This window comes from Pseudomonas sp. LLC-1, from assembly GCF_002992185.1.
Classification (GTDB): domain Bacteria; phylum Pseudomonadota; class Gammaproteobacteria; order Pseudomonadales; family Pseudomonadaceae; genus Aquipseudomonas; species Aquipseudomonas monteilii.
The window spans coordinates 1-100,437 of the sequence record NZ_LUVY01000007.1 but is presented as its reverse complement, the minus strand read 5'-3'; the positions used below and the strand labels follow the sequence as shown (position 1 = coordinate 100,437).

Annotated in this window: 99 protein-coding genes, 1 pseudogene and 1 riboswitch; of the genes and pseudogenes, 28 read left to right on the top strand and 72 right to left on the bottom strand. The window is 62.7% G+C overall.

Features of this window, described 5'->3' with window-relative positions; all coding sequences use genetic code 11:
- Positions 1–186 precede the first annotated feature (186 nt).
- The 3 genes from rdgC to sugE all read left to right on the top strand — a co-directional run bounded on the left by rdgC (position 187) and on the right by sugE (position 2,806).
- A complete protein-coding gene (gene rdgC, locus A0O30_RS06495) occupies positions 187–1,107 on the top strand; it encodes a recombination-associated protein RdgC (RefSeq protein ID WP_016715497.1) in 921 nt (306 codons plus the stop codon).
- Between the two features lie 185 nt (positions 1,108–1,292).
- Positions 1,293–2,258, top strand: a complete 966-nt coding sequence (locus A0O30_RS06490) for a bile acid:sodium symporter family protein (protein ID WP_105945939.1) — start codon at positions 1,293–1,295, stop codon at positions 2,256–2,258.
- A 230-nt stretch (positions 2,259–2,488) separates the two neighbouring features.
- The gene (gene sugE, locus A0O30_RS06485; protein ID WP_012270979.1) at positions 2,489–2,806 is read left to right on the top strand and encodes a quaternary ammonium compound efflux SMR transporter SugE; all 318 of its coding nucleotides are present in this window, start codon (positions 2,489–2,491) and stop codon (positions 2,804–2,806) included.
- A gap of 9 nt (positions 2,807–2,815) precedes the next feature.
- Here the strand turns inward: sugE and A0O30_RS06480 are convergent, their stop codons facing one another.
- The 4 genes from A0O30_RS06480 to A0O30_RS06465 form a co-directional block, all read right to left on the bottom strand.
- The gene (locus tag A0O30_RS06480) at positions 2,816–4,693 is read right to left on the bottom strand and encodes a 1-acyl-sn-glycerol-3-phosphate acyltransferase (RefSeq protein WP_105945938.1); all 1,878 of its coding nucleotides are present in this window, start codon (positions 4,691–4,693) and stop codon (positions 2,816–2,818) included.
- Positions 4,694–4,824: 131 nt separating this feature from the next.
- Entirely contained in the window at positions 4,825–5,658 is an 834-nt protein-coding gene (locus tag A0O30_RS06475; RefSeq protein WP_105945937.1) for an amidohydrolase, read from the bottom strand.
- A gap of 24 nt (positions 5,659–5,682) precedes the next feature.
- Entirely contained in the window at positions 5,683–6,957 is a 1,275-nt protein-coding gene (locus A0O30_RS06470) for an MFS transporter (protein ID WP_105945936.1), read from the bottom strand.
- 97 nt (positions 6,958–7,054) lie between these two features.
- The gene (locus tag A0O30_RS06465) at positions 7,055–7,786 is read right to left on the bottom strand and encodes a GntR family transcriptional regulator (RefSeq protein ID WP_105945935.1); all 732 of its coding nucleotides are present in this window, start codon (positions 7,784–7,786) and stop codon (positions 7,055–7,057) included.
- 153 nt (positions 7,787–7,939) lie between these two features.
- Between A0O30_RS06465 and A0O30_RS06460 the strand changes: the two genes are divergently transcribed.
- Positions 7,940–9,115, top strand: coding sequence for an MFS transporter (locus A0O30_RS06460; protein ID WP_105945934.1), 1,176 nt, complete (start codon positions 7,940–7,942; stop codon positions 9,113–9,115).
- A 125-nt stretch (positions 9,116–9,240) separates the two neighbouring features.
- Positions 9,241–12,714: a hybrid sensor histidine kinase/response regulator gene (locus A0O30_RS06455; protein WP_105945933.1), complete on the top strand. Its 3,474-nt coding sequence runs from the start codon at positions 9,241–9,243 to the stop codon at positions 12,712–12,714.
- Here the strand turns inward: A0O30_RS06455 and rmuC are convergent.
- Together rmuC and A0O30_RS06445 are read right to left on the bottom strand one after the other, a co-directional pair.
- On the bottom strand, positions 12,686–14,056 hold the full coding sequence (gene rmuC / locus A0O30_RS06450) for a DNA recombination protein RmuC (protein WP_164525269.1): 1,371 nt from the start codon (positions 14,054–14,056) through the stop codon (positions 12,686–12,688). The genes A0O30_RS06455 and rmuC overlap by 29 nt on opposite strands.
- Positions 14,057–14,249: 193 nt before the next feature.
- Positions 14,250–14,663 (bottom strand): tetratricopeptide repeat protein, encoded by a 414-nt coding sequence (locus A0O30_RS06445; RefSeq protein WP_060500754.1) that lies wholly within the window; start codon positions 14,661–14,663, stop codon positions 14,250–14,252.
- A 949-nt stretch (positions 14,664–15,612) separates the two neighbouring features.
- On the opposite strand from A0O30_RS06445, the gene A0O30_RS06440 reads away from it, so the two are divergent.
- The 3 genes from A0O30_RS06440 (at position 15,613) to A0O30_RS06430 (ending at position 17,981) form a co-directional block, all read left to right on the top strand.
- On the top strand, positions 15,613–15,837 hold the full coding sequence (locus A0O30_RS06440; protein ID WP_016715487.1) for a hypothetical protein: 225 nt from the start codon (positions 15,613–15,615) through the stop codon (positions 15,835–15,837).
- A 249-nt stretch (positions 15,838–16,086) separates the two neighbouring features.
- Positions 16,087–16,569: a hypothetical protein gene (locus A0O30_RS06435; RefSeq protein ID WP_060500756.1), complete on the top strand. Its 483-nt coding sequence runs from the start codon at positions 16,087–16,089 to the stop codon at positions 16,567–16,569.
- 146 nt (positions 16,570–16,715) lie between these two features.
- The gene (locus A0O30_RS06430; RefSeq protein WP_016715485.1) at positions 16,716–17,981 is read left to right on the top strand and encodes an OmpP1/FadL family transporter; all 1,266 of its coding nucleotides are present in this window, start codon (positions 16,716–16,718) and stop codon (positions 17,979–17,981) included.
- Between the two features lie 42 nt (positions 17,982–18,023).
- On the opposite strand, the gene A0O30_RS06425 is transcribed toward A0O30_RS06430, so the two are convergent.
- Positions 18,024–18,953 carry a LysR family transcriptional regulator gene (locus A0O30_RS06425; RefSeq protein WP_105945932.1) on the bottom strand — a complete coding sequence of 310 codons (930 nt, stop codon included), beginning with the start codon at positions 18,951–18,953 and terminating at the stop codon, positions 18,024–18,026.
- A gap of 113 nt (positions 18,954–19,066) precedes the next feature.
- Between A0O30_RS06425 and A0O30_RS06420 the strand changes: the two genes are divergently transcribed.
- Positions 19,067–19,327 (top strand): DUF2798 domain-containing protein, encoded by a 261-nt coding sequence (locus tag A0O30_RS06420; RefSeq protein ID WP_060500762.1) that lies wholly within the window; start codon positions 19,067–19,069, stop codon positions 19,325–19,327.
- Here A0O30_RS06420 and A0O30_RS27825 read toward each other — a convergent pair.
- The 21 genes from A0O30_RS27825 to A0O30_RS06325 all read right to left on the bottom strand — a co-directional run bounded on the left by A0O30_RS27825 (position 19,308) and on the right by A0O30_RS06325 (position 38,526).
- Complete coding sequence (locus A0O30_RS27825; protein WP_177410254.1) at positions 19,308–19,478, bottom strand: hypothetical protein; 171 nt, start codon at positions 19,476–19,478, stop codon at positions 19,308–19,310. The two genes, A0O30_RS06420 and A0O30_RS27825, sit on opposite strands and share 20 nt — an antisense overlap.
- A 282-nt stretch (positions 19,479–19,760) precedes the next feature.
- Positions 19,761–20,312 (bottom strand): glutathione peroxidase, encoded by a 552-nt coding sequence (locus tag A0O30_RS06415; protein WP_019099289.1) that lies wholly within the window; start codon positions 20,310–20,312, stop codon positions 19,761–19,763.
- Between the two features lie 46 nt (positions 20,313–20,358).
- Complete coding sequence (locus A0O30_RS27940) at positions 20,359–20,481, bottom strand: hypothetical protein (RefSeq protein ID WP_016715481.1); 123 nt, start codon at positions 20,479–20,481, stop codon at positions 20,359–20,361.
- Positions 20,478–21,680: an MFS transporter gene (locus tag A0O30_RS06410; RefSeq protein WP_105945931.1), complete on the bottom strand. Its 1,203-nt coding sequence runs from the start codon at positions 21,678–21,680 to the stop codon at positions 20,478–20,480. The genes A0O30_RS27940 and A0O30_RS06410 overlap by 4 nt, the downstream gene beginning before the upstream one ends.
- 64 nt (positions 21,681–21,744) lie before the next feature.
- On the bottom strand, positions 21,745–22,149 hold the full coding sequence (locus tag A0O30_RS06405) for a MarR family winged helix-turn-helix transcriptional regulator (protein ID WP_060500766.1): 405 nt from the start codon (positions 22,147–22,149) through the stop codon (positions 21,745–21,747).
- Positions 22,150–22,220: 71 nt separating this feature from the next.
- Entirely contained in the window at positions 22,221–22,955 is a 735-nt protein-coding gene (locus A0O30_RS06400; protein WP_105945930.1) for an adenosylcobinamide-GDP ribazoletransferase, read from the bottom strand.
- A gap of 1 nt (position 22,956) precedes the next feature.
- A complete protein-coding gene (locus A0O30_RS06395; protein WP_105945929.1) occupies positions 22,957–23,523 on the bottom strand; it encodes a histidine phosphatase family protein in 567 nt (188 codons plus the stop codon).
- Positions 23,520–24,575 (bottom strand): nicotinate-nucleotide--dimethylbenzimidazole phosphoribosyltransferase, encoded by a 1,056-nt coding sequence (gene cobT / locus A0O30_RS06390; RefSeq protein ID WP_105945928.1) that lies wholly within the window; start codon positions 24,573–24,575, stop codon positions 23,520–23,522. Before cobT ends, A0O30_RS06395 begins: the two co-directional genes overlap by 4 nt.
- Positions 24,572–25,093 carry a bifunctional adenosylcobinamide kinase/adenosylcobinamide-phosphate guanylyltransferase gene (gene cobU / locus A0O30_RS06385; RefSeq protein ID WP_105945927.1) on the bottom strand — a complete coding sequence of 174 codons (522 nt, stop codon included), beginning with the start codon at positions 25,091–25,093 and terminating at the stop codon, positions 24,572–24,574. Before cobU ends, cobT begins: the two co-directional genes overlap by 4 nt.
- Before the next feature lies 1 nt (position 25,094).
- On the bottom strand, positions 25,095–26,549 hold the full coding sequence (locus A0O30_RS06380) for a cobyric acid synthase (protein WP_105945926.1): 1,455 nt from the start codon (positions 26,547–26,549) through the stop codon (positions 25,095–25,097).
- A complete protein-coding gene (cobD, locus tag A0O30_RS06375) occupies positions 26,546–27,538 on the bottom strand; it encodes a threonine-phosphate decarboxylase CobD (RefSeq protein WP_105945925.1) in 993 nt (330 codons plus the stop codon). Before cobD ends, A0O30_RS06380 begins: the two co-directional genes overlap by 4 nt.
- A complete protein-coding gene (gene cbiB / locus A0O30_RS06370) occupies positions 27,531–28,439 on the bottom strand; it encodes an adenosylcobinamide-phosphate synthase CbiB (protein WP_105945924.1) in 909 nt (302 codons plus the stop codon). Before cbiB ends, cobD begins: the two co-directional genes overlap by 8 nt.
- Entirely contained in the window at positions 28,436–29,086 is a 651-nt protein-coding gene (gene bluB, locus A0O30_RS06365) for a 5,6-dimethylbenzimidazole synthase (protein ID WP_016715471.1), read from the bottom strand. The genes cbiB and bluB overlap by 4 nt, the downstream gene beginning before the upstream one ends.
- Positions 29,083–30,378 carry a cobyrinate a,c-diamide synthase gene (locus A0O30_RS06360; protein ID WP_105945923.1) on the bottom strand — a complete coding sequence of 432 codons (1,296 nt, stop codon included), beginning with the start codon at positions 30,376–30,378 and terminating at the stop codon, positions 29,083–29,085. Before A0O30_RS06360 ends, bluB begins: the two co-directional genes overlap by 4 nt.
- Entirely contained in the window at positions 30,375–30,986 is a 612-nt protein-coding gene (gene cobO, locus A0O30_RS06355) for a cob(I)yrinic acid a,c-diamide adenosyltransferase (RefSeq protein ID WP_016715469.1), read from the bottom strand. Before cobO ends, A0O30_RS06360 begins: the two co-directional genes overlap by 4 nt.
- A 119-nt stretch (positions 30,987–31,105) precedes the next feature.
- Positions 31,106–31,326: riboswitch (cobalamin riboswitch) on the bottom strand.
- A 51-nt stretch (positions 31,327–31,377) separates the two neighbouring features.
- The gene (locus A0O30_RS06350; RefSeq protein ID WP_105945922.1) at positions 31,378–33,930 is read right to left on the bottom strand and encodes a dermonecrotic toxin domain-containing protein; all 2,553 of its coding nucleotides are present in this window, start codon (positions 33,928–33,930) and stop codon (positions 31,378–31,380) included.
- A 137-nt stretch (positions 33,931–34,067) separates the two neighbouring features.
- Positions 34,068–34,601 (bottom strand): C40 family peptidase, encoded by a 534-nt coding sequence (locus tag A0O30_RS06345; protein WP_016715467.1) that lies wholly within the window; start codon positions 34,599–34,601, stop codon positions 34,068–34,070.
- 139 nt (positions 34,602–34,740) lie between these two features.
- A complete protein-coding gene (locus A0O30_RS06340; protein ID WP_105945921.1) occupies positions 34,741–35,394 on the bottom strand; it encodes a C40 family peptidase in 654 nt (217 codons plus the stop codon).
- 127 nt (positions 35,395–35,521) lie between these two features.
- Positions 35,522–36,229: a DnaA regulatory inactivator Hda gene (gene hda, locus A0O30_RS06335; protein WP_003252443.1), complete on the bottom strand. Its 708-nt coding sequence runs from the start codon at positions 36,227–36,229 to the stop codon at positions 35,522–35,524.
- A 152-nt stretch (positions 36,230–36,381) separates the two neighbouring features.
- Positions 36,382–37,455 carry an AI-2E family transporter gene (locus A0O30_RS06330; RefSeq protein WP_019099297.1) on the bottom strand — a complete coding sequence of 358 codons (1,074 nt, stop codon included), beginning with the start codon at positions 37,453–37,455 and terminating at the stop codon, positions 36,382–36,384.
- A 12-nt stretch (positions 37,456–37,467) separates the two neighbouring features.
- On the bottom strand, positions 37,468–38,526 hold the full coding sequence (locus tag A0O30_RS06325; protein ID WP_105945920.1) for a DUF2066 domain-containing protein: 1,059 nt from the start codon (positions 38,524–38,526) through the stop codon (positions 37,468–37,470).
- Between the two features lie 255 nt (positions 38,527–38,781).
- On the opposite strand from A0O30_RS06325, the gene purM reads away from it, so the two are divergent.
- The 4 genes from purM (at position 38,782) to A0O30_RS06305 (ending at position 41,579) form a co-directional block, all read left to right on the top strand.
- Positions 38,782–39,840, top strand: coding sequence for a phosphoribosylformylglycinamidine cyclo-ligase (purM, locus tag A0O30_RS06320; RefSeq protein ID WP_003252437.1), 1,059 nt, complete (start codon positions 38,782–38,784; stop codon positions 39,838–39,840).
- Positions 39,840–40,493, top strand: coding sequence for a phosphoribosylglycinamide formyltransferase (purN, locus tag A0O30_RS06315; protein WP_105945919.1), 654 nt, complete (start codon positions 39,840–39,842; stop codon positions 40,491–40,493). The genes purM and purN overlap by 1 nt, the downstream gene beginning before the upstream one ends.
- Positions 40,494–40,501: 8 nt before the next feature.
- Positions 40,502–41,212 (top strand): DUF3108 domain-containing protein, encoded by a 711-nt coding sequence (locus tag A0O30_RS06310; protein WP_016715462.1) that lies wholly within the window; start codon positions 40,502–40,504, stop codon positions 41,210–41,212.
- Between the two features lie 184 nt (positions 41,213–41,396).
- Positions 41,397–41,579 (top strand): hypothetical protein, encoded by a 183-nt coding sequence (locus tag A0O30_RS06305; RefSeq protein ID WP_016715461.1) that lies wholly within the window; start codon positions 41,397–41,399, stop codon positions 41,577–41,579.
- A 46-nt stretch (positions 41,580–41,625) separates the two neighbouring features.
- Here the strand turns inward: A0O30_RS06305 and A0O30_RS06300 are convergent, their stop codons facing one another.
- The 7 genes from A0O30_RS06300 to A0O30_RS06265 form a co-directional block, all read right to left on the bottom strand.
- The gene (locus A0O30_RS06300; RefSeq protein WP_016715460.1) at positions 41,626–42,165 is read right to left on the bottom strand and encodes a DUF2058 domain-containing protein; all 540 of its coding nucleotides are present in this window, start codon (positions 42,163–42,165) and stop codon (positions 41,626–41,628) included.
- Between the two features lie 26 nt (positions 42,166–42,191).
- Entirely contained in the window at positions 42,192–43,025 is an 834-nt protein-coding gene (gene mazG / locus A0O30_RS06295) for a nucleoside triphosphate pyrophosphohydrolase (protein ID WP_105945918.1), read from the bottom strand.
- Positions 43,026–43,117: 92 nt separating this feature from the next.
- The gene (gene relA / locus A0O30_RS06290) at positions 43,118–45,358 is read right to left on the bottom strand and encodes a GTP diphosphokinase (protein ID WP_016715458.1); all 2,241 of its coding nucleotides are present in this window, start codon (positions 45,356–45,358) and stop codon (positions 43,118–43,120) included.
- A gap of 96 nt (positions 45,359–45,454) precedes the next feature.
- Positions 45,455–46,813 (bottom strand): 23S rRNA (uracil(1939)-C(5))-methyltransferase RlmD, encoded by a 1,359-nt coding sequence (rlmD, locus tag A0O30_RS06285; protein ID WP_105945917.1) that lies wholly within the window; start codon positions 46,811–46,813, stop codon positions 45,455–45,457.
- Positions 46,814–47,713 carry a cysteine synthase CysM gene (gene cysM / locus A0O30_RS06280; protein ID WP_025754883.1) on the bottom strand — a complete coding sequence of 300 codons (900 nt, stop codon included), beginning with the start codon at positions 47,711–47,713 and terminating at the stop codon, positions 46,814–46,816.
- A 159-nt stretch (positions 47,714–47,872) separates the two neighbouring features.
- Positions 47,873–49,264 (bottom strand): sensor histidine kinase, encoded by a 1,392-nt coding sequence (locus A0O30_RS06270; RefSeq protein ID WP_105945916.1) that lies wholly within the window; start codon positions 49,262–49,264, stop codon positions 47,873–47,875.
- A gap of 3 nt (positions 49,265–49,267) precedes the next feature.
- Complete coding sequence (locus tag A0O30_RS06265) at positions 49,268–49,987, bottom strand: response regulator transcription factor (protein WP_105945915.1); 720 nt, start codon at positions 49,985–49,987, stop codon at positions 49,268–49,270.
- Positions 49,988–50,180: 193 nt separating this feature from the next.
- On the opposite strand from A0O30_RS06265, the gene A0O30_RS06260 reads away from it, so the two are divergent.
- From A0O30_RS06260 to A0O30_RS06245, 4 genes are read left to right on the top strand one after another with little or no spacing between them, the layout of a single operon-like run.
- Positions 50,181–52,934 (top strand): response regulator, encoded by a 2,754-nt coding sequence (locus A0O30_RS06260; RefSeq protein ID WP_105945914.1) that lies wholly within the window; start codon positions 50,181–50,183, stop codon positions 52,932–52,934.
- Between the two features lie 35 nt (positions 52,935–52,969).
- Positions 52,970–53,959 (top strand): 2-hydroxyacid dehydrogenase, encoded by a 990-nt coding sequence (locus A0O30_RS06255; protein WP_105945913.1) that lies wholly within the window; start codon positions 52,970–52,972, stop codon positions 53,957–53,959.
- A gap of 31 nt (positions 53,960–53,990) precedes the next feature.
- Positions 53,991–54,428, top strand: a complete 438-nt coding sequence (locus tag A0O30_RS06250; RefSeq protein WP_060501873.1) for a hypothetical protein — start codon at positions 53,991–53,993, stop codon at positions 54,426–54,428.
- The gene (locus tag A0O30_RS06245; RefSeq protein ID WP_019099308.1) at positions 54,425–54,829 is read left to right on the top strand and encodes an META domain-containing protein; all 405 of its coding nucleotides are present in this window, start codon (positions 54,425–54,427) and stop codon (positions 54,827–54,829) included. Before A0O30_RS06250 ends, A0O30_RS06245 begins: the two co-directional genes overlap by 4 nt.
- Before the next feature lie 115 nt (positions 54,830–54,944).
- Here A0O30_RS06245 and A0O30_RS06240 read toward each other — a convergent pair whose 3' ends face one another.
- A complete protein-coding gene (locus A0O30_RS06240; protein WP_016715449.1) occupies positions 54,945–55,409 on the bottom strand; it encodes a TlpA disulfide reductase family protein in 465 nt (154 codons plus the stop codon).
- 85 nt (positions 55,410–55,494) lie between these two features.
- On the opposite strand from A0O30_RS06240, the gene arsC reads away from it, so the two are divergent.
- The 3 genes from arsC to A0O30_RS06225 are packed head-to-tail and all read left to right on the top strand — an operon-like array spanning position 55,495 to position 56,856.
- A complete protein-coding gene (arsC, locus tag A0O30_RS06235; protein WP_105945912.1) occupies positions 55,495–55,848 on the top strand; it encodes an arsenate reductase (glutaredoxin) in 354 nt (117 codons plus the stop codon).
- Complete coding sequence (gene wrbA, locus A0O30_RS06230) at positions 55,845–56,450, top strand: NAD(P)H:quinone oxidoreductase (RefSeq protein WP_105945911.1); 606 nt, start codon at positions 55,845–55,847, stop codon at positions 56,448–56,450. Before arsC ends, wrbA begins: the two co-directional genes overlap by 4 nt.
- On the top strand, positions 56,443–56,856 hold the full coding sequence (locus A0O30_RS06225; RefSeq protein WP_105945910.1) for a DUF2069 domain-containing protein: 414 nt from the start codon (positions 56,443–56,445) through the stop codon (positions 56,854–56,856). The genes wrbA and A0O30_RS06225 overlap by 8 nt, the downstream gene beginning before the upstream one ends.
- 102 nt (positions 56,857–56,958) lie before the next feature.
- Here the strand turns inward: A0O30_RS06225 and A0O30_RS06220 are convergent, their stop codons facing one another.
- Positions 56,959–57,630 carry a DNA-3-methyladenine glycosylase I gene (locus A0O30_RS06220; protein ID WP_105945909.1) on the bottom strand — a complete coding sequence of 224 codons (672 nt, stop codon included), beginning with the start codon at positions 57,628–57,630 and terminating at the stop codon, positions 56,959–56,961.
- A 4-nt stretch (positions 57,631–57,634) separates the two neighbouring features.
- Positions 57,635–58,459, bottom strand: a complete 825-nt coding sequence (gene ttcA, locus A0O30_RS06215) for a tRNA 2-thiocytidine(32) synthetase TtcA (RefSeq protein ID WP_016715445.1) — start codon at positions 58,457–58,459, stop codon at positions 57,635–57,637.
- A gap of 261 nt (positions 58,460–58,720) precedes the next feature.
- Here ttcA and A0O30_RS06210 point away from each other — a divergent pair, with 261 nt between their 5' ends.
- The gene (locus tag A0O30_RS06210; RefSeq protein ID WP_003252385.1) at positions 58,721–59,320 is read left to right on the top strand and encodes a Yip1 family protein; all 600 of its coding nucleotides are present in this window, start codon (positions 58,721–58,723) and stop codon (positions 59,318–59,320) included.
- 131 nt (positions 59,321–59,451) lie between these two features.
- Positions 59,452–59,946 (top strand): SprT family zinc-dependent metalloprotease, encoded by a 495-nt coding sequence (locus A0O30_RS06205; protein ID WP_060501886.1) that lies wholly within the window; start codon positions 59,452–59,454, stop codon positions 59,944–59,946.
- Positions 59,947–60,005: 59 nt separating this feature from the next.
- Here the strand turns inward: A0O30_RS06205 and fpr are convergent, their stop codons facing one another.
- Positions 60,006–60,785, bottom strand: coding sequence for a ferredoxin-NADP reductase (fpr, locus tag A0O30_RS06200; RefSeq protein WP_016501130.1), 780 nt, complete (start codon positions 60,783–60,785; stop codon positions 60,006–60,008).
- A 118-nt stretch (positions 60,786–60,903) separates the two neighbouring features.
- Between fpr and finR the strand changes: the two genes are divergently transcribed.
- Positions 60,904–61,830, top strand: a complete 927-nt coding sequence (finR, locus tag A0O30_RS06195; protein ID WP_016715443.1) for a LysR family transcriptional regulator FinR — start codon at positions 60,904–60,906, stop codon at positions 61,828–61,830.
- Here the strand turns inward: finR and A0O30_RS06190 are convergent.
- The 3 genes from A0O30_RS06190 to A0O30_RS06180 form a co-directional block, all read right to left on the bottom strand.
- A complete protein-coding gene (locus A0O30_RS06190; RefSeq protein ID WP_010952700.1) occupies positions 61,827–62,192 on the bottom strand; it encodes a diacylglycerol kinase in 366 nt (121 codons plus the stop codon). The two genes, finR and A0O30_RS06190, sit on opposite strands and share 4 nt — an antisense overlap.
- A 73-nt stretch (positions 62,193–62,265) precedes the next feature.
- Positions 62,266–62,916, bottom strand: a complete 651-nt coding sequence (erdR, locus tag A0O30_RS06185; protein ID WP_016715442.1) for a response regulator transcription factor ErdR — start codon at positions 62,914–62,916, stop codon at positions 62,266–62,268.
- 179 nt (positions 62,917–63,095) lie between these two features.
- Positions 63,096–63,806 (bottom strand): tRNA-uridine aminocarboxypropyltransferase, encoded by a 711-nt coding sequence (locus A0O30_RS06180; RefSeq protein ID WP_105945908.1) that lies wholly within the window; start codon positions 63,804–63,806, stop codon positions 63,096–63,098.
- A 217-nt stretch (positions 63,807–64,023) separates the two neighbouring features.
- On the opposite strand from A0O30_RS06180, the gene A0O30_RS06175 reads away from it, so the two are divergent.
- Positions 64,024–64,443, top strand: coding sequence for a quorum-sensing-regulated virulence factor family protein (locus A0O30_RS06175; RefSeq protein ID WP_016715439.1), 420 nt, complete (start codon positions 64,024–64,026; stop codon positions 64,441–64,443).
- A 15-nt stretch (positions 64,444–64,458) separates the two neighbouring features.
- Here the strand turns inward: A0O30_RS06175 and A0O30_RS06170 are convergent, their stop codons facing one another.
- Positions 64,459–64,668: a hypothetical protein gene (locus A0O30_RS06170; protein ID WP_105945907.1), complete on the bottom strand. Its 210-nt coding sequence runs from the start codon at positions 64,666–64,668 to the stop codon at positions 64,459–64,461.
- A 160-nt stretch (positions 64,669–64,828) separates the two neighbouring features.
- Here A0O30_RS06170 and A0O30_RS06165 point away from each other — a divergent pair, with 160 nt between their 5' ends.
- Positions 64,829–65,950 carry an LOG family protein gene (locus A0O30_RS06165; RefSeq protein WP_019099313.1) on the top strand — a complete coding sequence of 374 codons (1,122 nt, stop codon included), beginning with the start codon at positions 64,829–64,831 and terminating at the stop codon, positions 65,948–65,950.
- Positions 65,951–65,999: 49 nt separating this feature from the next.
- On the opposite strand, the gene recX is transcribed toward A0O30_RS06165, so the two are convergent.
- From recX to A0O30_RS06145, 5 genes are all read right to left on the bottom strand, one after another.
- Entirely contained in the window at positions 66,000–66,470 is a 471-nt protein-coding gene (gene recX, locus A0O30_RS06160; protein WP_016715436.1) for a recombination regulator RecX, read from the bottom strand.
- A gap of 21 nt (positions 66,471–66,491) precedes the next feature.
- Positions 66,492–67,559: a recombinase RecA gene (gene recA, locus A0O30_RS06155; RefSeq protein ID WP_105945906.1), complete on the bottom strand. Its 1,068-nt coding sequence runs from the start codon at positions 67,557–67,559 to the stop codon at positions 66,492–66,494.
- Positions 67,560–67,662: 103 nt separating this feature from the next.
- Entirely contained in the window at positions 67,663–68,145 is a 483-nt protein-coding gene (locus A0O30_RS06150) for a CinA family protein (RefSeq protein WP_060501896.1), read from the bottom strand.
- A gap of 46 nt (positions 68,146–68,191) precedes the next feature.
- On the bottom strand, positions 68,192–68,341 hold the full coding sequence (locus tag A0O30_RS27765; RefSeq protein WP_158261452.1) for a hypothetical protein: 150 nt from the start codon (positions 68,339–68,341) through the stop codon (positions 68,192–68,194).
- Position 68,342: 1 nt separating this feature from the next.
- The gene (locus A0O30_RS06145; protein WP_105945905.1) at positions 68,343–68,996 is read right to left on the bottom strand and encodes a hypothetical protein; all 654 of its coding nucleotides are present in this window, start codon (positions 68,994–68,996) and stop codon (positions 68,343–68,345) included.
- 251 nt (positions 68,997–69,247) lie between these two features.
- Between A0O30_RS06145 and mutS the strand changes: the two genes are divergently transcribed.
- Both mutS and fdxA read left to right on the top strand, forming a co-directional pair.
- The gene (gene mutS, locus A0O30_RS06140; RefSeq protein ID WP_105945904.1) at positions 69,248–71,833 is read left to right on the top strand and encodes a DNA mismatch repair protein MutS; all 2,586 of its coding nucleotides are present in this window, start codon (positions 69,248–69,250) and stop codon (positions 71,831–71,833) included.
- A gap of 140 nt (positions 71,834–71,973) precedes the next feature.
- Positions 71,974–72,297 (top strand): ferredoxin FdxA, encoded by a 324-nt coding sequence (gene fdxA, locus A0O30_RS06135; RefSeq protein WP_012270863.1) that lies wholly within the window; start codon positions 71,974–71,976, stop codon positions 72,295–72,297.
- A gap of 534 nt (positions 72,298–72,831) precedes the next feature.
- Here the strand turns inward: fdxA and ltrA are convergent.
- From ltrA to A0O30_RS06085, 9 genes and pseudogenes are all read right to left on the bottom strand, one after another.
- Positions 72,832–74,238, bottom strand: a pseudogene (ltrA, locus tag A0O30_RS06125) (group II intron reverse transcriptase/maturase).
- 478 nt (positions 74,239–74,716) lie between these two features.
- Entirely contained in the window at positions 74,717–75,724 is a 1,008-nt protein-coding gene (gene rpoS, locus A0O30_RS06120; protein WP_003252351.1) for an RNA polymerase sigma factor RpoS, read from the bottom strand.
- Between the two features lie 108 nt (positions 75,725–75,832).
- Positions 75,833–76,693 (bottom strand): peptidoglycan DD-metalloendopeptidase family protein, encoded by an 861-nt coding sequence (locus tag A0O30_RS06115; protein ID WP_105945902.1) that lies wholly within the window; start codon positions 76,691–76,693, stop codon positions 75,833–75,835.
- A gap of 215 nt (positions 76,694–76,908) precedes the next feature.
- A complete protein-coding gene (locus A0O30_RS06110; RefSeq protein WP_164525271.1) occupies positions 76,909–77,547 on the bottom strand; it encodes a protein-L-isoaspartate(D-aspartate) O-methyltransferase in 639 nt (212 codons plus the stop codon).
- Positions 77,548–77,582: 35 nt separating this feature from the next.
- Positions 77,583–78,332, bottom strand: a complete 750-nt coding sequence (gene surE, locus A0O30_RS06105; RefSeq protein ID WP_016712911.1) for a 5'/3'-nucleotidase SurE — start codon at positions 78,330–78,332, stop codon at positions 77,583–77,585.
- A complete protein-coding gene (gene truD / locus A0O30_RS06100) occupies positions 78,320–79,378 on the bottom strand; it encodes a tRNA pseudouridine(13) synthase TruD (protein WP_105945901.1) in 1,059 nt (352 codons plus the stop codon). The genes surE and truD overlap by 13 nt, the downstream gene beginning before the upstream one ends.
- Positions 79,375–79,848: a 2-C-methyl-D-erythritol 2,4-cyclodiphosphate synthase gene (gene ispF / locus A0O30_RS06095; protein ID WP_105945900.1), complete on the bottom strand. Its 474-nt coding sequence runs from the start codon at positions 79,846–79,848 to the stop codon at positions 79,375–79,377. Before ispF ends, truD begins: the two co-directional genes overlap by 4 nt.
- Before the next feature lie 76 nt (positions 79,849–79,924).
- Positions 79,925–80,779, bottom strand: coding sequence for an S-formylglutathione hydrolase (gene fghA, locus A0O30_RS06090; protein WP_060497312.1), 855 nt, complete (start codon positions 80,777–80,779; stop codon positions 79,925–79,927).
- Positions 80,780–80,787: 8 nt separating this feature from the next.
- On the bottom strand, positions 80,788–81,900 hold the full coding sequence (locus tag A0O30_RS06085; protein WP_016712915.1) for an S-(hydroxymethyl)glutathione dehydrogenase/class III alcohol dehydrogenase: 1,113 nt from the start codon (positions 81,898–81,900) through the stop codon (positions 80,788–80,790).
- Between the two features lie 107 nt (positions 81,901–82,007).
- On the opposite strand from A0O30_RS06085, the gene A0O30_RS06080 reads away from it, so the two are divergent.
- Positions 82,008–82,904, top strand: a complete 897-nt coding sequence (locus A0O30_RS06080) for a LysR substrate-binding domain-containing protein (protein WP_105945899.1) — start codon at positions 82,008–82,010, stop codon at positions 82,902–82,904.
- A gap of 69 nt (positions 82,905–82,973) precedes the next feature.
- Here A0O30_RS06080 and ispD read toward each other — a convergent pair whose 3' ends face one another.
- The 15 genes from ispD to bamA form a co-directional block, all read right to left on the bottom strand.
- Positions 82,974–83,681 carry a 2-C-methyl-D-erythritol 4-phosphate cytidylyltransferase gene (gene ispD / locus A0O30_RS06075; protein ID WP_105945898.1) on the bottom strand — a complete coding sequence of 236 codons (708 nt, stop codon included), beginning with the start codon at positions 83,679–83,681 and terminating at the stop codon, positions 82,974–82,976.
- Positions 83,678–83,959 carry a cell division protein FtsB gene (gene ftsB, locus A0O30_RS06070; RefSeq protein ID WP_016712918.1) on the bottom strand — a complete coding sequence of 94 codons (282 nt, stop codon included), beginning with the start codon at positions 83,957–83,959 and terminating at the stop codon, positions 83,678–83,680. Before ftsB ends, ispD begins: the two co-directional genes overlap by 4 nt.
- A gap of 168 nt (positions 83,960–84,127) precedes the next feature.
- On the bottom strand, positions 84,128–85,417 hold the full coding sequence (eno, locus tag A0O30_RS06065) for a phosphopyruvate hydratase (protein WP_060497315.1): 1,290 nt from the start codon (positions 85,415–85,417) through the stop codon (positions 84,128–84,130).
- A 153-nt stretch (positions 85,418–85,570) separates the two neighbouring features.
- Entirely contained in the window at positions 85,571–86,416 is an 846-nt protein-coding gene (gene kdsA, locus A0O30_RS06060) for a 3-deoxy-8-phosphooctulonate synthase (protein ID WP_060497316.1), read from the bottom strand.
- Positions 86,417–86,419: 3 nt separating this feature from the next.
- Complete coding sequence (locus A0O30_RS06055) at positions 86,420–88,048, bottom strand: CTP synthase (protein ID WP_016712921.1); 1,629 nt, start codon at positions 88,046–88,048, stop codon at positions 86,420–86,422.
- A 269-nt stretch (positions 88,049–88,317) separates the two neighbouring features.
- Positions 88,318–89,601, bottom strand: coding sequence for a tRNA lysidine(34) synthetase TilS (gene tilS, locus A0O30_RS06050; RefSeq protein ID WP_105945897.1), 1,284 nt, complete (start codon positions 89,599–89,601; stop codon positions 88,318–88,320).
- 140 nt (positions 89,602–89,741) lie between these two features.
- Positions 89,742–90,689, bottom strand: coding sequence for an acetyl-CoA carboxylase carboxyltransferase subunit alpha (locus A0O30_RS06045; protein WP_028698702.1), 948 nt, complete (start codon positions 90,687–90,689; stop codon positions 89,742–89,744).
- Positions 90,690–90,795: 106 nt separating this feature from the next.
- A complete protein-coding gene (gene dnaE, locus A0O30_RS06040; protein ID WP_105945896.1) occupies positions 90,796–94,320 on the bottom strand; it encodes a DNA polymerase III subunit alpha in 3,525 nt (1,174 codons plus the stop codon).
- Between the two features lie 187 nt (positions 94,321–94,507).
- Positions 94,508–95,131: a ribonuclease HII gene (gene rnhB / locus A0O30_RS06035; RefSeq protein WP_105945895.1), complete on the bottom strand. Its 624-nt coding sequence runs from the start codon at positions 95,129–95,131 to the stop codon at positions 94,508–94,510.
- 1 nt (position 95,132) lies between these two features.
- Positions 95,133–96,260, bottom strand: a complete 1,128-nt coding sequence (lpxB, locus tag A0O30_RS06030; RefSeq protein WP_105945894.1) for a lipid-A-disaccharide synthase — start codon at positions 96,258–96,260, stop codon at positions 95,133–95,135.
- A 1-nt stretch (position 96,261) separates the two neighbouring features.
- Positions 96,262–97,038: an acyl-ACP--UDP-N-acetylglucosamine O-acyltransferase gene (lpxA, locus tag A0O30_RS06025; RefSeq protein ID WP_016712927.1), complete on the bottom strand. Its 777-nt coding sequence runs from the start codon at positions 97,036–97,038 to the stop codon at positions 96,262–96,264.
- Positions 97,035–97,475: a 3-hydroxyacyl-ACP dehydratase FabZ gene (gene fabZ / locus A0O30_RS06020; RefSeq protein WP_003252314.1), complete on the bottom strand. Its 441-nt coding sequence runs from the start codon at positions 97,473–97,475 to the stop codon at positions 97,035–97,037. Before fabZ ends, lpxA begins: the two co-directional genes overlap by 4 nt.
- 114 nt (positions 97,476–97,589) lie before the next feature.
- Positions 97,590–98,645, bottom strand: coding sequence for a UDP-3-O-(3-hydroxymyristoyl)glucosamine N-acyltransferase (gene lpxD, locus A0O30_RS06015; RefSeq protein ID WP_060497322.1), 1,056 nt, complete (start codon positions 98,643–98,645; stop codon positions 97,590–97,592).
- A gap of 1 nt (position 98,646) precedes the next feature.
- Positions 98,647–99,150: an OmpH family outer membrane protein gene (locus A0O30_RS06010; RefSeq protein WP_012270843.1), complete on the bottom strand. Its 504-nt coding sequence runs from the start codon at positions 99,148–99,150 to the stop codon at positions 98,647–98,649.
- Between the two features lie 44 nt (positions 99,151–99,194).
- Positions 99,195–100,437 (bottom strand): outer membrane protein assembly factor BamA (bamA, locus tag A0O30_RS06005; RefSeq protein ID WP_105945893.1); only part of this gene is annotated, 1,243 nt, incomplete at its 5' end.

Genomic DNA, 100,437 nt, shown 5'->3' with positions numbered 1-100,437 from the left:
ACGCCCCTGCACCCTGGCAAGCTCTTTTTTAACTTTTTTCAAAAAAAACCTTATGCCTTTCAAAGACCTAGCGTTGCCGGGTGTTTCTTTGAAGCAGAAGCCGCTGCTGGCCCTGTGACAGGGCTGGTCTCAGATCACTACACGGAGAATAATGCCCGCCTTATGCATTAAGGAGAGTTGCCCCCCATGTGGTTCAAGAACCTGCTGACCTACCGCCTGACCCAGGAAGTCCCGTTCGAGCCTGAAGCGCTGGAAGCCGCCCTGGCCAGCAAGCCGGCCCGCCCCTGCGCCAGCCAGGAGCTGACCACCTATGGTTTCGTCGCGCCGTTCGGCAAAGGCGAAGACGCTCCCCTGGTACATGTCAGCGGCGAGTACCTGCTGATTGCCGCGCGCAAGGAAGAACGCATCCTGCCGAGCAGCGTGGTCAACGACGCGGTCAAGGAAAAGGTCGAAGAGATCGAGACCGAGCAGATGCGCAAGGTCTATAAAAAGGAACGCGACCAGATCAAGGACGAGATCATCCAGGCCTTCCTGCCGCGCGCGTTCATCCGCCGCTCGATGATCTTCGCTGCCATTGCCCCGCGCCAGGGTGTGATCCTGGTGAACTCGGCCAGCGCCAAGCGTGCCGAAGACCTGCTGTCGACCCTGCGTGAAGTGATGGGCTCGCTGCCGGTACGCCCGGCCACGGTAAAAATTGCACCGGTTGCCACCATGACCGACTGGGTCAAGTCGCAACAGGCCGCCGAAGGCTTCTATGTGCTGGACGAGTGCGAACTGCGCGACACCGCCGAAGACGGCGGCATCGTGCGCTGCAAACGCCAGGACCTGACCGGCGAGGAAATCCAGCTGCACCTGAGCACCGGCAAAGTGGTGACCCAGCTGGCCCTGGCCTGGCAGGACAAGCTGTCGTTCATCCTGGACGACAAGATGGTGATCAAGCGCCTGAAGTTCGAAGAGCTGCTGCAGGAACAGGCCGAGCAGGATGGTGGTGATGAGGCGGCGCAGCAGTTCGATGCCAGCTTCCAGCTGATGATGATGACCTTTGCCGAGTTCCTGCCGGTGCTGTTCGAGGCGCTGGGTGGGGAGGAGATTCCGCAAGGGGTCTGATGTGTCTTGAAATGCCGGTGCTGCCTGAGGAATGTCCTCAGCCAGTACTGGCCCTATCGCCGGCAAGCCAGCTCCCACAGGTACACCATAGGTTCTGAACACTGTGGCGTACCTGTGGGAGCTGGCTTGCCGGCGATAGGGCCCTCGAAATTCACAAAGCTATAAATAGAAAAGGAATTGCCCCCATGCGTGCCCTCGCCGCCCTCAGCCGCTTCGTCGGCAATACCTTCGCCCTGTGGGTGCTGGTATTTGCCGTGCTGGCCTTCCTGCAACCGCAATGGTTCATCGCCCTCAAGGTCGCTATCGTGCCGCTGCTGGGCCTGGTGATGTTCGGCATGGGGCTCACCCTCAAGCTCGACGACTTTGCCGCCCTCGCCCGTCAGCCCTGGCGGGTGATGCTGGGGGTGGTCGCGCACTTCGTGATCATGCCGGGCATGGCCTGGCTGCTGTGCCAGCTGTTCCACCTGCCACCGGAAATTGCCGTGGGCGTGATCCTGGTCGGCTGCTGCCCGAGTGGTACGGCGTCGAACGTGATGGTGTGGCTGTCCCGCGGGGACCTGGCGCTGGCGGTGGCGATTGCTGCGGTGACCACGCTGCTGGCCCCGTTACTGACCCCGGCGCTGATCTGGTTCCTGGCCTCGGCCTGGTTGCCGGTGTCCTTCATGGACATGTTCTGGTCGATCCTGCAACTGGTCATGCTGCCAATCGTGCTCGGCGTGCTGGCTCAGCGCTTGCTCGGCGCACGGGTGCAGGCAGCGGTGCAAGTATTGCCGCTGGTGTCGGTGGTGAGCATCGTGATGATCGTGTGCGCCGTGGTAGCGGCCAGCCAGGCGAAAATCGCCGAGTCCGGCTTGCTGATCATGGCGGTGGTGATGCTGCACAACAGCTTCGGCTATTTGTTGGGGTACCTGACCGGCAAGCTGTGCAAGCTGCCGCTGGCCCAGCGCAAGTCGCTGGCGCTGGAGGTAGGCATGCAGAACTCCGGGCTGGGGGCAGCATTGGCGGCGGCGCACTTTTCGCCGCTGGCGGCGGTGCCGAGTGCGTTGTTCAGTGTTTGGCACAATATTTCCGGGGCACTGCTGTCGACCTGGTTCCGGCGGATGGGTGAGCCTGGGGCTGAGGTTGATGAGGGAGAGCCGGTCAGGCATTGATGTTGTCTGCACTGGCCCTATCGCCGGCAAGCCAGCTCCCACAGGTACGCCATAGGTTCTGAGGTCTGTGGGGCACTTGTGGGAGCTGGCTTGCCGGCGATAGGGCCGGAACAGGCTTGCCCCGAAGCCTGCAGGTGGGCACTATATTGCCCACTGTGAGGACGACCTCACGACGCACCGCGTGACCATTCCGGGGACGGCCCCATCATTCAAACGATGGAGACACACCAATGTCCTGGATCATCCTGTTCTTCGCCGGCCTGTTCGAGGTCGGCTGGGCCGTTGGCCTGAAATACACCGACGGCTTCAGCAAGCCGATTCCCACCGTGCTTACGGTTGGCGCCATGGTCATCAGCCTGGGCCTGCTGGGCCTGGCCATGAAAGAGCTGCCGCTGGGCACCGCCTATGCCATCTGGACCGGCGTGGGTGCCGTCGGCACGGTGATCGCCGGCATCATCCTGTTCGGCGAATCCATGGCCCTGGTACGGCTGGTCAGCGTGGCGCTGATCGTCTGCGGCCTGGTCGGCCTCAAAGTCAGCGCCAGCTAACCCTCTCCCCTAACGCAGGTTGCCGCGCAAGCGGCTGACCTGCTCGCGCAATGCTTCTGGCTGCGCTGCCTCCACCGGGATGGCGGCGCCGGCCACGATGGTTACCCGCGACCACAGGCGCTTGAAAAAGCCCTTGGCCGGGTCGCGGCTGAAGAAGCTGCCCCACAGCCCCTGCAAGGCCAGCGGAATCACTGGCACCGGCGTTTCTTCCAGGATGCGGTTGACGCCGCCCTTGAACACATCGATCTCACCATCGCCGGTCAGCTTGCCTTCCGGGAAGATGCACACCAGCTCGCCGTCGGCCAGGTACTCGGCAATGCGCGCGAAGGCCCGTTCATAGGTGGCCAGGTCTTCGTTACGCCCGGCAATCGGGATGGCGCCAGCGGTGCGGAACACGAAGTTGAGTACCGGCAGGTTGTAGATCTTGTAGTACATGACAAAGCGGATCGGCCGACGGATCGCCCCACCCAACAGCAGCGCATCGACGAACGACACGTGGTTGCACACCAGCAGCGCCGCACCTTCATCGGGGATGCGCTCCAGGTCGCGATGCTGCACGCGGTACATCGAATGGCTGAGCAACCAGATCAGGAAACGCATGGTGAACTCGGGCACGATCCTGAAGATGTAGGCGTTGACCGCGATGTTGAGCAGCGACACCACCAGGAACAGCTGCGGGATGGTGAAGCCCGCCAGGCCCAGCAGGATGATGGTGAGCACCGCCGACACCACCATGAACAAGGCATTGAGGATGTTGTTGGCCGCGATCACCCGCGCGCGCTGGTCCTCGGCCGTGCGGGCCTGGATCAGCGCATACAGCGGCACGATGTAGAAGCCGCCGAACACGCCCAGGCCAACGATCGACAGCAGGATCCACCAGGCCTGCCCCATGCCCAGCAGCGTCAGCCAGTCGTGCGGGGCCGCTGCAGCCGGCACATCGCCGGAGTGCCACCACCACAGCAGGCCGAACAGGGTCAGGCCGAACGAGCCGAACGGCACCAGGCCGATCTCCACCTTGCGCCCGCTAAGCCGTTCACACAGCAGCGATCCCAGGGCAATGCCCACCGAGAACAGTGTCAGCACCAGAGTCACCACCGTGCCGTCGCCGTGCAGCCAGTCCTTGGCGTAGGCCGGGATCTGCGTGAGGTAGATGGCACCGACGAACCAGAACCACGAGTTACCCACGATCGAACGCGACACCGCGGGTGTCTGGCCCAGCCCCATGCGCAGGATGGCCCACGACTGTTTGAAGATGTTCCAGTCCAGCGGCATGTGTGGCGAAGCAGCGGCAGCCCGCGGAATCCAGCGGCTGGCCAGGTAGCCAAGCACTGCGGTACCGACGACACCGCCGGCCACCACCGTGGCGTAGCTGTCGGCCGACATCATCACCCCGGCGCCGATAGTGCCGGCGAGAATGGCCAGAAAGGTGCCGGTTTCCACCAGCCCGTTGCCGCCCACCAGCTCTTCTTCGCGCAGGGCCTGCGGCAGGATCGAGTACTTCACCGGGCCGAACAGCGCCGAGTGAGTGCCCATGCCAAACAGGGCCACCAGCATCAGCGTCAGGTGATTGGTGATAAAGCCCAGCGCACCGATCGCCATGATCACGATCTCGGCCAGCTTGATCGCACGGATTAACGCGTCCTTGGCGAACTTCTCACCAAACTGCCCACCCAGTGCCGAAAACAGGAAGAACGGCAGGATGAACAGCAAGGCGCACAGGTTGACCCAGATCGAACGGTCACCGTCGCCCAGGCTGAGCTTGAACAGGATCGCCAGGATCAGCGACTGCTTGAACAGGTTGTCGTTGAAGGCACCCAGTGACTGAGTGATGAAAAACGGCAGGAAGCGCCGCTTGCCGAGCAAGGTGAATTGCGAGGAGTGACTCATCGTCCTTGGTCCTGAGGGCTTTTCAATTGGAGGCGCGCCGGGCGCGTCAGGCCACAAATCTGCATGGGAAATGCGTGCACTGGCAAGCGCCTTCACGCCCACAATGACCAGGTCGCCTCAGAAACAGCCCATCATTCGAAGCCGAACAACGCTCGCGCTGTATCCACCAACAGCGCCCGGCGCAACTCCGCCGAACAACCCAGGGCCTCAAACTGTTCCAAAGCCGTACTGAAACCCACCGCCGACTCATGCTGGGTATGCGGCCAGTCACTGCCCCACATAAGCCGCTCGGCGCCGTAATGCGCTTCCAGCGCGCACAGCGCCTGCCGGGCGAAGGCGAGGTTCTGTTCCGGCGAGCCTTCCAACCGATAAATACCCGATACCTTCACCCATACCTTGCCCCGCCCACCCAGGGTCAGTAACTCGGCAAACCCGGGTTGCCCCAGACCACGGCGGGCATCAGGCCGGCCGAAATGATCGACCACGATGTCCAGCCCATAAGGCTCAAGCGCCCGCACCAACGCCGGAATATCCGCCACGTGGCGGTGCAACTCCAGGTGCCAGCCTTGCTCGCCAATACGCTCCAGCAAGGGCCGCCACTGGGCACCAGTGAGGTCGGGCAACGCCTGGCCCATGAGGTTCAGGCGCACGCCCCTCACGCCTAGCCGGGCCATCTCGTCCAGCGTCTCACGTTCGACGTCCTGCTCCAGCATCACCACCCCGCGCAACTGCCCCGGCACCGTTTGAAGGGCGCTGAGCAGGTAGCGGTTGTCGGTCCCCAGGAAACTGGGCTGAACCAGCACGCCGTGGCTGAAACCATGGGCCAGCAGTTGGCCCAGATAGTCGCCCAGCGGCGCATCGTAGCTGGGCGCGTAACGCCGCTCGCTGGCCAGGTTCAGCCCGCGGCTGAATACGTGGGCGTGGGTGTCGATGGCGGTCAGGTGTAAAGCAGGAGCGTCGGGCATGGTTCTCATACAAACAAGGTGAAGTTACTTGGTGACAGCGCCAGCCATTTCCGGCGCAGGTGCAGATTCAAGGTTGCGACCACGGGTTTCCGGCAGGCAGAGGGCAGCGATCACCGCCACGCCATAGGCAATACCGGCGTCGATGCCGATGGCACTGCCCAGCGACATCGACTCACTCATGTGGCCGACCAGAAACGGAAACACCGCCGACAACACGCGGCCGAAGTTGTAGCAGAAGCCCACCCCGGCACCGCGCACATCGGCCGGGTACAGTTCATTGAAGAACGCGCCCAGGCTGGCCGGGATACCGGCGGCGAAGAAGCCCAGCGGGAAGCCGAGGAACAGCATTTGCGTGTTGGTCAGCGGGAAGAACACATAAGCCTGCACGGTCAGCACACAGCACAGGGCGAACAGCAGAATGTTCTTGCGCCGACCGATGCGGTCGATCAACAGGCCGCTGACCACGCAACCGCACCAGAACGCCAGGATGATCACCGCCAGATAGCCGCCCGAGTTCAGCACCGAGAGGTTGCGCTCGGTCTTGAGGAAGGTCGGCAGCCAGGTCATCACTGCGTGGTAGCCACCGTGGGCACCCAGGCCGAGCAAACCGCCGAGCAGGGTCACGCGCAGCAGTTCCGGGCGGAAGATGCCAGCCATCGATTGCAGGAAGCTGGCGGGGATGGCCTTTTCTTTTTGCAGGCGCTGAAAGCTGTCCGGCTCTGGCACGTTGCGGCGTACCCAGATGATCAGCAGCGATGGCAACAAGCCGACAAAGAACATCACCCGCCAGGCGAATTCCTGCGGCACCAGCGAGTAGATCAGCGTGAACAGCGCCACCGCCAGGCCCCAACCCACGGCCCAGGCGCTCTGCACCGTGCCCATGACCTTGCCACGGTATTTCGGGTTGATGGTTTCGGCCATCAGCACCGCGCCAGCCGCCCATTCACCGCCAATGCCGAAGCCTTGCATGGCCTTGACGAACAGCAGCGGGTAGAAGCCGGTGACGAACGCCGAAAGGAAGGTGAAGAAGGAGAACCAGAGAATCATCCATTGCAAGGTACGCACGCGACCGTAGCGGTCGGACAAGGTGCCACCCAGCCAGCCGCCAATCGCCGAGGTCACCAGGGTCAGGCCGCTGATCAGGCCGGCATCGCCCTTGGTCAGGGAGAAGGCAGCGATCAGCGCGGGGATGGCCAGGCCGAACATCTGCACTTCCAGCGCATCGAGCGACCAACCGCCGAAGCAGGCCCAGAACGTCTTGCGTTCCCGTGAGGTGATCTGGCGATACCAGCTGAACATGATTTTTATCCTTCTTGGTCGTGTGTGTTACGGGCAGGCGAAGCCACTGCGCCGTGGCAGCACGGCGCAGACGGGTAAAACGGGTGAAGCGGCCGGCTTAGCGGATATCGATGCGGTAGCGGAAGTGCTGCGCATGGCCGCGCGAGCGGCGCCATTCCAGGGGCTTGCCGGCGTAGTCACGGGCCAGACGCTCGATCACCACCACCGGGCTGTCGGCTGGCAGTTGCAGCAAGCGGCCATGCACTGCGTCGACCGCTTCGGCGGTCAGGGTCTCTTCGGCGTAGGCGACCACCTGGCCGCACAGTGCTTCATAGATCGGGTACAGCAGCGGCCCCTTGCTGTTCAGCTCCACGTCCAGCAATGGCTGGAAGGTCTGGCGCGGCAGCCAGATTTCTTCGGCCAGGACGGGCTGGGCACCCAGCAGACGGGTACGGATGATGCGGATTACTTCGGCGCCCGCCGCCAGGCCCAAGGCCTCGGCCACCGCCGATGGCGCTGCGAGCGGCTCGATGGACAGGATGCGGCTTTCTGGCACCACACGCTCGCCATTGGCGGCCTCAAAACGGAAGAAGCGGAACAGCGAAGACTGGAACTGCGGGCGGCGGATGAAGGTGCCGCGACCCTGCTGGCGTTCCAGCACGCCTTCGGCGACCAGCACATCCACGGCCTTGCGCACGGTGCCGACCGACATGTCGAATTCGCTGGCCAGGGCCGCTTCGGTCGGGATTGCCTCGCCCGGGCGCCAGCGGTTATTGGCAATCTGCTCGACCATGTGGTCGCGCAATTGTTGGTAGCGGGGCAGTCGAGCATCACCGGTCAATGGGTGCATGGGTCTCGCTCTCGTCTTGTTATCTAAACATATATATGAATTTTGCCAGAGTATTCCCCGCGGGTGGCGGGCTGTCAATCCTCCGCCTGTCGCCAGACACAATGCCTGGCTTATGCTTGTGGCCGGGAAAACCAGAACAACAAGGACGTGGCAATGCTCGCCGCCATCAAACGCTACCCGCACACCGTGCGCCTGCTGCTGCTCACCACCTTTACCCTCACCGTCGCCCGTGCCCTTACCCTGCCCTACCTGGTGGTGTACCTGGCCGACAACTTCCAGTTGCCGATAAGCCAGATCGGCTTGCTGATCGGTGGCGCGCTGATCATCGCCTCGCTGCTGAGCCTGTATGGCGGCCACTTGGTCGACACCTTGCGCAACCACACCCTGGTCAGCGCCAGCACCCTGTTGTTCGCCCTGGCCTTCGTCGGCGCGGTCGCCAGCCGTTCAGCGTTGCTGTTCTTCCTGTGCCTGGTACTGATCAACCTGGCCCTTGCGGTGGTCGACATCGCCGCCAAGGCCGGCTTCTGCGCCCTGCTGCCGGTAGAGGAACGGGCCGAAGTGTTCGCCATCAAGTACACCCTGAGCAACGTTGGTTACGCCGCCGGCCCGCTACTGGGCGTGGCCATGCTGGAGCTGAACGACCACATGCCATTCATCGCCTCTGCCCTGCTTGGGCTGGCCATGTGCCTGGCCTACTGGCGCTTGGGCGACCGCAGCCTGCAGGCAAGTGCAGACAAGCCTGCGGCGGGTTTCGGCCAAGTGGCGCTAGGGCTGGCGCGTGACCGCCGGCTGGTGTGTTTCACGTTGGGCGGGGTGTTGAGTGCGGTGGTGTTTGGCCAGTTCACGGCCTACCTGTCGCAGTACCTGGTCGTCACCAGCAGCCCGACCGAGGCGGCGCGCCTGGTGGGCTATCTGGTGACCACCAACGCCGTAACGGTGATTGCCCTGCAGTACCTGATTGGCCGGCGTATCAGCCGCCAGCGCCTGATGCCCTGGTTGCTGGCCGGCATGGCCCTGTTCATCGCCGGGCTGCTGGGCTTTGCGTCGGCAGGCTCGGTGCTGGCATGGTGCCTGGCGATGCTGGTGTTCACCCTGGGCGAAATCATCGTGATCCCCGCCGAGTACATGTTCATCGACCTGATTGCGCCGGAGCACTTGCGCGGGGTGTATTACGGCGCGCAGAACCTGTCCAACCTTGGCGCGGCACTGGGGCCGGTGATGGTGGGGTTTGCCCTGGTACACCTGTGGCCGGGGGCGATCTTCTACCTGTTGGTATTGTCGGTGATACTGGCGGGGGTGTTTTACGGGTTGGGTACCCGAAAAGATTGATGTGTTGTTTCAGGTCAATCGCGAGCAAGCTCACGCCTACAACCATCGTCTGCGCTGACGAAGCGGCACCTGCGTGCCAGACTGATTGATCGGGACCGCGTTATCTTTTTTGCTTCGGAGTCTTCATGTCGTTGTCCAGCGGGCTGATCGCCGTGGTCGCCCTGGCCTATATGGCCGTCATGTTCGCCATCGCCTTCTATGGCGACCGCCGCAGCACGCCGTTGCCGCCGAAACTGCGTGCCTGGGTGTACAGCCTGTCACTGGCCGTGTACTGCACCAGCTGGACCTTCTTCGGTGCGGTCGGCCAGGCTGCCGAACAGCTCTGGGCGTTCCTGCCGATCTACCTGGGCCCTGTATTGCTGCTGATCTTCGCGCCCTGGGTGCTGCAGAAGATGGTGCTGATCAGCAAGCAGCAGAACATCACCTCGATCGCCGACTTCATCGCCGCCCGCTACGGCAAGTCGCAATCCCTGGCGGTAGTGGTGGCGCTGATCTGCCTGGTCGGTGTGCTGCCATACATCGCCTTGCAGCTCAAAGGCATCGTGCTGGGCGTGAACCTGCTGATCGGCGCCAACGCCGATGCCACCGGCACCCGCGTGCAGGACACCGCACTGGTGGTGTCGCTGGTGCTGGCGCTGTTCGCCATTGTGTTCGGTACGCGCAGCCTGGATGTGACCGAACACCACCGCGGCATGGTGTTGGCGATTGCCTTCGAATCGCTGATCAAGCTGCTGGCCTTCCTCGCGGTGGGCATTTTCATCGTCTTCAACCTGTATGACGGCTTCGACGACCTGTTCAGCCAGGCCCGCCAGTCGATCCACTTGCAGGACTATTGGCAGGAGACCATCAACTGGCCATCAATGGTGGTGCAAACCGCCGTGGCGATGATGGCGATCATCTGCCTGCCGCGGCAGTTCCATGTCACCGTGGTAGAGAACATCGAACCCCAGGACATGCGCCTGGCGCGCTGGGTGTTCCCGATGTACCTGGCACTGGCCGCGCTGTTCGTGGTGCCAATTGCCCTGGCGGGGCAGATGTTGCTGCCGGGCACGGTGATTTCCGACTCGTTCGTCATCAGCCTGCCACTGGCCGAGGCGCACCCGAGCCTGGCCCTGTTGGCGTTCATTGGCGGCGCTTCGGCGGCCACCGGCATGGTCATCGTCGAAGCCGTAGCGCTGTCTACCATGGTGTCCAACGACATGCTGCTGCCCTGGCTGCTGCGCCGCAACAACGCCGAGCGGCCGTTCGAGGCGTTCCGCCACTGGATGCTCTCGGTGCGCCGGGTAACCATCGTGGTGATCCTGTTGCTGGCCTACGTCAGCTACCGATTGCTGGGGTCCACCGCGAGCCTTGCGACCATCGGCCAGATCGCCTTCGCCGCCGTGACCCAGCTCACCCCGGCCATGCTTGGTGCGCTGTACTGGAAGCAGGCCAACCGCCGCGGCGTGTTCGCCGGCCTGGCCGCGGGTATCTTCCTGTGGTTCTACACCCTGGTGCTGCCGATTGCCGCCCATAGCCTCGGCTGGTCGCTGCAACTGTTCCCGGGGCTGGCGTGGCTGCACGGCAACCCGCTGAACCTGCCAATCAGCCCGCTGACCCAGGGCGTGGTGTTGTCACTGGCGGGCAACTTCACCCTGTTTGCCTGGGTCTCGGTGCTTTCGCGCACGCGGGTGTCCGAGCACTGGCAGGCCGGCCGCTTCATTGGCCAGCAAACCGCGCGGCCCAGCAGCAAGCCGCTGCTGGCGGTGCAGATCGACGACCTGCTGACCCTCGCCTCGCGCTTTGTGGGTGACGAGCGTGCACGCCAGAGTTTCATCCGCTTCGCCTACCGCCAGGGCAAGGGCTTCAACCCCAACCAGAACGCCGACGGCGACTGGATCGAGCACACTGAACGCCTGCTGGCCGGGGTACTGGGCACCTCGTCGACCCGCGCCGTGGTCAAGGCCGCCATCGAAGGCCGCGACATGCAGCTGGAAGATGTGGTGCGCATCGCCGACGAAGCCAGCGAAGTGCTGCAGTTCAACCGCGCCCTGCTGCAAGGCGCCATCGAGAACATCAACCAGGGCATCAGCGTGGTCGACCAGAACCTGCACCTGGTGGCCTGGAACCGGCGATACCTGGAGCTGTTCAACTACCCCGACGGCCTGATCAGCGTGGGCCGGCCCATTGCCGACATCATCCGCTACAACGCCGAGCGCGGTCTGTGCGGCCCGGGCGAAGCGCAGGTGCATGTGGCGCGGCGCCTGCACTGGATGCGCCAGGGCCGCGCGCATTCCTCAGAACGACTGTTCCCCAATGGCCGGGTGATCGAGCTGATCGGCAACCCGATGCCAGGCGGCGGCTTCGTCATGAGCTTCACCGACATCACCCCGTTCCGCGAAGCCGAGCAGGCGCTGCGCGATTCCAACGAAGGTTTGGAGCAAAGGGTGGCAGAGCGCACCCAAGAGCTGTCGCAGCTCAACCAGGCGCTGTCGGAAGCCAAGAGCCATGCCGAAGCGGTGAGCCAGTCCAAGACCCGCTTCCTGGCTGCGGTCAGCCATGACCTGATGCAGCCGCTGAACGCCGCCCGGCTGTTCTCCGCCGCCTTGTCGCAGCAGGCCGAGGGCATGAACGAAGAGGCCCAGCAGTTGGTGCAGCACATGGACAGTTCGCTGCGCTCGGCCGAAGAGCTGATCAGCGACCTGCTGGACATCTCGCGCCTGGAAAACGGCAAGATCACCCCGGACGCCAAGCCCTTTGCCCTCAACGAACTGTTCGACACCCTGGGGGCAGAATTCAAGGTACTGGCGGCCGAGAAAGGCCTGGAGTTCCGCCTGCGTGGCAGCCGCCTGCGGGTGGACAGCGACATGAAGCTGCTGCGGCGGGTACTGCAGAACTTCCTCACCAATGCCCTGCGTTATGGCAAGAGCCCGATCCTGCTGGGCGCGCGCCGCCAGGGCGAACGCCTGTGGCTGGAAGTGTGGGACCGCGGGCCGGGCATTGCCGACGACAAGCTGCAGGTGATCTTCCAGGAGTTCAAACGCCTGGACAGCCACCAGACCCGCGCCGAAAAAGGCCTTGGCCTGGGCCTGGCGATTGCCGACGGCCTGTGCCGGGTGCTGGGGCACCCGCTGGAAGTGCGCTCATGGCCGGGCAAAGGCACGGTGTTCCGGGTCTGCGTGCCGATTGCCCGCCAGCCGGCACCGGCGCCGAGCGCCCCGGTGGAACAGGGTGGCCAACCGCTGGCCGGGCTGCAGGTGCTGTGCGTGGACAACGAAGACAGCATCCTGATCGGCATGAACAGCCTGCTCAGCCGATGGGGTTGCCAGGTATGGACCGCGCGTAACCAGGCCGAATGCGAGGCCCTGCTGGCCAAGGGCATGCGCCCGCACCTGGCATTGGTGGACTACCACCTGGATGACGGCGAGACCGGCATCGGGCTGATGGGCTGGCTACGCGCGCGCCTGGGTGAACCGGTGCCGGGGGTGGTGATCAGTGCCGACGGCAGCAAGGAAACCATCGCCATGGTGCATGCATCAGGCCTGGACTACCTGGCCAAGCCGGTCAAGCCGGCGGCCCTGCGCGCCATGCTCAACCGCCATCTGAGCCTGGTTCAGTAACCGCTGCATCCGGCACCTCGTCGGACAGCGCCCGCTCCAGCAAGTCTGCCGGCAGGCTCTTGCTGGCACGGGCGCCCAGCAGTTTCAGCTGTTCGCTGCGGCTGACCAGGTTGCCGCGCCCTTCGCACAATTTGTTGCGGGCAGCGGCATAGGCCTTGTCCACCTGCTGCAGGCGGCTGCCCAGCTCGTCCAGGTCCTGGATGAACAACACGAACTTGTCGTACAGCCAACCGGCGCGCTCGGCAATTTCGCGGGCGTTCTGGCCTTGACGCTCCTGTTTCCACAGGCTGTCGATTACCCGCAGGGTCGCCAGCAAGGTGGTGGGGCTGACAATCACGATCTGCCGGTCGAATGCTTCCTGGAACAGGTTGGGCTCAGCCTGCAAGGCTGCCGAGAAGGCCGCCTCGATGGGCACGAACAGCAGCACGAAATCCAGGCTGTGCAGGCCTTCGAGGCGATTGTAATCCTTGCTCGACAGGCCTTTGACGTGGCTGCGCAGCGACTGCACGTGCTGCTTGAGCGCGGCCTCGTCGTTGCCGGCGACGAACTGCTGGTACGCCGTGAGGCTGACTTTGGCGTCCACCACCACCTGCTTGTCGCCGGGCAGCATGATCAGCACATCGGGCTGAAAACGCTCGCCGTCAGCACTCTTCAGGCTGACCTGGGTCTGGTACTCGCGGCCCTTTTCCAGGCCCGCATGCTCCAGCACCCGCTCAAGAATCAGCTCACCCCAGTTGCCTTGGGTTTTCTGGCCCTTCAAGGCCTGAGTGAGGTTGGTGGCCTCGTCCGACAAGCGCAGGTTGAGCTGTTGCAGGCGCTCCAGCTCCTTGCCTAGCGAGAAGCGCTCGCGGGCCTCTTGCTGGTAGCTTTCTTCCACGCGCTTTTCGAAGGCATGAATACGCTCCTTGAGCGGGTCGAGCAACTGGCCCAGATGCTGCTGGCTGGTCTGGGCGAAGCGCTGCTCGCGCTCGTCGAAGATCTTGGTGGCCATGTCGGCGAACTGGGCACGCAGGGTATCGCGAGCTTCCTGCAGGTCTTCGAGGCGCTGCTGATGGCTTTCCTGCTGCTCGCGCAGCTCGGCCTCCAGGCGTGCGGTCTGGGCCTCCAGGCGGCGCAGTTCGGCCTCCCGGTTGGCGCGCTCCAGGCTCCAGGCGTGGGCGGCATCGCGGGCATTGTCGCGGTCGACTTGCAACAGTTCCAGCTCACGGCCCTGGGCGGCCAGTTGGGTCTGCTTGACGGTGTTGGCTTCGCTGAGGTCGCTGACTTCGTCGCGGCTGGCCTCCAGCTGCGCTTGCAGGCCAGCCTGTGCCAGCTGGGCGGCGTTGAGGCGTTCTTCAAGCAACGCCTGCTCACCTTGCCGCGCGCCCTGACGGCGCTGCACCTGCATGACCCACCCCAGGCAAGGTAACGCGCCTGCCACCAAGCCCAGCAGAATGCTGGCCAGATCCACTGTCATGCTTACCCCGAACGATCCTGGATGATTGATGCGCAGCTTATCAGCCCGGCGGGCGTGTTGCCTGTTGCAGCCCGAGTGCTCAGCCCGAGAACCACTGGCGCAGCAACCGCCGCGCCTCCTGTGACCCCTGCCCCGCCGCCAGTTCCAGCCAGTACCGCGCCTGCTCAGGCTCGCTGTGCTGGCACAACCGCGCGTACTCCAGTTGCGCCCGACGATCCCCGGCACGGGCGGCCTGACGCAGCAGTTCATGGCCAATCCGCCGGTCACGGGCATTGCCGCAATCACGGCACAGCATCTGCCCCAGGCGGCTTTGTGCGACCACCACGCCCTGGCGCGCCGGCTGTTTCAGCAGGCGCCCGGCCAAGTGCTTGACCTGGGGCTTGTCACCCAGGCGCGGGCTGTCGAGCAACCACAAGGCAACTTTAAGCGAAAAGCGTTTGGGGGGAGGCGTCGATGCCGCGGGGCTGGCGAGGTGTTTGCTGCGGAACTTCATGAGTAACAGGTTTGGCAACTCGAAAGGCGCGCCACTCTACTCTTTTTTTTCCGCCCCGGCCTGTCGATTTCTGGAGAATTGAAAAAAATTTAAATGATCTTTTCTTGACGTTTTCGAGGGGATGACCAAGCAGTCTGTCGAGGCATGTCGATTGTCGGACAGTTCACGCCTTTGCTAGCACGCCCGTCCTAGAGCAAGCGCTCGGGACAATCCACAGTTCCTGTGGATAACTCGGTGGACAACCCCCTTGCACACCCCTCAAAGCCCCGTGAATTGGGGCTTTGTGTCAAACTGACGATTTTTTCACCAGCTAAAAATAGTGTTTTTTTTCATTGACTTAACCGCGCAGTCAAGGCATTGGCGAGGCTGTCGATGCGTGTTGCCGGGCTGTTACAACCACTGCCCCGAATGTGAACAAGTGCACCATAAACCTCCATTCGAGTGCACGAAATGGGCACATCAGCCTGGATACGGGCCATTTGCCCCCTCTTCACAGCAACGCAAATACGCGCCATACTGCGCGGCTAACCTGAACGAACGTAGTGCTTGCCAAGCGCCTGAATTTCCAGTAAGGTGCGCCTCGTTAGTACCAAGCTGAAAGTCAATTCTGGCCGCAAGCGTCCTTGCAACCCCCTCCTCCCAAGAGTGGCGCTGCTGAAAGCAGGACCGGCCCAATCGATGATTCCCTCGCCAGCCTCAGGCTGCTCAAGCACGAATCACGTGACAGATTGATCAGGATTCCACCCCGACGGCCTAGAACCTTGGCCCCGGCGTGCTGCCTGCCTTCCGAAGTACCTACCAGTCAGCCCAAGCGCCCACCTTTGATTGCGCCCCCTCTGGCTGCCCTGTTCCAGTCAGGTTCGTTCGTCCCTTAATAAAGGCGTCACTGGAACGTTTCTATCATGCACGGATCATAACCCCCGTGTTTAAAGCAGGAACCTCCAACAATATGCATACTCATCATCAAATTCAGGCTGCCATTGGCACCCTCTCCCAGGCCTTCTCGCCGTTGAAGTGCCTTATCGTTGCCCCACGCAAGGGCAGCTTCAGCTTCACCCTGGTAGACGAACACGGCGTCGCCTGCCACACCGAGCGCCTGTACCCTGAACAGTACAGCCGTAGCGAGCCGCTGCAGGCGGTCATTGCCCGTACTCGCCAATCGCTTACCGCGTGAGCGGCGAATACTGCGGTATTCAAGCGCTGAATCTCCCCATCGCCAGTCTGCCTGAACGTTCCCGGCGTAATTGCCTTAGGGCATATAGCCCGGTACGTCAGGCAGCAAACGATTTAAAAACAGCTCTTTACACCACGATTATCACACTACACTTCAACTCGAGCGGTCCTTGCCGCTTCCGGCGGGCCTGATCATTCACCAGCTGCCAAGCTCCAGCGCCCGTCCGGCCCTTATCTGCTCGAGGGCATCATGGGTATCGCGGCGAATGAATTGTGTCAGTATGTGATCCGACCCACCCTGGTCTACCTGAACCGTCACTGCGCCAGCGCCGAGGCCTTGTTGCTGGGCATCGCCGCCAGCCAATCGGCACTCGGGTCCGCTCTGCACGACCGACGTGGGCACGGCCTTTACCGCATTGGCGAACACCGCCATCAGGCGCTCTGGGACGACTACCTGGCCCGTGATCCCGACCTGGCCAGCCTGGTCCGCGGCCTGGCCAGCCAGCACGCCTTCCTTGGCGGGCCGCACCTGGAGCTCACCGTCAACCTGCGCTACTCCACCGCCATTGCCTGGATGCTCGTCGAAGAACAGGCCACAACGCTGCCCGCCGCAGATGACCTGTTGGCGCTGGCACGCATCTGGCGACAGGTATTCAACCCCCAAGGTCGCCTGCGCGACTTCACCTCAGCCTGGCACACCTGCATAGATCAGAGATTGCCACAGGCATCTTAAGACACGTCCTACAACATTACCGGAAAAAGGGAATTTTGGTCGGATTGTCCTACAAAACCGCTCTATCTTCTGCGATTGAGGCTATGGCGCGGCGCGTGATTTGTTGGTAGCTTTTCGCCCCGGAGATCCCAAGGAGTTTTCTAATAATGAAAAAAGTAATGCTCAAAACCTCCCTCGGCGTAGCCGTTGCTCTTGCTTCCAGCCAACTGCTCGCCAGCGGCTTCGCGCTCAACGAACAGAGCATCAGCAGCATGGGGACAGGTTTCGCGGGACGTTCTTCTTCTGCCGAAGATGCCAGCACCGTGTTTGGCAACCCGGCAGGCATGTCCCGCCTCAAACGCGAACAATTCACCGTGGGCGGCGCTGCCGTCATCGCCAAGTCCGATATCTCGGGCCGGGGCAGCAACCTCGGGGGGGAAACCGATGGTGACATGGTGCCTTTCGTTGGCGTACCGATGGGTTACTACGTCAAGCCGATCGACGACCACTGGAGCGTCGGTTTCGGTGTTTACGTACCCTTCGGCCTGGTAACCGACTACGGCAGCGATGACGCCGCACGCTACTGGGGCAAGAAGAGCCACGTCGAGGTTGTCACCTTCCAGCCGACTGTCAGCTATGCCTTCAACGACAAGGTCTCGATCGGCTTCGGCCCTACCATCAACCGCATCAAGGGTGAGCTGGGCTCAAGCCTGATCAACCCGTTCACGCCTGGCCGTAACGATGGCGAAGTGAAGATCAAGGGCGACGATACCGCCGTTGGCTACAACATCGGCATCCTGGTACAAGCCACCGACCGCACCCGCGTCGGCCTTACCTACCACTCGATGGTCGACTACAAACTCGAAGGCAAGACCCGCGTCAGCACGCCGCTGATCGGGCCATTCAACGGCAACAAGTTCGACGCCAGCCTGAAGATCAAGACGCCCGAGTCTGTCGACCTTTCGGTTACCCATGAGCTGGACGACCAGTGGACCCTGTACGCAGGTAGCACCTGGACCCGCTGGAGCCGCCTGAAAGACATCACCGTGCAGAACGATGTGCCGGCCCCACTGGCAGGTTCGGCGTTCCAGACCATCACCGAAGAACAGAACTGGCATGACACCTGGGCCCACGCCATTGGTGCGTCGTACAAGGTCAACAAGGAGTGGGTACTGCGTACCGGCTTCACCGTCGACCAGTCGCCGACCAACAACCACGACCGCTCGCCACGCATCCCGACCGGCGACCGCAAAGTGTTCAGCCTGGGTGCCGGCTGGAGCCCGAACGACGACATGACCATCGACGTGGCCTATTCCTACCTGTGGGAAGAAGACACCAAGGTCAATCAGGTAAGCGCAACCAAAGGCAGCTACCAGGCCAAGTACGAGAACAGCGCCCACGGTATCGGTGCTTCGCTCACCTACCGCTTCTGATTCGTACGCGCCACACAAAAAACCGCCCTCGTGGCGGTTTTTTCATGCCTGCACCTGCCAACTGTCACCCAGGCACTCGCGCAGATAATCCATGAACACACGTACCTTGGTGGTCATGGCGAAACGGTCAGCCAGGCACAGGTAGATATCCATTGGCTCGGTCTGGGCGTAGGCTTGGCCGTTGTCGCTGTATTCAAACAAGGGCACCAGCGCGCCGGAGGCCAGGTGTGGCCGCACGATGAACTCGGCCAGGCGGGTGATGCCACCGTCGTGCAGGGCCATCTGGGTCAGGGCATCGATGTCATCGCTGATCAATACGCTGCCGAATTCCGCCTCGAAGCGCAGGCCGTCGCGCATGAAGCCCCAACGCAGAAAGCGCCCGTCCACCGGATAGCGAAACACCAGGCAGCGGTGCTCGCGCAGGGCCTCAGGCGTGACGGGTACGCCGGCGCTTTGCAGGTAACCGGGTGAGGCGCAGCAGATGAACGGGATACGGGCAATGTGCCGGGCCATTAGCTGGTCTTCCAGCTGAGGGGCAATCCGCAGGCTCACGTCGACGTCTTCACGGGCATGGTTCACCCGGCGATCAGTCGTTATCAACTCTATCGAAAGCAATGGGTAGCGGGCACTGAAGGCAGGTATCAGCGGCGCCAGCACGTGGCGACCGAAGGCGGAAGTCGAGGCAATGCACAGCCGCCCCTGGGGCTCGCTGTCCGGGGTGGTGACCGCCTGTTCGGCCAGCGCCAGGTCACGCTCGATGTGCTTCACACGCTCGTAATACTGGGCGCCAGCGGGGGTCACAGCCATGCTGCGTGTGGTACGGCTGAGCAGTCGCACCTGCAAGTGGCTCTCCAGCCGAGCCAGGTTCTGGCTGACTGCTGCCGGGCTGAGCCCCAGATTGCGGGCACCAGCGGCAATGCTGCCGGCTTCGACAACCTTGATGAAACTGCGGATGGCGTTGAGCAGGTCCATGTGAGCCCTTGGATTCGTAAGAATCTCTTTATAAAGAACTCAATCCTGCGGGTCTACAGGTGCAGGAGGATGCATTGCTAACCTGCGCCTCCACTCACCTTTCAGGAGTTCGCATGAGCAACCTGTCCCAGTCGCGCAGCCGACGCAAATTACACCCGGGCGCCACGCCTTACGTTTTCGCTTTTTACATGTCGTCGATCATGGCACTGCTGATGTGCTTCGTGATCACTGCGGCCAATGCCGGGGTTAACCCGGAGTACCTGAGCAATGTGCTGAAGGCCTATCAATTGGCAATGCCGGTGGCGTTTGTATGTGTGTTGATGGTGAGGCCGGTGGTGGTAAGGCTGGTGGCGATTACGGTGCATGCGAATTGAAGTAGCCCGAGAACCAGACGCACTCCCCGCTCTTGACGTTGATCTTGATCTTGATCTTGATCTTGATCTTGATCTTGATCTTGATCTTGATCTTGATCTTCGCGACTTCAGGAGGCCGAACGCAGGCCTTGCGGAGGGAGGTGACGGGCATGAATGCCCGTCAAGCGCTGGGCCCCAGGATGGGGCCTGCAGCGCGGTCCTCCCGGGAGCAAGGCCGGAGTGAGGGAACCCCGGAGCGCAGCGCAGGGGCCGGATGACGGGAGCGCAGCGTTTTTTGGTACTTTTTGTCGCGTTTGACAAAAAGTGACTCGCCGTAAGGGCGAAAAGGTGAATCCGCGTCGCCAAAGCAAATGGACCTTGCGCAATACAAGAACCAGCACGTTTTCGCTTTTCGCTATCAGCCCTCAACATCAAGCACAGTCAGAAAACCGCATCACTGCTGCGAAGCGATGGCCTTTTCGATAGCAGCCCTGAACGCCGGGTCATCCGGCTTGGTCAGGCTAGAGAAATTGCCAATCACCTTACCCTTACGGTCCACCACGTATTTGTAGAAATTCCACTTCGGCGCACTGCTCTGGCTGGCCAACTCAGCGAACAGTGGTATCGCATCCTTGCCCCGTACCGGCTGCGTCTTGGTCATGGTGAAGGTGACACCGTAGTTGGCATAGCAAACCTTGGCGGTCTTCTCGCTGTCGGCGTCTTCCTGCTTGAAGTCATTGGACGGCACGCCCAGCATTTCCAGCCCTTGCTCGTGATACTCCTTGTACGTCGCCTCAAGCCCCTCGAACTGCGGCGCAAAACCGCAATAGCTGGCGGTGTTGACCACCACCAGCGGCTTGCCCGCAAAACGCTGGCACAGGTCGACCTGACCCTTCCCACGCAATTCCGGCAGGCTACCCTGCAACACGGCCGGGCAATCGGCAGCCCAGCTCGATGTGCTGGCAAGCAGGGCCAGCACCGGCACCATCAACCAATGTGCACGCATGATTCGTTACTCCCGCAAGACAATCCTTGAGCTTGCAGGGTAGCGCCTAACAAACACCCATGCCCAGTTGCATCAACGCCATCCCTCCCTGATGCCAGCCCCACCACACCAGCGCCAACAGCGCCAAAGCAGCAAGGGCCAGCAGCCCACGGGCCAGGTAGCGGTTCATGCGGCCTGGGCCTGCAAGCGGGCAACCGGACGCTCGCGCACCGGCCAGTTAAGGGCGGCAGCCAGCAGGCTGAGCAGGATGGAAATCTGCCAGACCAGGTCGTAGCTGCCAGTGCGGTCATACACCACCCCACCCAACCAGCCACCGAGGAAGGCGCCCAGCTGGTGGAACAGGAAGACAATACCGCCGAGCATGGACAGGTTACGTACCCCGAACACCGTCGCCACGGTGCCATTGGTCAACGGCACTGTGGACAGCCACAGCAGCCCCATGGCGATGCCGAACAGGTAAGCACTGAACTCGCTCACCGGCGCCCACAGGAACAGCAGGATCACCACCGCACGTAGCAAGTAAAGCCCGGTCAGCAGGCGCGGCTTGGACATGCGGCCACCCAGCCAGCCAGCGGTAAAAGTACCCACGATATTGAACAGGCCGACCAACGCCAGCGCCGTGGTACCGGTGGTCGCAGCCAGGTGCTGGTCCACCAGATAGGCCGGCAGGTGTACACCAATGAACACCACCTGGAAGCCGCAGACGAAAAAGCCCAGCGCCAGCAACCAGAAGCCGGAATGCGAGCACGCCTCGCGCAGTGCCTGGCCCAGTGTCTGCTCCGCGCCATGGCTGGGCAGCGGACGGTCGCGCAGCAGGCCGACGAAGGGCACGATAAACGCCACCATCAGGCCCAACACCAGCAACGCCGCCGACCAACCCAACCACTGGATCAGGCCCAAGGTGCCGGGCAGCATGGCGAACTGGCCAAACGAACCGGCAGCGCTGGCGATCCCCATCGCCATACTGCGCTTCTCGGCAGGCACAGCACGCCCGACCACGCCAAGGATGACCGAGAACGACGTACCGGACAGGCCGATGCCGATCAGCAAGCCGGCACTGAGCGACAACGACCAGGCCGAATCGGCCATGCCCATCAGGATCAAACCGACGGCATAGAGAATACCGCCGATGATCACCACCCGCGCGGCCCCCAGGCGGTCGGCCAAGGCTCCGGCGAAGGGTTGGGCCAGCCCCCAGATCAAGTTCTGCAAGGCGATGGCAAAGGCGAACACCTCACGCCCCCAGCCAAAATCGGCGCTCATCGGCGCCAGGAACAGGCCAAAGCCATGGCGCACACCCAAGGAAAGCGCCAGGATCAACGCCGCCCCCACCAATACCCAACCGCTGGTTCGCCACACCGAAGTCATTGTCGTTATCTCCAGCACATCGCAAGGTTGTTGCGGGTATATACCCGCTTATAGTCGTATCAATTCAGGCCAGTTGGCCCAGCAAACGCACCAGCTCATCCCGCTGCCCTGCCCCCAGTCGCTCCACCAGCTCCGTTTGAGCCTGCTCCCAGGCGGGATGGGCGTCACACAATAGCTGCTTACCCGCTTCGGTCAGCAGCACCACGCGATTGCGCTGGTCATCGCCATCCACCAGGGCCAACAGCCCCTCGGCCTCAAGCACCCGTAGGTTGCGGCCCAAGGTGCTGCGCTCCAGGCCCATCGCTTCGGCCAGGGTCGTGATGCTGGGGCGGTCAAGCCGCTGCAGATGGCGTAACAGGGAAAACTGGGCGACATTGACCCCGAAGCCGGCAAGCGCTTCGTCGTAATGCCGGCTCACCCCACGGGCAGCGCGACGTAGATGGGTACAGATGCATTCACTGGTCAGCATGGATACGTGTATATACCCGCGTCATAGGTGTTGCAAGAAATTTCGCCTTCGAGGTGACAGCAACCGATCGCTCAGAGCCCCACGGCCAAACCCAGCACCACAGCAAGCTCAAGCAACTCCAGCATCGCGCCAGCGGTATCCCCGGTGGTTCCGCCAAGGCGCCGGCACATCAGTTGCCGCAACCCTGCAAACACAGCGAGTGCCAGCAACAGTATCCAGCACACGCTCCAGCCACCTGCGACCAGGCACATGACCGCACTGCCCAGCAAAGCCCAAGAGGCCTCACGGCGCGGCAGATGATCGGCCAGGGCTTGGCCCAGGCCACCCGAGCGCACGTAGGGGGTACCCAGGAACAGACCCAACATCGCCGCCCGACCAATCAAGGGCGCCAGTAGCAATTGCGCTCCGATGCCCTGCTCTACCAGCACCCACAAGGCGCAGAATTTCAGCAACAGCACCAACACCAGGGTGACCACGGCAATCGGCCCGCTGCGCGGGTCTTTCATGATCTGCAAGGTGCGTTCACGGTCGCCGAAGCCACCCAGCCAGGCGTCAGCACTGTCAGCCAGGCCATCCAGGTGCAAGGCACCACTGAGCAACACCCACAACGTCAGTAGCAAAGCGGCATGCAGCGGTGCTGGCGTACCTTGCAGCAGATGGCTGGCCAGCCACAGCAGTAAGCCGAACAGCAACCCGACCAGCGGGTAGAACAGCAGCGAACGCCCCATTTCACGCGGTGCCGGCATGCCTGGCAGGCTCACGGGCAGGCTGCTGAGAAACTGCAAGGCAATCCAGAATGGCAACATCTCAGCACGCCTCGACCCACTGGCCATCGACACCCGGTACCAGCCGCACCAGCGCACCATGCCCCACTTCAACCTGCAGCAGCTGCGCCCTCGGCAAGCCACGGGCTCGGGCCAGCAATAGCCGCATCACACCACCATGGGTGACCAGCAGCACACGCTTGCCAGCATGCTGACGGCTCAGCCGCTCGACAGCAGCCAGCACACGCTCGGCAAACGCCTCGACTGGCTCGCCATTGGGCGGCGTAAAGGCGTAAGGGTTCTCCCAGAACCGACCCAGAGCATCCGCCTGGTCTTCCATGATCTGCGCGGCGCTTCGGCCCTCCCAGTCGCCAAAATGCAGCTCCTGAAGGCCGGGTTCTCGTTGCACCGGCAGATTCAACTGCGCCCCCAGGTCATCGGCAAAGCGGGCGCAGCGCTGCAGCGGCGAGCTGACCAGCACCTCCCAAGGCTCCGCCCCGGCCACGGCACCACGCATCTGCGCCCAGCCCTTGTCAGTCAACGCATCGTCAAGGCTGCCGCGCAAGCCGCCCTGTTCGGTTTCGCCATGGCGCAACAAGTCGAGGATCATGCCGGGCGGTCCGCCACCGCAGCTTCGGCGAACGTCGCCATCTGCCCGTGCAGCGCGCAGGCGAGGCGCAGCAGTGGCACGGCCAGCGCAGCACCACTGCCCTCGCCCAAACGAAGGCCCAGCGCCAGCAGCGGTTCGGCCTGCAATGCCTCGAGCAACGCCTTGTGCCCGGGTTCCGCCCCTTGGTGAGCGAACAGCAACCACGCGCGGCACTGCGGATTAAGGCGCACCGCCGCCAACGCGGCAACGCTACAGATGAAGCCATCCACCAGTACGGCGATACCCGCCTGCGCACAACCGATGTAGGCGCCCGCCAACGCAGCGATCTCAAAGCCACCGACGCTACCCAAGGCTTGCAGCGGGTCCGCAGCCTGCAACTTGTGCAAGCGCAGGGCGTGCTCAATGACTTCGGCCTTGTGCCGCACACCCGCGCTGTCCAGGCCCGTGCCAGGGCCGCTCAGCTCAGCAGGCGGGCAGCCCATCAGCACGCTGGCCAAGGCGGAGGCGGCCGTGGTGTTGCCTATTCCCATCTCGCCACCAATGAACAGCTGCGCACCCCGTTCGGCAGCACGCAGCGCGCTGTCGCGGCCCGCCTGCAAAGCCGCTTGCAGTTGGCCTTCGGTCATTGCCGGCTGGCGAGCGAAGTTGGCCGTACCGGCCCCAAGGCGCAAGTGGTGCACGCCCGGCAACGCCAGATCAGGGTCGATGGTGCCCAGGTCGACCACTTCGAGGCTGGCCTGCAGCTCGCGCGCCAGCACGCTGATCGCTGCACCACCCCCTACGAAGTTGCGCAGCATCTGCCCGGTCACCGCTTGAGGGTAAGCTGAGATACCCTCCTCGACCACACCGTGGTCACCGGCAAAAACGGTGATGGCGGCCTTATCCAGCACCGGCCTTTCACGCCCTTGCAGGCCGGCCAGCTGAATGGCCAGACCCTCAAGCTGGCCAAGCGAACCGGCAGGCTTGGTCAGCTGCTGCTGACGGGCGCGGGCCTGGTCCATGGCGGCGTTGTCGAGAGGTTGGCAGGCATCACGCCACCAGGCTTGTGTCATAGTGCAGGTCCTTTAAGCATTAAGGGCAGGCCGGCCACGGTCAGCACCACACGCTGACAACGTTCGGCCACGGCCTGGTGAAGCCAGCCGGCCAGGTCGACATAACGCCGGGTCAGCTCGCCCATGGGCACGACGCCCAGGCCGGTTTCGTTACTGACCAGGATCAGGGTGCCAGGCAACTGCTCAAGGCAGGCCAACAAGGCATCTCGTTCCTCGGCCAGGCGCTGGTCATCTTCAAGCATCAGCAGGTTGGTCAACCACAACGTCAGGCAATCCACCAGCAGGCAGCGCCCTTCGGCTGCTTCAGCACGCAGTACTGCGGCCAGGGCCAAGGGTTCTTCGATCAGCCCCCAGTCGTCCGGGCGGCGCTGACGGTGCAGCAACACACGTTCGTTCATTTCACCGTCCAGCGGCTGGCTGGTGGCAATGTAGGTCACCGGCAGGCCACTGGCACTGGCCAGCTGTTCGGCGAGGCGGCTCTTGCCGGAGCGGGCGCCACCGAGGATCAGGCTGCGCATGTCAGGCCACCCCACAGAGCTGGCGCAAGCGCGCGGTGTCCAGGTGTTTTTCCACCAGGTCGGCCAGGCGCTCGATGTCGCGCTCGCGCAGGGCTTCGTAATCGATGGCCTGGGCATCCTCCAGGCCGGCCCAGCGCAGCAGCGCGGCGCACGAGTGGCTGCCCTCGAACAGGCCATGCAGGTAGGTGGCAAGGATCTGCCCATCATCGCTCACCGCGCCATCACAACGACCATCGGCCAGTTGCACGGCTGGCTGTTCCAGCGCAGGGCCGGTGGTGACGCCTGCATGAATCTCATAACCGGCAACCGGCGCCGCTTCAAGGTTCAGCACCCCGGCAACGTTGCGCAACTGCTTCTCGGCCTCAAGCACCGTGGCGTAATCCAGCAGGCCAAGCCCCGGGCTCGACCCGGCAGGGCCCTCGAGGCCTAGCGGGTCATGTACTTCACGGCCCAGCATCTGCAGGCCGCCACAAATGCCGATCAGCTTGCCGCCGTAGCGCAGGTGCCGCTCGATCGCTTTGTCCCAACCGCGCTCGCGCAGTTGCGCCAGGTCGCCACGCACGCTCTTGGAGCCCGGCAGGATGATCAGGTCGGCAGGCGGAATCGGCTGGCCCGGGCCGATGAACTGGAGGTCCACCTGCGGGTGCAGGCGCAGCGGGTCGAAGTCGGTGTGGTTACTGATGCGCGGCAATACCGGCACGATCACCTTGAGCACACGCTCGCTTTTGGCGCCCTGGCGCACATCGATGCCGTCTTCGGCTTCCAGGTGCAAATCGGTGACGTAAGGCAACACGCCCAGCACCGGCTTGCCGGTGCGTTGCTCCAGCCAGTCCAGCCCCGGCTGCAACAGGGCGATGTCGCCACGGAAGCGGTTGATGACAAAGCCCTTGACCCGCGCCTGCTCACTGGGCGAAAGCAATTCCAGCGTGCCGACAAGGTGCGCGAACACGCCGCCACGGTTGATGTCGGCAACCAGGATCACCGGGCAATCGACGGCCTCGGCAAAGCCCATGTTGGCAATGTCGCCGGCCCGCAGGTTGATCTCTGCCGGTGACCCGGCGCCCTCGACCATGACCACCGGCCAGGCGGCACTCAGCCGCTGGTGCGAAGCCAGCACCGCCTGCATGGCGATGGCCTTGTAGTCGTGGTAGGCCACCGCATTCATGCTGGTGACCGCACGGCCATGAATGATCACCTGGGCACCGGTGTCGCTGTTGGGCTTGAGCAGTACCGGGTTCATGTCGGTATGCGGCGCCAGCCGGCACGCCTGAGCCTGCACCGCCTGGGCCCGGCCGATTTCACCGCCGTCGGCGGTTACCGCGCTGTTCAACGCCATGTTCTGCGGTTTGAACGGCACCACAGCGACGCCCTGGCGCAACAACCAGCGGCACAGTGCGGTCACCAGCGTGCTCTTGCCGGCATCGGAGGTGGTGCCTTGCACCATGAGGGTGGTCATGCCGATTCCTTTTGATAGTCGGCCAGCGCCTGGGCCAGGCGCTGTTCGTCGGCCGCACACTCGGGCAGCCCCAGGCGCACGGCCGGAGGGTGGTCGAACAGGCGCACCAGGATGCCGCGATGGGCGAGAAAGTCATGCAACGGCGCGGCACGCTCGCTGCGCACGTACTGGAACAGGTCACAACCGCCGCTTGGCGCCAGGCCAGTGCTAGCCAACAGGGTGGCAAGGCGCTGACTGGCAGCAGCGCAACGTTCAGTCTGCACGCGCTGCGCAGCTTCGTCGGCCAGGCTTGCCTGGGCCAGCACCCGGGTCGGGCCGTTGACGGTCCAAGGGCCAAGCAACTCGGCCAGGCGCAACAGCAGGCTGCGCTCAGCGGCGACGAAGCCCAGCCGCACCCCGGCCAAACCGAAGAATTTGCCGAATGAACGCAGCACGATCAGGCCCTCGCGACCCGCGCAGTCCACCACGCTGTCTGCCGGGGTGTTGTCCATGAACGCTTCATCGACCAGCAACCAGCCACCGCGCGCAGCCAGGCGCGCATGCCAAGCCAACAGCGTCTCACGCGGCACCCGCCGACCGGTCGGGTTGTTGGGGTTGACCAGCACCAGCACGTCAAGGCTATCGAGCGCTGCGTCAACCTGTGCCTCGTCCAGCTCAACCAACTGATGCCCCGACCGCTGCCAGGCGTACGGGTGCTCGGCATAACATGGCGTCAGCACCCCTGTCCGGCCTGCGGCGCGCAGCAGCGGCAAAGCCTGGATCGCGGCCTGAGAGCCCGCTACCGGCAGCAGCTGGCTGGTACCGTAGTACGCACGTGCAGCGTCTTCCAGGCCGTCCTCGACCTCCGGTAGACGCGCCCACGCATCTGTAGGAATTGGCGGGATCGGGAATGGCCAGGGCGCGATGCCGCTGGACAGGTCGAGCCACTGCTCGCGAGGAATGCCGTACTGCTGCACTGCGCGCAGCAGGCGGCCACCGTGTTCAAGCATTGATGTAAGCCCCCAGGCAGATCAACAACAGCCACAACCACACACCCCGCTGCACCAGGGCCCAACCGCGCTCGATGGCGTCGGCATCGGCCACTGGCCCCTCGCCCAGGCGCGGCCGCTCATGAAGCTCGCCGTGGTACACCGCCGGGCCACCGAGCTCCACGCCCAGCGCACCGGCACCTGCAGCCATCACCGGGCCGGCGTTCGGGCTGTCCCACAGGGGGCCCTGCTTGCGCCAGCAGGCCAGGGCCAGGCGGGTCTTGCCCAGCAGCGCATACGTCAGCGCCACCAGCCTTGCGGGAAGGTAGTTGAGCACGTCGTCGATACGCGCCGCGCACCAGCCGAAACGTTCGAAGCGCTCGTTACGGTAGCCCCACATGGCATCCAGCGTGTTGCTCAGGCGATACAGCACCACACCCGGCGCACCAGCCACCACAAACCAGAACAGCGCGGCGAACACCGCATCGCTGCCGTTCTCCAGCACCGACTCGGTGGCCGCCCGGGCCACTGCTGGCTCGTCCAGTTCGCGGGTTTCGCGGCTGACCAGGTAGCCGACGCGCCGACGTGCCTCTTCCAGGTTGCCTTGGCGCAACGCGTTGGCCACCGGCAGCACATGCTCGCCCAGGCTGCGCAGCCCCACGGCGCAGTAGAGCGCCAGCACATCCACCAGCCAGCCGATGTAAGGCAGCCACGACAGAACCAGCGCCACCAGGGTCAGCGGCACCACCGCCAGAAACCACGCGCTCACCCCATGGCTGCGCCAGCCGCGCCCGCCGGCATTCAGGCGGCGCTCAAGGCTACTGGCCATATTGCCAAAAGCCACCAACGGGTGGCGCCGCTGCGGCTCGCCCAGCAAAGCGTCCAGGGCTACCCCGGCCACGGTCAGCAAGGCCACGCTCATTGACGCTCTCCCCATTGGTTCTCGTAAAGCATTTCGCTCAAGGGCCGCTCTTCGGCCCAGTTTTCCTGCACCAGCATCGGCACCGGGTAGAACTCGGTAACCGGCCCCAGGCACAGCACCGCCACCGGTTTGGCGCCCGCAGGCATGCCCAGCAAAGCGGCCAAAGCCTGCGGTTCGAACAACGACACCCAGCCCATGCCCAGCCCTTCACCACGCGCAGCCAGCCACAGGTTCTGGATGGCACAGGCCAGCGAGGCCAGGTCCATTTCCGGCAGCGTGCGGCGGCCGAAGATGTGCGGTTCCCGGTTATCCATCAAGGCCGCCACCAGCAGCTCGGCGCAGTCGTTGATGCCTTCAACCTTCAGCTTCATGAAGGCATCGGAGCGCTCGCCCAATGCCTCGGCGGTGCGCACCCGCTCCGCCTCCACCAAGGCCTGGATGCGCCCACGCAGGTCGCGCCGGGTAATGCGGATAAAACGCCACGGCTGCATCAGCCCGACACTGGGCGCCTGATGCGCGGCGGCCAGCAAACGGGCAAGCAGCTCTGGCGCCACCTGGCCACCGGCAAAATGGCGCATGTCGCGACGCTCGCCAATGGCCCGGTAGATCGCGGCGCGCTCGACGTCGCTGAAGGCATGTTCGCTCATGGCCGCAACAGCGCCGCCGCCGCATCCGGGTTGGAGGGGAAGTAGAAATGCACGTATGAGGCCGTCAACCGGCCCAAGCGATACACCGCTTCGTTGCCACGCCCGCCATTAGGGCTAAGGCCACGGGCGATCGGTTCCAGCTCGGTGCTGGTCAGCGAGTGATGGTAGGTATGGCCACGCAAGGTGCCCTCCGGCAGCTCTACCGCCTGCAGCGCCAAGGCCGCCAGACGCTTCTGCATGGTCGCCTCGCCCCGCAGCAGGCCCAGCAGCTCGGCACGCTCGCCGGCCACGTCGGTCAAGGCATCGAGCAGGTACAGCATGCCGCCGCACTCGGCCAGCAAGGGTTTGCGCTGAGCATGATGGGCGCGGATTGCCTCGCACATCGACGCATTGGCGGCCAGGGCATGGTGATGCAGCTCGGGGTAGCCGCCCGGCAGGTACAGGCTATCCACCGCCGGCAGTTCGCGGTCGTGCAGCGGCGAGAAGAATTCCAGCTGCGCCCCGAGGTTACGCAGCAGGTCGAGGTTGGCCCCGTAGGTAAAGGCAAACGCTTCGTCGCGTGCCACGCCAATACGCACCCCTGCCAGCGAAGCAGCACACGCTTGTGCTTCGGGCTCGGCAAAGCTCACCGGCGGTGGCAAGGCTGCGTCGCAGCTGGCGCCAAGCGCCTCGGCGGCTGCATCCAGGCGGGCATCCAGGTCGTTCAGCTCGCTGGCCTGAACCAGCCCGAGATGGCGGCTGGGCAACTCGATGCCGCGCTCGCGCGACAAGCCGCCGTACCAACGCAAGCCCTCGGTCAGGCTGCCTTCCAGCAGTTGCGCATGGCGCAGGCTGCCCACCCGGTTGGCCAACACCCCGGCAAACGGCAAGTCAGCCTGGTAGCGCGCCAGGCCCAGGGCCAATGCGCCGAACGTCTGGGCCATGGCCGTGCCGTCGATCACCGCCAGCACCGGCACGCCGAAGTGGCGCGCCAGGTCGGCGCTGGACGGGGTGCCATCAAACAGCCCCATCACCCCTTCGATCAGGATCAGGTCGGCCTCGCCCGCGGCGTCCCACAGCAGGCGACGGCTTTCTTCGGCGCCGATCATCCACAGGTCCAGCTGGTACACCGGCGCGCCACTCGCGCGCTCCAGGATCATCGGGTCAAGAAAATCCGGGCCACACTTGAACACGCGCACCTTGCGCCCGAGGTTACGGTGCAAGCGGGCCAGCGCGGCTGTGACGGTAGTCTTGCCCTGGCCAGAGGCCGGTGCCGCGATCAACACGGCGGGGCAATGGCGCGATTGACTCACAGTTCGACGCCCTTCTGTGCGCGAATGCCGGCCTGGAAGGCGTGCTTGAGCATACCCATCTCGGTCACGGTATCGGCCAGTTCGATCATTTCAGGCTTGGCCGCACGGCCCGTGACGATCACATGCTGCATCGGCGGGCGGGCCTGGATGTCTGAAAGAACCTGGTCCAGGTCGAGGTAGCCGTGCTTGAGGGCGATGTTCAGCTCATCCAGCACCACAAACTGCACATCAGGGTCTTGCAGCAGCTGGCGCGACACCGCCCAGGCGGCTTCGGCGGCGGCGATGTCACGCTGGCGGTCCTGGGTTTCCCAGGTGAAGCCCTCGCCCATCACGTGGTAGCGCACCTGCTCAGGAAAGCGGCGGAAGAACAGCTCTTCCCCGGTGCTGTTGCGGCCCTTGATGAACTGCACAACACCGCACTGCATGCCATGGCCCAGCGCGCGCGCGAGCATGCCGAAGGCCGAGCTGCTCTTGCCCTTGCCATTGCCGGTCAGCACCAGCAACAGGCCGCATTCGTTGGGGGAATTGGCGATACGTTCGTCGATGACCGCCTTCTTGCGCTGCATGCGCGCCAGGTGGCGTTCGTCACGTTCGGTGGATTCGCTCATCAGGGTTCTCCGCTGGCTGGCACCGTGGCTACGCACGGTGACAGGTAATAGGCAGGCAAACGGAGTACGCGCAGGGGCCATGGCAGGGCGCCACGGTGCACCGCGCATCACCCTCCGTGATGCCGTTGGCAGTAACAGGCCGGTCTCCGGGCTTGTGAGCGGGCCTCGGCCCAGCCTGCGCGCCTTCCCGGATGCTGGCATCCAGTGGCCCTGCGCGGCCTTCTACTCACCTACCGTTGCGGGGGCAGCGCCGGAATCGCGCCATGCTGGCGCCCACCGGCTTCCCAGTTTCACCCTGCCCAGTCGGGGCTGGCAGGGCACCTGAAACACGCGCGAAGGTTAGAGGGTTGGGCCGGGAGCGTCAATCAAGGTGATCATTCGCCAAAGCGGATCATGGGCGAGGGAAGAAACGTTCGACCACGTTCGCCGCCCGGAACTGCTTGCGATAGAGCTCCAGATCGAAGGCCAGCCCGGTACGCAGATCGTAAACAGGTCGCCCGGTTGCAGGTTTGGGGACCTGCCTGAGTGCCACCTTGATAAAGCGGTAGCTTTCGCCATAGACCTGTTCCAGCCCTTCCACACGGAAGTAATGGCCTGGCAGCATCAACGTTTCGGCCTCCTTCCAATACAGGGAAAACGCGCTGATCGGCGTGGCATCGCTGTACTGCCCCGCAGCCAGCTCGAACACCACCGAACTGTCATCGAACAACCCGGGCAATGCATCAGGCATTCCAGCGTAGGGCAAGCAGGCGAACTCCAGGACCTTGTAGGGGTTCTCGGTAAACGAAGTCAGGTCGGTATTGACCAGCACATCGCCGACACACAGGTGGCCGTATCGATAATACTCGCCGCCCGTTCCCCGGGATCGGTGGCCACCACGGTAGAGTGTGGCCTGATTGCTTTTGGGCAAGCGACCGAGGCTATCAGCCAGATCGTTGATGTACCTGTCCTCGTCGTCGTATTTGTACTTTCCTTTACGGAACACATCATTCACACCCGATTCGTTGCTGGTGTACCACTCGATCAACGAATTGAAGTACTCGCGCCGATAACGGTAGGAGTAGTAGAACCTGCCATTGACATCCACACAGTCCAGGCCTCGGGCGTCCCGGCTCGGTGCTTGCCCCTCCTCAAGCTCGGCAACAGGCCAACCGTCCAGCAAACGCTTCTGGCGCTCCAATGCCCGCTCTGACAGTACCGTGCTCTGCGCATCATCAATGGAGGTGTATACATCCCAGAACGGCGAACGCACGCTCGACATGCGCTGTGCCGGCAGGGGCGTCCCCCCCACCAACCGAGGCGGCACCAACAACTCCCATTCGCCAGCGCTGTTCAAACGCACCGGGCTCAGCGGGACAAAGGCGTAAGGGTTGTCTGCCGGCACCACCAGCCATACCGCCAGCTCATGACTGTAGCGCACCCGGTATTCATGGCCCCTCAAGACAATCCAGCAACTGCCGTCGTCGTTCACGCGAATACCGCGCAGGCGCCCGCTGGTACCCAATTCCCCAAGCTGTACGGTGTTTATTTCCTGGCCTTCCACCGCAAGCTCTGCGTCGGCTGACAGTTGCCAGTGCTGCAGGTCAACACCCGTTTCGTGGGGGGCGGCCTGAGTAGCCGGAGAGGCAATGGTGGTCTGCATACCGATATCGACCAGGTTGAGGCTTGCAAACATGCTCTGCAAAATGGCCGATCGCAGCGCATTTTTGCGGGCTAGCTCATCCTGGGCATGTAAAGCCTCGTTCACATCCAGCGCCACTTTGCCAACGCTTGCACCCAGCAACATCAGAGACATCGGCCAACCCAAAGGCACAAAGCCGCTGAACACACCAAGAAACGCCGACAGATAGCCACTGAGCATCGCCTGGCGCAGGCTGGCGTTATCCCGCATAAGCTCGGCGGTACGCTGCATTTCGGCCTTGGCCTGGTTGGCCAGGTAGGTGAACAGATCTCCCCGCAGCGGACGCTCGAACAACTTCAAGGCCATCAACGCCGCGTCGTCAGAACGACTATCCGCGATGCCTTTCAAATGCACCCTGATCAGGCTCCGCCCATTGGTATCGTGCGGGTTGCTGTGTGTACTGGTGACGAATGCCTCAAGCGTCTGCTCGGACCGCAGATTCACCGCCAACCAACGCGCCATTGCCAGTTCGGACTCGAAGCTTGTCAGTGCTTCATTGAACCAGGGCATGTAAGCAAGCACGCTACCGTCTGCTGCCCGCAGACCGAAAAGGCTGCCTTTGTCCCCTTCACCAAAGCCATAGCGGCTGACTGTCAGCGGGCTACCCGTGCTGTCCCTGCGCAGATTATCAATCGTGGGCAGCTCATCGTCCGCCAACTGGTCGGCCACCATGGCACGTAGCCGCCCCCTGTCAGACGCCGAAATCCTGCCGGCATGTCGCGCACTGGCTGTCTCGCCAAGCAAATTGATTTTGGCCAGCACACGAACATCCGCCTCGTAGGTCGCCCAGAAGCGCTCGACGGCCTCACGGTACAACCCGGCAAAGTCCAGCGCCCAAAAGTCGCTCTGGACGGCACTGCCCAACATCGGGACTTCATTGCGTTCATCGTAGGTAGCGGCAAACGGCCCTTGCCAATAAAAACCACCACGCTGGTCCAGCTCGTCTACAGCATCCTGGAAATAGGCGTCGAATCGCTCGACTACCAGCTCTGTGAGCACCAATGACTTCTGTGGCGGGCCACTGTGTTGCCATCCAGTGAAACTGCGGCTGCTGGTACTTGAGTTGGTGAACTGATGCCACCAGACAAACCGCGGATCCATGGCCTTGCCGGTGTGCTTCTGCACGATCTGAGCAGCATGCTTGCTCGCCAGCGCATATGGATCGGGGTAATCGCGCAGTATCTTGTCGACCAACGCCACCAGCGGACGCGCTGCATCCGCCAGCTCAAGGTCCTGGCGCATTTTTGCTTCGTTATTGCTCATGGTCCTCTCCAGGCTGCATAAAGAGAGGCAACATGCTCATCCGGCCGTGGCAGTGACCTGAGGTAGATAAGTATTGGCGTACAAGGAAGCGGCCGGCCACTAACCGAGCAGTTAGCAGCCTTGCCCTGAGGGATGCTCTAAGGGTTCTGCGCCAGGTGCCCTTGGGGAATCACCCGCTTTGCCTGCAGATAAGCCTTGGCCCAGTAGCTGTTGGAGAGGTAGTCCAGGCGCACGGTACCGCCGGTGGAAGGTGCATGCACGAAGCGCCCCTCCCCTACATAGATGCCTGCGTGGCTGACCTGCGAACCACCGCTGGTCGCGAAAAACACCAGGTCGCCGGACTGCAGCGACTGGGCATCTACCGTGGGTGCGCGCATGACGATCATTTCCCGCGTCGAACGCGGCAGGCTGATGCCGGCAGCATCACGGTAGACGTACTTGATCAGGCCACTGCAGTCGAAGCCGGAGTCCGGCGTATTACCACCCCAACGGTAGGGCGTACCCACCAGGCCAATGGCACGGATCAATACGTCATCGGCAATCGGCGAAGGGCTTGGCTGGCTGTAGGACACCTGCGGCTGAACCACAGGGGCCGGCGCTGGAGCGCGGCTGGAGCAGGCAGCCAGCAAGGCTGCCAGGGAGAGAAATGCGAAGCGCGCCATCTTTACCATGGCCAGAACATCCTGTCTGAGATTGCTGCGCCGCAGCCAAAAAGAGTTGAGAATTTAGATTAGACGCTTTCTGTAAATACGCACGGCGGCGAGCTTTTTTCAAAGCATCACCGCCGTGGCAGGGTACAGCATTTTGCCATCAGTTGCGCGCGATGTTGGTCGGCGCCATGGCCAAGGCACGCTTGGCTTCGATGAAGGTCTTGCTCCAGTAGCGGTCACCGAGGCTGTCGATGCGCACGCCACCGCTGCGGCGGCTGCTGGAGTGGATGAACTGGTTGTCACCCAGGTAGATGCCGGCATGGCTGACGCGGCCGCGACCGTTGGTGCTGAAGAACAGCAGGTCACCCGGTTTGAGCTTGTTGCGGGCCACTTTCGGGGCATCGACGTTGATCATTTCGCGCGTCGAGCGTGGCAGGGTCATGCCCGCCTCTTCGCGGAACAGATAGCCGATGAAACCGCTGCAGTCGAAACCGGACTTTTCCGAGGTACCACCGAAGCGGTAGCGAGTGCCGATCAACGACATGCCGCGCTCGAGAATACTGTCCGCCAGCACTGGCAGCTGGTAGGGCTTGCTGTTGCTGGAGAAGGCCTCCAGGTCATCTTCAGTGGCCAGCTCTTCCGGTTCGCCGAACACCGACGAGGACGAGGCCTTGGCCTTGATCACCGATTGTGCGGCGACCGGGGTGTGATCCTGAGGCTGAGACTCTGAATGAGAAGCCGGGCCTTGGGCCGCGCAGCCAAAAAGCAGGGTCACGAGTGCGAGTGGCACGAGGGGTGCGAAGCGCTTTAGCATGGGCACGACCGTGTCTGTAATCCTTTAGAAGGGTGAAACTATGCCCTCTATCATGGCCATTTGCAAATTTTATCGAAAAAGATGTGACTTTTTTGTTTTGCCGCTCTGGCCCAGCGTTTTCAGGGGGTTACCAGCCGAGGGTTTCCTTGAGAAACGGAATGGTGAGCTTGCGTTGTGCCTGCAGCGAGGCCTGGTCGAGGCGCTCCAGCAGGTCGAACAACGCGCTCATGCTGCGCGCACCGCGGGTGAGGATGAAGTGGCCGACTTCGTCGGTGAGGTGCAGGCCACGGCGCGAAGCACGCAGTTGCAGGGCTCGCAGCTTGTCTTCGTCAGACAAACCACGCATCTGGAATACCAGCGCCAGGGTCAGCCGCGACTTCAGGTCCGGCAACTTGATCGGCAATTCGCGCGGGGATGCCGAGGCGGCCAGCAGCAAGCGCCGGCCACTGTCACGCAGGCGGTTGAACAAGTGGAACATGGCCTCTTCCCAGTCCGCCTTGCCGGCAATCACGTGCAAGTCGTCGATGCACACCAGTTCGTACTGGGCCAGGTAGTCAAGCAGCTCTACGCCGCGATCGAGCAGTTGCGCCAATGGCAGATAGACAGCAGGCTCGCCGCGTTGCTGGAAGCGGTGGGTAGCCGCCTGCAGCAGGTGGCTACGGCCAACACCCTGCTTGCCCCACAGGTAGATAAGGCTCTCGGTCCAGCCGGCGTCGGCTTCGCATAGCCGCTCGACGTAGCCCAATGCCGCAGCATTGGCGCCCGGATAGTAGTTGATGAAGGTGGCGTCATCGCGCAGGCGCACACCCAGGGGCAACTGGATCGGTGGTTTCATGCTCGCGGGCGGTCAGCAGGACCGCAGGGGGCCTTTGGTGAACAATGTTGCAAAGTCTATACCCGCAAGGCGGGCCGCACAATCACGGCAACAGATAGCACAAGCAAAATCAACAAGTTGCGCTAATTTTGGGCTGCATCGCAGCCCCAACATCACAACTGCGGGTCGATATCCCCGGCATACATGTCCGATTCCTTGTACATGTCATGCACATGCCGCAGCAGCACCATGATCACGGCCGCCACCGGCAGCGCCAGCAACACCCCGGTAAAGCCGAACAGTTCGCCCCCGGCCAGGATGGCAAAGATCACCGCCACCGGGTGCAGGCCAATCCGGTCCCCTACCAGCAGCGGCGTCAACACCATGCCTTCGAGCGCCTGCCCGACCATGAATACCGCGACGATGCCCAGCATCGGATACAGGTCGCCCCCAAACTGGAACAACCCCGCCACCAAGGCCGCACCGATACCTATGATGAAGCCCATGTAGGGCACGATGGCGGCCAACCCTGCGAGCATACCGATGAGCAGGCCCAGCTCCAGCCCGACCAGCATCAGCCCGGCCGAATAAATGACGCCCAAGGCCAGCATTACCATCAGTTGCCCACGCACGAACGCCCCAAGTACTTCGTGGCATTCGCCCGCCAACCCGACCACCTGCGGCTCACGCTGGCGTGGCAGCAGGCTGCGCAGCTTGGCCATCATCAGGTCCCAGTCACGCAGCAGGTAAAAGCCCACCACCGGAATCAGTACCATGTTGGCCAGCCAGGCCATCAGCGCCAGGCTCGAAGCCGTGGCATGCGACAGCAGCATGCCGACAATGTCGGTGGTCTGGCCCATGTGGCCAGCGATGGCAGCCTTGATCTTGTCGAACTTCCAGAAGCCATCAGCCAGGCCCAAGCGGCTCTGCACCCAAGGCAACGCAACATGCTCAAGCCAGTCGAGCATCTGTGGCGCCAGCTCGTACAGGCGCACCAGCTGCTTGGCAAGCATCGGCACCAGCACCAGCAGCAAGGCCAGCAACAGCAGGGTGAACAGGCCGAACACCACCACAACGCCCCAGGTGCGCGACAGCCCCAGACGCTCCAGGCGGTCAACCAACGGGTCGGCCAGGTAGGCCAGCAGGATGCCGACCAGAAACGGGGTAAGAATGTTGTGCAAGCTATAAAGCAGCACAGCGACCAGCAGGGCAGCGCCCAGCCAGATCCAGCGACGAACGTCGGTCACGGTATGCTCCCCTTACCAGCGAAAACGCAGGCCGTCGAACGGCTTGGGTGCGGGTTGGGCCGGCGCAGGTTGCTCACCGGCTGCCGGTGCTGGCGTGGCGGGCGCTACCGGCACCTGCTCTGCGGGCAGCTCCTGCAACTTGGCCAGGCCGAGTTGGGCACGCAGCTGTTCGCGGTTGCCGGTCACACCATAGGTCAGCGTGGTGCCTTCAGCCATTTGCAGGCGTGGGCCATAGGGCTCAAGCACACGGGCAAGCTCGGCATAGCGCTGCAAGCTCATCCCCTGCACTTGTACCTGCATCTGGCTGCTGGCACCCGGACGGGTGACATAACGCGGCGCCAGGCGACTGCTGACCGCCAACATGACCGCGTCAGCCAGGGCAGCCGGGTCGCCCCCTTCGGCCGTGCCTTGCTCACGCTGGTCGCCCAGCCACAGCTGCCATTTGCCCTGCCATTTGCCGTCGGCTTCCTGTGCATGCACCGCCAGCAAGGCATCGGCGCCATAGCGCTCGGCGGCCTCACGCAAAGGTGCCGGGTCGCTGGCTTCGATCTGCTTGGCATTGGCTACCAGTTGCTCCTGCAAGTCGGCCAGCGGCAAGCGCAACGGCAGGCCACGGTGCTGGGCGGCACGGCGCAGGGGCTGGGCGCTGGCCTGGCCGTCACCGACCAGGCTGCTGCCCTCGGCACTGTCATTCAGCCACCAGCCAAGAATCGAAGGCCGATTGCTGCCCCACAGCGCCAGGCCGGCCTTGCGCAAGGCCCGTTCGGTGCTACCGGGGTCGAACTCGACCACCACCGACTCGGGCGGGCCGGCCTCGCTGCCAACCTGGTTGATGATTTGCTGCGGGTCCTTGCGCAACTCGGCAAGTGCCGGGCTTTGCGCTGCCTTGGGGTCGCCGGTCAGGCGCAGCACCAAGGTGTCGAGGGCTTTGGCAGTAGCGGCAGTACGGGCTTCGGCGCCCTGCCCGACCATTGGCTCGCGCACCTGATACAGGCCGGCGACATTTTCAGCCTGGGCTGCAACCGATATCAGGGCCAGGCCGCCGACCGCCAGAATATTGAACAAACGCATGGAGGATTCCTGTCCAGTCGAGCATGAAGCTCGCTACTTGCAGCTTATACACATGCAACCGCATCAACCACCCTCAGCCCTTTTTCAACAATTTACCGCCCTGCCCGTCGGCCTGAGGATGGCCGCTGCCCGGCAACCCTGATAAAATCGCGCGCCTTCACAGACCACTGACGTTTCAGGCAGCCGCCGCTTACCCGCCGGACTTGGCCGCCATGGTCGTTTTTAAGAATCCCTCCCTCCTAAAGGCCTGGATCAATGAGCAAGCAACCCTCCCTGAGCTACAAGGACGCCGGTGTAGACATCGACGCCGGCGAAGCACTGGTCGAACGCATCAAGGGCGTGGCAAAACGCACCGCACGCCCTGAAGTCATGGGTGGCCTGGGCGGCTTCGGCGCCCTCTGCGAGATCCCGGCCGGCTACAAGCAGCCGGTGCTGGTCTCCGGCACCGACGGCGTCGGCACCAAGCTGCGCCTGGCGCTGAACCTGAACAAGCACGACAGCATCGGCCAGGACCTGGTCGCCATGTGCGTGAACGACCTGGTGGTATGCGGCGCCGAGCCACTGTTCTTCCTCGATTACTACGCCACCGGCAAGCTGAACGTTGACGTGGCCGCCACCGTGGTCACCGGCATCGGCGCCGGTTGCGAACTGGCCGGCTGCTCGCTGGTCGGTGGTGAAACCGCCGAAATGCCTGGCATGTACGAAGGTGAAGACTACGACCTGGCCGGCTTCTGCGTCGGCGTGGTGGAAAAAGCCGAAATCATCGACGGCTCCAAGGTTGCCACTGGTGACGCGCTGATCGCCCTGCCGTCCTCGGGCCCGCACTCCAACGGCTACTCGCTGATCCGCAAAATCCTCGAAGTGTCTGCTACCGACATCGAGAACACCCAGCTGGACGGCAAGCCGCTGACCGACCTGCTGATGGCGCCGACCCGCATCTACGTCAAGCCGCTGCTGCAACTGATCAAGAACACCGGCGCCGTCAAGGCCATGGCCCACATCACCGGTGGCGGCCTGCTGGACAACATCCCGCGCGTACTGCCGAAAAACGCCCAGGCCGTGGTTGACGTGGCCAGCTGGCAGCGTCCGGCGGTGTTCGACTTCCTGCAGGAAAAAGGCAACGTCGACGAGCACGAAATGCACCGTGTACTGAACTGCGGCGTGGGCATGGTCATCTGCGTGGCCCAGGACCAGGTCGAAGCTGCCCTGAACGAACTGCGCGCCGCCGGTGAGCAGCCGTGGGTCATCGGCCACATCGCCGAAGCCGCCGAAGGCGCCGCCCAGGTCGAGCTGCAGAACCTCAAGGCACACTGATGCCGAGCAAGACCTGCAATGTAGTGGTACTGCTGTCGGGTTCCGGCAGCAACCTGCAAGCCCTGATCGACAGCTGCCAAGGCCAGGACAGCCCGGTGCGCATCCGCGCGGTGGTTTCCAACCGCGCCGATGCCTACGGCCTGCAACGTGCCGCGGCGGCCGGTATCGACAGCGTGGTGCTCGACCACACCCGGTTCGACGGCCGTGAAGCCTTCGATGCCGCGCTGGTTGCGCGCATCGACGGTTTTGCGCCAGACCTGGTGGTGCTGGCCGGCTTCATGCGCATTCTCAGTGGCGACTTCGTGCGCCACTACCAGGGCCGCCTGCTCAACATCCACCCGTCGCTGCTGCCCAAGTACAAGGGCCTGCATACCCACCGCCGGGCACTGGAGGCAGGCGACGCCGAGCACGGCTGCAGCGTACACTTCGTGACTGAGGAACTCGATGGCGGCCCACTGGTCGTACAGGCTGTGGTACCGGTGGCGTCTGACGACACCGTCGAAAGCCTGGCCCAACGGGTACACCGTCAGGAACACCTGATCTACCCGCTGGCGGTGCGCTGGTTCGCTGAAGGGCGCTTGCGCCTTGGCGAACAGGGTGCATTACTGGATGGCCAGCCCCTGGCGGCCAGCGGTCACTTGATTCGATCCTAGGAGAATTTATGCGTCGTGCCCTGCTTTTGGCTCTCGCCGTGCTCGCCCTGCCCCTCCAGGCAGCTGATCTGAAGCCTTTCTCGGCCAGCTACACCGCCGACTGGAAGCAGCTGCCCATGAGCGGCACCGCCGAGCGCAGCCTGGTCAAGAATGCCAATGGTACCTGGGACCTTAACTTCAAGGCCTCCATGATGATCGCCAGCCTGACCGAGCAAAGCACCCTGCGCATGGAAAACGACACCCTGCTGCCGCAGAAGTATCACTTCGAGCGCGGCGGCCTGGGCAAGGCCAAGAAGGTCGACCTGAACTTCGACTGGACTGGCAAGAAAGTCACCGGCAGCGACCGTGGCGATGCCGTCAGCCTGCCGCTGAACCGTGGCGTGCTGGACAAGTCGTCCTACCAGTTGGCCCTGCAGCATGACGTGGCCGCCGGCAAGAAGAGCATGACCTACCAGGTGGTTGATGGTGACGAGATCGACACCTACGACTTCCGCGTACTCGGCACCGAAAAAGTCACCACCAAGACCGGCCAGGTCGATGCGGTGAAGGTCGAGCGCGTGCGCGACCCAAGCCAGAGCAAGCGCATCACCGAACTGTGGTTCGCCAAGAACTGGGACTACCTGCTGGTGCAACTGCGCCAGGTAGAGACCGATGGCAAGGAGTACGTGATCGTGCTGCAGGATGGCACGGTCGATGGCAAGCCGGTGAAAGGCAACTGATCCAGCACTGCCTGCAACACCCCAAGCCCCGCCCAGTGCGGGGCTTTTTTATGCCCTTGTGCAAAGGTACTGGCCTTCATGAAACTTGTTTCATGCCCGTTTTATTTACTTAGTCTGCTAACAAACTCTATAAAGAGGGTGTGCAACACACTGTCGCAGCCAACTGAAGAAGTGGAGTTTACCGATGACTGTCCAAGTAACCGAACGCGACGAATCGAAAATGTCCCACGAAAGCCTGGCCGCCGGCATGCGGATCTGGGATGTGCACCAACAAGGTCAACTGGTGGGGATGTTCCACAATGAACACGAAGCACACCAGTACCGCGTAGAGCTGGAAGACCTGGAAAACCAGCGCACCACGCAATGACCCAGCCTTCAAATAAAAAACCCCGCCAAAGCGGGGTTTTTCGTGTTTACCACATCAGATCATCAGGGATCTTGTAGGCGGCGTACGGGTCATCTTCGTCCGCTTCCTCGACATGGGTATTGAGCAGCAGGATACGGCCAGGGTCGCGCTCCTGGATCTTCACTGCCGCTTCGCGAGGGATAACCTCGTAGCCACCGGCATGAGAAACCACGGCCAACGCGCCGTTACTCAGCTTGGTACGCATCAAGGCATTGACGGCAATGCGCTTGACCTTCTTGTCATCGACGAAGTTGTAGTAATCCTCGGTGCTCAGCTTGGGCAGGCGCGTGGCTTCGATCAGTTGCTTGATCTGGGCGGCACGGGCCTTCTGCTCGGCCTTTTCCTGCTGCTGGCGATTCAGCTCCTGGTCACGCTTGACCTTTTCGGCCATGGCTTCCTTGGCCATGCGCTGCTGGCTGTCGTCGACTTCGACCTGGCCTTTGTGCTCCATGCGCTTCTGTTTCTTTTCAGCTTTGTTGGTCTGCGAGACCTGTTTCTGGTTGACCAGACCGGCTTTGAGCAATTGGTCGCGAAGGGAAAGGCTCATGAATGTTCACTCACTTATGCAACAGCTCAGCCGCAGCTGGGCAGGTTCTTTTCCTGACGCTTGGCCTCACCCCAAAGGGCGTCCAGTTCGTCAAGGTTACAATCTTCAATGGGGCGACCACTGTCGCGCAATGCCTGTTCGATAAAACGGAAACGTCGCTCGAACTTGCGGTTGGCGCGGCGCAGGGCGTTTTCCGGGTCATGCTTGAGGTGGCGGGCCAGGTTGACGGTGGCGAACAGCAGGTCGCCCACTTCATCTTCGAGGGCATCGGCATCGCCGTCGGCCATGGCCTGCAACACCTCGTCCAGTTCTTCGCGCACCTTGTCCAGCACCGGCAATGCCGACGGCCAGTCGAAACCGACCGTGGCCGCGCGCTTTTGCAGTTTGGCTGCCCGTGACAGGGCCGGCAAGGCTGACGGCACGTCATCGAGCAGCGACAATTGCTCGGGCGTGCTTTTCTCGGCGCGCTCCTCGGCCTTGATCTCCTCCCAACGCGACTTGACCTGGGCCTCGCTCAGGCTGGGGGTATCCAGCGGCGCATAAAGCTCGCCGGTAGGGAATACATGCGGGTGGCGACGAATCAGCTTGCGGGTGATGCTGTCGACCACGCCATCGAACTCGAAACGCCCCTCCTCCTGGGCCAGCTGGCTGTAGTAGACCACCTGGAACAGCAAGTCGCCCAGCTCACCTTGCAGGTGCTCGAAATCACCGCGCTCGATGGTGTCGGCGACTTCGTAGGCCTCTTCGATGGTGTGCGAGACGATGCTCGCGTAGTTCTGCTTGAGGTCCCATGGGCAACCGTACTGCGGGTCGCGCAGGCGGGCCATGAGGTGCAGCAGGTCTTCGAGGGTGTAGGTCATGTAGGCAGGTCCTTCGGTGGAGCCCTCTTCGCGGGCAAGCCCGCTCCTACAAGGGTAGGAGCGGGTTTACCCGCGAAGCAGGCGCCGCAGTCTCAAGGGGTACGATTACGCCGCGTCTCGATGATGTTCGGCAACTGCGAGATCCGCCCCAGCAGGCGCCCCAGCGCGTCCAGGCCCGGAATCTCGATGGTCAGCGACATCAGCGCGGTGTTGTCTTCCTTGTTCGAGCGGGTATTCACCGCCAGCACGTTGATTTTCTCGTTCAGCAGCACCTGCGAAACATCGCGCAGCAGGCCCGGGCGGTCGTAGGCACGAATGACGATATCGACCGGGTAGGTCTGCACCGGGATCGGCCCCCAGCTCACCTGGATCATGCGCTCCGGCTCCTTGCCCGCCAGCTGCAGCACCGAGGCGCAGTCCTGGCGGTGGATGCTCACGCCACGGCCTTGAGTGATGTAGCCGACAATGGCATCGCCCGGCAGCGGCTGGCAGCAGCCGGCCATCTGCGTCAGCAGGTTGCCGACCCCCTGGATCTGGATATCGCCACGCTTGCCAGTACGCGGGCCGGTAGGCTTGCGCGGCACCAGCTCGATCTGCTCGATACGCTCGGGTTCCAGCAACTGCTGGGCAGCATTGACCAGATGGGCCAGGCGCAGGTCGCCCGCCCCCAGCGAGGCGAACATGTCCTCGGCGGTCTTGACGTTGGTTTTCTCGGCCAGGCGCTCGAAGTCGACCTGCGGCAGGCCCAGGCGGCTGAGTTCACGTTCGAGCAAGGTCTTGCCAGCGGCGACGTTCTGGTCGCGCGCCTGCAGCTTGAACCAGTGCACGATCTTGGCCCGCGCCCGCGAGGTGGTGACATAGCCCAGGTTGGAGTTCAACCAGTCGCGGCTGGGGTTACCGTGCTTGCTGGTGATGATCTCGACCTGCTCGCCGGTCTGCAGGCTGTAGTTCAGCGGCACGATACGGCCGTTGATCTTGGCGCCACGGCAGTTGTGGCCGATCTCGGTATGCACGCGGTAGGCGAAGTCCAGCGGCGTGGCACCCTTGGGCAGGTCGATGGCATGGCCGTCCGGGGTGAACACGTAAACCCGGTCCGGCTCGATGTCGACGCGCAGTTGCTCGGCCAGGCCACCGATGTCGCCCAGCTCTTCGTGCCACTCCAGCACCTGGCGCAGCCAGGAGATCTTCTCTTCGTAGTGGTTGGAGCTCGGCTTGACGTCGGTGCCCTTGTAGCGCCAGTGGGCGCATACGCCGAGCTCGGCTTCTTCGTGCATGCCGTGGGTACGGATCTGCACTTCCAGCACCTTGCCCTCGGGGCCGATCACCGCCGTGTGCAGCGAGCGATAGCCGTTCTCCTTGGGGTTGGCGATGTAGTCGTCGAACTCTTTGGGGATGTGCCGCCACAGCGTGTGCACAATGCCCAGCGCGGTGTAGCAGTCGCGGATTTCCGGCACCAGCACGCGCACCGCACGCACGTCGTAGATCTGGCTGAATTCCAGGCCTTTGCGCTGCATCTTGCGCCAGATCGAATAGATGTGTTTCGCCCGACCGCTGATATCGGCCTTCACACCCGTGGCCAGCAGCTCGTTCTGCAACTGGTTCATCACGTCGCTGATGAAGCGCTCGCGGTCCAGCCGGCGCTCGTGCAGCAGTTTGGCGATCTGCTTGTACTGGTCGGGTTCGAGGTAGCGGAAAGACAGGTCTTCCAGCTCCCACTTGATGTGGCCGATACCCAGGCGGTGCGCCAGCGGCGCATAGATGTCGAACACCTCGCGCGCGACACGCAGGCGCTTCTCGTCGTCAGCAGCCTTGACTGCACGGATCGCGCAGGTGCGCTCGGCCAGCTTGATCAGGGCCACGCGCACGTCGTCTACCATGGCCACGAGCATCTTGCGCAGGTTCTCGACCTGCGCCTGCGAGCCCAGCACCAGCGACTGCCGTGGGCTGAGGCTGGCACTGATGGCAGCCATGCGCAGCACGCCGTCGATCAGCTTCGACACCACCGGGCCAAAACGCTGGCTGACTTCAGCCAGGGTGACCTTGCCTTCGCGCACCGAGCGGTAGATGACCGCTGCCACCAGGGAGTCCTGGTCGAGCTTGAGGTCGGCGAGGATTTCGGCGATCTCCAGCCCCGCCTGGAAGCTGGACGTACCGTCCGCCCAGGAATGCTTGGCCGGGTTGCCCTTTTTCTCGACCTCATGGGCAAACTCGCAGGCCTCTTTGAGCGCTGCGCGATCCAGTGCCGAATCGACGCTTACCACATGGTCCAACCATGCTTCGAGATTGATACTGCCGTCGGTGTTGACCGGCTGGTGCACTCTCACCTGTACCATCTTTGTTTTACCTTTCCATACAGCGCACCACGCGGGTGCGCTGGCGATCACCGTGCGGCTGCCATTCCATGGAAGCCGCACCAAGGGGCCAGTCTGCTAGCCCGCTTCGAATAACGCCATGGCCTCGACATGCGCCGTTTGAGGAAACATGTCGAGAATCCCGGCCCTTTTTAACCGGTACCCCTGGCCGACCAGCACCTGGGCGTCTCGCGCCAGCGTGGCCGGGTTGCACGATACGTAGACCAGCCGTTTGGCCTGGAGGCGTGCGATGCCTTGCACCACCTCGAAAGCACCGTCGCGCGGTGGATCCAAGAGTACCGCAGAAAAGCCCTCGGCGGCCCATCCGGTGCCTGCCAAAGGCTGCGATAAATCGGCCTGAAAAAACCGTGCGTTATGCACATTGTTGTTTCGGGCATTGGCCGCGGCCCGATCGACCATGGCCTGTACACCTTCCACAGCCACCACTTCGCGCGCCTGGCGGGCCAGCGGCAGGGCGAAGTTGCCCAAGCCGCAGAACAGGTCCAGCACACGTTCGTCGGCCTGCGGTGCGAGCCAGGCCAGGGCCTGCTCGATCATCGCCGTGTTGACCTGGGCATTCACCTGTACGAAGTCGCCCGGGCGCCAGGCCAGCTCCAGCTGCCACGGTGCCAGGGCAAAGCCCAGTTGTGCGGCAGCGTCCGCCGGCGCGGGTTCACCTTCACCCTGCAACCACAGCTGGGCATTGGCCTGCTCGCAAAACGCCTGCAGTTTCGCCAGGTCTTCTGCCGGCAGCGGCGCGACATGCCGCACCAGCACCGCCTCGGCGGTACCACTGAACAGCTCCACGTGGCCCAGCGCCTGCGGTTTGCTCAACGAACGCAGCACCGTCGGCAAGTGGCGCAGAATCGATTGCAAAGGCTGTACCAGCACCGCGCAATCGTCGATGGCGATGATGGCCTGGCTGGCTTCGGCACGGAAGCCGACCTCCAGCTGACGCGCCTTGACGTCCCAGCGCACGGCCACGCGGGCACGGCGTCGGTAGCCAAATTCCGGCCCGCTCAGCGGTGCGGCCCATTCCTCGGGCTGCACGCCAGCCACTCGCTGCAGCTGTTCAGCCAGCGTGCGCTGTTTGAGCGCCAGCTGCGCTTCGTGCGGCAGGTGCTGCAGGTTGCAGCCTCCGCAGCGGTCGTAATAGCGGCACGGCGCCTCGCGGCGCTCGGGGCTGGCCTGTAGCAGGCGCTCCAGGCGGGCCTCGACCACTTTGCCACGGGCATTGAGCACGCGCGCCTCCACGGCCTCACCGGCCAGGGCGCCACTGACGAACCAGGTGCGCCCGTCAAGGAAGGCAATGCCACGGCCGTCACCGGCCAGGCGCTCGATATCCAGGCGCTGCTTCTTGCCCACGGGGACCTGGGGGCTACGGTTGCCGCCGGCCGGCTGGAAGCGCAGGCCGCTGTTGCTTTTTTTCTTGGACATTTAGCTCGGGTCGAACAGGCCGGTGGACAGGTAACGGTCGCCGCGGTCGCAGATGATCGCGACCATCACGGCATTTTCCACCTCGCGGGACAGGCGCAGCATGGCTGCGACCGCACCACCGGAAGACACGCCGCAGAAAATGCCCTCTTCACGGGCAAGGCGGCGGGTGGTGTCTTCGGCTTCCTGCTGCGACATGTCGACCACGCGGTCTACGCGAGTGGCGTCGAAAATTTTCGGCAGGTATTCCTCGGGCCAGCGGCGAATGCCTGGAATGGCCGAGCCTTCCATGGGTTGCAGGCCGATGATCTGCACCGCAGGATTCTGCTCCTTGAGGTACTGCGAGCAGCCCATGATGGTGCCGGTGGTGCCCATGGAGCTGACGAAATGGGTGATGGTGCCTTGGGTCTGCTGCCAGATTTCCGGGCCAGTGCTGTTGTAGTGGGCGATCGGGTTGTCGCCGTTGGCGAACTGGTCGAGCACCAGGCCGCGGCCTTCGGCCTGCAGCTTCTCGGCCAGGTCGCGGGCACCTTCCATGCCCTCTTCCTTGGTCACCAGAATCAGCTCGGCACCGTAGGCGGTCATCGCGGCCTTACGCTCGGCGGTGGAGTTGTCGGGCATGATCAGGATCATCTTGTAACCCTTGATTGCCGCCGCCATCGCCAGGGCGATGCCGGTGTTGCCGGAGGTGGCTTCGATCAAGGTGTCGCCGGGCTTGATCTGGCCACGCAGCTCGGCGCGGGTGATCATCGACAACGCAGGGCGGTCCTTCACCGAGCCGGCAGGATTGTTACCTTCGAGCTTGAGCAGGAGGGTGTTGCTGGTTTCGCCAGCAATGCGCTGCAGGCGAACCAGTGGCGTATTGCCGACGCAATCGGCGATGGTTGGGTACTGCAAGGTCATGGCGTATTTCACAATCCGGACGGCAGGGGCGCCTATCATACCGGCAAACCCTTCGCGGCCATATCACGCAATCCGTGGTCGATATAGCTACAAGCTATAACGTTAGCCTGTGCCGGCCTCTTCGCGGGCATGCCCGCTCCCACAGCGATCGCGCTGTATTCAAGATAAATGCGGTACCTGTGGGAGCGGGCGTGCCCGCGAAGAGGCCGGCACATGTAACGGCAACCTCATGCACAACCGCAGCCCATGCTTGCCATTCTCCGCCCACAAAGTGCCGCCCTGGCGCTGGATGGCACTGCGGGCAATGCTCAGGCCCAAGCCAAAACCACCATCCCCCGGCCGCGAACCGTCCAGCCGCGAGAACGGTGCAAAGATCCGTTCCAGGTCCTCTTCGGCCACACCACCGCCTTCATCCTCCAGCCACAACCACCAGTAACTGCCTTCGCGCTGCCCACCCAGGCGCACCACACCCTCGGCCGGCGAGTGACGAATGGCATTGCGCAACATGTTTTCCAGTGCCTGGGCCAAGTGGTTGAGGTTGCCCTGCACCCAGCAGTCGGCCGGCACTTCACAGCGCAAGCGTTCAAGCGACCAACCGCTCTCGTAGCTGGCATTTTCGGCCAGCAGCTCCCACAACGCATGGACTTCGATCGGCTCCAGGTTCATCGGCGCACGTTCGGCGTCCTGCCAGGCCAACTGCAGGGTGTCTTCTACCAGTTGCTGCATGCCGTCCACTTCACGGGTCAGGCGCTCGCGCAGGCGTTGCAAGTCGGTTTCACCGTCACAGGCCACCCGCAGCCGGCTCAGCGGCGTGCGCATTTCATGCGACAAGTCGCGCAACAACTGCTGCTGCATGGCCACCGTGCCCTGCAGCCGCTCGGCCATCTGGTCGAAGGCGCGGGCCAGCTCGCCCAGCTCGTCATGCCGGGCGATGGTGCGCGAATCCAGGCGTGCCGACAGCTGGTCGGCACGCCAGGCATTGGCCTGTTCGCGCAGCTGGTTCAGGGGCACGATCAACATGCGGTACAGCCCCACGCACAGCAGCAAGGTGAACAGGCCGGGGATGATGCCGTTGGTGACGATGCGCCACAGCAAGCGGTACTGGTCCGGATTGAACCGCTGCGGCAGTTCGATCACCAGCATGCCCTGCTCCGGCGCCGACGGGAACGGTACACGCACCCAAGGCTGATCGACGCTGCGACGGCTCATAGGCCAATCGACCCCGCGCAGGCGCGTCAGCCGCTGCATGATCTGCGGGTTGAGGGTGGCACTGTCGAGGGGCCGCAGGTTGATATCCAGCACACCCACCCAGCCCCTTTCACGCTGGTGCATCGCCGCCACCCACTGGTCCAGCCCCGCCCGCCCACCGCTACGCCAGGCTTGCTCGGCCTCGGCGGCATAGCCGCGCAGCGTTTGCCGCGCCGGCTCAGAGAGGAAAGCGTTCTGGATTTCCATGTGCCGGCCCCAGGTATAACTGAGGCCAATCATCAGCAGGCAGAAGCCCACCAGCAGGATGGCCAGCTTCCAGAACAACGAATGGCGGTCGAGCATGGCTCACTCCGCCTCGGTGGCGCTGAGCACGTAGCCCTTGCCCCACACGGTGCGGATCTGCCGCTCGTCATAACCGATGCCCTTGAGCTTGCGGCGTATCTGGCTGACATGCATGTCCAGGCTGCGGTCATGCCGCGAATAGCCGCGTTGCAACACCTGCTGGTAAAGGAATGGCTTGCTCAGAACGTCATCGAGGTTACGGTTGAGGATGTCGAGCAGGCGGAACTCGCTGGGCGTAAGGCCTGCCAGGCGGCCATCCAGCCGCACATCGCACAGACCCTCGTCGAACTGCAGCTCACCGCCGCCGGCCTGGTCCTGCGGCGCCTGATGACGCCGCTCAAGGGCCACCCGACGCAGGATGGCCTCGATGCGCACCTGCAGCTCGGCCATGCTGAACGGTTTGGGCAGGTAGTCATCGGCCCCACGCTGGAAACCACTGATACGGTCGGCCTCGGCCCCCAGCGCCGACATCAGGATCACTGGCGTGGCGCTGCGCTTGCGCAACTGTGCCAGCGCCTCAAGGCCATTGAGCCCGGGCAACAGGATGTCCATCAGCACCACATCGAACACCTGACGCCCTGCCGTCTCCAGGCCCTCCAGGCCATTGCGGCACCAGGTCACCTGAAAGCCCCCGCGTTGCAGTTCTTCGTGCAGGTAGGCACCGAGCACCGGATCATCCTCGATGGCGAGGATATTGGAGTTGTGAATAGCTACAGGATTCATTGGCAACTGCCATGCATTCTCAATTGCGCAATTATTGAGCATCCACCGCCTGCCAGGCAACCGCCCTGCGACCAATGCACCGGCAATGGCGCAAAACACGTACTAAAGAGGTGCAATGGTGCCGCAGGCGGAGTAACTTCGCGGCTTGGCCGTCACCACTTGATGGCATCCAGGCACATCACAGGAGGCGAGTGTGCTCGATCGCTTGGGAATCCGCAGCCGGGTCCTGCTGCTGGCACTGCTGCCGGCCGGCCTGATGGCCCTGGTGCTGGGCAGTTACTTCACCTGGCTGCAACAGAATGACCTGCGCACCCAGCTGTTGCAGCGCGGCAAGATGATAGCCGAACAACTGGCGCCACTGGCCGCCCCCGCCATGGCCCGGCTCGCGCCAGCGCAACTGGAGCGTATCGCCGCGCAAACCCTGGAGCAGTCCGACGTACGGGCCGTCGCCTTCCTGGCCCCGGACCGCACACGCCTGGCCCACGCCGGCCCGAGCATGCTCAACCAGCCCCCCAGCGGCGGCACGGGCACCCAACTGCTGCAACGCAGCGGCAATGACGCCACCCGCTACCTGATGCCCGTGTTCGGCCACCACCGTGATCTGGCCACCGATGCCGTACCGGCCGAGGCCGAGCGCCTGCTGGGATGGGTCGAGATCGAGCTGTCGCACGACGGCACTCTCCTGCGCGGTTATCGCAACCTGTTCACCAGCCTGTTACTGATCCTCGCCTGCCTGGCCCTCAGCGGCCTGCTGGCGCTGCGCATGAGCCGCACCATCAACGGCCCCATCGAGCGCATCAAGCACGCGGTCAACCAGCTCAAGGACGGCCACCTGGAAGAACGCCTGCCAACCATGGGCAGCCATGAGCTGGACGAGCTGGCACGCGGCATCAACCGCATGGCCGAAACCCTGCAAAATGCCCATGAAGAACTGCAGCACAGCATCGACCAGGCCACCGAAGACGTGCGCCAGAACCTCGAAACCATCGAGATCCAGAACATCGAGCTGGACATGGCGCGCAAGGAGGCGCTTGAGGCCAGCCGCATCAAATCGGAGTTCCTGGCCAACATGAGCCACGAGATCCGCACCCCGCTCAATGGCATTCTGGGGTTTACCCACCTGCTGCAAAAAAGCGAAATGACGCCGCGCCAGCTGGACTACCTGAGCACCATCGAGAAATCCGCCGACAATTTGCTCGGGATCATCAACGAGATCCTCGATTTCTCCAAGATCGAGGCCGGCAAACTGGTGCTCGACAGCATCCCGTTCAACCTGCGTGACCTGGTTCAGGACACGCTGACCATCCTGGCACCGGCCGCCCACGCCAAGCAGCTGGAATTGCTCAGCCTGATCTATCGCGACACGCCCGCTTCGTTGATCGGCGACCCGCTGCGGCTCAAGCAGATCCTGACCAACCTGGTCAGCAACGCCATCAAGTTCACCCGCGAAGGCACCATCGTCGTACGCGCCATGCTCGAAGACGAGCACGAAGACAGCGCACAACTGCGCATCAGCGTGCAGGACACCGGTATCGGCCTGTCGCCGCAGGATGTACGTACACTGTTCCAGGCCTTCAGCCAGGCCGACAACTCACTGGCCCGCCAACCCGGCGGCACCGGCCTGGGGCTGGTGATTTCCAAGCGCCTGATCGAGCAGATGGGCGGTGAAATCGGCGTCGACAGCACCCCGGGCGAAGGGTCGCAGTTCTGGATCAGCCTCAACCTGCCCAAAGCCCACGACGATGTCGAGGCGTTTGCGCTACAGCCGCTGCTAGGCCGCCGCGCCGCCATCGTCGACGGCCACGAGCTGGCCCGTCAGGCGCTGGAACACCAACTGGAAGACTGTGGCCTCAGCGTCAGCCTGTTCACCTCCTACGACCAGTTGCTGCAGGCGGTGCAAGCTGCCAGCCAGGCCGGCCAGCCGTTCGAGTTCGCCGTACTCGGGGCCAACCTGGGCAACCTGTCGCCCGAGCAACTGGGCCGCTACCACCAGCAGCTTGAGCGCTACCACTGCCAATGCGTGGTACTGTGCCCGACCACCGAGCAAGCCCTTTACCACCCGTTCCTGCCCAATGGTCATGGCCAGTTGCTGTCCAAGCCGACCTGCACCCGCAAACTGCGTCGTCTGCTGCTGGAGCTGGTGCAACCACGCCGCCCGCTGGGCGAAGCGAACAGCATCAACGGCCAGCGGCAGCCGAAAATCCTGTGCGTCGACGACAATGCCGCCAACTTGCTGTTGGTGCAGACACTGCTAGAGGACCTTGGCGCCGAAGTGCTGGCCGTAGACAACGGTTATGCCGCGGTAAAGGCCGTACAGGACGAGCCGTTCGACCTGATATTGATGGACGTGCAGATGCCCGGCATGGATGGCCGCGCCTGCACAGAGCAGATTCGGCTTTGGGAAAATACCCAAAGCGGCAACCCGTTGCCGATCGTCGCCCTTACCGCCCACGCCATGGCCAATGAAAAACGCGCATTGCTGCACGGCGGCATGGACGACTACCTGACCAAGCCTATCAGCGAACGGCAACTGGCCCAGGTGGTGATGAAATGGACGGGCCTGAGCCTGGGCACACCGCAGCAGGCGCAAACCGAGCTGTTGGCCAACAGCGATGAACTCAAGGTACTCGACCCCGAAGAAGGCTTGCGCCTGGCGGCTGGCAAGGCGGACCTGGCAGCCGACATGCTGAGCATGCTGCTGGCTTCGCTGGAGGCAGACCGCGAAGCCATTCGTGCAGCCCGCGAGGCAGACGACCGCAATGGCCTGATCGAGCAGGTACACCGCCTGAACGGCGCCTCGCGCTATTGCGGTGTGCCGCAGTTGCGCGCGGCCTGCCAGCGCAGCGAGACCTTGCTCAAACAGGAAAATCCGCAGGCACAGCAGGCGCTGGATGAGCTGGACGGTGCGATCAGCCGGCTGGCGGCGCAGGCCAGATTGAGCGCTTGAACAGAGCGGTCGAGTTTTGAATGAGGAGCCCCACCATGCGCGCCCTGTTGTTCAGCAGCCAGCACTACGATCAGGAAAGCTTCACCCGGGCCGCCAGTGGCAGCACCCTGGAGCTGCATTTCCAGCCTGCCCGCCTGACGCTAGACACCGCCGCCCTGGCCAGCGGCTACGAAGTCGTCTGTGCCTTCATCAACGACGAACTCGACGCCCCGGTGCTGCAGCGCCTGGCCGCCGATGGCACACGCCTGATCGCCCTGCGTTCGGCCGGCTACAACCACGTCGACCTCGCTGCGGCCCAGCGGCTTGGCCTTGCCGTGGTGCGTGTGCCGGCCTACTCGCCACACGCCGTGGCCGAGCACGCCGTGGCGTTGATCCTGGCCCTCAACCGGCGCCTGCACCGGGCCTACAACCGCACCCGCGAAGGTGATTTCACCCTGCACGGGCTCACCGGTTTCGACCTGCACGGCAAAACCGTCGGCGTGGTCGGCACCGGCCAGATCGGCGTGGCCTTTGCCCGCATCATGGCCGGTTTCGGCTGCCAACTGCTGGCCCACGACCCCTACCCCAACCCGGAACTGCTGGCCCTCGGTGCACGCTACCTGACCATGCCCGAGTTGCTGCGCGAAGCCCGCATCATCAGCCTGCACTGCCCGCTGACCGAGCACACCCGTCACTTGATCAATGCGCAAAGCCTGGCCCACCTCCAACCCGGAGCCATGCTCATAAACACGGGCCGTGGCGCGCTGGTCGACACCCCGGCACTGATCGATGCGCTGAAAAGCGGCCAACTCGGCTACCTGGGCCTGGATGTCTACGAAGAAGAAGCCCAGCTGTTCTTCGAAGACCGCTCCGACCTGCCCCTGCAGGACGATGTGCTGGCGCGCCTGCTGACCTTCCCCAACGTGATCATCACGGCTCACCAGGCCTTCCTCACCCGCGAGGCGCTGGATGCCATCGCTGCGACCACGCTGGACAACATCAACCGCTGGGCGGCGGGCAATCCACAGAATCTGGTGATGGGTTAATGCTAGGATACGCGGCATTTCTGGAGGACCCATGGTCGAGCACGATTTCCGCTACACCCTTTTCAACCCGCAACACACCCTGATCGAGTGCCGCGCACTGGTGCCAGGCCGCTACCAGGTCACTGGCAACGGCGGCTCGATGCACAAAGGCGACACCCTGCTGGTCACCCTCAAAGGCAGCAAGGACCTGTCCATGCGCCTGACCGTGGAAAGCGTGCGCCACCTGATCAACCCGCGCGGCCAGTGGGTTGCCGTGGCCAGCGGCCCGGTGTTCAACGAGCTGGAAATCCTCACCTGGCAGGTCGAGTGCGACAGCTGCGATGCCGTGCTGGACTTCGAGTTTGCCGTGGACGCCAAGCTGGGCAAACAAGCCCGCCAACCCGCTGCCAGCGCGCGCATTGCCGAACTGGGCTGGGCCAGCCGTGGCGACAAACACCTGTGCCCGCGTTGCCAGGAGAGCGCCGAGTGAAAAATCTGCTGACCGGCGTGCTGATTGCCACCGGCCTGCTCGGCTGCGCCGCAGAACCTTCGAAGCTGCAGCAGGAACGCAGCTATGTGCTGGAATGGATTGGCGAACGCCCGCTGATCGACTACAGCCACCTCACCCTGACCCTGGCCAGTGACGGCCGCGCCTATGGCAATGGCGGTTGCAACCACTGGTTTGCGCCGTACACGCTGGACGGTGAGCACCTGAGCTTCGGCAAGGTCGGCAAGACCCGCAAGCTGTGCGCGCCAGCGTTGATGGAGCAGGAAAAGCGCTTCTTGCAGGCACTGGAAACGGTGCAGCGCTGGGATGTGTCGCCGGTGGAGCAGATGCGCTTCTGGCCAGCCGAGGGTAAACCGCTGCGGTTCTGGCCTGAGGAAGGCTGATAATCATTGGGGCCGCTTTGCGGCCCTTCGCGGGCACGCCCGCTCCCACAGTTTTCCCACTCCACCTGTGGGAGCGGGCGTGCCCGCGAAGGGCTGCAAAGCAGCCCCAAATGTATCAAGCGCCTTTCAGGGCCTTGATCTTGGCTTGCAAGCCTTCCAGGGTCTGCTCGCCCAGCAACTGCTCACGCACCTTGCCCTTGTCATCGATGATGTAGGTCACCGGCAGCGCCTCGCTGCGTGGCAGGTCGTAGCGCTCGGCCGGGTCCTGGGCCAGCACGGTAAAACCGATGCCCAGGGTTTCAGCGGCCTGTTTCAGGTCCTGACCCTGCAAGCCATCGAAATTCACCCCCACCACCTTGATGCCATCGGCCGCCCACTGCTTGGCCGCCGCGTTCAGTTCAGGGATCTCGGTACGGCACGGCCCGCACCATTCAGCCCAGTAGTTGAGCACCAGCCAGTGCCCGTCGATCTGTTCGGCCTTAACCGTATTACCGTGTTGGTCCACGCCATAATCGGCACCGCAACCACCGAGCAACAGGCTCGCGGTGATGGCCAGTACTGCTGCCAGACGCCTTGCCATGGGTCAATCCTTCTCGAGTTTTAAAGCAAATTGGTCAGTCGCTGCGGTTAGAATAGCCGCCACACCCTGCTGGATGCGACCCGACATGACCGACCTCACGCTCTATCATAACCCGCGCTGCTCGAAATCCCGCGGCGCGCTGGAACTGCTCGAAGCCCGCGGCCTGGCGCCAACCATCGTGCGCTACCTGGAAACCCCGCCCGACGCCGCCACCCTCAAGGCCCTGCTCGCCAAACTGGGCATCACACCCCGCCAACTGCTGCGCACAGGTGAAGACGCGTACCAGGACCTGAACCTGGCTGACCCGGCTTTGACCGATGCACAACTGATCGACGCCATGACCCAGCACCCCAAGCTGATCGAACGCCCGATCCTGGTCGCCGGTGACAAGGCCGTGGTCGGTCGCCCACCGGAAAAAGTGCTGGAGATCCTGCCGTGAGCGCCCCGTACATCCTGGTGCTGTATTACAGCCGCCATGGTTCGACCAGCGAAATGGCCCGGCATATCGCTCGCGGCATCGAACTGGCCGGCATGGAGGCGCGCCTGCGCACGGTGCCTGCGATCTCCACCGAATGCGAAGCCGTCGCGCCGGATATTCCGGCCAGTGGCGCGCTGTACGCGACCCTGGACGACCTGCGCCACTGCGCCGGCCTGGTGCTGGGCAGCCCGACCCGTTTCGGCAACATGGCAGCGCCGCTGAAGTACTTCCTGGACGGCACCAGCAGCCTGTGGCTGGGTGGCGAACTGGTCGGCAAGCCGGCTGGCGTGTTCACCTCCACCGCCAGCCTGCACGGCGGCCAGGAAACCACCCTGCTGTCGATGATGCTGCCGTTGATGCACCACGGCATGCTGGTGATGGGCCTGCCCTACAGCGAATCGGCCTTGCTGGAAACCCGCGGCGGCGGCACCCCTTACGGCGCCAGCCACCATGCCGGTGCCGATGGCAAGCGCGAGCTCGACCAACACGAGGTCACCCTGTGCCGCGCCCTTGGCCAACGCCTGGCGACCACCGCCAAGGCCCTGGAGGCCGCGCGTGGCTAAAAAGCCCAAGGTGTTGCCGCCACTGGAGTGGCTGGCACCGCGCCTGCGCCTGACACGGGCGTTGAGCCTGGCGTTCTTCTTCGGCCTGATCGCTTTGCTGGTGGTGAACAACCTTTGGTTCGCCAACCTGCATGGCGCACGGGTCGAGGTGATCCTGGCGATCGAACTGGTGCCGCTGCTGTTGCTGCTGCCGGCCATGCTGACAGGCAGCGCCCGGGCACATGCCTGGACCTGCTTCGTGGTGAACATCTATTTCATCAAGGGCGTGCTGGCGGCGTTCGACCCGGCGCGGGCGGTGTTTGGCTGGGTTGAAGTGCTGGTGAGCCTCGGGTTGTTCATTGCAGGGCTGCTGTATGTGCGCTGGAAGTTCCAGCATGAGCGGCGTATGGCAGGAGAAGGGCGTTAGTTTCTTCGCGGGCTTGCCCGCTCCCACAGGATTTGCATCGTCATTGAAACCGGTGCATTACCTGTGGGAGCGGGCAAGCCCGCGAATGGGGCGACACAAATCTCAATGGTTGACGGTATGCGCCAGCATTACCGACAACTGGCACAGTGGCCGCCCGCTCTCGGCATGCCACTGGTTGAACGCGTGCTGCACCAACGCCAGGTCACGCTGACTGGTCGGTTGCTTGTCGATCACTTTCTGCGCAATCAGCGCCGCCGCCATGTCATCGGTGGGGATGAAGGTATCCTTGCCGACCATGCGCAGGAAGCGCGGCGCCGACAACCCGCCCAACTGATTGCCATGCTTGGCCAGGTACTTCCATAACCCGACAATGTCGGTCACCGGCCAATCGGCGATGAACGCACCAAAGCTGCCGTTTTCTTTGGCGATATCAAGCACCATCTGCGCATTGCGCGGCACGCTCTTGAGCTTGCCCATATGACGGATGATGCGCTCATCCTGCATCAGCCGCTCTAGGTGCTCGGCGCCCATCAGCACCACCTTCTCCGGGTCGAAACCGAAGAACACCTGCTCGAACGCCGGCCACTTGGCGTCCACCAGGCTGTGCTTGAGCCCGGCGCGGAACACACGCAAGGCCAGGGTCGACAGGTAGCGGTCATCACTGATGCCCCGCAGCTGCGCCGGCGTGCGCGGCTGCGGCAGGAATGCCTCCAACGCCTGGGCCGAGCCAAAGCGGTTCAGGCAGTACTCATGCAGCCACTGGTAATCGCGCATAGGCTCAGATGTTCACCACGTCGAGGAAGCGCGGGGTAGCGTTTTCGTCGATCTTCAGGCTGGTGAAATCGAACAGGTTGCGGTCGGCCAGTTGCGACGGTGCCACGTTCTGCAGGGCGCGGAAAATGCTCTCGGTACGGCCCGGGTGCTTGCGCTCCCACTCCACCAGCATGTCCTTGACCACCTGGCGCTGCAGGTTTTCCTGCGAGCCGCACAGGTTGCACGGGATGATCGGGAATTCCTTCATGTCCGAGTAGGCCTGGATGTCCTTCTCGCTGCAGTAGGCCAACGGGCGGATCACCACGTTGCGGCCATCATCGGCACGCAGCTTCGGCGGCATGCCCTTGAGCGCACCGTTGAAGAACATGTTGAGGAAGAAGGTTTCGACGATATCGTCGCGGTGGTGCCCCAGGGCCATCTTGGTCGCGCCGATTTCATCGGCGAAGGTGTACAGGGTGCCACGGCGCAAGCGCGAGCACAGCGAGCAGGTGGTCTTGCCCTCGGGTACCAGCTCCTTGACCACCGAGTAGGTGTCCTTCTCGACGATGTGGTACTCGACGCCCAGCTCCTTGAGGTAGGCCGGCAGCACGTGTTCGGGGAAGCCGGGCTGCTTCTGGTCCATGTTCACCGCAACGATCTCGAACTTGATCGGTGCCACCTTCTGCAGGTGCAACAGAACGTCGAGCATGGTGTAGCTGTCCTTGCCGCCAGACAGACAGACCATGACCTTGTCGCCATCCTCGATCATGTTGTAGTCGGTGATGGCTTCGCCGGCGAGACGACGCAGGCGTTTTTGCAGTTTGTTCTGGTTGACCGAGAGGGTGCCCATAGCGCTTGAATCCGCGAGGTGTGACAAAAGGCGGCTATTTTACGCACAAACGCGGCGCCGCTGTAGGCATTCCGATAAAGACTTCGTTGTAATCAACAGTACGCCTGACAGCGCAATTTGCTCTAAAAAGCACGGTTTATGCCGGCAACAGCTTCCTATACTGCGACATAAGGCCACATTACCGCTTGCATCGGTGTTCGGGCCTCGGGCCGCTTGCGCTCCATCTGGGGGGCGTTTGGCAACATTGAGAGGAGTGACGGCATGATTCATCACGTTGTGGGGCTGTTTACCCATCCCGACCAGGAATGGCGGGAAATCCGTGGCGAAGAAGAAACCATCAGCCACATGTACCTGACGCACACCCTTATCCTGGCGGCGATTCCCGCCGTTTCGGCGTTCATCGGCACCACCCAGGTCGGCTGGGTGATCGGCGACCGGCCAGCCGTGATGCTGACCATGGAAAGCGCCATCTGGATGAGCATCATGTCGTACCTGGCAATGCTCGCCGGGGTGGCGGTAATGGGCGCATTCATCCACTGGATGGCCCGCACCTACGATGCCAACCCGTCCATGGCGCAGTGCATCGCCTTTGCCACCTACACCGCCACCCCTTTGTTCATCGGCGGCCTGGCAGCGCTCTACCCGCACTTGTGGCTGGGCATGCTGATCGGCACGGCCGCCATCTGCTACACGGTGTACCTGCTGTATGTCGGCTTACCGACGTTCATGAACATACCGTCCGACGAAGGCTTCCTGTTCTCAAGCTCCGTGCTGGCGGTGGGCCTTGTGGTACTGGTGGCGATCATGGCTGCCACGGTGATTATCTGGGGACTGGGCGTGGGGCCCGTCTACACCAACTAGAACAGATTCAACCAACACTGGGGCATCAACCAGGGGCCGCCGCAAGGCGGCCTCTGGCTGTGCGCTGACCGGTGGCTCGGCACCCCCGCTGCAGTTGCGGCATAATGCCCGGTCAGGAGAACCACCCCGCCATGCCCGAGCTGCTCAGACAACGCGTCGAAACCTGTTACCAGCAAGCCGAAACCTTCTTCAAACGCCCCTTCCCGCGCCCGGAAGTCAGCTTCAAGCTGCGCGGGCAAAAAGCCGGGGTTGCCCACCTGCACGAGAACCTGCTGCGTTTCAACCTGCAGCTCTACCGCGAAAACCAGGAAGACTTCCTGCGCCAGACCGTGGCCCATGAAGTGGCACACCTGGTGGCCCACCAGCTGTTCGGCGACCGCATCCAGGCCCATGGCGAGGAGTGGCAGCTGATCATGCGCGGGGTGTACGAGCTGCCGCCCAACCGGTGCCACAACTACGAAGTGCAACGGCGCGCGGTCACCCGCTACATTTACCGTTGCCCGTGCCCGCAGGGTGACTTCCCGTTTACGGCGCAGCGGCACAAACTGGTGCGCCAGGGGCGGCGGTACCTGTGCAAGCGGTGCCGGGGGATTCTGGTGTACAGCGGCGAGACGCGCGTCGAATAGATTGTGTTCAGGCATAAGAAAGGCGACCCAAGGGTCGCCTTCTTGTACCAGCCTGCGCCTTACTTCTCGACGAAGGCACGCTCGATCAGGTAGTCACCCGGCTCGCGCATGCGGGCGGAGACCTTCAGGCCGAAGCTGTCCAGCACTTCGCTGGTCTCGTCGAGCATGCTCGGGCTGCCGCAGATCATCGCACGGTCGTCCTGCGGGTTGATCGGTGGCAGGCCGATGTCGCTGAACAGCTTGCCGCTGCGCATCAGGTCGGTCAGGCGGCCCTGGTTCTCGAACGGCTCGCGGGTCACGGTCGGGTAGTAGATCAGCTTGTCGCGAACCGACTCACCGAAGAACTCGTTCTGCGGCAGGTGTTCGGTGATGAACTCGCGGTAGGCCACTTCGTTCACGTAACGCACGCCGTGCACCAGGATCACTTTTTCGAAGCGCTCGTAGGTTTCCGGGTCCTGGATGACGCTCATGAACGGCGCCAGGCCAGTGCCGGTGCTCAGCAGGTACAGGTGCTTGCCCGGATTCAGGTCATCGAGTACCAGGGTACCGGTAGGCTTCTTGCTGATGATGATCTCGTCGCCTTCCTTCAGGTGTTGCAGCTGCGAGGTCAGCGGGCCGTCCGGCACCTTGATGCTGAAGAACTCCAGGTGCTCTTCCCAGTTCGGCGAAGCGATGGAATAGGCACGCATGAGCGGACGGCCGCTTTCCTGCTGCAAGCCGATCATCACGAACTGACCGTTCTCGAAGCGCAGGCCCGGGTCGCGGGTGCACTTGAAGCTGAACAGGGTGTCGTTCCAGTGGTGCACACTGAGGACACGTTCGTGGTTCATGTTGCTCATCGATGGGGCTCCTGAAGAAAAACGCGGCGCGCAAAACGCGCAGTTGCGCGATAGTTTAGGGGCAGCGACAATATCTGTTAACTGGATTATCAAGATATGTGTTATCGGTTATATCGATATGCGATTCACACTTCGTCAACTGCAGGTCTTCGTCGCCGTCGCTCAGCATCAAAGCGTCTCTCGGGCCGCTAGCCTGCTGGCGTTGTCGCAGTCGGCCGCCAGCACTTCAATTACCGAACTGGAGCGGCAATCGAGCTGCCAGTTGTTCGACCGTGCCGGCAAGCGACTGGCCCTCAACGCCTTGGGCCATCAGCTGCTACCGCAGGCGGTGGCCCTGCTCGACCAGGCCAAGGAAATCGAAGACCTGCTCAATGGCAAGTCCGGTTTCGGCTCGCTGGCGGTCGGCGCCACACTGACCATCGGCAACTACCTGGCCACCCTGCTGATCGGCAGCTTCATGCAGACCCACCCGGAAAGCCAGGTGAAGCTGCATGTACAGAACACTGCGCATATCGTGCAACAGGTGGCGCACTACGAAATTGATCTGGGTCTAATCGAAGGTGACTGCAACCACCCGGACCTGGAAGTGCAGCCCTGGGTGGAGGACGAACTGGTGGTGTTCTGCGCGCCGCAGCATCCGCTGGCCACGCTGGGCCGCGCCGATATCGAAAGCTTGTCGCAAGAAGCGTGGATACTGCGCGAGCAAGGCTCAGGCACGCGCCTGACCTTCGACCAGGCCATGCGCCATCACCGCGCCAACCTCAATATCCGCCTGGAGCTGGAACACACCGAAGCCATCAAGCGCGCCGTCGAGTCGGGCCTGGGCATTGGCTGCATTTCACGCCTGGCGCTGCGGGATGCCTTCCGCCGAGGCAGCCTGGTAGCGGTCGAAACCCCCGAGCTGGACCTGATGCGCCAGTTCTACTTCATCTGGCACAAACAAAAATACCAGACCTCGGCCATGCGTGAGTTTCTGGAACTTTGCCGCAGCTTCACCGCGGGCTTTACCCGCAGTGATGAAATCGTACTGCCGCCAATCGCTTAAAGCAGGATCACGCCCCACACCAGCGCGACCATGGTCAGAGCCACCAGCTGTGCGGCGCTGCCCATGTCCTTGGCGTTTTTCGACAGGGGGTGACGCTCCAGCGAGATGCGGTCGATGGCCGCCTCCACTGCCGAGTTGAACAGCTCGACGATCAAGCCCAACAGGCACACCGCGATCATGATCGCCCGTTCCGCACGGCTGACCGGCAACCAGAAGGCGATCGGGATCAGCAGCACGTTGAGCAGTACCAGCTGGCGGAACGCAGCCTCCCCCTTGAAGGCGGCGCGCAGGCCGTCCAGCGAGTAGCCGGCGGCGTTGAAGATGCGTTTGAGGCCGGTCTGGCCCTTGAATGGCGATGTCATGTGAGTCACTTCACAACGGAAAGGCCAGCAGACTAGACCGGCACGGGTCAAAAAAGCGTGAAGCCACGCGCAGTCAGTTGCTGGCAACCGATTCAAGTTGTTGCAGCAGCAGCGCAGCCTGGGTGCGGGTGCGCACGCCCAGCTTGCGGAAGATCGCGGTCACGTGGGCCTTGATGGTTGCCTCCGACACGTTCAGCTCATAGGCGATCTGCTTGTTCAACAAGCCTTCACAGACCATGGTCAGTACGCGGAACTGCTGCGGCGTAAGGCTGGCCAGGCCTTCGCTGGCGGCTTTGGCCTCAGCCGACACATCCACCTTTTCGAACGCCTGCGGCGGCCACCAGACCTCGCCATCGAGCACCTTGCGCACGGCATCCTGGATGACTTCCAGGGTGCTGGACTTGGGAATGAAGCCACTGGCGCCAAACTCGCGGGACTTGACCACCACGGCAGCCTCCTCCTGCGCCGATACCATCACCACGGGAATCTGCGGGTATTGCCCGCGCAACAGCACCAGCCCGGAAAAACCGTAAGCACCCGGCATGTTCAAGTCCAGCAGCACCAGGTCCCAGTCGGCTTTTTCGCTCAGACGGGTTTCCAGTTCGGCAATGCTCGCGACTTCGACCAGGCGTACATCCGGGCCCAGGCCGAGGGTAACGGCCTGGCGCAGGGCGCCACGGAACAGTGGGTGGTCATCGGCAATCAGGATTTCGTAAGTGGCCATCGATCTAAGGATCCTGTTCTGTGCCAGGCGCTCGAGGGTAAGGGAAGCGTCCGGCGGGGAATCGGCGCCAAGGATGCCGAGCACGGTCAAGGGTGGTCAAGCCGATCGCCCTGCCGTCTCGCCCACCCTGGCTGCCAGCTCCGTCATTATGAACCAAAGCAGGGGTTGTGCCCCTTGGACTATAGGAAGGTATGCAAACGCTGGTGGGTGTCGTCCTGCTCGTCCAGCGGCAGGCGCCGCTTGCCACTCAGGTAATGCAGGCTGAACACATCCAGGTAGGCATCCAGTGCCTGCGAGGCCTGGCTGTCGCCGGCCAGGTCCAGGCACATGGCGGCCACTTCTGCCGTGCAGAAGTGATCGTCACGCTTGGAACGCCGCAGGCGGTAACGCGACATCTGCTCGGCCTGCAGGCTCAACACCGGGAAGCGGTCCAGGTACGGGCTTTTGCGGAACATCTTGCGCGCCTCGGTCCAGGTGGCATCCAGCAGGATGAACAACGGGCGCTTGCCCGGCTCGCGCACCACCTCGCTGACCACCCGCTGTTCAGCCACGAACTCGCCCGGGAAGACGATATAGGGCTGCCAGCGCGGGTCGTCGAGCAGGGCCAGCAAACGCTCGTCCACCGAGGTGCGCAGCCAGCCAAAAGCGGAGGTGTCTTCGATCAGGTCGGCAATCAGCCAGCCGGTGTTGGTAGGTTTCAACGGCTCGGTGTCATGCATCAGCAGGCATACGCCGGAGTCAGCCTGTACACGGGGTTTCCAGGCACACAGGCAATGGGTAGCAATCACCCGGCAATCCGCGCAACGCTCTGCACGCGAACCACGGGCGATGAATGGCTTGTTGCTGCGGGCCAGACGTTCAGCGCGCAGGCGCGCTACCGCATGGCTCATGCCGGCAGGCCTCTGGTCGATTTGGAAATGGGCACAAGGATGACTCGGAGAACACAAGGGCGCCAGTCTACCAGAACAGGGGGCAATTGCTGTGCAGGCTGCAAGGCGGTCTTTATAATCGGGCCTTTACCGTGCCCGGATCTTGCCTTGCGCGATTTCACGGAACACCGTCGACCCGCGCATGTCAAAGCGCCAGTCATCGAACCAGGAGAGATTCATGCTGCGCCTTATCGCCCCCGCCCTGAGCCTGTTGCTCGCCCTGCCGTTGGCAGCACAGGCGGCATCCAAGCAGGACTACGACCTTAACAAGATGCTGCAGAAGGTTGCCAAAGAAAGCAGCGTCGGCACCCCGCGCGCCATCAACGAGGACATCCTCGACCAGGGTTACACCGTAGAGGGCAAGGCGCTGGTCAACCACCTGAGCGTGCGCCAGAGCCACGCCGAGCGCATGCAGGCCAACCCCGAGCAGGTACGCAGCCAGCTGGGCGACAGCGTTTGCCGCAACAGCGGGTTCCGTAACCTGATGTCCAAGGGTGCGGTCATGGTTTATCGTTTCACGGTCTACAAGACCAACCAGCCAATCATGGATCAGGCCTTCGACAGTGCCAGCTGCGTGGCCGGCAACAAGAAGAAGTAACCGCCGCGTATCACGCTACACCTGCTCCTTCTCGCGGGCGCACCAGCGCCCTTCGGCGGCATCGGCGCGCATCTCGGCCAACAACGCCTGCAGGTAGCGCGACTGGCACTCCAGCCCCTCCAGCCTGCGGCGGCACTCGGCCTCAAGGCTCAGGTGATGCACCTGGGCCGCGCTCTCCAGCAGCCGGTAGAGCGGCCCGTCCACTTCGATGGTCAAGCGATGCATACCGCCACCTCCTGCATCGACACGTTTCGCTTTACCAGTTAACCAAACCCGTGCCGCCAATGGGTGCATGCCGACGGGCGGCGCTGCCAAACAACCCGGCACGATCAGGCGCGACGGTCTAGATTGAGGTCATAGGTATTGGTGCAGAAGGAGACGTTGCATGCCTTACCAATCGAATGAACTGCTGTTCAGCCACTTCCGCGACAACAACATCGATCTGAGCAACATCGACGCACAACTGCAACTGGTAGCACCCGACAGCCCCAACTTGCCGCTGTACCGCGACATGATGCTGACCATCCTGCGCATGGCCCATGACGACAGCGACCGCTGGAGCGCCAAGATCACCTTGCAAGCCCTGCGCGAACTGGACCAGTCGTTCCGCACCCTGCAGCGCTACAAGGGTCGGCGCAAGGTGACCGTGTTCGGTTCGGCACGTACCCCGCTGGAACACCCGATGTATGCCTTGGCCCGCGAACTGGGCGCCACCCTGGCACGCTCCGATCTGATGGTCATTACCGGAGCGGGTGGCGGCATCATGGCGGCCGCCCACGAAGGCGCCGGCAGCGAGCACAGCCTGGGCTTCAACATCACCCTGCCCTTCGAACAACATGCCAACCCCACGGTGGGCGGTACCGACAAGCTGTTACCGTTCCACTTTTTCTTCATCCGCAAGCTGTTTTTTGTCAAAGAGGCTGATGCCCTGGTGCTGTGCCCTGGCGGTTTCGGCACCCTGGACGAAGCGCTGGAGGTTCTGACCCTGATCCAGACCGGCAAAAGCCCATTGGTGCCGGTGGTGCTGCTGGACTCGCCTGGCGGCAGCTTCTGGCGAGACTGCCTGGACTTCATCAGCCGCCAGCTGGAAGAAAACCGCTACATCCTGCCCAGCGATCTGAAGCTGGTGCGCCTGGTGCACAGTGCCGACGAGGCGGTGGAGGAGATCAACCAGTTCTACAGCAACTACCACTCCAGCCGCTGGCTGAAGAGCCAGTTCGTAATCCGCATGCACCACCCGCTCAGCGAAGCAGCGCTGTATGACATCCAGGAGGGTTTTGCCGACTTGCGCCTGAGTGGCAAGTATCACCAGCAGCCAGACAGTGGTGCCGAGCATGAGGTGGGTAATTTCAGCCACCTGACCCGCCTGTCGTTCGCCTTCAATGGCCGGGATCAGGGCCGGTTGCGTGAGCTGGTGGATTTCATCAACCTGCCGGAAAACTGGGCCAAGCCGCAGCCGATGCATACCACGCAACGGGCCAGGGAGGCGTTGAAGGTCAGCTCTTGAGTGTCGCCTGCTTTGGGGTCGCAGCGCGGCCCCGGCATTTCAGCAATGATCAGTAATCATCCAGATCTCGCCCACTGAGCAGGCGACCGATCAAATCCATGGGGAAGCCCCGGTAAGCGAGAAACCGGGTCTGCTGGGCACGGCTGCGCGGGTCTTGCGGGCGCTGCCCGGCGAACTTGCGCTGCCACACATCACGCATACGCTCTGCCCAATCCACCTCGCTCTCGCGTAGCGCCTGCTCGATATCAGCACGCGCCAAACCACGCTGGCCAAGCTCTTCGCGAATACGCGCAGGGCCATAGCCAGAGCCGGAACGGTAGCGGATAAAGCTTTCAAGGTAGCGGGCTTCACTCAGCAGCCCTTCTTCGGCGAGCCGATCGAGCTCAGGCTCGATCAGCTCATCCGAAGCGCCGCGCTGACGCAGCTTGCGCGTCAGCTCGACGCGACCGTGCTCACGTCGCGCGAGCAGGTCCATGGCTGTCCGCCGAATGGCGACGGGGGTGTCGAGTACGGCGGACATGTTCAGCTATCTACCGCGCAATCAATAACCGGCGTCAGCGTCGGCCATGTCATCGGCATCAGCTTCGGCAGCCGCAGCTTTGCCAGCAGCAGCGACAGCGCCAGAAGTCAGCAACTTGTCGCGAATCTGCTTCTCGATCTCGGCACCAATCGCCGGGTTCTCAGCCAGGTACTTGGCGGCGTTGGCTTTACCTTGACCGATCTTGTTGCCCTGGTAGGCATACCAGGCACCGGACTTCTCGACCAGACCTTGGGAAACACCCAGGTCGATGATTTCGCCGTTGCGGTAGATACCCTTGCCGTAGAGGATCTGGAACTCGGCCTGACGGAACGGTGGCGAAACCTTGTTCTTGACGATCTTGACGCGGGTTTCGCTGCCGACCACCTCGTCGCCTTCCTTGACCGCACCCGTACGACGGATGTCCAGGCGCACCGAGGCGTAGAACTTCAGGGCGTTACCACCGGTGGTGGTTTCCGGGCTGCCGAACATTACGCCGATCTTCATACGGATCTGGTTGATGAAGATGACCAGGCAGTTGGCGTTCTTGATGTTACCGGTGATTTTGCGCAGCGCCTGGGACATCAGGCGAGCCTGCAGGCCCACGTGCATGTCACCCATTTCGCCTTCGATTTCGGCCTTCGGCACCAGGGCAGCCACGGAGTCGACGATGATCACGTCAACAGCGTTGGAACGCACCAGCATGTCGGTGATTTCCAGGGCCTGTTCGCCGGTGTCCGGCTGCGAAACCAGCAGGTCATCGACGTTGACGCCCAGCTTGCCCGCGTATTCAGGGTCGAGGGCGTGCTCGGCGTCGACGAAGGCGCAGGTGGCGCCGTTTTTCTGGGCTTCGGCGATGACCGACAGGGTCAGCGTGGTTTTACCCGACGATTCCGGGCCGTAGATCTCGACGATACGGCCTTTTGGCAGGCCGCCAATGCCCAGTGCGATGTCCAGGCCCAGCGAGCCGGTGGAGATGGCAGGGATAGCCTGGCGCTCGTGGTCGCCCATGCGCATGACTGCGCCTTTACCGAATTGGCGTTCGATCTGACCCAGGGCCGCAGCCAAGGCGCGCTTCTTGTTGTCGTCCATTGAAATCCTCACGTGTTCGACGTGGCCCTGACGGCCGGAATACCTGTATAAGTAGCCAGTATTATTCCACAGGCCGGCGCTCACGCAAACCCCTGTCGTCGATTTACTCGGCACCAAGCTGTAACAAGCCGTCTAACGCGGCGATCACCGTCTGCCGGCGCACCGCCTCGCGGTCACCGTCGAACTGCCGGCGCTCGCTGAAGACCCGACTGCCATCGCCCCAGGCCAGCCACACGGTACCCACCGGCTTGGCGGGCGAGCCACCGTCCGGCCCGGCCACCCCGCTTACCGCCACGGCAAAGCGCGCGCCACTGGCGGCCTGGGCGCCTTTGACCATGGCTTCGACCACTTCCTGGCTAACCGCGCCCACCTGGCCGAACAGCACCTCTGGCACCCCCAGCTGGCGGGTTTTCTGGGCATTGGAATAGGTGACATAACCGGCCTCGAACCAGGCCGAGCTACCGGGTACACGGGTTATGGCTTCGGCGATGCCGCCGCCGGTGCAGGATTCGGCGGTGGTCACCTGCGCGCTGAAGCGGCGCAGATGCTCACCCAGACGCGTGGCAAGCGTGGTGATCGGGTCCATACAGGGCTCCTTGAAGGCTGCCCTCTACCCTATCAGTTAGTTGCTTTCACTGATATTCGGCCAGGTCGCGAAGCGGGCAGCCACAACGGCGACAGACCTGCCGCGAAATGACGATCTCGCCAATGAACAGGCGTTCGACCTCGACCGGTTTGTGCCTGTACAGCCCGCAGATCATGCGCCTGAGCCAATGGGGCATGTCAGAAGTTCAGCCGCAGCACGGTACGCCAGAAGTTCTTGATCGGTGAACGCCGGTGCTTGGCCCAGTTACGCTCCCACCACTCATCCTCATTGCGCACTACCTGCTCCAGATCGCTACCCGCCACGGCTGCAGCATGTTGGCGATACAGCATCGGGAACACGCAGTGCTGACGAATCTTGTGCTTGACCACCACATCCACGGGCGTGCCATCGTAAGGCGTCTCTGCCAGGATCCGGCAGCCTTCGCGCGACAGTACATAAGCGTGCAGTGCAACCACCCGTCCCCTGGCAATGAACGGGAACCACGTCAGCCAGGTTCGCCCCATGGAATAGCCCAGATGCAGGGCCTGGAAAGAGCGTGTCTGCATGAAGCGGTTCACCCAGCGCACCCGCGAAGCCTTGAAATCATAAGCCTTGGCATCGTCTTCGAAGATCAGGATTCGATCCAGCCCGTTGTCCAGTGCGTGGCGTGCCAACTGCTGGTGCGATTCGTAGCAACCCCGCTTGGGGTCACTGTTTTTCGCCACGACATGAAAGACCACTTCATTGTCCAGCTGCCGCCCGATGGTTTCACTGAACAGCTTGCGCCGGTCATCCCGCGTGTCGAGGGAAATACAAAACACCGCATCGACATCAAAACGAATTCCACTCACTGCACTAACCAACCTGATTGCAATAACGGTTAACTTGGCACGGCCAAAAGGGCGCAATCTTCCATGGGAGCCCCATGCTGTCAACAAGCCATGCCCCCACGCCTGCACTGCCCGGCGTTGCAGGTTCTGCCTGTGCGGCAGCCGTGGTAACCTATGCGGCTTGAAAATTCAGGTGGGTCTCGGCGCCGCGCATGCAACACGGAACGCCTCAATTTGCCCCACAATGTTGAGACCTACACTCTAAGTCTTTGATGAATAAAGCACTCTCCGATCTTTCCGCACACACCCCGATGATGCAGCAGTACTGGAAGCTGAAAAACCAGCACCCGGACCAGCTGATGTTCTACCGCATGGGCGACTTCTACGAGATCTTCTACGAAGATGCCAAGAAGGCCGCAAAACTGCTGGACATCACCCTGACCGCGCGCGGTCAGTCGGCTGGCCAGTCCATCCCCATGTGCGGCATTCCGTTCCATTCGCTGGAAGGCTACCTGGCCAAGCTGGTCAAGCTGGGCGAATCGGTGGTGATCTGCGAACAGATCGGCGACCCGGCCACCAGCAAGGGCCCGGTCGAACGCCAGGTGGTGCGCATCATTACCCCCGGCACGGTCAGCGACGAAGCCCTGCTCGACGAGCGCCGCGACAACCTGATTGCCGCGCTGCTCGGTGACGAACGCCTGTTCGGCCTGGCCGTACTGGACATCACCAGCGGCAACTTCAGCGTGCAGGAGATCAAGGGCTGGGAAAACCTGCTGGCCGAACTCGAGCGCCTGAACCCGGTCGAGCTATTGATCCCCGACGACTGGCCACGCGACCTGCCAGCCGAGAAGCGCCCGGGCGCCCGCCGCCGCGCCCCGTGGGACTTCGACCGCGACTCGGCGCGCAAGGCGCTGTGCCAGCAGTTCGCAACCAAGGACCTCAAAGGCTTTGGCTGCGACAAGCTGACCCTGGCCATTGGCGCCGCCGGTTGCCTGCTGACCTACGCCAAGGAAACCCAGCGCACGGCCCTGCCGCACCTGCGCAGCTTGCGCCACGAGCGCCTGGACGACACGGTCATCCTCGATGGCGCCAGCCGGCGCAACCTGGAGCTGGACGTCAACCTGGCGGGTGGGCGTGACAACACCCTGCAATCGGTGGTCGATCGTTGCCAGACCGCCATGGCCAGCCGCCTGCTGAGCCGTTGGCTGAACCGCCCCTTGCGCGACCTCAAAGTACTGCAGGCACGTCAGGACTCGATCCGCTGCCTGCTCGACGGCTACCGCTTCGAGAAGCTGCAGCCACAGCTGAAGGAAATTGGCGATATCGAGCGCATCCTCGCCCGTATCGGCCTGCGCAATGCCCGCCCTCGTGACCTGGCGCGCCTGCGCGATGCCTTGGGCGCGTTGCCCGAGCTGCAAAACGCCATGACCGAGCTTGAGGCGCCGCACCTGGCGCGCCTGGCAGCCATCACCGGCACCTACCCGGAGCTGGCCAGCCTGCTGGAGCGTGCAATCATCGACAACCCGCCGGCGGTGATCCGCGACGGCGGCGTGCTCAAGGCCGGCTATGACAGCGAGCTGGACGAGCTGCTGGCCATCAGCGAAAACGCCGGCCAGTTCCTGATCGACCTGGAAGCCCGGGAAAAGGCCCGCACCGGCCTGGCCAACCTCAAGGTCGGCTACAACCGCGTGCATGGCTACTTCATCGAGCTGCCGACCAAGCAGGCCGAACAGGCACCGGGCGACTACATCCGCCGCCAGACGCTCAAGGGTGCCGAACGCTTCATCACCCCTGAGCTGAAAGCGTTTGAGGACAAGGCACTGTCGGCCAAAAGCCGTGCCCTGGCCCGCGAGAAGATGCTCTACGACGCCCTGCTGGAAACCCTGATCAGCCACCTGGCGCCGCTGCAGGACAGCGCCGCGGCCCTGGCCGAACTGGATGTACTCAGCAACCTGGCCGAACGTGCGCTGAACCTCGACCTGAACTGCCCGCGCTTCGTCGACGAGCCGTGCCTGCGCATCGAGCAGGGCCGCCACCCGGTGGTGGAACAGGTGCTGACCACGCCATTCGTGGCCAACGACCTGGGCCTGGACAACAGCACGCGCATGCTGATCATCACCGGCCCGAACATGGGCGGTAAGTCCACCTACATGCGCCAGACGGCCCTGATCGTGCTGCTGGCGCACATCGGCAGCTTCGTACCGGCAGCCAGCTGCGAGCTGTCACTGGTCGACCGCATCTTCACCCGCATCGGCTCCAGTGACGACCTGGCTGGCGGGCGCTCGACCTTCATGGTCGAGATGAGCGAAACCGCCAACATTCTGCACAACGCCACCGACCGCAGCCTGGTGCTGATGGATGAAGTAGGCCGTGGCACCAGCACCTTCGACGGTCTGTCGCTGGCCTGGGCCGCCGCCGAGCGCCTGGCGCAATTGCGTGCCTACACCTTGTTCGCCACCCACTACTTCGAGCTCACTGTACTGCCGGAGAGCGAGCCGCTGGTGGCCAACGTGCACCTCAATGCCACCGAGCACAACGAACGTATCGTGTTCCTGCACCACGTCCTGCCTGGCCCCGCCAGCCAAAGCTACGGCCTGGCCGTGGCGCAACTGGCCGGCGTGCCGACGGCGGTCATCCAGCGCGCCCGCGAACACCTGGGCCGCCTGGAAACCACCAGCCTGCCGCATGAGCCGGCCCCGGCGCAAAAAGCCAAGGACACGCCACAAGTGCCGCACCAGAGCGACCTGTTCGCCAGCCTGCCACACCCGGCCATCGAGAAGCTGGGCAAGCTGCAACTGGACGACATGACCCCGCGTCAAGCTATCGAAATGCTATATCAACTAAAGAACCTGTTATAACGGCAGCCACTACAAGCTGGTAGAATCCGCCGCGGTTTGCTGGTGCTGCAGGTTATTAGCCTGGCCTGCAGCCACATACCTGTAAACCGCGCGGCCCTGAGAGGAAGGGCCGCCGCCGTCGCCTGAGGAGAGAACTAGAAATGACCTTCGTCGTCACCGACAACTGCATCAAATGCAAATACACCGACTGCGTGGAAGTCTGTCCGGTGGACTGCTTCTACGAAGGCCCGAACTTCCTGGTCATCCACCCGGACGAGTGCATCGACTGCGCCCTGTGTGAACCGGAGTGCCCAGCACAAGCCATCTTCTCGGAAGACGAAATCCCAGCCGGGATGGAGAACTTCATCGAGCTGAACGCCGAACTGGCGGAAGTCTGGCCGAACATCACCGAGCGTAAGGACGCCCTGCCGGACGCTGAAGAGTGGGACGGCAAGACTGGCAAGATTGCAGACCTGGAGCGCTGATAGCGCCCGGACACGAAAAAGGCCCCTAGGGGCCTTTTTTGTTTTTCTGCGGGCAAAAAAAAGGGGCGGTTTGACCCGCCCACATTTTTTCCGTAGTCCCTGCTTGTCCCAAACATCATCCTGATGAAATCGCGTCTTGCGATGTCCTTGGCCTCCTCCCTGGAAGCCTGTGCATGTCCGTGTGCACAGTTCGAATACTAGCGGCTTCAGCTGAGCGGGCAAGCGCGAAACCTCACAAGGTATTACACGGGACACATTTCCACACAGCCGAATAACGCATGATTTTCAATGAGTTGGAAAAATACCGGGGCTGAAAACGACAATGATTTACTGAGACTTGCATAGATAGCTTACAAAACAAGTAAGAAAAGGCTTACATGCAATGTTACCGAGGTGGCGCCATACATCACGGGACTGCTTTGTAGCCCCTCGACAGACGCACACGAAAGACCTGTTTTCATCAATCGAGTAGGAGGCGGATTCACATCCGCCGTCCTCTCACACCACCGTACGTACGGTTCCGTATACGGCGGTTCAGGTTATGCGGTTAAGTCGGTTTATCGTATCCAGTACCGAGACCAGTCCAAGACCATCCCACAACTTCTTCGGTAGCGCCTGATTCATATGTGGCGCTCCCGAATTCCACCATGGGCCACGCCCATTGACCGTCGATTTCCACGCACGCGCCCCATCGATACCTAGCCGGATCAGGTTACGAGCCCTCGTCGAGGGTCGCTTCCATTGCCGCCACAGCATGCAACGAAGTACGTGACGCACCCATCCATCGACCGTTTCCAAAGCCCTTTTGCCTTGAGTGAGCTTGAAGTAGCCCGCCCAACCACGTAGCACCGGGTTGATACACTCGATGACACTTGCCATCTTGCGGCCCTGTGCGCCGCGCAGCAGTTCCTTGAGCCGGTCGCGTAAACGACGCAGGCTCAAGGTGGCGATTCGGAGCCTGGGCTGTCGGTGACTGCTCATTCCATAGCCCAAGTAGTCACAGGCCCAAGGCTCTTTCCCCGGTTCAACTTCAGTTTCAAACGTTGATTCAGGAAATGCTCAACGCTGTTCATCGTCCGTTCGCCTGCACGAGGGCTGCGCACATAGATGTTCGCATCATCGGCGTAACGCACGAAGCGATGACCGCGACGCTCAAGCTCTCGATCAAGTTCGTCGAGCAGGATATTCGACAGCAACGGCGAGAGCGGGCCGCCTTGCGGCGTCCCCTGTTGCCGTTGGTTGACGATCCCGCCCGACATGACCCCGGCTTCGAGGTAGCGACGGATCAGTTTGAGCACACGCTTGTCTTCAACGTGACGCTGCACGCACGCCATCAGAGTGTCGTGGTTGACTCGATCAAAGAACTTCTCAAGATCGATCTCCACGCACCAGCGATGGCCCGCCACCACATGGGCACGTGCCATTTCAACGGCTTGGTGAGCGCTTCTGCCCGGACGGAAGCCGTAGCTGAAATCCGAAAACAGTGGGTCGAAGATAGGTGTGAGCTGTTGCAACAGGGCTTGCTGGATGAGGCGATCAACGACACTCGGGATACCCAACTGTCGTGTTCCGCCTGCGGTTTGGGAATTTCAACCGCTCGTACAGCTTGGGGATGGTATTCACCGGCCAACAATCTGGCTTTAAGAATGGGCCAATACTGTTTCACGTAGCCTGCCAATTCGGCGACCGTCATGCCATCGGCACCCGGTGCTCCCTTATTGCTGACCACGCGTTGATACGCACGCTTGAGGTTGCTCGGTGCAAGCACCCGCTCCATCAGCGTGTCCGGCTCCGCTTTCGTCCACGTCATAGACGCCGCCGATACCTGCGCGCTGCCAGCCGTCATCCTCGGATACCGTCCGGGACCAGGAGTGGCAGTTTCTCTGGGAGAACTTTCTGCATTTCGGTATTCAACGAGACTTTAACGCCTACTGGCGGCATAACCTGTTCGGCCCTTGGTGACGCGGTTAACCGCCACTTACTACGGCTTCGGCTGACTTCTGCACGCTCATCCCGTCGCCTCTCGACGCTCGGTAGCACAGTGGCGAACGTGCAGATCTCCCAGGGTAATTCGCGCGACTTTCCTGCTTATGCCTGTCGGATTTACGTCACAGCGTTCCGTGCAAGTATTGGGCTTTGGTGAGTGTGGCCACCTTACCCCGCTGTACCGCCTAATCCGCTTCCTTTTCGTCAGGCCAGCATTTTGCCTCGGGCTTCCTTCAGATTCGTAGTCGCCTACGACACCCTTGCCTCTGGCTAACACTTCCCCTTGCCGGGTGTGTAGAGGACTTTCACCTCCAAGTCACCAGCGAGGCCACCACAGCCAAGCTGGTTGCGCTTGCGCGCAACGCGCCATGCCTGGCGCACCACACAAAAACGCCCCGAGGTCATCGGGGCGCTTTTGATTTACAAGCTTTCGCTACTGGAACAACGACTCGCTGGACAGGCCGTTCTTCTCCAGGATCTCACGCAGGCGCTTGAGCCCTTCTACCTGGATCTGCCGCACCCGTTCCCGGGTCAGGCCGATCTCCAGGCCAACATCCTCCAGGGTGCTGCTTTCATGCCCGCGCAGGCCAAAGCGGCGTACCACCACTTCACGCTGCTTGTCGGTCAACTCCCCCAGCCACTGGTCGATGCTCTGCGACAGGTCGTCATCCTGTAGCAGCTCGCACGGGTCTGTCGGGCGGTCGTCGGTCAGGGTGTCGAGCAGGGTCTTGTCCGAATCCGGGCCAAGCGACACATCCACCGAAGACACCCGTTCGTTCAGGCCGAGCATGCGCTTGACCTCGGCGACGGGCTTCTCCAGCAACGTGGCGATTTCTTCCGGGGAGGGTTCGTGGTCCAGCTTTTGGGTCAGCTCGCGCGCCGCGCGCAGGTAGACGTTCAGCTCTTTGACCACGTGAATCGGCAAGCGAATGGTGCGGGTCTGGTTCATGATCGCCCGCTCGATGGTCTGGCGAATCCACCAGGTCGCATAGGTCGAGAAACGGAAACCACGCTCCGGGTCGAACTTCTCGACCGCACGAATCAGCCCCAGGTTGCCCTCCTCGATCAGGTCGAGCAGCGACAGGCCACGGTTCACGTAACGACGGGCAATTTTAACAACCAGGCGCAGGTTGCTTTCGATCATGCGCTTGCGGCCAGCAGGGTCACCCTTTTGCGACAAACGCGCAAAATGCACTTCCTCTTCCGGCGAAAGCAGCGGCGAGAAGCCGATTTCGTTGAGATACAGCTGGGTGGCATCGAGCGCCCGGCTGTAATCGATGTACTTGTGTTGCTTGAGCGAAGAGCCCGACTTGGCCCTCGTCCGAACCGAAGATACAGCAGGTTCGTCTGACACCACATCCGTTTCCAAAACGATACCCGTCTCCATCAGGAGGACGTCATCGTCGATGTCAAACTCCGGCACTTCTTTACTGAGAGCCATTGTTATAGTCCTTTGCTGAGTTCGAACTCAGACTCGAGCGGCACCTTTATCCCTGGCAGCGCTTGAGCCTGTCCCCTCTACATCACAGGAACAGGCCGGGTACAACGATCAACGGCGTGGCAGGAACTGGAGTGGATCGACGGGTTTGCCCTGGCGGCGAATCTCGAAATGCAGCTTCACCCGATCTGTGCCCGTAGACCCCATTTCAGCAATCGACTGCCCTGCCTTGACCTGCTGCCCCTCCCGAACCAACAGCCTGCGGTTATGACCGTAGGCACTGACGTAGGTATCACTGTGCTTGATGATGATCAGCTCGCCGTAGCCCCTTAAACCACTCCCGGCGTAAACCACCGCACCATCAGACGCAGCAAAAACAGGCTGTCCCAAATCACCGGCGATATCAATGCCTTTATTCAAACTACCGTTTGAAGCAAATTTTCCAATCAGCACGCCGTTGGCAGGCCAGGTCCAGCCGCCTACGGCGCGCTCTGCCGCAGGCACGGTGGTGGCAACCGGCGTACTGGTGGAGGTTGCCGGCGTTGCCGGTTTGCTGGGGTTGGCAGGCGTCACAGCAGTCGTGCCTACGGGCCTGCGGGTGACCGTGGTGCGGCTCGATGAAGAGGGGCTGGACACCACCGTGGTACTGCTGCTGGAACCGCTGCTGAAACGAATCGCTTGCCCCGGGCGAATGGTATAAGGCGCCGCGATGCCGTTGCGTGCGGCCAGCTCCTTGTAGTCCCAGCCATAGCGGAAGGCAATGGAGAACAGCGTGTCACCCGGCTTGACGACGTACTGCCCGGACGTCACCGCCGGGCGCTTGGGCACGGTGTTATTGCGGTCGACTACCCGCGCACTGCTGTTGCTGCTGGTGCTCGAGCAACCCACCAGTAGCGTGCCCATGGCCAGTGCAATCACCAGAAGCTTGAAACCCGACCCGTCCTTGCGCTGCCGAATGACTGTGTGACCCACCCGCGCTCCCCTCATGGTGCCGAAAAACGATATGAAGACAAGAAATGCAATATTGTTGCAATTATAACCAAGCCGGCCAGTATTGGCAGGCGGGTGCAAAAGGCTGTTGCAATACCCCGGTGCGAGCTAGCGCTTTCTACCGCCAGATAGACAGGGCGAAGCGGCAAGAATTCGCCGCTGGCGCAAAAATACCGCGCGGCTCATACCCGCAAGCCTCAGGCCAGCGGACCATTGAGTAGCGGGACGAAGCGCACGGCCCCCAGCACGCGCCGGGAGAATCCATGCTCCTCGCGCACGATCAGCATCAGTTGCTGCGCTTCGCCGGTCGCCCCCACCGGGATCACCATGCGCCCCCCGGGTGCAAGCTGGTCAAGCAATGCCTGCGGCACTTCTGGCGCCACCGCCGTGACGATGATGCCGTTGTACGGCGCCAGCGCCGGCCAGCCTTCGCAGCCATCGCCCCAGCGGAATACCACGTTGCGCAGGTTCAGTTCCACCAGGCGCTCTTTGGCCCGGTCCTGCAGCACCTTGATACGCTCCACCGAAAACACCCGTTCCACCAGCTGGGCCAGGATCGCCGTCTGGTAGCCTGAGCCGGTACCAATCTCCAGCACCTTGTCCAGCGGCCCGGCCTCGAGCAGCAGCTCGCTCATGTGGGCAACCATGAACGGCTGCGAGATGGTCTGGTTGTGGCCGATGGGCAATGCGGTGTCTTCGTAGGCACGATGCGCCAGTGCCTCGTCGACGAACAGGTGGCGCGGGGTGCGACGAATCACGTCGAGCACCTTGGTGTTCGAAACGCCCTCTTCGCACAGACGCTGGATCAGCCGCTCCCGGGTACGCTGGGAGGTCATGCCGATGCCGCGGCGCAGCATATCGTCCTCGCGCATCAGAGCAGGCCCTCCAGCCAACCGTCGAGCTGCTCGAAGGCATCATTGAAGGTGCGGTCGAGTTGCAACGGAGTGATCGAGACATAGCCCTGCATCACCGCGTGGAAGTCGGTACCCGGGCCGCCGTCCTCGGCATCGCCGGCCACGGCGATCCAGTAACCTTCCTTGCCGCGCGGGTTGACCACCTTGGTCGGTGCCGCCGCCCGCGCCCGGTGACCGAGGCGGGTGAGCCGGATGCCACGAATGTGCTCCAGCGGCAGGTTGGGAATGTTTACGTTGAGCACGGTGCGGGGTGGCAGCGCCAGGCGCGACTGGGCCTCGACCAGGCGGCGGGCGATATGGGCCGCGGTCGGCAGGTTGTCCGGCTGGCGCGACAACAGCGAAAACGCCAGCGACGTGCCACCCAGGAAGCGGCCTTCCAACGCGGCGGCGACCGTGCCCGAATACAGCACGTCATCGCCCAGGTTGGCACCGAGGTTGATCCCCGACACGACCATGTCCGGCGTGTGCGGCAACAGCCCATTGAGCCCCAGGTGCACACAGTCGGTCGGCGTGCCGTTGAGGCTGATGAAACCGTTGGCCAGGGTTTGCGGGTGCAGTGGCCGGTCCAGCGTCAGCGAACTGCTGGCGCCGCTCTTGTCTTGCTCCGGGGCGATCACCGAGCACTCAGCGTAATCCGCCAGCGCAGCGTGCAGCGCGGCGATGCCGGGCGCGGTAACACCGTCGTCGTTCGAAATCAGAATACGCATGGGCTGTCCGTCTGCCCTGCCGACACCAGATCCACGACTTCACGCACCACCACGGTGGCGAAGCATCCGGCCGGCAGGACGAATTCCAGTTGCAGGATATCAGGCTCGGGATAATGCCATGTCAGGCCGCCAATAGGGAGCCGCAAAATGCGCCGTTCGTGATCCATGCCCGCCTGGGCCAACCACTGGCAAAGTGCCGGCTGGTCTGCACCGACGGCGTTTTCCAGGCGGGCAGTGGCCCCGTCAGCAGGCGAAGCGCCCTCGCCCCACATCGGGCCGGTCGGGTGCAGATCGAGAATCGCCAGGCGCGGGTCGGCACATTCCGCCTCTCCCGCCGGGAAAAAGCTACGGCTGTCAGTGAATGCCAGCAGGTCGCCGACCTGCGCCTGCGCCCAGCTACCTTCGGCGACACGCGCAGCCAGCACCTGATTGAACAGGTAGCTACGCCCGGCCGAAAGCAGCCGCGAACGCACATTGCGCTGCTCGGGCAAGGCTTTGCGCGCCGCCCAGTCGAGGGCGTCATGGACGTTGCCGCCGCCGTGACCGAAGCGCTGGGTGCCGAAATAGTTGGGTACACCGTGCTGCTTCAACTGTTCCAGGCGCGCGTCCAGCGCCTGGTGATCCGCCGCCAGGGCCGTCAGGCGCAGGGTGAAGCCGTTGGCCGAATGCGCGCCACGCTGCAGCTTGCGCTGGTGACGCACCTGCTTGAGCACGCGCAGGCTGGCATCCTCGGCACGCGACAGGTCCGGGTCGGCCTTGCCTGGCAGGTGCAGGCTGAACCACTGACGGGTCAGGGCCTGACGGTCCTTGAGCCCGGCATAACTGATGGTGCGCACCGGCACACCGGCGGCGCGCGCCAGGCGGCGAGCGGCCTCTTCGGTGTTCAGGTCACGCTTCTCGACCCACAGCCACAAGTGCTCGCCCTGGCCGGACAGTGGAATATCCAGCACTTCGTCGACCTGAAAGTCTTCGGCCACTGCCTTGAGGACAGCGGTGCCCAGTGGTTCGCCCGATGCGCGCGGGCCCAGCAGTTCCAGTTCGGTCATGCTGGCAGCAGCAGGGCGACCGAATGCACGGCAATACCCTCCTCGCGGCCGGTGAAGCCCAGCTTTTCGGTGGTGGTGGCCTTGACGTTGACCTGGTCGAGCTCGACCTGCAGGTCCTCGGCGATCAGCTGGCGCATGGTCTCGATGTACGGGGCCATCTTCGGTGCCTGGGCGACGATGGTGGCGTCGACGTTGCCGACCTTCCAGCCCTTGGCCTTGACGATGCCAACCACATGGCGCAGCAGCACGCGGCTGTCGGCACCCTTGAACTGTGGGTCGGTGTCGGGGAAGTGCTTGCCGATATCGCCCAGCGCCGCAGCACCCAGCAAGGCATCGCTCAGGGCGTGCAGCAGCACGTCGCCGTCGGAGTGGGCCAGCAGGCCGTATTTGTGGGGGATACGCACCCCGCCCAGGGTAATGAAATCACCGTCGCAGAAACGGTGCACATCGTAGCCGTGGCCAATACGCATAAGAAAACGCCCTGAATGAGTCAGGGCGTGATTCTACCTGCTTTGCAGCGGGTTTGGCGGCTTTTGGACCGGGCTGTTACACCCGCCCCAGTGCCACCGCATGATGGCGCAGGTGTTCCTCGATGAAGCTGGCAATGAAGTAGTAGCTGTGGTCATAACCCGGCTGCAGGCGCAGGGTCAGTTCATGCCCCCCTTTGCGTGCCGCCTGCTCCAGCGCTTCAGGCTTGAGCTGCTTTTCGAGAAAATCATCACGGTCGCCCTGGTCCACCAGCAACGGCGGGCACTCGCCGGCCGGCGTTTCGGCCAACAGCACACTGGCATCCCACTCACGCCAGCGCGCACGGTCGTCACCCAGGTAGCGGCTAAAGGCCTTCTCGCCCCATGGGCAGTCCATCGGGTTGCTGATCGGCGAGAACGCCGACACCGAACGGTAACGCCCCGGGTTGCGCAAGGCGCACACCAGTGCGCCATGCCCGCCCATGGAGTGGCCACTGATACTGCGCTCGCCCGATGCCGGGAAGTGCGCCTCGATCAGCGCGGGCAACTCCTCCACCACATAGTCGTGCATGTGGTAGTGCTTGGCCCAGGGTTGCTGGGTGGCGTTGAGGTAGAAGCCCGCCCCCAGGCCGAAGTCCCAGGCGCCGTCCGGGTCGCCAGGCACCTGCTCGCCACGCGGGCTGGTGTCGGGGGCGACGATGATCAGCCCAAGCTCGGCGGCCAGGCGCTGGGCGCCGGCCTTCTGCATGAAGTTCTCGTCGGTGCAGGTGAGGCCGCTGAGCCAGTACAGCACCGGCAGCTTCTCACCCAGCTCGGCCTGCGGCGGCAAGTACACGGCAAATACCATGTCGCAGCCCAGCACCTTGGAGTGATGCCGGTAACGCTTGTGCCAACCGCCGAAGCTTTTCTGGCAGGAGATGTTATCCAGGCTCATGGCGTACCTCAGAAGTGGATCACGCTGCGGATGCTCTTGCCTTCATGCATCAGGTCGAAGGCTTTGTTGATATCCTCCAGGCCCATGGTGTGGGTGATGAAGGTATCCAGCGGGATCTCGCCCTTCTCGGACATTTCCACGTAGCTTGGCAGCTCGCTGCGGCCACGCACGCCACCGAACGCCGAACCGCGCCATACCCGGCCGGTCACCAGCTGGAACGGACGGGTGGCGATTTCCTGGCCGGCACCGGCCACGCCGATGATCACCGACTCGCCCCAGCCCTTGTGGCAGCACTCCAGCGCCGCACGCATCAGTTGCACGTTGCCGATGCACTCGAAGGAGAAGTCCACACCACCGTCGGTGAGGTCGACGATCACTTCCTGGATCGGGCGGTCGTAGTCTTTCGGGTTGATGCAGTCGGTGGCGCCCAGCTGGCGGGCGATCTCGAACTTGGCCGGGTTGATGTCGATGGCGATGATGCGCGAGGCCTTGGCCTTGACCGCACCGATCACCGCCGACAGGCCGATGCCGCCCAGGCCGAAGATGGCCACGGTATCACCCGGCTTGACCTTGGCGGTGTTGAGCACCGCACCAATACCGGTGGTGACGCCACAGCCCAGCAGGCACACCTTTTCCAGTGGTGCTTCTTTCTGGATCTTGGCCACGGAGATTTCCGGCAGCACGGTGTACTCGGAGAAGGTCGAGGTACCCATGTAGTGGAACAGTTGCTGGCCCTTGTACGAGAAGCGCGTGGTGCCGTCGGGCATCAGGCCCTTGCCTTGGGTCGCACGGATGGCCTGGCACAGGTTGGTCTTGCCCGAGAGGCAGAACTTGCACTTGCCGCATTCCGGGGTGTAGAGCGGAATCACATGATCGCCAACGGCCACCGAGGTCACGCCCTCGCCTACCGCTTCAACGATCGCGCCACCTTCGTGGCCGAGGATCGACGGGAAGATGCCTTCCGGGTCGGCACCGGACAGGGTGTAGGCGTCGGTGTGGCAGACACCACTGGCGACCACGCGCAGCAGCACTTCACCGGCCTTGGGCATGGCCACGTCGACTTCGACGATCTCCAGGGGTTTCTTGGCTTCGAAGGCTACGGCGGCACGGGACTTGATCATCAAAGGTCTCCAGACAGAGTGTCGATTCAGGCTTGCAGTGTAATTCACTGCCTTTTGATGAATAATCCAGGCAAAGACAAAACATTATTGCCATGCAGGGATAATCAATGAGCAGCCGCTGGGAAGGTATCGACGAATTCGTCGCCGTGGCCGAATCTGGACAGTTCACGGCAGCAGCCGAACGCCTGGGGGTTTCCTCGTCGCACATCAGTCGCCAGATCGCCCGGCTGGAGGAGCGCCTGCAAACACGCCTGCTCTACCGCAGTACCCGTCGGGTGACCTTGAGCGAGGCCGGGCAAACCTTTCTGCAGCATTGCCAACGTCTTCAGGATGGCCGCGAGGAAGCCCTGCGCGCCATGGGCGACTTGGCCAGCGAGCCAAAGGGATTGCTGCGCATGACTTGCGCGGTAGCGTACGGCGAGCGCTTCATCGTGCCGCTCGTGACACGGTTCATGGCGCTGTACCCGCAGTTGCGGGTGGAGGTGGAGCTGAGCAACCACACCCTCGACCTGCTGCATGAAGGCATGGACCTGGCCATCCGTTTGGGGCGGCTGGCCGACTCTCGGTTGGTGGCCGCCCGCCTCGCACCCCGGCGCATGTACCTGTGTGCCTCGCCGGCTTATCTGGAACGTTACGGTCGCCCCCACAGCCTGTCAGAGTTGGCGCGGCACAATTGCCTGGTGGGCAGTTCGGACTTGTGGGCATTGCAGCAGGACGGGCGTGAGATCAGCCAGCGGGTGCAAGGAAACTGGCGCTGCAACAGTGGGCAGGCGGTGCTGGATGCGGCATTGCAGGGGATGGGGTTGTGCCAGTTGCCGGATTATTACGTGCTGGAGCACTTGAATACGGGGGCTCTGGTGTCGTTGCTGGAAGCGCACCAGCCGCCGAATACGGCAGTGTGGGCGCTGTATCCGCAGCAGCGGCACCTATCGCCCAAAGTGCGGCGGCTGGTGGATTACCTGAAGGAAGGGTTGGCGGGGTTGCCGGAATATCGTTTCGGCTGAAGGGATATGCTGGCTGTACCGGCCTCTTCGCGGGCAAGCCCGCGAAGAAGCCAACACCGGTTTGAGCCTTCAGCGCCGCCCAGCCCAGCGCTGGCGCAACCACTCCAGGTCTTCCGGCCGGGTCACCTTGATGTTGTCACTGCGCCCTTCCACCAGCCGCGGCGCCTGGCCGGACCACTCAATGGCAGAAGCTTCATCGGTAACCACCACATCCGACACCAGGCACTCGGCCAACGCCCGGTGCAGTGCCCCAAGGCGGAACATCTGCGGTGTGTAGGCCTGCCAGATGGTGCTGCGGTCCACGGTAGCACTTACCCGGCCGCTGCCATCGGCACGCTTGAGGGTATCGCGCGCCGGTACCGCCAGCAGGCCACCCACCGGGTCGTCCGCCAGCTCCGACAACAGCTTGTCCAGGTCGCTGCGCGCCAAATTCGGCCGCGCAGCATCATGCACCAGCACCCAGTCGCTGTCCGAGGCGCCTTGCGCATGCAGCAACAGCAAGGCATTGAGCACCGAATCGGCACGCTCGCGCCCGCCCGCTGCGCGCTGGATGCGCGGGTCGCTGGCGCAACGCAGGGCCGGCCAGTACGGGTCATCTTCAGCAATGCTGACCACCACGCCTTTGAGCGCCGGGTGGCCAAGAAAACAGTCGAGGCTGTGCTCGAGGATGGTCTGCCCTGCCAGCTCCAGGTATTGCTTGGGGCGGTCGGCAGCCATGCGGGCACCTACGCCCGCAGCAGGAATCACGGCCCAGAAGGCCGGTAAGGTATCGATCATTTCTGTGGCAACTGGAAGAGGGTTTCGCCCTCTTTGACCATTCCCAATTCGTGGCGAGCCCGTTCTTCAACGGTCTCCATGCCTTTTTTCAGCTCCAGCACTTCGGCATCGAGCACGCGGTTGCGCTCAAGCAAGCGCTCGTTCTCGGCATGCTGCTCGTCAATCTGCTGCTTCAGTTCGGTCACTTGCGCCAGGCTGCCATTACCCACCCACAGGCGGTACTGCAGGCCACCCAGCAGCAGGAGCAGAACGAGGAACACCCAATAGGGACTGCGCATCACGTTATCCAGGTTAAAAAGGCTGCCGCGTACTTGTTACTTCGGGGCCTCGAATAGCACGAAGCCTGGCCGAGGCCAGGCTTCGTTGACAGAAACCCGTTGGGATGAAGGAAAGATCAGTACGAACGTTCCTACAACTCCGGCTGCTGTCTTTTTACCATCTCTTGCTTAGCCGCGAAACTCGGCACGACCACGGTAAACCGCTTTGGCACCCAGTTGCTCTTCGATGCGCAGCAGCTGGTTGTACTTGGAAACGCGGTCGGAACGGCACAGCGAACCAGTCTTGATCTGGCCAGCAGCGGTACCCACGGCCAGGTCGGCAATGGTCGAGTCTTCGGTTTCACCGGAGCGGTGCGAGATCACTGCGGTGTAGCCGGCAGCCTTGGCCATCTGGATGGCTTCCAGGGTTTCGGTCAGCGAGCCGATCTGGTTGAACTTGATCAGGATCGAGTTACCGATGCCCTTCTCGATGCCTTCCTTCAGGATCTTGGTGTTGGTCACGAACAGGTCGTCGCCCACCAGCTGTACCTTTTCACCAATCTTGTCGGTGAGGATCTTCCAGCCAGCCCAGTCGGACTCGTCCAGGCCATCTTCGATCGAGATGATCGGGAAGCGCTCGGTCAGGCCTTTCAGGTACTCGGCGAAACCTTCAGCGTCGAACGACTTGCCTTCGCCGGACAGGTTGTACTTGCCGTCTTCGTAGAATTCGGAAGCCGCGCAGTCCAGGGCCAGGGTCACGTCGGTGCCCAGCTTGTAGCCGGCTTTTTCGACCGCTTCGGCGATGGCGCCCAGGGCGTCTTCGTTGGAAGCCAGGTTAGGAGCGAAACCACCTTCGTCACCCACGGCAGTGTTCAGGCCACGGGCCTTCAGCACAGCTTTGAGGTGGTGGAAGATTTCGGTACCCATGCGCAGGCCGTCGGAGAAGGTCTTGGCGCCAACCGGCTGAACCATGAACTCCTGGATGTCGACGTTGTTGTCGGCGTGCTCGCCACCGTTGATGATGTTCATCATCGGAACCGGCATCGAGTACTGGCCCGGAGTGCCGTTCAGGTTGGCGATGTGCGCGTACAGCGGCAGGTCCTGGTCCTGGGCAGCGGCCTTGGCGGCAGCCAGGGAAACAGCCAGGATGGCGTTGGCGCCCAGCTTGGCCTTGTTCTCGGTACCGTCCAGTTCGATCATGGCGTGGTCCAGGGCCTTCTGGTCGGAAGGGTCCTTGCCCAGCAGCAGGTCACGGATCGGGCCGTTGATGTTGGCGACGGCCTTCAGCACGCCCTTGCCCAGGTAACGGCTCTTGTCGCCATCACGCAGCTCCAGCGCTTCGCGCGAGCCGGTGGAAGCACCGGACGGCGCGCAAGCGCTGCCGATGATGCCGTTGTCGAGCAGTACATCGGCTTCCACGGTGGGGTTGCCACGCGAATCGAGAACTTCACGACCTTTGATGTCGACGATTTTTGCCATTGTTGTAAGCACTCCAGAATTGACGAAAACAACTTAGCTTAAGAAATTCTTGCCGTTCACCAGGCGGATTTGCAGTGGGCAGGCCGGGTGAAGGGAGCCCCTGACCGATTGGTCAGGGGTGGATCGGGCGGTACTTTACCCGAGAAATGAGCTTTACGCGGTTTCTACCGTCGGAAAACTTTTCACCAGGTCGTCCAGTTGCTTGAGCTGGGCCAGGAATGGCTCCAGTTTGTCCAGGCGCAGGGCGCATGGGCCATCGCATTTGGCGTTGTCCGGGTCCGGGTGGGCTTCGAGGAACAGGCCGGCCAGGCCCTGGCTCATGCCCGCCTTGGCCAGGTCGGTGACCTGGGCGCGGCGGCCACCGGCGGAATCGGCGCGACCGCCCGGTGTCTGCAGGGCGTGGGTCACGTCGAAGAACACCGGGTACTCGAACTGCTTCATGATGCCGAAGCCGAGCATGTCCACCACCAGGTTGTTGTAGCCGAAGCTCGAACCGCGCTCACACAGGATGAGCTGGTCGTTACCGGCCTCGACGCACTTGGCGAGGATGTGCTTCATCTCGTGCGGCGCGAGGAACTGCGCCTTCTTGATGTTGATCACAGCGCCGGTCTTGGCCATCGCGACGACCAGGTCGGTCTGGCGCGAAAGGAAGGCTGGCAACTGGATGATGTCACACACCTTGGCCACCGGCTCGCACTGGTAGGGCTCGTGCACATCAGTGATCACCGGCACGTTGAAGGTGCGCTTGATCTCTTCGAAGATCTTCAGCCCTTCTTCCATGCCAGGGCCACGGTAAGACGTCACCGACGAACGGTTGGCCTTGTCGAAGCTGGCCTTGAACACGTAGGGGATACCGAGCTTCTCGGTAACCCGCACGTACTCCTCGCAGACCTTCATTGCCAGGTCACGGGACTCCAGGACGTTCATGCCGCCGAACAGGACGAACGGCTTGTCGTTGGCGATCTCGATGTTACCGACGCGGATGATCTTCTGGGTCATTGATCAGGCCTTGTTCTTCTGAGCCAGGGCTGCCTTGACGAAACCACTGAACAGCGGGTGGCCGTCACGCGGGGTGGAGGTGAACTCCGGGTGGAACTGGCAGGCGACGAACCATGGGTGGTCCTTGGACTCGACCACTTCCACCAGCGCGCCGTCTTCGGAACGGCCAGAAACCACCAGGCCAGCGTCGACCAGTTGCGGCAGCAGGTTGTTGTTCACTTCGTAGCGGTGGCGGTGACGCTCGGTGATCACGTCCTTGCCGTAGCAGTCGTGTACCTTGGAACCGGCAGCCAGCTGGCAGTCCTGTGCGCCCAGGCGCATGGTGCCGCCCAGGTCGGAAGCCTCGTTGCGGGTTTCGACGGCACCGGTGGCATCGGCCCACTCGGTGATCAGGCCGACCACAGGGTGGCCGCTGTTGCGGTCGAACTCGGTGGAGTTGGCGTCTTTCCAGCCCATGACGTTACGGGCGAATTCGATCACGGCCACCTGCATGCCCAGGCAGATACCCAGGTACGGCACTTTGTTTTCACGGGCGTATTGCACCGCAGTGATCTTGCCTTCCACGCCGCGCAGGCCGAAACCGCCCGGCACCAGAATGGCATCGGCGCCTTCGAGCAGGCTGGTGCCCTGGTTCTCGATGTCTTCCGAATCGATGTAGCGCAGGTTGACCTTGGTACGGTTGGTGATGCCGGCGTGGCTCATCGCTTCGATCAGCGACTTGTACGCGTCCAGCAGCTCCATGTACTTGCCGACCATGGCGATGGTCACTTCCTGCTCAGGGTTGAGCTTGGCATCGACCACCTTGTCCCACTCGGACAGGTCGGCGCCACTGCACTGCAGGCCGAAACGCTCGACGACGAAGTCGTCCAGGCCCTGTGCGTGCAGTACGCCCGGGATCTTGTAGATGGTGTCGACGTCTTCCAGCGAAATCACCGCACGCTCTTCAACGTTGGTGAACAGCGCGATCTTGCGACGCGACGAGGCATCGACCGGGTGGTCGGAGCGGCAGATCAGCACGTCAGGCTGCAGGCCGATGGAGCGCAGCTCCTTGACCGAGTGCTGAGTCGGCTTGGTCTTGGTTTCGCCAGCGGTGGCGATGTACGGGACCAGGGTCAGGTGCATCAGCATGGCGCGCTTGGAGCCCACTTCGACGCGCAGCTGGCGGATGGCCTCGAGGAACGGCTGCGACTCGATGTCACCCACGGTACCGCCGATTTCCACCAGGGCCACGTCGGCATCGCCGGCACCCTTGATGATGCGACGCTTGATCTCGTCGGTGATGTGCGGGATGACCTGGATGGTCGCGCCCAGGTAATCACCACGACGCTCTTTACGCAGCACGTGCTCGTAGATGCGGCCGGTGGTGAAGTTGTTGTTCTGGGTCATGGTGGTGCGGATGAACCGCTCGTAGTGGCCCAGGTCGAGGTCGGTCTCAGCGCCATCGTGGGTGACGAACACTTCACCGTGCTGGAACGGGCTCATGGTGCCCGGATCGACGTTGATGTACGGATCCAGCTTGAGCATGGTGACCTTCAGGCCCCGCGCTTCCAGGATGGCCGCCAGGGAAGCCGAGGCAATGCCTTTCCCCAATGAAGAAACAACACCGCCCGTGACGAATATGTAGCGCGTCATGAAAAACCCTAGAAGTCTGCGTTAAGGCGGCCAGCGCCGCCGGAGAAAGCGAAGGAAGGCCGAAGCCCCCGATCACCTGCGTCAATCACAGTGCATCTCGAAAAACTGCCGCGTCTGTACAGACCAGGGGTATCCCCGGCATGGAGCTCGCTCGTCATTTCCAGAATCAGCCCAGCAAAAAACTGCTTGGTAATCGGCAACTCCTGTGTTTTCGCGGAACCCACAGAAGCTGTATCAAGAAGGGAGGGTAGTCTACCCGAATGTACCCTTCAGCTCAAACCTTGCGCGTTCGTCGGTAACTGCCAGTGCAGCTGGCAATCCGCCTGCACCAACCCCGGCAGGTTGGCCACTGCCAGCAAACACTCGCCCTGATACAGCAGCGGCAGGCGTGGGCGCAGGAAATGCGGCACCTGCAACTCGTTGAGCAGGCGCTTGAGGTCGCGCCGCCCACGGCCAGGGATGTCCAGCATTTCGCCGCCCTGGCGATAGGCGATGCGCAGGTCTCCGAGCGGCTGTGCGACCGCAAGACGCACGCTGCCGTTACCTGGCAGCAACAGCGGCCCGATGGGGTTCGCCCAGGCCAGCTCGCCGACGGGCAACTGTAGCCAGTCACCACTCAGCCACCAGATGCGCCCATGGCTGCGCAGCAGTTGCCCGTCGGCGAGCCGCCAGACCGGCTGCGCATCCCCGGCAGCATCACGCAGGTCCGCCCAGCCGGCCCAGTGTCGGGTGTCTGGCAAACGGGTGCGAAGGCTCAGCCAATACTGCAGGGCATTGCGCTGACGGGCGGGCGACAACGCGACCAGAGATGCCAGATCGAGCGAGTCCAACCCGGCCCAGGCCTGCGGCGCCCCCCTTGCTGCGCACGCAAGGTCACCTTGGGCGAGCTCGTCCAGCAGCCCCAAGGCTTCGCCCAGGTGCTCTGCGGCGCGGGCGAGGTTCTGGGTGGTTTGCGGCCAACGTTGCTGCAAATGCGGGAGCACCTCGCCACGCAGAAAGTTGCGGGCGAAATGTGTGTCGGCGTTTGACGGGTCTTCGATCCAGGCCAGCCCCTTCATTCGGGCATAGTCTTGCAGCTGCTGCCGAGCACAAGCCAGCAAAGGCCTGACCAGACTGCCCTGCCCTAGCGCCCGCTGCACCGGCATTGCAGCCAGGCCACGCAGACCGGCGCCGCGCAACAGACGAAACAGCAGGGTTTCGGCCTGGTCGTCACGGTGCTGGCCGGTGAACAGGATGTCGCCGGGGCTCAGGGCTTGCTTGAACGCGGCATAGCGGGCGTCGCGAGCGGCCTGTTCGAGGCTGGCGCCGGGGGCGACCTGGACGTGGATGACCTGGAGTTCAATGCCGAGATTGTCGCAGATGGCTTGGCAGTGTGCGGGCCAGGCGTCGGCAGCGGTTTGCAGACCGTGATGGATGTGGATCGCACGCAGCGGGGGGGATGTGTGATGGCGAGCGTAGTCGGCCAGCAGGTGCAGGAGGACGGTGGAATCGAGGCCGCCTGAAAAGGCGATGTACCAGGCTGGGGCGTTGAGCCAAGGGGTGAGGTTGATCATCGAACCCGCACTCAATTCAAGAATGCATTCGCGGGCAAGCCCGCTCCCTCAAGTTGCGCGCTCGGTGCAGAAGAGCGCTGTCCCTGTGGGAGCGGGCTTGCCCGCGAACACCGGCGAAGCCGGTGCCATTCATCTCGCTATCAGAGGCCGTAGCTCATCAGGCGCTCGTAACGGCGGGCCAGCAGCGCGTCGTTGTCGAACTTGCTGAGCATGTCCAGCTGCTGCACCAGGTCGGCGCGGATGCTTTCCGACATCTTGGCCGGGTCGCGGTGGGCGCCGCCCAACGGTTCCTGGATCACCTTGTCGACGATGTTCAGGCTTTTCAGGCGCTCGGCAGTGATACCCATGGCTTCTGCTGCATCAGCCGCCTTGTCGGCAGTCTTCCACAGGATCGAAGCACAACCTTCCGGCGAGATCACTGAGTAGGTGGAATACTGCAGCATGTTGAGCTGGTCACACACACCGATGGCCAGTGCACCGCCAGAACCACCCTCGCCAATCACGGTCGCGATGATCGGGGTTTTCAGGCGAGCCATCACTCGCAGGTTCCAGGCGATTGCCTCGCTCTGGTTGCGCTCTTCGGCGTCGATACCCGGGTAGGCGCCCGGAGTGTCGATGAACGTCAGGATCGGCATCTTGAAGCGCTCGGCCATTTCCATCAGGCGGCAAGCCTTGCGGTAGCCTTCCGGGCGCGGCATGCCGAAGTTGCGGCGCACCTTCTCGCGCACTTCACGGCCCTTCTGGTGGCCGATGACCATGACCGGCTTGCCGTCCAGGCGTGCGGTACCACCCACAATGGCGGCGTCGTCGGAGAAGTGGCGGTCACCGTGCAGCTCTTCGAACTCGGTGAAGATGTGTTCCAGGTAGTCCAGGGTGTAAGGACGACGCGGATGACGGGCCAGACGGGCGATCTGCCAACTGGTCAGGTTGCCGAAGATGCTTTCGGTCAGGGTGCTGCTCTTGTCTTGCAGACGGGCAATTTCATCGCTGATGTTCAGCGAGTTGTCGTTGCCTACCAGGCGCAGGCCTTCGATCTTGGCTTGCAGGTCGGCAATCGGCTGTTCGAAATCGAGAAAATTCGGGTTCATAGTCATCCGTCTTGGGTCTACGGCCAGGCGGCCGGCCGGTTGATCCGTTTGGCGCCCTACCTTAAGGGATCAGGCGCATTCAGGTCGAGATTAAATTTTTTTCGGTTCAACGATATTGCAGGAAGACGTTCTCACGCCCGAACTGGTCACGCAGCGCCTGAATCAGCCCGTCGGCCGGGTCGATTGCCCACTGGTCACCGAACTGCAGCATGGCCTTGGCATCGCTGCCGGTGTATTCCAGGGTAATCGGGCAGGCACCGCGATGGCGGGTAATCAGCTCGCCCAGCCACTTCAGCCGGTCGCCCTTCAATGCGTCGTGCGCCACCTTCAGGCGCAGGCTTTCGGCCAGCTTGGTGCGCGCATCTTCCATGGTCATCACCTGCTTGACCCGCAGGCGCAGGCCACCGGAGAAGTCGTCGTTGCTGACCTCGCCCTCCACCACCACCATGGCATCGTTCTGCAGCAAGGACTGTGCCGCCATGAACGCATCGGCGAACAACGATGCCTCGATGCGCCCGGAGCGGTCATCCAGCGTGACAAAGCCCATCTTGTCGCCCTTCTTGTTCTTCATCACCCGCAGCGCAATGATCATGCCGGCGATAGTCTGGGTTTCACGCGACGGCTTCAGGTCGACGATGCGCTGGCGGGCAAAGCGGCGGATTTCGGCCTCGTACTCGTCGATCGGGTGGCCGGTGAGGTACAGGCCGAGGGTGTCCTTCTCGCCCTTCAGGCGCTCCTTGAGGGTGAGTTCACGCACCTTGCGGTGGTTGGCATAAACATCGACATCCGCTTCGTCGAACATGCTGCCGAACAGGTCGACATGGCCGCTGTCAGCGGTATGGGCTGCCTGCTCGGCAGCCTTGATGGCCTCACCCAACGCGGAGATCAAGGTTGCACGGTTGATGTCGATGTTGGCGTGATAGGCCTTGATCTCGTCATGGAAATGCGGCCCCAGGCGGTCCAGCGCGCCACTTCGGATCAACGCATCCAGGGTACGCTTGTTGACCCGCTTGAGGTCGATACGTTCACAGAAGTCGAACAGGTCCTTGAACGGGCCGCCCTGGGCACGGGCTTCTACAATTGCCTCCACCGGGCCTTCACCCACGCCCTTGATGGCACCCAGGCCATAGACGATGCGGCCGTCATTGTTGACGGTGAACTTGAAGTCGGAGAAGTTCACATCCGGCGCGTCGAGGCGCAGCTTCATGCTGCGCACTTCCTCGACCAGCACCACCACCTTGTCGGTGTTGTGCATGTCCGCCGACAGTACCGCAGCCATGAACGGCGCCGGGTAGTGGGTTTTCAGCCAGGCGGTCTGGTACGACACCAGGCCATAAGCCGCGGAGTGGGATTTGTTGAACCCGTAACCGGCGAACTTCTCTACTAGGTCGAAGATGTTACCGGCAAGGTCCGCATCGATATTGTTGGACACGCAGCCTTCGATGAAACCACCGCGCTGCTTGGCCATTTCCTCGGGTTTTTTCTTACCCATCGCCCGGCGCAGCATGTCGGCGCCGCCCAGGGTATAGCCCGCCATCACCTGGGCAATCTGCATCACCTGTTCCTGATACAGGATGATGCCGTAGGTCGGTGCCAGTACCGGCTTGAGGCCTTCGTACTGGTAGTCGGAGTGCGGGTAAGCCAGCTCGGCGCGGCCGTGCTTGCGGTTGATGAAGTCGTCCACCATGCCCGATTGCAGCGGGCCCGGACGGAATAGTGCCACCAGTGCGATCAGGTCTTCCAGGCAGTCGGGCTTGAGCTTCTTGATCAGCTCCTTCATGCCGCGCGATTCGAGCTGGAACACCGCTGTGGTCTCGGCCTTTTGCAGCAGCTCGTACGTCTTGCGGTCGTCCAGCGGGATGAAGTCGATATTGAGATCCGGCAGGTTCTTCTTGGCCTGCTCGCGGTTGATGATCTCCATCGCCCACTTGATGATGGTGAGCGTACGCAGGCCGAGGAAGTCGAACTTCACCAGGCCGGCGGCCTCAACATCATCCTTGTCGAACTGGGTTACCAGGCCACCGCCCTCTTCATCACAGGCAATCGGCGAAAAATCGGTGAGCTTGGTCGGCGCGATAACCACACCACCGGCGTGCTTGCCGGTACCCCGGGTCACACCTTCCAGCTTCAGGGCCATGTCCCAGATTTCGCGGGCGTCTTCGTCGCCTTTGAGGAAGTCGCGCAGGATCTCTTCCTGCTCGTAGGCCTTCTCCAGGGTCATGCCCACTTCGAACGGGATCATCTTCGACAGGCGGTCGGCCAGGCCGTAGGACTTGCCCTGCACCCGCGCCACGTCACGCACCACCGCCTTGGCGGCCATGGTACCGAAGGTGATGATCTGGCTCACCGCGTTGCGGCCGTAAGCCTCGGCCACGTAGTCGATCACCCGGTCACGGCCGTCCATGCAGAAGTCGACGTCGAAGTCGGGCATGGAAATACGTTCAGGGTTGAGGAAGCGCTCGAACAGCAGGTCGTAGGCCAGCGGGTCGAGGTCAGTGATCTTGAGTACGTAGGCCACCAGCGAGCCAGCACCCGAACCGCGGCCCGGGCCTACCGGCACGTCGTTGTTCTTGGCCCACTTGATGAAGTCCATAACGATCAGGAAGTAACCGGGGAAGCCCATCTGGATGATGATGTCCAGCTCGAACTTCAGGCGGTCCAGGTACACCTGGCGCTTTTCTTCGTAATTGGGCGTGGTCTCTTTCGGCCACAGCACCGCCAGGCGCTCTTCCAGGCCTTCGTGGGACACATGCCGCAAGTAATCGTCGATACCCATGCCATTGGGCGTGGGGAAGTCGGGCAGGAAGTACTTGCCCAGCTGTACCTGAATATTGCAGCGCTTGGCGATTTCGACCGTGTTGGCGATGGCATCAGGCAGGTCGCTGAACAGCTCGGCCATTTCCTCGGCCGACTTCAGGTACTGCTGATCGCTGTAGCCACGCGGACGGCGCGGGTCGTCGAGGGTCCAGCCCTCGCCAATGCACACGCGGGTTTCGTGGGCGTCGAAGTCGGCTTGCTTGAGGAAGCGCACGTCGTTGGTGGCCACCAGCGGGGCGCCGAGCTTGTCTGCCAGCGCTACCGCAGCGTGCACGTACTCTTCGTCACGGGCGCGGTTGGTGCGCTGCACTTCAACGTAGAAACGATCGGGAAACATGCCCATCCAGTCTTGCAGCAGGGCCTGGGCTTCGTCGTCCCGGCCGGCCAGCAAGGCCATGCCGATGTCGCCTTCCTTGCCCGCAGACAGGGCAATCAGGCCTTCACTGGCAGGGGCGATCCATTCACGCTGCAGGATGACCAGGCCATTGCGCTGGCCGTCGGTCCAGCCACGCGAGATCAACTCGGTGAGGTTGCGGTAGCCCTTGGGGTCCATGGCCAGGAAGCAGATGCGCGACAGCGGCGCTTCCGGGTCGGCACCGGCCAGCCACAGGTCGGCGCCGCAGATCGGCTTGATGCCGGCACCCATGGCGGTCTTGTAGAACTTCACCAGCGAGCACATGTTGCTCTGGTCGGTGATCGCCACCGCCGGCATGTTCATCCCCGCCAGCGCCTTGGCCAGCGGTTTGACCCGCACCAGGCCGTCGACCAGCGAGAATTCGGAGTGGACGCGCAGGTGAACGAAGGGAACCGACATGGAAGATCCTGTAGCAGTGCTGAACGACAAGGGCGGGATTGTAGCTTAATTGCGAGGGGGTTTTGGGGCTGCGTTGCAGCCCATCGCCGGCAAGCCAGCTCCCACAGGGACCGCGTATGCATCAGGCGTTGCACGGTCCCTGTGGGAGCTGGCTTGCCGGCGATGGGCCGCAAAGCGGCCCCAGTGGTCAGATCAGGGAATCGAGGGCGCCGCTACGTGCTTCCCAGGCCGCCCGCACCGGGGCAAAGGAACGCCGATGAATGGGCGTAGGCCCCAACCGCGCGAGTGCTTCAAGGTGCACCGGGGTCGGGTAACCCTTGTGCCCACCAATGCCATACCCTGGGTAAATCTGCTCGAAGGCACTCATCTCCCGATCTCGGGTCACCTTGGCCAGGATCGAAGCCGCCGCGATAGCCGGCACCTGGCTATCGCCCTTGACCACCGGCGAGGCCGGTACGGCCAGTTTCGGGCAGCGGTTGCCATCGATCAGGGCCAGTTTCGGCGTGATGTGCAGGCCTTCCACCGCACGCTGCATGGCCAGCATGGTGGCCTGCAGGATGTTCAGGCGGTCGATTTCCTCGACCTCGGCACGGGCGATACAGAAGCTCAGCGCCTTTTCACGGATTTCGTCGAACAACGCCTCGCGCTTGGCTTCGGTGAGTTTCTTCGAATCGTTCAGGCCAAGGATCGGGCGCGCAGGATCGAGGATCACCGCCGCCGTTACCACCGCGCCACACAGTGGGCCACGGCCCACTTCGTCAACGCCGGCGACCAGGTCCTCGACCAGGTTGAAGTCCAGTCCAATTTGCATGTCAGCGGTCCTTGAGCAGGGCCAGTACCGCCTCGGCCGCCTGATTGGAGGCGTCACGGCGCAGGGTGCGGTGAATTTCGTCGAAACGCTCCGTCTGCCGGCTGCCGTCGCGCACCAGCGGCGCAAGGGTATTGGCCAACGCTTCGCTGGTGGCGTCATCCTGCAGCAACTCGGGCACCAGCTCGCGCTGGGCCAGCAGGTTCGGCAATGACACGTAGGGGCTTTTCACCAGGCGCTTGAGAATCCAGTAGGTCAAGGGCGCAAGGCGATAGGCCACCACCATAGGCCGCTTGTACAGCAACGCTTCGAGGGTGGCGGTGCCAGAGGCGATCAGTACGGCATCACAGGCCGCCAGGGCCTGATGCGACTGGCCATCCAGCAGCGTCAGCGGCAGCTGCCGCCCTTCGAGCATCTGCTCAACCTGGGCACGCCGCGCGGCATTGGCGCAGGGCAGCACGAAGCGCACGCCCGGCACCTGCTGGCGCAGATGCTCGGCGGCATCAAGGAACAACGCCCCCAGGCGCCCGACTTCCCCACCCCGGCTACCCGGCATCAGTGCCACTACCGGCCCCTCGCCCAAGCCCAACGCAGCGCGCGCAGCTGGGCGGTCGGCTTCAAGCGGTATGGTGTCGGCCAACGGGTGGCCAACAAAACGTACCGGCACGCCCTGCTCTTCATAGAACCGCGCCTCGAACGGCAACAGCGTCAGCATCAGGTCACAGCCTTCGCGAATTTTCAGCACACGCTTCTGCCGCCACGCCCAGACCGACGGGCTGACGTAGTGCACGGTCTTGATCCCGGCCTGACGCAGTTTCAGCTCGATGTTGAGGGTGAAGTCAGGGGCGTCGATGCCGATGAAGACATCCGGCTTTTCGTCGATCAGCGTCTGGATCAGCAGCTTGCGGCGCTTGAGCAACTCGCGCAGGCGCCCCAGCACTTCGACAAGGCCCATGACAGCCAGGCGCTCCATGGGGAAGTACGATTGCAGGCCTTCGGCTTCCATCAACGGGCCGCCAACGCCAATGAAACGCACATCCGGGTGGCGCGCCTTGAGGGCACGCATCAGGCCGGACCCCAGAATGTCGCCGCTGGCCTCACCTGCGACCAAGGCTACGCAAAGCGGGGCCATGTCAGCGGGTGATGCCGCGGGCGGAGTTCACGATCGACTGGCGGAACAGTTCGACCTCAGGGTGTTGCGCGGCCATTTCCGCCAACTCCTTGAGCGCGTCTTCGACGGTCAGGCCCTGGCGGTAGACAATCTTGTAGCAACGGCGCAGTACATGGATCACCTCGTCGCTGAAACCGCGACGGCGCATGCCCTCGAAGTTCATGCTACGGGCTTCGGCCGGGCTGCCAAACACGGTAACAAAGGCCGGAACGTCCTTGCCAATCGCCGTACCCATGCCGGAAAACGCGTGGGCGCCGATATGGCAGTACTGGTGCACCAGGGTGTAGCCGGACAGGATCGCCCAGTCACCCACATGCACATGGCCGGCCAGGGCCGTGTTGTTGACCAGGATGCAGTGATTGCCAATGACGCTGTCGTGGCCGATGTGGGCATAGGCCATGATCAGGTTGTGGTCACCCACGGTGGTTTCGGCGCGGTCCTGAACGGTACCACGGTGAATGGTCACCCCTTCACGGATCACATTGTGGTCACCGATCACCAGGCGCGTCGGTTCACCCTTGTACTTGAGGTCCGGGGTGTCTTCACCGATCGAGGAAAACTGAAAGATACGGTTGTGCTTGCCGATGCGGGTCGGGCCTTTGAGCACAACATGCGGGCCGATAACGGTGCCCTCCCCGATTTCCACATCGGGGCCAACGATCGACCAAGGGCCGACCTCGACGCCATCGGCCAGTTTGGCCGACGGGTCGATAATGGCCCGAGGATCAATCGAATTCATAGGGAGCGTTCCGCGCAGGTGATCTCTGCCGAGCAAACCGGCTTGCCGTCGACCAGGGCACGGCACTCGAATTTCCAGATCATGCTCTTGCGGCTGAGGAACTTGGCTTCCAGCACCAACTGGTCACCCGGCAGTACCGGCTGACGGAAACGCAGCTTGTCGGAGCCGACGAAGTAGTACAGGGTGCCGTCGGCCGGCTTGGCATCGAGCATCTTGAAGCCAAGGATGCCGGCCGCCTGGGCCATGGCTTCGATGATCAGGACACCCGGCATGATCGGGTGCGCCGGGAAGTGGCCATTGAAGAACGGCTCGTTGATGCTGACATTCTTGTAGGCACGAATGCTCTGGGCCTCGAAGTCCAGATCCGTCACTCGGTCCACCAGCAGGAACGGGTAACGGTGAGGCAGGTATTCGCGAATCTCGTTGATGTCCATCATTTCGGGGGGGAAGCCTGTAATAAGAATAGGGAGCGCAGGTGCTGACCACACGCTCCTTTTGCAATCCAAAGAGGAGCCAGCTAGCGACTGTTCACTCTTGCTCAGGGAATGGTATCAGCCTTCTGATGTCGGCAGGCCACCTGAGGTCACGGTATCGACGCGTTTTTCCAGCTGCTGAAGACGCTTGGCCATGTCATCGAGCTGACGGATACGCGCAGCGCTCTTGCGCCAGTCAGCCAAAGGCTGCATGGCTGTACCGGATGAATAGGAACCGGGTTCGGTGATCGAACGGGTTACCATTGTCATCCCGGAAACAAATACGTTATCGCAAATATCAATGTGCCCTACCAGGCCTACGCCGCCGGCCAGCATGCAATGCTTGCCGATGCGCGTACTGCCGGAGATGCCCACGCAAGCCGCCATGGCCGTGTGGTCACCAATCTGCACGTTGTGGGCGATCTGGATCTGGTTGTCGAGCTTTACCCCGTCACCGATCCGCGTGTCGGACAGCGCACCACGGTCGACGGCAGTGTTGACGCCGATTTCCACGTCATCACCAATGGTGACGCCGCCAATCTGGGCGATCTTGCGCCAGATGCCTTTCTCATTGGCAAAGCCGAAGCCTTCGCCGCCGATCACAGCACCTGACTGGATGACCACTCGCTTGCCGATGGTTACGTCGTGATACAACGTCACCCGCGGCGCCAGCCAGCCACCTTCACCTACAACGCAACGCGCACCGATGAAGCAATGTGCGCCGATGCTGACATCAGCCCCGATGCGCGCACCGCTTTCGATAACCGCGAACGGCCCGATGCTGGCGCTGGCGTCCACCTGCGCGTCCTCAGCCACCACGGCGCTGGGATGGATTCCCGCCACAGCCTTGGGTTTGGGGTCGAACAAGTGGGAAATACGCGCATACGCCTGGTACGGGTCGGCCACGATCAGGGCATTGCCAGCGAAGCTTTCGGCATCCGCAGCCTTGAGCAATACCGCACCCGCCTGGCAGTTATCCAGGTACTTGCGGTACTGCGGGTTGGCGAGGAAGCTCAATTGACCGGGGCCTGCCTCCTGCAAGGTCGCCAGCCCGGTAATCTGCAACGCCTCGGGCCCCTTGAGGGTGGCACCGAGGGCCTCGGCCAGCTGGCCTAGCGTCATGGTCACACTCATATCAACGGGCTTGGTTCATGCGCTCGATGACCTGGCGGGTGATGTCGTACTGAGGTTTGACATCGATGACCGCACCACGCTCGAGGACCAGGTCGAAACCGCCCTTCTTGATCACTTCCTCGACGGCGCCATCCAGCTTTGGCTTCAGTTGCTTGAGCATGTCGCGATCGGCAACGGCTTTGGCTTCGTTCAGTTCCTTGGACTGGAACTGGAAGTCACGGGCCTTTTGCTTGAACTCGAGCTCCAGGCGCTCACGCTCCTGCTGCTGCATCTTGTCGCCGCCCTTGATCAGGCGGTCCTGGATGCCCTTGGCGCTGCTTTCCAGGCTTTTCAGCTTGGTCAGTTGCGGGCCGAACTTCTTCTCGGCATCAACTGCGTACTTCTTGGCAGCATCCGATTCCAGCAGGGCCATCTGATAGTTCAGCACGGCAACCTTCATTTCGGCGAATGCCGGGGTGGCGACCAGCGCCGCGGCCACTACGGCCAGTTGAGCCAATTTACGCACGATGCACTCCTGGATAAACCGTTGTCATTAAGCAGGGGCCGACCTTAGAAGGTCTGGCCCAGAGAGAATTGGAACACCTGGGTATCGGCATCGTCCGGCTTCTTCACCGGCATTGCCAAGCTGAAGCTCAGCGGGCCCAGTGCGGTAATCCAGGTCACACCAAGACCAACCGAGCTGGCCATGCCCGAGAAACCGACTTTCTCGCAATCAGGCTTGTTGCCGCAATTGGTGTCGAACACGTTACCGACGTCCCAGAACACGGAGGTGCGCAGCGAACGCTGGTCCTTGACGAACGGCAGCGGGAACAGCAACTCGACACCACCTTGCACCAGCACGTTACCACCGAACGGCAACGGATCCTGATCCGGGTCGCGGATGGTACCCGGCTTGCCACCGTCGGCCTCGCCGCGGCTAGGCGTACTGCGTGGGCCCAGGCTGCTGTCCTTGAAGCCACGGACGGAGTTGAAGCCACCCGCGAAGTAGTTCTCGTAGAACGGCAGGCCAGAGGTGCTGCCGTAACCGTCACCATAGCCCAGCTCGGTGTGCAGGCGCAGGGTGTAGTCGTTGGTGATCGGCTTGAACAGCTGACCACGGTAGTCGAGCTTGAAGAACGACAGGTCACTGCCCGGAATCGTGGATTCCAGGGTAAGGCTTTGCGAGTGACCACGGGTAGCCAGCACACCTTTGTTCAAGGTCGACTCGGACCAGCCGATCGAGGCCTTGAAGTTCAGGAAGTTGTCGCCTTCCTGCTCAAGGAAATCGAAGATCTCGTCAACGGTGTACTTACCGGTCTTGATCTTGTCCTGCTGCACGCTCAGGCCATAGGTCAGGCGCGAGGTTTCGCTGATCGGGTAGCCCAGGCTAACGCCCGCGCCGTAGCTGTCCACCGCATAGCTGGCCACGTCGACATCGAGGTCGTCGTAGTCGGTGCTGCGGTAGAAGGCGTTGTAGCCCAGGCTGACGCCGTCGGCTGTGAAGTAGGGGTCCACGAAGCCGAAGTTGTAGCGGGTCTGGTATTCCGAACGGGTCAGGCCGACGGATACCTTGTTACCGGTACCGAGGAAGTTGCTCTGGCTGATCGAACCCCCGAGGATCAGGCCGGCGCTCTGGGCGAAACCGACGCTGGCGGTGATCGAACCGGAGGCCTGTTCTTCGACGCTGTAGTTGACGTCGACCTGGTCGTCGGTGCCCGGCACCGGTGGGGTCTCGACGTTGACTTCCTTGAAGAAGCCCAGGCGCTCCAGACGGGTCTTGGACTGGTCGATCAGGTAGGTCGAGGCCCAGCCA

Coding starts and splice junctions, on each gene's coding strand:
- A0O30_RS06475 (WP_105945937.1), bottom strand. CDS start 5,658: ATGCCCGACGCTCCTGCTTTACACCTGACCGCCATCGACACCCACGCC.
- truD (WP_105945901.1), bottom strand. CDS start 79,378: ATGACCGAACTGGAACTGCTGGGCCCGCGCGCATCGGGCGAACCACTG.
- A0O30_RS06420 (WP_060500762.1), top strand. CDS start 19,067: ATGAGCAACCTGTCCCAGTCGCGCAGCCGACGCAAATTACACCCGGGC.
- A0O30_RS06250 (WP_060501873.1), top strand. CDS start 53,991: ATGGTCGAGCACGATTTCCGCTACACCCTTTTCAACCCGCAACACACC.
- A0O30_RS06425 (WP_105945932.1), bottom strand. CDS start 18,953: ATGGACCTGCTCAACGCCATCCGCAGTTTCATCAAGGTTGTCGAAGCC.
- A0O30_RS06480 (WP_105945938.1), bottom strand. CDS start 4,693: ATGAGTCACTCCTCGCAATTCACCTTGCTCGGCAAGCGGCGCTTCCTG.
- ispD (WP_105945898.1), bottom strand. CDS start 83,681: ATGATCGATACCTTACCGGCCTTCTGGGCCGTGATTCCTGCTGCGGGC.
- A0O30_RS06435 (WP_060500756.1), top strand. CDS start 16,087: ATGGGTATCGCGGCGAATGAATTGTGTCAGTATGTGATCCGACCCACC.
- A0O30_RS06460 (WP_105945934.1), top strand. CDS start 7,940: ATGCTCGCCGCCATCAAACGCTACCCGCACACCGTGCGCCTGCTGCTG.
- A0O30_RS06265 (WP_105945915.1), bottom strand. CDS start 49,987: ATGAATCCTGTAGCTATTCACAACTCCAATATCCTCGCCATCGAGGAT.
- ttcA (WP_016715445.1), bottom strand. CDS start 58,459: ATGGGCACCCTCTCGGTCAACCAGAACAAACTGCAAAAACGCCTGCGT.
- A0O30_RS06175 (WP_016715439.1), top strand. CDS start 64,024: ATGCTGCGCCTTATCGCCCCCGCCCTGAGCCTGTTGCTCGCCCTGCCG.
- A0O30_RS06405 (WP_060500766.1), bottom strand. CDS start 22,149: ATGCTGACCAGTGAATGCATCTGTACCCATCTACGTCGCGCTGCCCGT.
- lpxB (WP_105945894.1), bottom strand. CDS start 96,260: ATGGCCCCGCTTTGCGTAGCCTTGGTCGCAGGTGAGGCCAGCGGCGAC.
- cobT (WP_105945928.1), bottom strand. CDS start 24,575: ATGACACAAGCCTGGTGGCGTGATGCCTGCCAACCTCTCGACAACGCC.
- A0O30_RS06220 (WP_105945909.1), bottom strand. CDS start 57,630: ATGCGCGATTACCAGTGGCTGCATGAGTACTGCCTGAACCGCTTTGGC.
- A0O30_RS06455 (WP_105945933.1), top strand. CDS start 9,241: ATGTCGTTGTCCAGCGGGCTGATCGCCGTGGTCGCCCTGGCCTATATG.
- purN (WP_105945919.1), top strand. CDS start 39,840: ATGCCGAGCAAGACCTGCAATGTAGTGGTACTGCTGTCGGGTTCCGGC.
- A0O30_RS27940 (WP_016715481.1), bottom strand. CDS start 20,481: ATGAACCGCTACCTGGCCCGTGGGCTGCTGGCCCTTGCTGCTTTGGCG.
- fdxA (WP_012270863.1), top strand. CDS start 71,974: ATGACCTTCGTCGTCACCGACAACTGCATCAAATGCAAATACACCGAC.
- relA (WP_016715458.1), bottom strand. CDS start 45,358: ATGGTACAGGTGAGAGTGCACCAGCCGGTCAACACCGACGGCAGTATC.
- cysM (WP_025754883.1), bottom strand. CDS start 47,713: ATGACCTTGCAGTACCCAACCATCGCCGATTGCGTCGGCAATACGCCA.
- A0O30_RS27765 (WP_158261452.1), bottom strand. CDS start 68,341: ATGCCCCATTGGCTCAGGCGCATGATCTGCGGGCTGTACAGGCACAAA.
- A0O30_RS06400 (WP_105945930.1), bottom strand. CDS start 22,955: ATGTTGCCATTCTGGATTGCCTTGCAGTTTCTCAGCAGCCTGCCCGTG.
- finR (WP_016715443.1), top strand. CDS start 60,904: ATGCGATTCACACTTCGTCAACTGCAGGTCTTCGTCGCCGTCGCTCAG.
- A0O30_RS06255 (WP_105945913.1), top strand. CDS start 52,970: ATGCGCGCCCTGTTGTTCAGCAGCCAGCACTACGATCAGGAAAGCTTC.
- fghA (WP_060497312.1), bottom strand. CDS start 80,779: ATGAGCCTGGATAACATCTCCTGCCAGAAAAGCTTCGGCGGTTGGCAC.
- A0O30_RS06150 (WP_060501896.1), bottom strand. CDS start 68,145: ATGGACCCGATCACCACGCTTGCCACGCGTCTGGGTGAGCATCTGCGC.
- recX (WP_016715436.1), bottom strand. CDS start 66,470: ATGTCCGCCGTACTCGACACCCCCGTCGCCATTCGGCGGACAGCCATG.
- A0O30_RS06310 (WP_016715462.1), top strand. CDS start 40,502: ATGCGTCGTGCCCTGCTTTTGGCTCTCGCCGTGCTCGCCCTGCCCCTC.
- A0O30_RS06180 (WP_105945908.1), bottom strand. CDS start 63,806: ATGAGCCATGCGGTAGCGCGCCTGCGCGCTGAACGTCTGGCCCGCAGC.
- rlmD (WP_105945917.1), bottom strand. CDS start 46,813: ATGTCCAAGAAAAAAAGCAACAGCGGCCTGCGCTTCCAGCCGGCCGGC.
- A0O30_RS06340 (WP_105945921.1), bottom strand. CDS start 35,394: ATGCTAAAGCGCTTCGCACCCCTCGTGCCACTCGCACTCGTGACCCTG.
- cobU (WP_105945927.1), bottom strand. CDS start 25,093: ATGCGCAGCCTGATCCTCGGTGGCGCCCGCTCCGGCAAGAGCCGCCTC.
- lpxA (WP_016712927.1), bottom strand. CDS start 97,038: ATGAATTCGATTGATCCTCGGGCCATTATCGACCCGTCGGCCAAACTG.
- A0O30_RS06205 (WP_060501886.1), top strand. CDS start 59,452: ATGCCCGAGCTGCTCAGACAACGCGTCGAAACCTGTTACCAGCAAGCC.
- rdgC (WP_016715497.1), top strand. CDS start 187: ATGTGGTTCAAGAACCTGCTGACCTACCGCCTGACCCAGGAAGTCCCG.
- cobO (WP_016715469.1), bottom strand. CDS start 30,986: ATGAGCGAATCCACCGAACGTGACGAACGCCACCTGGCGCGCATGCAG.
- A0O30_RS06045 (WP_028698702.1), bottom strand. CDS start 90,689: ATGAACCCGAATTTTCTCGATTTCGAACAGCCGATTGCCGACCTGCAA.
- arsC (WP_105945912.1), top strand. CDS start 55,495: ATGACCGACCTCACGCTCTATCATAACCCGCGCTGCTCGAAATCCCGC.
- A0O30_RS06080 (WP_105945899.1), top strand. CDS start 82,008: ATGAGCAGCCGCTGGGAAGGTATCGACGAATTCGTCGCCGTGGCCGAA.
- tilS (WP_105945897.1), bottom strand. CDS start 89,601: ATGATCAACCTCACCCCTTGGCTCAACGCCCCAGCCTGGTACATCGCC.
- A0O30_RS06445 (WP_060500754.1), bottom strand. CDS start 14,663: ATGAAGTTCCGCAGCAAACACCTCGCCAGCCCCGCGGCATCGACGCCT.
- rnhB (WP_105945895.1), bottom strand. CDS start 95,131: ATGCAAATTGGACTGGACTTCAACCTGGTCGAGGACCTGGTCGCCGGC.
- A0O30_RS06210 (WP_003252385.1), top strand. CDS start 58,721: ATGATTCATCACGTTGTGGGGCTGTTTACCCATCCCGACCAGGAATGG.
- cbiB (WP_105945924.1), bottom strand. CDS start 28,439: ATGAGCGTGGCCTTGCTGACCGTGGCCGGGGTAGCCCTGGACGCTTTG.
- A0O30_RS06345 (WP_016715467.1), bottom strand. CDS start 34,601: ATGGTAAAGATGGCGCGCTTCGCATTTCTCTCCCTGGCAGCCTTGCTG.
- A0O30_RS06270 (WP_105945916.1), bottom strand. CDS start 49,264: ATGCTCGACCGCCATTCGTTGTTCTGGAAGCTGGCCATCCTGCTGGTG.
- A0O30_RS06395 (WP_105945929.1), bottom strand. CDS start 23,523: ATGATCCTCGACTTGTTGCGCCATGGCGAAACCGAACAGGGCGGCTTG.
- A0O30_RS06240 (WP_016715449.1), bottom strand. CDS start 55,409: ATGGCAAGGCGTCTGGCAGCAGTACTGGCCATCACCGCGAGCCTGTTG.
- surE (WP_016712911.1), bottom strand. CDS start 78,332: ATGCGTATTCTGATTTCGAACGACGACGGTGTTACCGCGCCCGGCATC.
- A0O30_RS06055 (WP_016712921.1), bottom strand. CDS start 88,048: ATGACGCGCTACATATTCGTCACGGGCGGTGTTGTTTCTTCATTGGGG.
- A0O30_RS06110 (WP_164525271.1), bottom strand. CDS start 77,547: ATGACCTCCCAGCGTACCCGGGAGCGGCTGATCCAGCGTCTGTGCGAA.
- A0O30_RS06325 (WP_105945920.1), bottom strand. CDS start 38,526: ATGCGTTTGTTCAATATTCTGGCGGTCGGCGGCCTGGCCCTGATATCG.
- A0O30_RS06415 (WP_019099289.1), bottom strand. CDS start 20,312: ATGCGTGCACATTGGTTGATGGTGCCGGTGCTGGCCCTGCTTGCCAGC.
- A0O30_RS27825 (WP_177410254.1), bottom strand. CDS start 19,478: ATGCCCGTCACCTCCCTCCGCAAGGCCTGCGTTCGGCCTCCTGAAGTC.
- erdR (WP_016715442.1), bottom strand. CDS start 62,916: ATGGCCACTTACGAAATCCTGATTGCCGATGACCACCCACTGTTCCGT.
- fpr (WP_016501130.1), bottom strand. CDS start 60,785: ATGAGCAACATGAACCACGAACGTGTCCTCAGTGTGCACCACTGGAAC.
- A0O30_RS06300 (WP_016715460.1), bottom strand. CDS start 42,165: ATGAGCCTTTCCCTTCGCGACCAATTGCTCAAAGCCGGTCTGGTCAAC.
- A0O30_RS06410 (WP_105945931.1), bottom strand. CDS start 21,680: ATGACTTCGGTGTGGCGAACCAGCGGTTGGGTATTGGTGGGGGCGGCG.
- kdsA (WP_060497316.1), bottom strand. CDS start 86,416: ATGACCCAGAAGATCATCCGCGTCGGTAACATCGAGATCGCCAACGAC.
- recA (WP_105945906.1), bottom strand. CDS start 67,559: ATGGACGACAACAAGAAGCGCGCCTTGGCTGCGGCCCTGGGTCAGATC.
- hda (WP_003252443.1), bottom strand. CDS start 36,229: ATGAAACCACCGATCCAGTTGCCCCTGGGTGTGCGCCTGCGCGATGAC.
- A0O30_RS06170 (WP_105945907.1), bottom strand. CDS start 64,668: ATGCATCGCTTGACCATCGAAGTGGACGGGCCGCTCTACCGGCTGCTG.
- bluB (WP_016715471.1), bottom strand. CDS start 29,086: ATGAGCGAACATGCCTTCAGCGACGTCGAGCGCGCCGCGATCTACCGG.
- purM (WP_003252437.1), top strand. CDS start 38,782: ATGAGCAAGCAACCCTCCCTGAGCTACAAGGACGCCGGTGTAGACATC.
- A0O30_RS06465 (WP_105945935.1), bottom strand. CDS start 7,786: ATGCACCCATTGACCGGTGATGCTCGACTGCCCCGCTACCAACAATTG.
- cobD (WP_105945925.1), bottom strand. CDS start 27,538: ATGCTTGAACACGGTGGCCGCCTGCTGCGCGCAGTGCAGCAGTACGGC.
- A0O30_RS06490 (WP_105945939.1), top strand. CDS start 1,293: ATGCGTGCCCTCGCCGCCCTCAGCCGCTTCGTCGGCAATACCTTCGCC.
- ispF (WP_105945900.1), bottom strand. CDS start 79,848: ATGCGTATTGGCCACGGCTACGATGTGCACCGTTTCTGCGACGGTGAT.
- A0O30_RS06470 (WP_105945936.1), bottom strand. CDS start 6,957: ATGTTCAGCTGGTATCGCCAGATCACCTCACGGGAACGCAAGACGTTC.
- A0O30_RS06350 (WP_105945922.1), bottom strand. CDS start 33,930: ATGAGCAATAACGAAGCAAAAATGCGCCAGGACCTTGAGCTGGCGGAT.
- sugE (WP_012270979.1), top strand. CDS start 2,489: ATGTCCTGGATCATCCTGTTCTTCGCCGGCCTGTTCGAGGTCGGCTGG.
- dnaE (WP_105945896.1), bottom strand. CDS start 94,320: ATGTCGGTTCCCTTCGTTCACCTGCGCGTCCACTCCGAATTCTCGCTG.
- A0O30_RS06305 (WP_016715461.1), top strand. CDS start 41,397: ATGACTGTCCAAGTAACCGAACGCGACGAATCGAAAATGTCCCACGAA.
- A0O30_RS06190 (WP_010952700.1), bottom strand. CDS start 62,192: ATGACATCGCCATTCAAGGGCCAGACCGGCCTCAAACGCATCTTCAAC.
- A0O30_RS06430 (WP_016715485.1), top strand. CDS start 16,716: ATGAAAAAAGTAATGCTCAAAACCTCCCTCGGCGTAGCCGTTGCTCTT.
- mazG (WP_105945918.1), bottom strand. CDS start 43,025: ATGACCTACACCCTCGAAGACCTGCTGCACCTCATGGCCCGCCTGCGC.
- A0O30_RS06380 (WP_105945926.1), bottom strand. CDS start 26,549: ATGACCACCCTCATGGTGCAAGGCACCACCTCCGATGCCGGCAAGAGC.
- eno (WP_060497315.1), bottom strand. CDS start 85,417: ATGGCAAAAATCGTCGACATCAAAGGTCGTGAAGTTCTCGATTCGCGT.
- mutS (WP_105945904.1), top strand. CDS start 69,248: ATGAATAAAGCACTCTCCGATCTTTCCGCACACACCCCGATGATGCAG.
- A0O30_RS06085 (WP_016712915.1), bottom strand. CDS start 81,900: ATGATCAAGTCCCGTGCCGCCGTAGCCTTCGAAGCCAAGAAACCCCTG.
- ftsB (WP_016712918.1), bottom strand. CDS start 83,959: ATGCGCAGTCCCTATTGGGTGTTCCTCGTTCTGCTCCTGCTGCTGGGT.
- lpxD (WP_060497322.1), bottom strand. CDS start 98,645: ATGAGTGTGACCATGACGCTAGGCCAGCTGGCCGAGGCCCTCGGTGCC.
- fabZ (WP_003252314.1), bottom strand. CDS start 97,475: ATGATGGACATCAACGAGATTCGCGAATACCTGCCTCACCGTTACCCG.
- A0O30_RS06440 (WP_016715487.1), top strand. CDS start 15,613: ATGCATACTCATCATCAAATTCAGGCTGCCATTGGCACCCTCTCCCAG.
- rpoS (WP_003252351.1), bottom strand. CDS start 75,724: ATGGCTCTCAGTAAAGAAGTGCCGGAGTTTGACATCGACGATGACGTC.
- A0O30_RS06165 (WP_019099313.1), top strand. CDS start 64,829: ATGCCTTACCAATCGAATGAACTGCTGTTCAGCCACTTCCGCGACAAC.